At 72.8% G+C, this 115,343-nt stretch carries 94 protein-coding genes, 1 tRNA gene and 1 pseudogene (2 of these 96 only partly in view); 56 read left to right on the top strand and 40 right to left on the bottom strand.

Translation table 11 applies throughout. The features are described from left to right. The 4 genes from B1H29_RS24080 to B1H29_RS24065 form a co-directional block, all read left to right on the top strand. Window positions 1-105, top strand: the final stretch of a protein-coding gene (locus tag B1H29_RS24080; protein ID WP_055416954.1) for a PadR family transcriptional regulator. 429 nt of this gene lie to the left of the window's left edge; the window shows 105 of its 534 coding nt (coding positions 430-534); its start codon lies off the left edge, out of view; it ends in the stop codon at window positions 103-105. Continuing rightward, window positions 102-809, top strand: a complete 708-nt coding sequence (locus B1H29_RS24075) for an ABC transporter ATP-binding protein (RefSeq protein WP_055416955.1) — start codon at window positions 102-104, stop codon at window positions 807-809. The genes B1H29_RS24080 and B1H29_RS24075 overlap by 4 nt, the downstream gene beginning before the upstream one ends. Continuing rightward, complete coding sequence (locus tag B1H29_RS24070) at window positions 806-2,167, top strand: ABC transporter permease (RefSeq protein WP_055416956.1); 1,362 nt, start codon at window positions 806-808, stop codon at window positions 2,165-2,167. Before B1H29_RS24075 ends, B1H29_RS24070 begins: the two co-directional genes overlap by 4 nt. Before the next feature lie 226 nt (window positions 2,168-2,393). Then, window positions 2,394-2,978, top strand: coding sequence for a Uma2 family endonuclease (locus B1H29_RS24065; RefSeq protein WP_055416957.1), 585 nt, complete (start codon window positions 2,394-2,396; stop codon window positions 2,976-2,978). 36 nt (window positions 2,979-3,014) lie between these two features. Here the strand turns inward: B1H29_RS24065 and B1H29_RS24060 are convergent, their stop codons facing one another. Then, window positions 3,015-3,551, bottom strand: coding sequence for an HNH endonuclease (locus tag B1H29_RS24060; RefSeq protein WP_019325428.1), 537 nt, complete (start codon window positions 3,549-3,551; stop codon window positions 3,015-3,017). Window positions 3,552-3,891: 340 nt separating this feature from the next. Here B1H29_RS24060 and B1H29_RS24055 point away from each other — a divergent pair, with 340 nt between their 5' ends. From B1H29_RS24055 to B1H29_RS24000, 12 genes are all read left to right on the top strand, one after another. Then, on the top strand, window positions 3,892-4,986 hold the full coding sequence (locus B1H29_RS24055; RefSeq protein WP_055416958.1) for a mechanosensitive ion channel family protein: 1,095 nt from the start codon (window positions 3,892-3,894) through the stop codon (window positions 4,984-4,986). 217 nt (window positions 4,987-5,203) lie between these two features. Beyond that, on the top strand, window positions 5,204-6,415 hold the full coding sequence (locus B1H29_RS24050) for an ROK family transcriptional regulator (RefSeq protein WP_055416959.1): 1,212 nt from the start codon (window positions 5,204-5,206) through the stop codon (window positions 6,413-6,415). Window positions 6,416-6,469: 54 nt separating this feature from the next. After that, window positions 6,470-7,345, top strand: coding sequence for a carbohydrate ABC transporter permease (locus tag B1H29_RS24045; RefSeq protein WP_079160426.1), 876 nt, complete (start codon window positions 6,470-6,472; stop codon window positions 7,343-7,345). A 7-nt stretch (window positions 7,346-7,352) separates the two neighbouring features. After that, window positions 7,353-8,618 carry a 6-phospho-beta-glucosidase gene (locus tag B1H29_RS24040; RefSeq protein ID WP_055416960.1) on the top strand — a complete coding sequence of 422 codons (1,266 nt, stop codon included), beginning with the start codon at window positions 7,353-7,355 and terminating at the stop codon, window positions 8,616-8,618. Continuing rightward, on the top strand, window positions 8,609-9,580 hold the full coding sequence (locus B1H29_RS24035) for an N-acetylglucosamine kinase (RefSeq protein ID WP_055416961.1): 972 nt from the start codon (window positions 8,609-8,611) through the stop codon (window positions 9,578-9,580). Before B1H29_RS24040 ends, B1H29_RS24035 begins: the two co-directional genes overlap by 10 nt. A 292-nt stretch (window positions 9,581-9,872) precedes the next feature. Next, the gene (locus B1H29_RS24030) at window positions 9,873-11,360 is read left to right on the top strand and encodes a hypothetical protein (RefSeq protein ID WP_107095226.1); all 1,488 of its coding nucleotides are present in this window, start codon (window positions 9,873-9,875) and stop codon (window positions 11,358-11,360) included. 59 nt (window positions 11,361-11,419) lie between these two features. Further along, a complete protein-coding gene (locus tag B1H29_RS24025) occupies window positions 11,420-12,469 on the top strand; it encodes a glutamate ABC transporter substrate-binding protein (protein WP_055416962.1) in 1,050 nt (349 codons plus the stop codon). Window positions 12,470-12,527: 58 nt separating this feature from the next. After that, window positions 12,528-13,862: a hypothetical protein gene (locus B1H29_RS24020; protein ID WP_055416963.1), complete on the top strand. Its 1,335-nt coding sequence runs from the start codon at window positions 12,528-12,530 to the stop codon at window positions 13,860-13,862. Between the two features lie 22 nt (window positions 13,863-13,884). Further along, window positions 13,885-16,623, top strand: a complete 2,739-nt coding sequence (locus B1H29_RS24015) for a serine/threonine-protein kinase (protein WP_079160425.1) — start codon at window positions 13,885-13,887, stop codon at window positions 16,621-16,623. Between the two features lie 3 nt (window positions 16,624-16,626). Continuing rightward, window positions 16,627-18,081 (top strand): PP2C family serine/threonine-protein phosphatase, encoded by a 1,455-nt coding sequence (locus B1H29_RS24010; protein ID WP_055417732.1) that lies wholly within the window; start codon window positions 16,627-16,629, stop codon window positions 18,079-18,081. Between the two features lie 117 nt (window positions 18,082-18,198). Beyond that, entirely contained in the window at window positions 18,199-19,581 is a 1,383-nt protein-coding gene (locus B1H29_RS24005) for a vWA domain-containing protein (RefSeq protein WP_055416966.1), read from the top strand. 47 nt (window positions 19,582-19,628) lie between these two features. Further along, window positions 19,629-21,134, top strand: coding sequence for an FHA domain-containing protein (locus B1H29_RS24000; protein WP_055416967.1), 1,506 nt, complete (start codon window positions 19,629-19,631; stop codon window positions 21,132-21,134). Window positions 21,135-21,148: 14 nt separating this feature from the next. On the opposite strand, the gene B1H29_RS23995 is transcribed toward B1H29_RS24000, so the two are convergent. Further along, complete coding sequence (locus B1H29_RS23995; RefSeq protein WP_055416968.1) at window positions 21,149-22,123, bottom strand: methyltransferase domain-containing protein; 975 nt, start codon at window positions 22,121-22,123, stop codon at window positions 21,149-21,151. Between the two features lie 118 nt (window positions 22,124-22,241). Between B1H29_RS23995 and B1H29_RS23990 the strand changes: the two genes are divergently transcribed. Next, window positions 22,242-22,655: a globin gene (locus tag B1H29_RS23990; RefSeq protein ID WP_055416969.1), complete on the top strand. Its 414-nt coding sequence runs from the start codon at window positions 22,242-22,244 to the stop codon at window positions 22,653-22,655. 100 nt (window positions 22,656-22,755) lie between these two features. On the opposite strand, the gene B1H29_RS23985 is transcribed toward B1H29_RS23990, so the two are convergent. Genes B1H29_RS23985 through ettA form a run of 3 tightly spaced genes read right to left on the bottom strand, consistent with a single transcriptional unit; the run spans window position 22,756 to window position 25,520 of the window. Continuing rightward, window positions 22,756-23,442 (bottom strand): hypothetical protein, encoded by a 687-nt coding sequence (locus tag B1H29_RS23985; RefSeq protein WP_055416970.1) that lies wholly within the window; start codon window positions 23,440-23,442, stop codon window positions 22,756-22,758. After that, complete coding sequence (locus tag B1H29_RS23980) at window positions 23,439-23,849, bottom strand: acyl-CoA thioesterase (protein ID WP_055416971.1); 411 nt, start codon at window positions 23,847-23,849, stop codon at window positions 23,439-23,441. Before B1H29_RS23980 ends, B1H29_RS23985 begins: the two co-directional genes overlap by 4 nt. A 6-nt stretch (window positions 23,850-23,855) precedes the next feature. Then, window positions 23,856-25,520 (bottom strand): energy-dependent translational throttle protein EttA, encoded by a 1,665-nt coding sequence (gene ettA / locus B1H29_RS23975; RefSeq protein WP_055416972.1) that lies wholly within the window; start codon window positions 25,518-25,520, stop codon window positions 23,856-23,858. Window positions 25,521-25,760: 240 nt separating this feature from the next. On the opposite strand from ettA, the gene B1H29_RS23970 reads away from it, so the two are divergent. After that, complete coding sequence (locus B1H29_RS23970) at window positions 25,761-26,276, top strand: HAD domain-containing protein (protein ID WP_055416973.1); 516 nt, start codon at window positions 25,761-25,763, stop codon at window positions 26,274-26,276. A gap of 180 nt (window positions 26,277-26,456) precedes the next feature. Here the strand turns inward: B1H29_RS23970 and B1H29_RS23960 are convergent, their stop codons facing one another. From B1H29_RS23960 to B1H29_RS23940, 5 genes are all read right to left on the bottom strand, one after another. Next, complete coding sequence (locus B1H29_RS23960) at window positions 26,457-27,698, bottom strand: chloride channel protein (RefSeq protein WP_199832281.1); 1,242 nt, start codon at window positions 27,696-27,698, stop codon at window positions 26,457-26,459. 538 nt (window positions 27,699-28,236) lie between these two features. Then, on the bottom strand, window positions 28,237-29,649 hold the full coding sequence (locus tag B1H29_RS23955; RefSeq protein ID WP_055416975.1) for a Cys-Gln thioester bond-forming surface protein: 1,413 nt from the start codon (window positions 29,647-29,649) through the stop codon (window positions 28,237-28,239). Between the two features lie 263 nt (window positions 29,650-29,912). Beyond that, window positions 29,913-30,386: a single-stranded DNA-binding protein gene (locus B1H29_RS23950; protein ID WP_055416976.1), complete on the bottom strand. Its 474-nt coding sequence runs from the start codon at window positions 30,384-30,386 to the stop codon at window positions 29,913-29,915. 217 nt (window positions 30,387-30,603) lie between these two features. After that, window positions 30,604-32,841 carry a YfjP family GTPase gene (locus tag B1H29_RS23945; protein WP_055416977.1) on the bottom strand — a complete coding sequence of 746 codons (2,238 nt, stop codon included), beginning with the start codon at window positions 32,839-32,841 and terminating at the stop codon, window positions 30,604-30,606. Between the two features lie 3 nt (window positions 32,842-32,844). Next, window positions 32,845-34,452: a dynamin family protein gene (locus B1H29_RS23940; protein WP_055416978.1), complete on the bottom strand. Its 1,608-nt coding sequence runs from the start codon at window positions 34,450-34,452 to the stop codon at window positions 32,845-32,847. Between the two features lie 321 nt (window positions 34,453-34,773). Between B1H29_RS23940 and B1H29_RS23935 the strand changes: the two genes are divergently transcribed. Both B1H29_RS23935 and B1H29_RS23930 read left to right on the top strand, forming a co-directional pair. Next, a tRNA-Arg gene (locus B1H29_RS23935) sits at window positions 34,774-34,846 on the top strand. A gap of 353 nt (window positions 34,847-35,199) precedes the next feature. Next, window positions 35,200-36,171: an alpha/beta fold hydrolase gene (locus B1H29_RS23930; protein ID WP_055416979.1), complete on the top strand. Its 972-nt coding sequence runs from the start codon at window positions 35,200-35,202 to the stop codon at window positions 36,169-36,171. Window positions 36,172-36,727: 556 nt separating this feature from the next. Here B1H29_RS23930 and B1H29_RS23925 read toward each other — a convergent pair. The 7 genes from B1H29_RS23925 to B1H29_RS39880 form a co-directional block, all read right to left on the bottom strand. After that, on the bottom strand, window positions 36,728-36,982 hold the full coding sequence (locus B1H29_RS23925; RefSeq protein ID WP_055416980.1) for a hypothetical protein: 255 nt from the start codon (window positions 36,980-36,982) through the stop codon (window positions 36,728-36,730). 174 nt (window positions 36,983-37,156) lie between these two features. Beyond that, complete coding sequence (locus tag B1H29_RS23920; RefSeq protein WP_063787481.1) at window positions 37,157-37,438, bottom strand: hypothetical protein; 282 nt, start codon at window positions 37,436-37,438, stop codon at window positions 37,157-37,159. A 266-nt stretch (window positions 37,439-37,704) separates the two neighbouring features. Next, window positions 37,705-38,571: a tyrosinase family protein gene (locus B1H29_RS23915; RefSeq protein ID WP_055416981.1), complete on the bottom strand. Its 867-nt coding sequence runs from the start codon at window positions 38,569-38,571 to the stop codon at window positions 37,705-37,707. Then, a complete protein-coding gene (locus B1H29_RS23910) occupies window positions 38,555-39,061 on the bottom strand; it encodes a tyrosinase family oxidase copper chaperone (RefSeq protein WP_055416982.1) in 507 nt (168 codons plus the stop codon). The genes B1H29_RS23915 and B1H29_RS23910 overlap by 17 nt, the downstream gene beginning before the upstream one ends. Window positions 39,062-39,285: 224 nt before the next feature. Further along, on the bottom strand, window positions 39,286-39,570 hold the full coding sequence (locus tag B1H29_RS23905) for a hypothetical protein (RefSeq protein ID WP_055416983.1): 285 nt from the start codon (window positions 39,568-39,570) through the stop codon (window positions 39,286-39,288). 259 nt (window positions 39,571-39,829) lie between these two features. After that, on the bottom strand, window positions 39,830-40,504 hold the full coding sequence (locus B1H29_RS38215; RefSeq protein WP_055416984.1) for a hypothetical protein: 675 nt from the start codon (window positions 40,502-40,504) through the stop codon (window positions 39,830-39,832). 245 nt (window positions 40,505-40,749) lie between these two features. Further along, the gene (locus tag B1H29_RS39880; protein WP_279636559.1) at window positions 40,750-40,881 is read right to left on the bottom strand and encodes a hypothetical protein; all 132 of its coding nucleotides are present in this window, start codon (window positions 40,879-40,881) and stop codon (window positions 40,750-40,752) included. Here B1H29_RS39880 and B1H29_RS23895 point away from each other — a divergent pair. From B1H29_RS23895 to B1H29_RS23860, 8 genes are read left to right on the top strand one after another with little or no spacing between them, the layout of a single operon-like run. Then, window positions 40,880-41,968 carry a hypothetical protein gene (locus tag B1H29_RS23895; protein WP_055417733.1) on the top strand — a complete coding sequence of 363 codons (1,089 nt, stop codon included), beginning with the start codon at window positions 40,880-40,882 and terminating at the stop codon, window positions 41,966-41,968. The two genes, B1H29_RS39880 and B1H29_RS23895, sit on opposite strands and share 2 nt — an antisense overlap. 44 nt (window positions 41,969-42,012) lie before the next feature. After that, the gene (locus B1H29_RS23890) at window positions 42,013-43,278 is read left to right on the top strand and encodes a glycosyltransferase family 4 protein (protein WP_079160832.1); all 1,266 of its coding nucleotides are present in this window, start codon (window positions 42,013-42,015) and stop codon (window positions 43,276-43,278) included. Continuing rightward, a complete protein-coding gene (locus B1H29_RS23885) occupies window positions 43,275-44,702 on the top strand; it encodes an exopolysaccharide biosynthesis polyprenyl glycosylphosphotransferase (protein ID WP_055416986.1) in 1,428 nt (475 codons plus the stop codon). Before B1H29_RS23890 ends, B1H29_RS23885 begins: the two co-directional genes overlap by 4 nt. Window positions 44,703-44,707: 5 nt before the next feature. After that, complete coding sequence (locus B1H29_RS23880) at window positions 44,708-46,051, top strand: O-antigen ligase family protein (protein ID WP_055417734.1); 1,344 nt, start codon at window positions 44,708-44,710, stop codon at window positions 46,049-46,051. Beyond that, window positions 46,048-47,733 carry a murein biosynthesis integral membrane protein MurJ gene (gene murJ, locus B1H29_RS23875; RefSeq protein WP_055416987.1) on the top strand — a complete coding sequence of 562 codons (1,686 nt, stop codon included), beginning with the start codon at window positions 46,048-46,050 and terminating at the stop codon, window positions 47,731-47,733. Before B1H29_RS23880 ends, murJ begins: the two co-directional genes overlap by 4 nt. Then, window positions 47,717-48,481: a polysaccharide deacetylase family protein gene (locus B1H29_RS23870; protein WP_167392555.1), complete on the top strand. Its 765-nt coding sequence runs from the start codon at window positions 47,717-47,719 to the stop codon at window positions 48,479-48,481. The genes murJ and B1H29_RS23870 overlap by 17 nt, the downstream gene beginning before the upstream one ends. A gap of 1 nt (window position 48,482) precedes the next feature. Next, complete coding sequence (locus B1H29_RS23865; RefSeq protein ID WP_055416989.1) at window positions 48,483-49,631, top strand: glycosyltransferase; 1,149 nt, start codon at window positions 48,483-48,485, stop codon at window positions 49,629-49,631. Next, window positions 49,628-50,284 (top strand): hypothetical protein, encoded by a 657-nt coding sequence (locus B1H29_RS23860; protein ID WP_055416990.1) that lies wholly within the window; start codon window positions 49,628-49,630, stop codon window positions 50,282-50,284. The genes B1H29_RS23865 and B1H29_RS23860 overlap by 4 nt, the downstream gene beginning before the upstream one ends. 77 nt (window positions 50,285-50,361) lie before the next feature. Here B1H29_RS23860 and B1H29_RS23855 read toward each other — a convergent pair whose 3' ends face one another. Continuing rightward, complete coding sequence (locus B1H29_RS23855) at window positions 50,362-51,615, bottom strand: glycoside hydrolase family 26 protein (protein ID WP_055416991.1); 1,254 nt, start codon at window positions 51,613-51,615, stop codon at window positions 50,362-50,364. A 164-nt stretch (window positions 51,616-51,779) separates the two neighbouring features. Here B1H29_RS23855 and B1H29_RS23850 point away from each other — a divergent pair, with 164 nt between their 5' ends. Together B1H29_RS23850 and B1H29_RS23845 are read left to right on the top strand one after the other, a co-directional pair. Continuing rightward, the gene (locus B1H29_RS23850; protein ID WP_055416992.1) at window positions 51,780-53,036 is read left to right on the top strand and encodes a hypothetical protein; all 1,257 of its coding nucleotides are present in this window, start codon (window positions 51,780-51,782) and stop codon (window positions 53,034-53,036) included. Beyond that, window positions 53,036-54,301: an NAD(P)-binding domain-containing protein gene (locus tag B1H29_RS23845; protein ID WP_055416993.1), complete on the top strand. Its 1,266-nt coding sequence runs from the start codon at window positions 53,036-53,038 to the stop codon at window positions 54,299-54,301. The genes B1H29_RS23850 and B1H29_RS23845 overlap by 1 nt, the downstream gene beginning before the upstream one ends. 218 nt (window positions 54,302-54,519) lie before the next feature. Here the strand turns inward: B1H29_RS23845 and B1H29_RS23840 are convergent, their stop codons facing one another. The 6 genes from B1H29_RS23840 to B1H29_RS23815 all read right to left on the bottom strand — a co-directional run bounded on the left by B1H29_RS23840 (window position 54,520) and on the right by B1H29_RS23815 (window position 65,160). After that, complete coding sequence (locus B1H29_RS23840; protein ID WP_063787482.1) at window positions 54,520-55,449, bottom strand: chaplin family protein; 930 nt, start codon at window positions 55,447-55,449, stop codon at window positions 54,520-54,522. Window positions 55,450-55,836: 387 nt separating this feature from the next. Next, window positions 55,837-57,783 carry an AMP-dependent synthetase/ligase gene (locus tag B1H29_RS23835; protein ID WP_055416995.1) on the bottom strand — a complete coding sequence of 649 codons (1,947 nt, stop codon included), beginning with the start codon at window positions 57,781-57,783 and terminating at the stop codon, window positions 55,837-55,839. A gap of 134 nt (window positions 57,784-57,917) precedes the next feature. After that, a complete protein-coding gene (locus B1H29_RS23830; RefSeq protein ID WP_055416996.1) occupies window positions 57,918-59,573 on the bottom strand; it encodes a vWA domain-containing protein in 1,656 nt (551 codons plus the stop codon). A gap of 236 nt (window positions 59,574-59,809) precedes the next feature. Beyond that, window positions 59,810-60,691, bottom strand: coding sequence for an ABC transporter permease (locus B1H29_RS23825; protein ID WP_055416997.1), 882 nt, complete (start codon window positions 60,689-60,691; stop codon window positions 59,810-59,812). Beyond that, window positions 60,688-63,339 (bottom strand): CocE/NonD family hydrolase, encoded by a 2,652-nt coding sequence (locus tag B1H29_RS23820; RefSeq protein ID WP_055416998.1) that lies wholly within the window; start codon window positions 63,337-63,339, stop codon window positions 60,688-60,690. Before B1H29_RS23820 ends, B1H29_RS23825 begins: the two co-directional genes overlap by 4 nt. Before the next feature lie 351 nt (window positions 63,340-63,690). Beyond that, window positions 63,691-65,160 carry an APC family permease gene (locus B1H29_RS23815; RefSeq protein WP_055416999.1) on the bottom strand — a complete coding sequence of 490 codons (1,470 nt, stop codon included), beginning with the start codon at window positions 65,158-65,160 and terminating at the stop codon, window positions 63,691-63,693. A gap of 344 nt (window positions 65,161-65,504) precedes the next feature. On the opposite strand from B1H29_RS23815, the gene B1H29_RS23810 reads away from it, so the two are divergent. Further along, window positions 65,505-66,365, top strand: coding sequence for a hypothetical protein (locus B1H29_RS23810; RefSeq protein WP_055417000.1), 861 nt, complete (start codon window positions 65,505-65,507; stop codon window positions 66,363-66,365). An 80-nt stretch (window positions 66,366-66,445) separates the two neighbouring features. Here the strand turns inward: B1H29_RS23810 and mmsA are convergent, their stop codons facing one another. Next, entirely contained in the window at window positions 66,446-67,948 is a 1,503-nt protein-coding gene (gene mmsA, locus B1H29_RS23805) for a CoA-acylating methylmalonate-semialdehyde dehydrogenase (RefSeq protein ID WP_055417001.1), read from the bottom strand. A gap of 825 nt (window positions 67,949-68,773) precedes the next feature. On the opposite strand from mmsA, the gene B1H29_RS23795 reads away from it, so the two are divergent. Then, window positions 68,774-68,974 (top strand): hypothetical protein, encoded by a 201-nt coding sequence (locus B1H29_RS23795; RefSeq protein ID WP_055417002.1) that lies wholly within the window; start codon window positions 68,774-68,776, stop codon window positions 68,972-68,974. Between the two features lie 74 nt (window positions 68,975-69,048). Next, window positions 69,049-69,711 carry a GNAT family N-acetyltransferase gene (locus tag B1H29_RS23790; RefSeq protein ID WP_079160420.1) on the top strand — a complete coding sequence of 221 codons (663 nt, stop codon included), beginning with the start codon at window positions 69,049-69,051 and terminating at the stop codon, window positions 69,709-69,711. Here the strand turns inward: B1H29_RS23790 and B1H29_RS23785 are convergent. Then, on the bottom strand, window positions 69,698-70,735 hold the full coding sequence (locus tag B1H29_RS23785) for a zinc-dependent alcohol dehydrogenase family protein (protein ID WP_055417003.1): 1,038 nt from the start codon (window positions 70,733-70,735) through the stop codon (window positions 69,698-69,700). The genes B1H29_RS23790 and B1H29_RS23785 overlap by 14 nt on opposite strands. Before the next feature lie 167 nt (window positions 70,736-70,902). Between B1H29_RS23785 and B1H29_RS23780 the strand changes: the two genes are divergently transcribed. Both B1H29_RS23780 and B1H29_RS23775 read left to right on the top strand, forming a co-directional pair. Then, entirely contained in the window at window positions 70,903-71,142 is a 240-nt protein-coding gene (locus tag B1H29_RS23780; RefSeq protein WP_055417004.1) for a heavy-metal-associated domain-containing protein, read from the top strand. Between the two features lie 95 nt (window positions 71,143-71,237). Next, the gene (locus tag B1H29_RS23775; protein WP_055417005.1) at window positions 71,238-73,514 is read left to right on the top strand and encodes a heavy metal translocating P-type ATPase; all 2,277 of its coding nucleotides are present in this window, start codon (window positions 71,238-71,240) and stop codon (window positions 73,512-73,514) included. A gap of 659 nt (window positions 73,515-74,173) precedes the next feature. On the opposite strand, the gene B1H29_RS23770 is transcribed toward B1H29_RS23775, so the two are convergent. The 5 genes from B1H29_RS23770 to B1H29_RS23750 all read right to left on the bottom strand — a co-directional run bounded on the left by B1H29_RS23770 (window position 74,174) and on the right by B1H29_RS23750 (window position 80,493). Continuing rightward, window positions 74,174-75,463, bottom strand: a complete 1,290-nt coding sequence (locus tag B1H29_RS23770) for a citrate synthase (RefSeq protein ID WP_055417006.1) — start codon at window positions 75,461-75,463, stop codon at window positions 74,174-74,176. A 242-nt stretch (window positions 75,464-75,705) separates the two neighbouring features. Then, complete coding sequence (gene recD2 / locus B1H29_RS23765; RefSeq protein WP_055417007.1) at window positions 75,706-77,958, bottom strand: SF1B family DNA helicase RecD2; 2,253 nt, start codon at window positions 77,956-77,958, stop codon at window positions 75,706-75,708. 251 nt (window positions 77,959-78,209) lie between these two features. After that, window positions 78,210-78,440: a helix-turn-helix domain-containing protein gene (locus tag B1H29_RS23760; RefSeq protein ID WP_055417008.1), complete on the bottom strand. Its 231-nt coding sequence runs from the start codon at window positions 78,438-78,440 to the stop codon at window positions 78,210-78,212. A gap of 80 nt (window positions 78,441-78,520) precedes the next feature. Continuing rightward, complete coding sequence (locus B1H29_RS23755; protein ID WP_055417009.1) at window positions 78,521-79,138, bottom strand: TOPRIM nucleotidyl transferase/hydrolase domain-containing protein; 618 nt, start codon at window positions 79,136-79,138, stop codon at window positions 78,521-78,523. Window positions 79,139-79,542: 404 nt separating this feature from the next. Then, window positions 79,543-80,493 carry an RNA polymerase sigma-70 factor gene (locus B1H29_RS23750; RefSeq protein ID WP_055417735.1) on the bottom strand — a complete coding sequence of 317 codons (951 nt, stop codon included), beginning with the start codon at window positions 80,491-80,493 and terminating at the stop codon, window positions 79,543-79,545. Window positions 80,494-80,670: 177 nt separating this feature from the next. Between B1H29_RS23750 and B1H29_RS23745 the strand changes: the two genes are divergently transcribed. The 11 genes from B1H29_RS23745 (at window position 80,671) to B1H29_RS38205 (ending at window position 91,769) form a co-directional block, all read left to right on the top strand. After that, window positions 80,671-81,156, top strand: coding sequence for a carboxymuconolactone decarboxylase family protein (locus tag B1H29_RS23745; protein WP_055417010.1), 486 nt, complete (start codon window positions 80,671-80,673; stop codon window positions 81,154-81,156). Between the two features lie 241 nt (window positions 81,157-81,397). Beyond that, window positions 81,398-82,510 carry a LacI family DNA-binding transcriptional regulator gene (locus B1H29_RS23740; RefSeq protein WP_055417011.1) on the top strand — a complete coding sequence of 371 codons (1,113 nt, stop codon included), beginning with the start codon at window positions 81,398-81,400 and terminating at the stop codon, window positions 82,508-82,510. Continuing rightward, a complete protein-coding gene (locus B1H29_RS23735) occupies window positions 82,507-84,051 on the top strand; it encodes a sugar ABC transporter ATP-binding protein (protein ID WP_055417012.1) in 1,545 nt (514 codons plus the stop codon). The genes B1H29_RS23740 and B1H29_RS23735 overlap by 4 nt, the downstream gene beginning before the upstream one ends. Further along, on the top strand, window positions 84,041-85,993 hold the full coding sequence (locus tag B1H29_RS23730; RefSeq protein ID WP_055417013.1) for an ABC transporter permease/substrate-binding protein: 1,953 nt from the start codon (window positions 84,041-84,043) through the stop codon (window positions 85,991-85,993). The genes B1H29_RS23735 and B1H29_RS23730 overlap by 11 nt, the downstream gene beginning before the upstream one ends. A gap of 131 nt (window positions 85,994-86,124) precedes the next feature. Further along, on the top strand, window positions 86,125-87,027 hold the full coding sequence (locus B1H29_RS23725; protein WP_055417014.1) for a ribokinase: 903 nt from the start codon (window positions 86,125-86,127) through the stop codon (window positions 87,025-87,027). Further along, complete coding sequence (gene rbsD, locus B1H29_RS23720) at window positions 87,024-87,413, top strand: D-ribose pyranase (protein ID WP_055417015.1); 390 nt, start codon at window positions 87,024-87,026, stop codon at window positions 87,411-87,413. Before B1H29_RS23725 ends, rbsD begins: the two co-directional genes overlap by 4 nt. Window positions 87,414-87,819: 406 nt before the next feature. Continuing rightward, window positions 87,820-88,152 (top strand): hypothetical protein, encoded by a 333-nt coding sequence (locus tag B1H29_RS23715; protein WP_107095243.1) that lies wholly within the window; start codon window positions 87,820-87,822, stop codon window positions 88,150-88,152. Window positions 88,153-88,196: 44 nt separating this feature from the next. Further along, a complete protein-coding gene (locus tag B1H29_RS23710) occupies window positions 88,197-88,508 on the top strand; it encodes a pore-forming ESAT-6 family protein (protein WP_055417017.1) in 312 nt (103 codons plus the stop codon). 96 nt (window positions 88,509-88,604) lie between these two features. Next, window positions 88,605-88,994: a DUF6507 family protein gene (locus B1H29_RS23705; protein ID WP_055417018.1), complete on the top strand. Its 390-nt coding sequence runs from the start codon at window positions 88,605-88,607 to the stop codon at window positions 88,992-88,994. Then, a complete protein-coding gene (locus tag B1H29_RS38210; protein ID WP_055417019.1) occupies window positions 88,991-91,147 on the top strand; it encodes a hypothetical protein in 2,157 nt (718 codons plus the stop codon). The genes B1H29_RS23705 and B1H29_RS38210 overlap by 4 nt, the downstream gene beginning before the upstream one ends. Continuing rightward, on the top strand, window positions 91,128-91,769 hold the full coding sequence (locus tag B1H29_RS38205; protein ID WP_055417020.1) for a pentapeptide repeat-containing protein: 642 nt from the start codon (window positions 91,128-91,130) through the stop codon (window positions 91,767-91,769). The genes B1H29_RS38210 and B1H29_RS38205 overlap by 20 nt, the downstream gene beginning before the upstream one ends. Before the next feature lie 165 nt (window positions 91,770-91,934). Here the strand turns inward: B1H29_RS38205 and B1H29_RS38200 are convergent, their stop codons facing one another. Then, complete coding sequence (locus B1H29_RS38200; protein ID WP_055417021.1) at window positions 91,935-92,165, bottom strand: hypothetical protein; 231 nt, start codon at window positions 92,163-92,165, stop codon at window positions 91,935-91,937. A 650-nt stretch (window positions 92,166-92,815) separates the two neighbouring features. Here B1H29_RS38200 and B1H29_RS23685 point away from each other — a divergent pair. From B1H29_RS23685 to B1H29_RS23660, 6 genes and pseudogenes are all read left to right on the top strand, one after another. Further along, window positions 92,816-93,700, top strand: coding sequence for an immunity 49 family protein (locus B1H29_RS23685; RefSeq protein WP_234392957.1), 885 nt, complete (start codon window positions 92,816-92,818; stop codon window positions 93,698-93,700). Window positions 93,701-93,724: 24 nt separating this feature from the next. After that, a complete protein-coding gene (locus tag B1H29_RS23680; protein ID WP_055417736.1) occupies window positions 93,725-93,988 on the top strand; it encodes a hypothetical protein in 264 nt (87 codons plus the stop codon). A gap of 16 nt (window positions 93,989-94,004) precedes the next feature. After that, a complete protein-coding gene (gene eccD, locus B1H29_RS23675; RefSeq protein WP_055417023.1) occupies window positions 94,005-95,393 on the top strand; it encodes a type VII secretion integral membrane protein EccD in 1,389 nt (462 codons plus the stop codon). A 14-nt stretch (window positions 95,394-95,407) separates the two neighbouring features. Further along, window positions 95,408-96,901 (top strand): hypothetical protein, encoded by a 1,494-nt coding sequence (locus tag B1H29_RS37555; protein WP_107095227.1) that lies wholly within the window; start codon window positions 95,408-95,410, stop codon window positions 96,899-96,901. Between the two features lie 149 nt (window positions 96,902-97,050). Continuing rightward, window positions 97,051-101,092 (top strand): annotated as a pseudogene (gene eccCa / locus B1H29_RS23665) (type VII secretion protein EccCa). Further along, complete coding sequence (locus B1H29_RS23660) at window positions 101,089-102,510, top strand: DUF6177 family protein (protein WP_055417024.1); 1,422 nt, start codon at window positions 101,089-101,091, stop codon at window positions 102,508-102,510. Before eccCa ends, B1H29_RS23660 begins: the two are co-directional and overlap by 4 nt. Before the next feature lie 19 nt (window positions 102,511-102,529). On the opposite strand, the gene B1H29_RS23655 is transcribed toward B1H29_RS23660, so the two are convergent. The 3 genes from B1H29_RS23655 to B1H29_RS23645 are packed head-to-tail and all read right to left on the bottom strand — an operon-like array spanning window position 102,530 to window position 105,671. Then, entirely contained in the window at window positions 102,530-103,330 is an 801-nt protein-coding gene (locus B1H29_RS23655; protein WP_199832316.1) for a sugar phosphate isomerase/epimerase family protein, read from the bottom strand. Window positions 103,331-103,371: 41 nt separating this feature from the next. Further along, on the bottom strand, window positions 103,372-104,523 hold the full coding sequence (locus B1H29_RS23650) for a dihydrodipicolinate synthase family protein (protein WP_055417026.1): 1,152 nt from the start codon (window positions 104,521-104,523) through the stop codon (window positions 103,372-103,374). Beyond that, complete coding sequence (locus tag B1H29_RS23645; RefSeq protein ID WP_055417027.1) at window positions 104,520-105,671, bottom strand: Gfo/Idh/MocA family protein; 1,152 nt, start codon at window positions 105,669-105,671, stop codon at window positions 104,520-104,522. Before B1H29_RS23645 ends, B1H29_RS23650 begins: the two co-directional genes overlap by 4 nt. Window positions 105,672-105,900: 229 nt before the next feature. On the opposite strand from B1H29_RS23645, the gene B1H29_RS23640 reads away from it, so the two are divergent. Next, window positions 105,901-106,947: a LacI family DNA-binding transcriptional regulator gene (locus B1H29_RS23640; RefSeq protein ID WP_055417028.1), complete on the top strand. Its 1,047-nt coding sequence runs from the start codon at window positions 105,901-105,903 to the stop codon at window positions 106,945-106,947. 271 nt (window positions 106,948-107,218) lie between these two features. After that, window positions 107,219-108,019, top strand: a complete 801-nt coding sequence (locus B1H29_RS23635; RefSeq protein ID WP_055417029.1) for a sugar phosphate isomerase/epimerase family protein — start codon at window positions 107,219-107,221, stop codon at window positions 108,017-108,019. A gap of 112 nt (window positions 108,020-108,131) precedes the next feature. Here B1H29_RS23635 and B1H29_RS38195 read toward each other — a convergent pair whose 3' ends face one another. Then, a complete protein-coding gene (locus tag B1H29_RS38195; protein WP_159027848.1) occupies window positions 108,132-108,419 on the bottom strand; it encodes a hypothetical protein in 288 nt (95 codons plus the stop codon). Next, window positions 108,359-108,997 carry a GNAT family N-acetyltransferase gene (locus tag B1H29_RS23625; RefSeq protein WP_055417031.1) on the bottom strand — a complete coding sequence of 213 codons (639 nt, stop codon included), beginning with the start codon at window positions 108,995-108,997 and terminating at the stop codon, window positions 108,359-108,361. The genes B1H29_RS38195 and B1H29_RS23625 overlap by 61 nt, the downstream gene beginning before the upstream one ends. Window positions 108,998-109,560: 563 nt before the next feature. On the opposite strand from B1H29_RS23625, the gene B1H29_RS23620 reads away from it, so the two are divergent. Both B1H29_RS23620 and B1H29_RS23615 read left to right on the top strand, forming a co-directional pair. Next, entirely contained in the window at window positions 109,561-111,405 is a 1,845-nt protein-coding gene (locus tag B1H29_RS23620) for a glycoside hydrolase family 3 protein (RefSeq protein WP_055417032.1), read from the top strand. A 138-nt stretch (window positions 111,406-111,543) separates the two neighbouring features. Continuing rightward, window positions 111,544-112,227, top strand: coding sequence for a hypothetical protein (locus B1H29_RS23615; protein WP_055417033.1), 684 nt, complete (start codon window positions 111,544-111,546; stop codon window positions 112,225-112,227). 40 nt (window positions 112,228-112,267) lie between these two features. Here B1H29_RS23615 and B1H29_RS23610 read toward each other — a convergent pair whose 3' ends face one another. The 3 genes from B1H29_RS23610 to B1H29_RS23600 form a co-directional block, all read right to left on the bottom strand. Continuing rightward, window positions 112,268-113,692: a S28 family serine protease gene (locus tag B1H29_RS23610; protein ID WP_055417034.1), complete on the bottom strand. Its 1,425-nt coding sequence runs from the start codon at window positions 113,690-113,692 to the stop codon at window positions 112,268-112,270. Window positions 113,693-113,788: 96 nt separating this feature from the next. Then, entirely contained in the window at window positions 113,789-114,181 is a 393-nt protein-coding gene (locus tag B1H29_RS23605) for a hypothetical protein (RefSeq protein WP_079160417.1), read from the bottom strand. A gap of 101 nt (window positions 114,182-114,282) precedes the next feature. Further along, window positions 114,283-115,343: the 3' end of an ABC transporter ATP-binding protein gene (locus tag B1H29_RS23600; protein ID WP_055417035.1), read on the bottom strand. The gene runs 2,671 nt beyond the window's last position; the window shows 1,061 of its 3,732 coding nt (coding positions 2,672-3,732); the start codon falls outside the window, past its right edge; the stop codon is at window positions 114,283-114,285.

Below are 115,343 nucleotides of genomic sequence, written 5' to 3'. Positions count from 1 at the left end.
CTCTCGGCCGACTACGCCCTCAACCACCTGGACGCCGACCTTCGTTGGATGACCACCACGGCGGCCCGGCTCACCACCCTGACCGCGGAGGTCTGCGCAGCATGACGAACGGGGACACGAACGGGACCACGGCGGGGCCGCTGCTCGCGGCCCACGACCTGGTGAAGTCCCACGGCAGGACGGAGGCCCTGCGCGGCGCCCGTGTCGAACTGCGCGCCGGCGAGATCCTCGCCGTCAGCGGGGCCAGCGGCAGCGGTAAGTCGACGCTGCTGCACTGCCTGGCCGGGATCGTCCGGCCGGACGCCGGTTCGGTGACGTACGGCGGGGAGCGGCTGGACCACCTGCCGGAGAAGCGGCTGAGCGAGCTGCGCCGCACCGACTTCGGGGTGGTCTTCCAGTTCGGGCAGCTCATCCCGGAGCTGACGGCGCTGGACAACGTGGCGCTGCCGCTGATGCTGGCCGGCACCGGCCGCACCGAGGCGCGGGCGCGGGCCGGGGAGTGGCTGGAGCGGTTCGGGGTGCGTGGGCAGGAGGAGTCGCGGCCGGGGGAGATGAGCGGCGGGCAGGCGCAACGGGCGGCGCTGGCCCGCGCGCTGGTCACCGGGCCCAAGGTGGTCTTCGCGGACGAGCCGACCGGGGCGCTGGACTCGCTGGCGGGCGAGCAGGTGATGACGGCACTCGCGCGCACGGCCCGGGAGTCGGGCACGGCGGTGCTGCTGGTCACGCATGACGCCCAGGTGGCGGCGTACGCGGACCGCGAGGTCCAGCTCCGGGACGGTGCCGTGGCGCCGCTGGAGGTGACGGCGTGAGCACGGTGGCTTCGGACGTCCGGCTGGCCCGGCAGCTCGTGCGCGGGTCGGACCGGCGGGAGTGGTGGCGGATCACGCTGACGGCGGCGGGCGCGGCGCTGGCGACGGGTTTCGCGCTGGCCGCCGTCACGCTCGCGTCCCTGCGGGGAGGCCTGACCGTCTCCGTCGGCCACGGCCTGCTGGACGAGCCCGGCACCCGGGCCGGAGTGATCGTCACTCTGCTGATGCTGCTGGTCCCGGTGCTGGGCTTCCTCGGCCAGTGCGCCCGGATCGGCGCCGTCCACCGCGACCGGCGGCTGGCCGGGCTGCGGCTCGCCGGGGCGACCCCCTGGCAGGTGCGGCGGATCGCGGCGCTGGAGACCGGGCTCGCGTGTCTGGCGGGCTCGGCGGTGGTCAGCGTCTTCTCGGTGCTGCTCCTGCTGCGCCTGTGGAGCCGGCCGACCGCGCTGACCTGGGCGGGCATCGCACTGGTCGCCGTGGGGATGCCGGTGCTGGGCGCGGTGGCGGGGGCGCTGGCGCTGCGCCGGGTGGTGGCGTCGCCGCTGGGCTGGGTTCGCCGGGCACGGCCGACGACGGGGCGCGGGCCGGGGCTGCTCTTCCTGGCCGCGCTGCTGCTGGTGGCGGTGATGGCGCCGCTCGCCGTGGCCACGACCGGCTCGGGTACGGGCGGACGGGACTACCGGCAGGGCCCGCTGACCGTGTTCGCCCTGGTCATCGCGGTCGGCGCCGGTGCGGTGTGGCTGTCCGGGGCGATGGCGCGGCTCACCGGGCGGCTACTCGCCGGCCGGGCCCGGACCGCGGCGCCGCTGATCGCGGCGGAACGGCTGCGCGCCGACCCGTGGGCCCCGGCCCGCACGCACGCCGCCGTCCTGCTGGTGACGGTCGCCGGTACGGCCTTCCTGTGCGTCCGGCACGCGATGCTCACCGAGCTGCACTCCCGAACGGAGCACCTCGGCGCCGACCTGGAGTACTACACCACCGGCCTCGACCTGACCGGCGCCGCCGTCCTCGTCGCCCTCGCGATCACCCTCTCCGGCCTGGCCGTGGGCACCGCCGAGTCTCTGACCACCCGCCGCCGGGCCCTGGCCGCCCAGGTCGCGGCGGGCGTGCCGCGCACGGTCCTGAACCGCGCCCTGCTGCTGGAAACCGCCGTCCCGCTCGCGCCCGCCCTGCTGCTGGCCGGTGCCGGGGGCCTGGCGATCGGCGTCTGGTACTCCGCCCTCAGCAGCGACGGCTCGATCCCGTGGACGGCCCTGCTGGTCGCACCCGCGGTGTACGCGTCCTGCCTGCTGGCGGCGGCGACGGCGCTGCCACTGCTGGGCCGCTCGGTACGGCCGGGGGAGCTGCGGTACGCGTGACGGCGACTGATGGCCCGGGGCGAACGGCCGCCCCGCCCGCGCCCGGTCGCGGACGTCGACGAGCGGTCCGGGCGGGGACTTGTTCCGGTCGGGGCGCCGACCGGCCGGTGGGGACGGGAGCCGCGGAGCGCCGACAAGACGTGTACGCCGAGTGGGATGCCCCGCCTGACATGCCGGATTTCCCCTACTCTGAGCATGCGGACCCCCGCAGATCCGGAGGAGCCCTGTGACCGTGACCGCCGACAGGCCTCAGATGCTCGTCACCGAGTTCGAGGAACTCGCCCGCCACGCCGACCGGAGCATAGAAGGCGCGCGGCTCGAGTTCATCAACGGACACCTTGGGGGAAAGGCCGAGCCCGACGGCGATCACGGACGCGTCGTCCAGTGGCTGACGCGCATCTGCACGCAGCACCGGCCCGACCTGTGGCTGGATCCCACACAGGGACTCATGGTCGAGGCGTACCGGGGGGGCCGCGCCCGGCCGGACGGCTCCCTGGCCCCGGCGGAGGCCTTCGTCGGCCAGGGCGAATGGGCCGACCCCACCCCCGTCCTCATGGTCGTCGAGGTCACCTCGTACGACTCCGACACCGACCGGCGCGACCGCGTCGACAAGCCCCGGGCCTACGCCGGAACCGGCATCCCGGTGTACCTCCTCATCGACCGGGACACCTGCGAGGTCAAGGTGCACAGCCGGCCGGACGGCGGACGGTACGAGACCGTGCAGACGCTGCCCTTCGGCAAGGAGGTCGTCCTGCCCGAGCCGGTCGGGATCACGCTGGACACCGAGCCGCTGAAGAACTGGGTGCGCTGAGCGGCCCGGCGCCAGGGTGTGCGAAGGCCCGGACCGTCAGGCGGAAATGCCGTCGATCCGGGCCATGGCGTCCTCCGCGCCGTACGGCTGCAAGTACGGCAGCCAGCGGGGATCCCTGTGGCCCGTGCCGATGATGCGCCAGGCCAGGCCGGTGGGCGGGGCGGGTTTGTGACGCAGGCGCCAGCCGATCTCACCGAGGTGCCGGTCGGCCTTGACGTGGTTGCAGCGGCGGCAGGACGCCACCACGTTGTCCCACGCGTGCAGGCCCCCGCGGCTGCGCGGGATGACGTGGTCGACGCTGGTGGCGACGGCGCCGCAGTACATGCAGCGGCCTCCGTCGCGGGCGAAGAGCGCCCGGCGGGTGAGCGGGACGGGCCCTCGGTAGGGAACCCGCACGAACCGCTTGAGCCGGACCACGCTGGGTGCGGGCACGGTGACGGTCGCGCTGTGCAGATAGGCGCCGGACTCCTCAAGGCACACGGCCTTGTTCTCGAGGACGAGGACGAGCGCGCGGCGGAGCGGTACGACGCCGAGTGGCTCGTACGACGCGTTGAGAACCAGGACATGCGGCACGGATGCCTCCTTGTACGCCGGCGGCGCGTGGCTCGCGCCGGGACGATCCGTAGTCAGTCTCCCCTCATGCCTGGTGGAAGCGCCACCATGTCCCGGTAACGGGCTGGAAGTGTTTTCGACCACACGCGATGCTTCCCCGGGACCGTGACCTGTTCAAGCGCGCGTGAGCGCCGTCTCTTCCGCCCGTTTCGGGCCGATCCGGGTCCGGTGCCCCGTTAGTGTGGTGCCTCTGCCCGTCCGGTGACCTTTCCGTGACCTCTGGCCGGAGCGCGGGCCGCGTCCTGGACCGGCCCCGCACCGGAGCCCAGAGGACGGGCCGTCGCACCTGGAGGTATCCGCCGTGTCCCTGTCCGACGCCGTCCTGGCGGCTGCCGGTTCGTCGCCGTCCCCGTCGCCGTCCCCGACGGCCCCGGTGGTGCCCTCGCTCCAGGACGCCCAGAAGAGCGCGACGAACGCCGCCGGCTGGGTCGAGGAGAACTGGTCGACGTGGCTCGCGATCGGGCTGCGGGTGCTGCTGATCGTGGTGATTGCGGTGGTGCTCCGGGCGGTGGTGCGGCGGTCGATCACCAAGCTGGTGGACCGGATGAACCGCAGGGCCGGGACGGGCGCCAGTACCGCGCTGAGCGGCCTGCTGGTCAACGCCGAGCGGCGCCGGCAGCGCTCGGAGGCCATCGGCTCCGTACTGCGCTCGGTGGCCAGCTTCCTCGTCCTCGGCACCGCGGCCCTGATGGTCCTCGGCACCTTCCAGATCAACCTGGCCCCGCTGCTCGCGTCCGCCGGTGTCGCGGGCGTCGCGATCGGCTTCGGCGCCCGCAACCTGGTCACCGACTTCCTCTCCGGCGTCTTCATGATCCTGGAGGACCAGTACGGCGTCGGCGACAGCATCGACGCGGGCGTAGCCTCCGGCGAGGTCATCGAGGTCGGGCTGCGGGTGACCAAGCTGCGCGGCGACAACGGCGAGATCTGGTACGTCCGCAACGGCGAGGTCAAGCGGATCGGCAACCTCTCCCAGGGCTGGTCGACGGCCGGCGTGGACGTGACCGTCCGCTCCGACGAGGACCTGGACAAGGTGAAGCGGACCATCGCCGCCGTCGGCGAGCGGATGAGCAAGGAGGAGCCCTGGAACGAGATGCTCTGGGGCCCGATCGAGGTGCTCGGCCTGGACTCCGTGCTGCTCGACTCCATGGTGGTGCGGGTGTCCGCCAAGACCATGCCCGGCAAGTCCCTCACCGTCGAGCGCGAACTGCGCTGGCGCGTCAAACGGGCCTTCGACGCCGCCGACATCCAGATCGTCGGCGGCCCCGAGGTCCCGGGCCAGACGACCGGGGCGCCCGACCCGACGGCGGGCGTGGCGGCCCCGTCGGCGTACGCGAGCACCGTGTCGCCGCAGTCCATCGCGGCGTCCCCGATCCCGCCGACGAGCACCACCAAGTAGCGGGCCCCGCGCTCCTCGCGCCCCCGAGGTGACGACCGCGTCGCCTCGGGGGCCTTCTCTTGACGGCCACTCCCCGGCGGCCCTACGTTTCTCAGCCAACAGAAAACTTTCCTAACAGACCTCCTGACAGGCTTCTCCCGCGGCCTGCGGGCGGTCGGTGGACTTCCCCCACCGCACACTGAAAAGCTGAGCGGCCGAGAGGCAGGTGTGGACACGCATGGCAGGAACCGCCGGCACGCCGGGCACCCCGCGCGTCCTGCGCGCCATGAACGACCGGGCCGCCCTGGACCTCCTGCTGGAGCACGGGCCGCTGTCCCGCACCCGGATCGGCAAGCTCACCGGCCTGTCGAAGCCGACCGCCTCCCAGTTGCTGGCCCGCCTGGAGGCGGCGGGGCTCGTGCTGGCCGGCGGCACCACGGAGGGCCGGCCGGGCCCGGGCGCCCAGTTGTACGAGGTCAATCCGGCCGCCGCCCACGCCGCCGGACTCGACGTCACCCCGGACCGCGTCCTCGCCGCGGTCGCCGACATCACCGGGCGCACGGTCGGCCGGTTCGAGCTGCCCACCCCGGGCCGGCGCGCCGCCGCCCCCGTCGTCCGGCAGGTCACCGACGCCCTCGACGGCGCGGTCAAGGCGGCCGGACTCGTCCGGGACGACGTCCACCGCCTCGTCATCGGCACCCCGGGCGCCTTCGACCCGGGCACCGGACGGCTGCGCTACGCCTCCCACCTGCCCGGCTGGCACTCCCCGGCCCTCCTCGGCGAACTCGCCGCCGCCCTGCCGATGCCGGTGGAGTACGAGAACGACGTGAACCTCGCCGCCGTGGCCGAGCAGCGCCTCGGCGCGGCCCGGGGCCACGAGGACTTCGTCCTGCTGTGGAACCAGGAGGGCCTGGGCGCCGCCCTGGTCCTCGGCGGCCGGCTGCACCGCGGCTGGACCGGCGGCGCGGGCGAGGTCGGGTTCCTGCCGGTGCCGGGCGCCCCGCTGGTCCGCAAGGTCAGCCGTACGGGCAGCGGCGGCTTCCAGGAGCTGGCCGGCTCCCAGGCCCTGCCGCAACTGGCCCGGGACCTCGGCGTCACCTCCGTACCCACCGGCGTGTACCACGAGGCCGCCGCCGCCCTCGTCGCCCGGGCGGCGCGGGCCGAGGACGACCCGCACCGCCGGCTGCTCCGGACGTACGCCACCCGCCTGGCCACCGGTCTCGCCTCCCTCGTCTCCGTACTGGACCCCGAGCTGGTGGTCCTGAGCGGCACCTCGCTCACCGCGGGTGGTGAGGCGCTGCGCACCCTGGTCCAGGACGAGCTGGAGGAGCTGGCCGCGTCCAGGCCCCGGCTCGTCGTCGGTGACGTGACCGAGCATCCCGTACTGCGCGGCGCGCTGGAGAGCGCGCTGGCGACCACCCGCGACGAGGTCTTCGACACCTCGCGCTGAAGCACCCCGCTCCCGCTCCCCTCCTTCCCACCTCCGCCATCAGGGAGATCCGTCATGCGCGGAATATCGAGAAAAGCGGCCCTCGCGGTCGCCGCCTCCGTCTCCCTCACCCTCCTCGTCGGCGCCTGCACCGGTCAGTCCGGCACCGGCGCCACGGACGACCCTGACGCCGAGACGACCATCACCTTCTGGCACGGCTGGAGCGCGCCCGCCGAGGTGAAGGTCACCCGGGACCTGTGGCCGCACACCTGGGAGTGGGGCAACTACCGCACGGTCCTGGACACGCCCGGCTTCCTCACCTGGTGGAAGAACACGCTGCTCTACGCGGGGCTCGGCACCGCCCTGACCGTCGCCTCCTCGATCCCCGTGGCGTACGCGCTGGCCAAGTTCCGCTTCCGGGGCCGGCACCTGTCCCTGATGCTGGTGATCTCGATGATGATGCTGCCCCCGCAGGTGGTCATCATCCCGATGTACCTGTTCTGGGCGAAGCAGCTCGACCTGTCGGGCACGCTCTGGCCGCTGATCATCCCGATGGCCTTCGGCGACGCGTTCTCCATCTTCCTGCTGCGGCAGTTCCTGCTGACCATTCCGGACGAGTACCTGGACGCGGCGAAGGTGGACGGCTGCGGGGAACTGCGCACCCTGCTGCGGGTCGTCCTGCCGATGGCGAAGCCGGGCATCGCGGCCGTGGCCCTCTTCCAGTTCTTCTACGCCTGGAACGACTACTTCGGCCCGCAGATATACGCCTCCGAGAACCCCGGCGCCTGGACCCTGTCCTACGGCCTGGAGTCCTTCAAGGGCGCCCACCACACCGACTGGAACCTCACCATGGCCGCGACCGTGCTGGTCATGGCCCCCGTGATCCTCGTGTTCTTCTTCGCGCAGAAGGCGTTCGTCGAGGGCGTCACGCTGACTGGAGTAAAGGGTTGATGACTGCATGAAACTCACCGTGGTCGGCGGCGGTTCGACCTACACGCCCGAACTCGTCGACGGCTTCGCCCGGTTGCGGGACACCCTGCCGGTCGAGGAACTGGTCCTCGTCGATCCGGCGGCGGACCGGCTGGACCTGGTGGGCGGCCTCGCCCGCCGCATCTTCGCCCGGCAGGGACACGCCGGCCGGATCGTCACCACCTCCGACCTGGACGCGGCCGTGGACGGCGCCGACGCCGTACTGCTCCAGCTCCGCGTCGGCGGTCAGGCGGCCCGCGAGCGGGACGAGACCTGGCCGCTGGAGTGCGGCTGCGTCGGCCAGGAGACGACCGGCGCGGGCGGCCTGGCCAAGGCGCTGCGCACCGTGCCGGTGGTATTGGACATCGCCGATCGGGTCCGCCGGGCCAACCCGGACGCCTGGATCATCGACTTCACCAACCCGGTCGGCATCGTGACCCGCGCCCTGCTCCGGGCCGGGCACCGGGCGGTCGGCCTGTGCAACGTGGCGATCGGGCTGCAGCGCAAGTTCGCCGCGCTGCTCGGGGTGGCGCCCGCCGACGTCCACCTGGACCACGTGGGCCTCAACCACCTCACCTGGGAGACCGGCGTCCGCCTCGGCGGCCCCGAGGCGGAGGACGTCCTGCCCCGGCTGCTGGCCGAGCACGGGGACACGGTCGCCGCCGACCTCCGCCTGCCCCGGCCCCTCCTGGACCGCCTGGGCGTCGTCCCCTCCTACTACCTGCGCTACTACTACGCGCACGACGAGGTCGTCGACGAGCTGCGCACCAAGCCGTCCCGGGCCGCCGAGGTGGCGGAGATGGAGCGGCAACTGCTTCAGATGTACGGCGATCCGGCCCTGGACGAGAAGCCCGCCCTGCTGGCGCGGCGGGGCGGCGCCTACTACTCGGAGGCGGCCGTGGACCTGGCCGCCGCCCTGCTCGGCGGCTCGGGCTCCCCGTACCAGGTGGTGAACACGTACAACCGGGGCACACTGCCCTTCCTGCCCGACGACGCGGTGATCGAGGTGCCGGCCGCGGTGGGCCCGAAGGGGGCCGCTCCGCTGCCGGTGGCGGCCGTGGACCCGTTGTACGCGGGACTGATGGCGAACGTGACGGCGTACGAGGACCTGGCCCTGGACGCGGCCCTGCGCGGCGGCCGGGAACGGGTGTTCCGCGCCCTGCTCGCCCACCCCCTGGTCGGCCAGTACGCGTACGCCGAGCGGCTCACCGACCGGCTGGTCGCGCACAACCGGGAGCACCTGGCGTGGGCCTGACCGCGAGCCTGCTCGCCGTCGACGCGGGCAACAGCAAGACCGACGTGGCGGTCGTGACCGGTGACGGGGAGGTCCTCGCCACGGCCCGCGGCGGCGCCTTCCGGCCGCCCGCGGTGGGCGTCGAGCGGGCCGTGGACGCCCTCGGGGAGGCGGTGGCGCGGGCCTTCGCGGCGGCGGGCGTCAGCTCCGTCGAGCACGTCTCGGCGTGTCTGGCCAACGCCGACCTGCCGGTGGAGGAGGAGCAGTTGGCCGCCGCGCTCCACGCGCGCGGGTGGGGTGCGAGTACGGAGGTGCGCAACGACACGTTCGCCGTCCTGCGGGCGGGCGTCGACGAGCCGCGCGGCGTAGCCGTCGTGTGCGGGGCCGGCGTCAACTGCGTCGGCATGCGTCCCGACGGCCGCACCGCCCGCTTCCCCGCCATCGGACGTCTCTCCGGCGACTGGGGCGGCGGCTGGGGGCTGGCCGAGGAGGCGCTGTGGCACGCGGCGCGGGCGGAGGACGGGCGCGGGGAGCCTACGGAACTGGCCCGTGCCCTGCCCGCCCACTTCGGGCTCGGCACGATGTACGCCCTGATCGAGGCCCTGCACCTGCGGCGCGTCGAGGCCGTCCGGCGCCACGAGCTGGCCCCCGTGCTGTTCGCCACGGCGGCCGGCGGCGACCCGGTCGCGCGGTCGATCGTGGACCGGCAGGCGGACGAGGTGGTGGCCATGGCCACGGTCGCGCTGACCCGGCTGGACCTGCTGGCGGAGCAGACCCCGGTCCTGCTGGGCGGCAGCGTCCTGGCGGCGCGGCATCCGCACCTCGACGACCGGATACGGGAGCTGCTGGCGGCCCGGGCCCCCGAGGCCGTGCCGCGGGTGGTGACGGAACGGCCCGTGCTGGGCGCGGTGCTGCTGGGCCTCGACCGGGCGGGGGCGGCGCCCGGGGCCCACGCGCGGGTGCGGGCGCACTTCGCCGGCTGAGGTGCCGTGAGGTCCGGCCCCGGAAGTCCGGACTCCGGGAACCGAACCGGTTCCGGTGGCGTATTCATGGGCAGGGGTGGTGCGTTGCACCGGATCGGGACGCCGGACCGGAGGGACCGGGTCGGCACACCGGTTCGGAACACCGGATCCATGCGGTGGGTCCGGACAGCGGGTCCCGGCACCGGTTCGTGGCACCGGGTCTTGGCGTCGGGTCCTGGCACCGGGCCTCGGATCAAGATCGGGTGAAGGCCGGTGCGAATGCCGGTGCGGGCAGCGATACTTGCGGCGACGGATGACCAGGGGGAGGTCAGCAGTGACTCAACCGCCGAAGGGCAGCGCGGCGCCACCGCCGGGCACGGGCTCGCCCACCCTGCCCGCCGTACCGCCGCAGGCCGGACCGGTGCCCCGGCGGCGGCCGGGCGGCGCCCCCGCCGGGCCGCCGCCCTCGGAGCCCCGCCGCACCGCGTTCGCCGAGGGCCTGGACCGGCTGCGCGCGGCGGCCGTCACCGAGCCCGGGCGGCTGCGGATCATCGGCGCGCTGCTCGCCGCGCTCGTCGTCGCCTTCGGCACCGTCACCGCCTGGCAGATGAACGCGCGGTCCCAGGCCGCCGACGACGTGCTGCACCGCAGCCAGCCGCTCACCTCGGAGGCGGCCGACATCTACCGCTCCCTCGCCGACGCCAACACCGCGGCCTCCAGCGGGTTCCTGGCCGGCGGCCAGGAGACCGAGGCGTCCCGGGACCGGTACGAGAAGGGCGTCCGCACGGCCGCCGAAGGGCTCGTGAAGGCCGCCGCCGACTCCGACGCCGACTCCTCCTCCACGGCGACGATCACCAAGCTCAACCGTCTCCTGCCCGAGTACAAGGGCCTCGTCGAGCGCGCCCGCACCTACAACCGCCAGGGCTTCCCGGTCGGCGGCGCCTATCTGCGCTACGCCAACGAGAAGATGCAGAAGGAGATGCTCCCGGCGGCGGAGGACCTCTACAAGACGGAGAACAGGCGACTGCGCGCCGACTACGCGGACGCCAGGCCCTACCCCTGGGCCGCGCTGGCCCTCGGCGTCCTCGCGCTCGCCGCCCTCGCCTGGGCGCAGCACCGCAACTACCGGCGCACCAACCGGGTACTGAACCACGGCCTGGTCGCCGCCACGGCCGCCGCCACGGTCGTCCTGCTCTGGCTGGTCGTCGGCCACAGCGTCGCGCGGTCGAACCTGGGCGACTCCTACGACCACGGCGTGCGCTCGCTGAACGTGCTGCACGACGCGCGCATCGCCTCCCTCAAGGCCCGGGGCAACGAGAACCTCACGCTGGTGGCGCGCGGCGCGGAGACCACGAAGGTCGGCGACGAGACGTTCGACGCCTACGACTTCGAGTTCGAGAAGAACATGGACGCACTCGGCAAGGGCCTGGCCCAGGCGGCCCGGCTCGCCGACGACGAGGCGGGCGAGCGGCCGGTCGCGGCGGCGAACGGCGACATGGCGGAGTGGAAGAAGCGCCACTCGGCGGCCCGCGAGCAGGACGCGAACGGCAACTACCAGCAGGCGCTGGACCTGGTGATCGGCGGCGGGGACAGCGGGGTGGAGCCCACGGTCGAGTGCTTCGACGGCGTCGACTCCTCGCTGGCCGCCGCCCTCGCCCACGAGGAGCGGGAGTTCGAGCGGGCGGCGGGTGACGGCCTGGACGCGATGGGCTACCTGCCGCAGGGCGCCGGCGTCCTCGCCGGGCTCGGCGCGGCCGGCGCTCTGCTGGGTATCGGCCGCAGGCTCTCGGAGTACCGGTGAGGCGGGGCGCCGAACCGGCTGACGGGTGGGGAGGAGTACCCGTGGAAGGAGGAGCGAGGATGCGTGCACGACGACTGCGGGCCGGCCTGAGGGGCTGGGGCGGGGTGGGGGCGATGGCCGTCGCCTGCGTCCTCGCCGTGCTCTTCGCCCTGCTCCTGCCGGTGGTCCGCTCGCACGGCGAGGACGGCGGCACGGGGACCGGCGGCGGCCACGGCGTCGCCCACGGCAGCCGGGCGCGCGCCGCCGAGGAGTGCACGGACCCGGAGAAGCAGACCCTGTCCCCGGACGACGCCGACGGCCCCACCATCGACGAGATCCAGAGCCGCGAGGGCGAGAAGCGCCAACTGGTCGTCGGCGTCGACCAGAACAGCTACCGCTGGGGCTACCGCGACCCGAACAACGGCGGCGACGCCGAGCTGGCGGGCTTCGACATCGACCTGGTGCACCGCATCGCCGAGGACATCCTCGGCGACCCGGACGCCGTGCAGTTCAAGGCGATCCCCACCGACCAGCGCATCCCCGCGATCCAGGACGGCCGGGTCGACATGGTGGTCCGCACGATGACCATCAACTGCGACCGCCTGGAGGACGTCGCCTTCTCCGCGCCCTACTTCAGGACCGGCCAGCAGGTGCTGGCGCCCAAGTCCTCGGACATCACCGGCTACGACGGCACGCTGGCCGGCCGGGAGATCTGCACGGCGGCGGGTTCGACGGCGCTGAGCACCCTCGAACAGGACCAGTCGGACGGCGAACTGGCCGCCGACGCCGACCTCGGCACCACCGTGCCCAACCAACTGGACTGCCTGGTGCGGCTCCAGCTCGGCGAGGTCGACGCGGTCGTCACCGACGGCGCGCTCGCCGCGAGCCAGGCCGCACAGGACCCCACGGTCGAACTGAAGGGCGACGCCTTCACCACCGAGTACTACGGCGTGGCGATGAAGAAGGACGCCGACGATCTGGTACGCCGGGTCAACCAGATCCTCGTGGAGTGGCGCGCGGACAAGGCCGGGGGGTGGCAGCACTCGTACGACGAGTGGCTGTCGGAGACGATGGACGACGCGGCGAAGTCGGAGCCACCGAGCCCGCCGCAGTATCTGCGCACGAGCTGAAGGACCGCCGCACCGCAGGGAACGAGCACTACAAGTCCGCGACAGCGAGGGGTGATCGATGGGCGACACGGGACCCACCGGGCCGGTCATGGACCGGGACGAGGTGGACCGTGCGCTGGCGCGGCTCGGCGCGGAGCACGAGGCCGTCGAGACCTCGCTCCTCGCCCTCCAGGACCACGCGGGCCGCAGACTCCTCGAAGGCGCCGAGCTCACGGGCGTGACCGGCGAGCGCTGGGCAGCGGCGGAGGCGTCGATCACGCTGCTGTGGACGTACTTCGACGCGTACACGGGCGCGCTGCGCACGGCCCGGGAGATCCGCTCCCGGCGCCGCTGGTCCAGCCGCGAGGACCTGGCCGAGCTGACCGAGCTGCTGCGCGGCGAGGCCGTCACGGTGGCCGGCGGCGCCACCGCCACGGCCGGCGCGCCCACTCTGAACGGCGGACCGGGCCGGCTCAGCGAGCGCTATTCGCTGGCGGCGCTGGTGGACCGGATGAACCAGCTCTACGCGGCCTCCCTCGACATGGTGGTCGCCGCCGACGCGGTGTGGTCGGCGCTGCCCGCGCGGATCGATTTACTCGCCGCCGAACTCCAGCGCACCCGCCGCCTCGCGCACTCCGTGGGCGTCCGCCCCGGCGAGCACCCGGCCGGTGACGACCTGGAGCGGATCACCCGCACCCTGACGAAGCTGCGCGAGCGGGTGGTGTCCGACCCGCTCGCCTTCTGGCTGCCCGCCGAGGGCAGTTCGGCGCCGGGCGGCGGCCGGCCGGACACCACGGTGTACGACCGGGAGGCGCGCGCCCTGGAGGACGTGCGCCGCGAGATCGACGCCGTGCTGGCGGTGCGCCAGGACGCGGAGCAGCGGATCGTGCGGCTACGGGACGTGCTCTCCCGCGCGGACCGTACGCTCGCCGAGGCCCGCACCGCACGCGGCGAGGTGCTGGCGAAGATCGCCGCGACGGAGGTGCCGGTCGTCAGCGGACCGCCCACCGTGCTGCAGGAGCAGCTCGCGGCGGCCGCCGAGTACCGCAGACACGCTCAGTGGCACCGCCTGTCCCCGCTCCTGGAGTCGCTGGAGGAGAAGGCGGAGGACGAACTGCTGCGGGCCCGCGAGTCGCTGACGGCGGTCACCGCGCCACTCGCGGTCCGCGCGGAGCTGCGCGGCCGGCTCGACGCGTACAAGGCGAAAATGGCCCGGCTCGGCTTCGCCGAGGATCCCGAGCTGGTCGAGAAGTACGAGAAGGCGCGCCGCATGCTGTGGAGCGCGCCCTGCGATCTGCGCGTCGCCGAGCAGGCGGTGCTGCGCTACCAGCACGCGGCGGCCGCCCTGCTCGGCTCCGCCCCGCGTGTGCCCGGTCAGGGCGGGCCGGTGGACCGCACGGGGCCCGGCGCATGAGCGACGAGGGGGAGGCAGCGTCATGAGTGAGGCACAGCGGACGTGTCAGCGTCCCGGCTGCGGCGGGGCCTACGAGGACATGGGCGGCGGCGAGCTGTACTGCGACACGTGCGGTCTCGCGCCGGTCGTCGCCTCCAACGGCATGGTGGGCTCGACGCCGACCGGGATCACCGGCGGCGGCCGGGGCTCGCGCGGCTCGGCGGGCAGCGGCGGTTCCCGCTCCGGCAGCCGCAGTTCGCGTACGTCGTCGCAGTCGTCGAAGTCCCGGCGCTCGGTGTCGGGGCGGCTCTCGCGGTCGGTGTCGGGCCGGTCGACGGGCCGGTCGGTGTCGGTGCGCAGCTCGGGCTCCCCGGCCGGTTCCTCCGCGCGCGGGCGCCTCGGTGCCGGCCTGGTCGAGGTCCCGGCGATCCCGCGGCCCGACCCGCGCGCGATGGTCCTGGACCATCCGGAGGTACCCGAGCGGAAGCGATTCTGCTCGCGCTCGGACTGCGGGGCGCCGGTCGGGCGGGCCCGCGGGGAGCGGCCGGGGCGCACGGAGGGCTTCTGCACCAAGTGCGGCCACCCGTACTCGTTCGTGCCCAAGCTGAAGGCCGGAGACGTCGTGCACGGCCAGTACGAGGTGGTGGGCTGCCTCGCGCACGGCGGGCTCGGCTGGATCTACCTCGCCGTGGACAAGGCGGTCTCCGACCGCTGGGTGGTCCTCAAGGGCCTGCTGGACACCGGCGACCAGGACGCGATGGCGGCGGCCATCTCCGAGCGCCGCTTCCTCGCCGAGATCGAGCACGCCAACATCGTGCGGATCTACAACTTCGTCGAGCACCTCGACCAGCGCACCGGCTCCCTCGACGGCTACATCGTCATGGAGTACGTCGGCGGCAAGTCGCTGAAGGAGATCGCCAACGCACGGCGCTCCCCCGAGGGCCGGCGCGACCCGCTGCCGGTCGAGCAGGCCTGCGCGTACGGCATCGAGGCGCTGGAGGCGCTCGGCCACCTGCACAGCCGCAACCTGCTGTACTGCGACTTCAAGGTCGACAACGCCATCCAGACCGAGGACCAGCTCAAGCTGATCGACATGGGCGCGGTGCGCCGGATGGACGACGAGGAGTCGGCCATCTACGGCACGGTGGGCTACCAGGCGCCGGAGGTCGCCGACGTCGGACCGTCGGTGGCGTCCGACCTGTACACCGTCGGCCGCGCCCTGGCCGTGCTGACCTTCGACTTCCAGGGCTACACCAACGTCTACGCCGACTCCCTGCCGGATCCCGACACGATCGACGTCTTCCACCGGTACGAGTCGTTCTACCGGCTGCTGGTGCGCGCGACCGACCCCGACCCGGCCCGCCGGTTCGCCTCCGCGCAGGAGATGGCGGAGCAACTGACGGGCGTGCTGCGTGAGGTGGTCTCGCTCCAGTCGGGCCGCGCCCGGCCCGCCGTGTCCACGCTGTTCGGGCCGGAAGTCAGGGTGACGGACACCGAGTTGTTCCCGCGGCTGGACGGCAACGTGTCGCGGCTGGGGGCCCGGGCGCCGGGCACGAGACAAAGCGGCGCCGCCTCGTCGCCGGCTCGGCGGCCCGGCGGCGCGGGCACCGGCCCCGCGCTGCCGGGCGGGACGAACGCGGCGGTCGGGGCGCCGGGCGGGACGGGTTTCGGGGCGCCTGGCGGCACGGCGCTCGGAGCCTTTGGCGGGACGGGCGCAGGACCCGGGCAGGGGCCGGGTGGAACGGGCGCGAGCGCCACGCTGCCGGGTGCGGTGAGCACGGTCGGCGCGATCGGCGGGCCCGGTGCCGCCGGTGAGCTCGGCGCCGGTTCCTCCGGCCTGGTCGAACCGGCCGACGCGCCCACCGCCGCCCTGGCGCTTCCGGTGCCCCGGGTCGACGCGGGCGACCCCAACGCGGGTTTCCTGGCGGGCCTCATGGCGTCCGCGCCCGGTGAGCTGCTGACCGCGCTGGCCGCCGCGCCGGCCCCGTCGACCGAGTCCCGGCTGCGGCAGATCAGGGCCCGCCTGGAGAGCGGCGACGCGCCCGGCGCGCTGGCGGAACTGGAGAGCCTGGAGGACGAGCGGCCCGACGACTGGCGGGTGGTCTGGTACCGGGGGCTGGCCGCGCTGGTGACCGGGGACCACGAGGTCGCCGCGCTGGCCTTCGACGCGGTCTACGACGCCTTCCCGGGCGAGATCGCGCCCAAGCTGGCGCTCGGCCTGTGCGCGGAGGTGCTGGGACAGCTCGACAACGCGGCCGAGTACTACCGCCTGGTGTGGTCGACCGACCCGAGCCATGTGAGCGCGGCCTTCGGACTGGCCCGGGTACAGCTCGGCGGCGGCGACCGGACCGGTGCCGTACGGACGCTGGAGTCGGTGCCGGAGTCGTCCGTACACTGCACGGCCGCGCGCGTGGCGGCCGTACGGGCACGGCTGCGGCAGCGCACGGCGAGCGCGGGCGACGTGGCGTTCCTGGACGATCTGGTCGCCGCCGCGCGGCAGGTCGAGGCCCTGGACGTGTACGGTCTGGATCCGGCACGGCGCGAGCGGTTGTCGGCCGAGGTCCTCGGCTGCGCGCTGGACTGGGTACTCTCCGGAGGTCGGGGTTCCGTCCCACCCGCCGCCGGGGGACGGACGCTGCTCGGCAGCGGCCTGGACGAACGCGGCCTGCGTTTCGGGCTGGAACGTTCGTACCGCACGCTGGCTCGGCTGGCGCGGGGCGGCGAGGAGAGGATCGACCTGGTGGAACGTGCCAATCGTTACCGCCCCCGGACGTGGGTGTAGTTGATGTCGCAGATGCCCCAGCAGGCCGCTGTGTCGAAGTGCCCGAGCTGCGAGGAACCCCTCGAGTCGGGCGACCGTTTCTGCGGTGCGTGCGGATACGACCTGTCCGCCGTGCCCGCGCGGCCCGACGACAGCCCGACGATCGCCATGAACGGCTCGGTACCCGCGCCGTCTTCGCCGCCGGACGGCGTGGACTGGCCCGTGGCCCGGGACTCGGACGGCTCCGGCCGGACCGCCCCGGCGCACGCGGCCGAGGTGCCGGGCACCGACTCGGGCGGCTCCCCGCTGCCACCGACCCCGCCGGCCGCACCCTCGGTACCGGCTCCGCCGACCGCACCCCCGGCAGCGGCCCCGCCTGCCGCACCGCCGATGCCGGCGGCGCCGCCGGAGTCACCCGCGCCCGGCGTACGGTTCGACCGGCCCGACCGGCCCGACGGTCCCGACCGGCCGCGGGAGCCCGAGGAGTACCCGCTTCAGGCACCCGACCCGCGGCTGGCCGCCGGGCCGCAGGCACCCGCCCGGCCGGCGGCACCGGCCGCGGGCGACAAGGTGTGCGTGGCCTGCCGTGCGGGCCGGGTCGACGACGACGGCTACTGCGAGAACTGCGGACACGCCCAGCCCCGCGAACGCGACCACATGGAGCAGGAGTCGGGCCCCGTCGCCGCCGTCAGTGACCGCGGCCTGCGCCACCACCGCAACGAGGACGCGTTCTCCGTCGGCTGCACCGCGCTGCCCGACGGCGCCCCGGCGTCCGTGGCGATCGTCTGCGACGGCGTGTCCTCCGCGACCCGTCCCGACGACGCCTCGCTCGCCGCGTCCCGGGCGGCCGGCGACTCGCTGCTCGCTGCCCTGCCGCGCGGCACCCACCCGCAGCAGGCCATGCACGACGCCATCATCGCCGCCTCGCACGCCGTCGACGCGCTGGCGGACGAGCCCGCCACCGCCCGCGAGCAGGCCCCGCACCAGAACGCGCCCGCCTGCACCCTGGTCGGCGCCGTGGTGACGTCCGGGCTGCTGGTCGTCGGCTGGGTCGGCGACAGCCGCGTCTACTGGGTTCCGGTCGACCGCAGCACCCCGCCCGCCAGGCTCACCGAGGACGACTCGTGGGCCGCGCAGATGGTCGCCGCCGGGCTGATGAGCGAGGCCGAGGCGTACGCCGACGAGCGCGCCCACGCGATCACCGGCTGGCTCGGCGCCGACGCCTACGAACTGGAGCCGCACACCGCGTCGTTCAAGCCGGACCGCCCGGGCGTGGTCGTGGTCTGCACGGACGGCCTGTGGAACTACGCCGAGTCCGCCGAGGAGATGGCCGAGGCCGTGCCCCTCGACGCCGCCACGCGCCCCCTGCACAGCGCCCGCGTTCTGGTCGGCCACGCCCTGGACGGCGGGGGCCACGACAACGTAACAGTGGCCCTCCTGCCGTTCCCGGCCCCGCCGCAGGGGGCAGGATCGGCCTGAGGCCCCCGCACGGGTACGGGCACGCACGCGCGGCGGTCTCGCGGGCCGCAGGGGGCGGTCCGCGCCAGCAGCCATCGACCCACCACCGTGGGGACGTAGAGGGGGATGCGATCCGGCATGGCCAATTTCTCGAAGTCGAACGTGCCGCAGTTCTCGGTGGACGTCTACCAGAACGAGTACCTGCCCGAGGGCGGCCGCGAGGTCAACGCCATCGTGACGGTCACCGCGACCGGCGGCGGCACGATCGGGAGCGCGGTCGCCGCGCCCCACCTGTACTCGCCGGGCCAGGGTCCGTCCGCGGCCGTGGCCGTCCTGGTCGACTGCTCGGGCTCGATGGACTACCCGCCCACCAAGATGCGCAACGCCCGCGACGCGACGGCCGCCGCGATCGACACCCTGCGCGACGGCGTGCGCTTCGCGGTGGTCGGCGGCACGCACGTGGCCAAGGAGGTCTACCCGGGCGACGGCCGGCTCGCGGTCGCCGACGCCACCACCCGGGAGCAGGCCAAGCAGGCGCTGCGCAGGCTGAGCGCGGGGGGCGGCACCGCCATCGGCACCTGGCTGCGACTGGCCGACCGGCTGCTGTCCACCGCGGACGTCGCCATCCGGCACGGCATCCTGCTCACCGACGGCCGCAACGAGCACGAGTCGCCGGAGGATCTGAAGGCGGCGCTCGACTCCTGCGCCGGGCGGTTCACCTGCGACGCCCGCGGCGTGGGCACCGACTGGGAAGTGAAAGAAGTCACAGGGATCGCCTCCGCCCTGCTCGGCACCGCCGACATCGTCGCCGACCCGGCCGGCCTCGCCGCCGACTTCACGCGGATGATGGAGACGGCCATGGGCAAGGAGGTCGCGGACGTCGGCCTGCGCCTGTGGACCCCCGTCGGCACCACCGTGAAGTTCGTCAAGCAGGTCGCTCCCACGGTCGAGGAGCTGACCGGCCGCCGCACCGAGGCGGGCCCGCGCGCCGGGGACTACCCCACCGGTTCCTGGGGCGACGAGTCCCGTGACTACCACGTCTGCGTGGAGGTACCGGCCGCCGGCCTCGGCCAGGAGATGCTGGCCGCCCGCGTCTCCCTGGTCATTCCGGAGCCTGGGGGCACCTCCCGCTCGAGCGAAGCCGAGAGTGGCGGAGGCAGCGTCCGAAACCTCGGCGCGCAGGGTCTCGTACGGGCCGTGTGGACGGACGACATGGCCGCTTCCACGTCGATCAACCCGCAAGTGGCCCACTACACCGGGCAGGCCGAACTGGCACAGGTCATCCAACAGGGGCTGGATCTGCGCAAAGCGGGAGACATCGACGGAGCAACGGCCAAACTGGGCCGTGCGGTTCAGCTCGCCGGGGCCTCCGGAAACGCGGATACCGCGAAACTGCTTGCGAAGGTGGTGGACGTCGTCGACGCGGCGGAAGGTACTGTGCGACTGAAAGCGAAGGTCGAGGAGGCCGACGAGATGACTCTCGAGACCCGGTCGACGAAGACTGTTCGTGTGAAGAAGTGACGCAGGACAACACACTCCACAAGCCCGCAAGAGGGGGAAGCTCCGACATGCCGACCTGCCCGAACGGACACCAGTCGGGTTCCGACGACTGGTGCGAGGTCTGCGGTCACCGCATGGCCGGTGCCGTCCCGCCCCCTCCCCCGCCTCCGCCCCCGGGCGGCGGCTACGGCTTCCCGCCGCCCGGTGGACCGGGCGGTCCCGGTGGACCGGGCGGCGGTCCCGGTGGCCCCGGCCGTCCCGGTGCCGAACCGCAGTTGTGCCCGCAGTGCCGCACGCCGCGTGAGGGCGGGGCGCCGTTCTGCGAGGAGTGCCGGTGGAACTTCCTCACCAACACCGCCACCTCGTACACCCCGGCCGCCCCGCGCCCGCCGGCGTCCGGTGGCCCGGCACCGCACTTCCAGCAGCCGCCGGCGGGTCCGTCGTACGGCGGCGGCGACTCGTACGACTACCAGGGCTCGCGCCCGTCCCAGATGAACCGTCCCGCCGAGCCGATCCCGCCGGGCCCGCCCTTCGGCGGCGACCCGTCGAGGCCGGGCGGTGCGGGTAGTGGTCCGGGCGGTCCCGGTGGTCCGGGGGGCGGTCCGGGGGGCCCGGGCGGTCCCAATGGGCCTTCTGGTCCCTTCAACCCCGGTGGTCCGGGCAGTGGTCCCGGCGGTCCGGGCGGCGGTCCCGGCGGCCCGGGCGGCGGTCCCGGCGGCCCGGGCGGCGGTCCCGGCGGTCCGGGCGGCGGTCCCGGCGGTCCGCATGGACCCGCCGGCCCCTTCAACTCCGGTGGTCCCGGCGGTCCGCCGCCACCGCCCAACTTCGGTGCCGACCCGTCGCGGCCGGTTCCGCCGCCGCCCGGGCCCGGTGGACCCGGGGGTGCCCCGCAGGGCTACCAGCAGTCCGGTCCGCCGGCCCCGCCCGCCTTCCCGCAGGAGACCAACCGCCCGCAGCAGGGCGGCCCGTCCTTCGGCGGCGGTGACGACGACTGGGTGCTCTCCCCGCCGTCGTCCACCGGACAGGGCGGACCCGGCGGCCCCGGCCCGGCCCAGGGCAGCGGCTACGGCTACCCGCAGCCCGGCGCCACCCAGGCCCCGCCGCCCCCGCCCGGCGGCGGCTACGGGTTCCCGCAGCAACCACAGCAGCCGCAGCGGCCCCAGCAGCCGACGACCTGGTCGGTGACCATCGGCCCGGACCGCGACTACTTCATGGCGATGATGCAGCGTTCCGGCCCCGAGGCCGCGGGTCTGAACCTGCCCGCGTACTCGCCCGAGCAGCAGCGCACGCTCACCGGCAACCAGATCACCATCGGGCGCCGCCGGCACTCCACCGGCGACACCCCGGACATCGACCTGGCGGTGCCGCCGGAGGACCCGGGCGTCTCGCACCAGCACGCGGTGCTGGTGCAGCAGCCGGACGGGAGCTGGGCCGTCGTCGACCAGAACTCGACGAACGGGACGACGGTCAACGGCGGCGACGAGCCGATCCAGCCCTTCGTGCCGGTGCCGCTCCAGGACGGCGACCGAGTGCACGTCGGCGCCTGGACGACGATCACGATCCGCCGGGGCTAGGCACCACTCCTACGTCAGGTGAAGGGCCAGGCGTACGGGCCCTCCGGGTCGTCCAGCCACGCCCAGGCCCGTTCGCCGCGGACGGTGATGCCGTAGCGCTCGCGCCGCGGCGCGTCCTCGCGGTCCCACAGGGCGTACGCCTCCTGCGGGTCGAGGCTCCCCCGGCCGAGCGCCAGCAGAAAGCGGAACAGGTCGTCCTCCCGGGCGCGGCGCGGCACCCCGCCCAGGCCCGGTGTCTCCGGCTCGTGCCGTTCCGCGCCGCGCAGCGGCACGAAGTACGCGGGGGTGTGCAGGAAACGCCCCTCGGCGTGCCCGGCGCCGTGCACGGTGAGGACGACCAGGCCGGTGGCGAGCGGCGTCAGGATCCTGCCGCCCGGGCGGCACTGGGCGAGCCAGGCGCGCGGGATCGAGGGCAGCGTGCAGGTGGCGAGGATCCGGTCGTAGGGGGCGCGTTCGGGCACCCCCCGGGCTCCGTCGCCCGTGACGACGACCGGGTGGTACCCGGCGGTGGCCAGGTGACTGCGGGCCGACTCGGTGATCTCGGGGTCCAGGTCGACCGTGGTGACCAGGTCGTCGTCGCCGAGCCGGTGGGCGAGCAGGGCGGCGTTGTAGCCGGTGCCGGCGCCGATCTCCAGGACCCGGTCGCCCTCTCTCACGCCCAGCTCCACCAGCATCATCGCCATCAGCGACGGCTGGCTGCTGGAGGAGACCAGCTCGCCGTCGCGCAGCCGGGTGGCCAGCGGGGCGTCGGCGTAGGCTCCGTGCACCCAGCGCTCGCGGGCGTGCCGGTCGGGGTGCTCACCCCACCGGCGTTCGTAGCCGCCCAGGACGCCGACGTAGTAGTAGGGGACGAAGAGGTGGCGCGGGACCGTGGCGAAGGCCTCCCGCCACACCGGGTCGGCCGCCCAGGCTCCGCTCAGCTCGATCTCCCGCACCAGCTCCGCCCGCGCGGAGGCGGCGAGGCCGTCCAGATCCCGGTGCCCGCCCATACCTCCACAGTACGGGCCCCGCCGCGGGTGGTGGGCGCGGTGGCGGGGACGGTGGGCAGCGGACGGTGGGCGGTGGGCGGTCCTAAGCCTCAAGTCCTATGTCCCCGCGTCTGAGACCATGGACGACGTGAATGAGATTCGGCGCGGCACGCTTCAGGAGCAGACCTTCTACGAGCAGGTCGGTGGGGAGGAGACCTTCCGCCGGCTCGTCCACCGTTTCTACCAGGGGGTCGCTCAGGACCCGATCCTGCGGCCGATGTATCCGGAGGAGGACCTGGGCCCGGCCGAGGAGCGTTTCGCGCTCTTCCTGATGCAGTACTGGGGCGGCCCGACGACGTACAGCGACAACCGCGGCCACCCGCGGCTGCGGATGCGCCACGCGCCCTTCGTCGTCGACCGGGCGGCGCACGACGCCTGGCTGAAGCACATGCGGGTCGCCCTCGACGAGCTGGGGCTCTCCGAGGAGCACGAGCAGACGCTGTGGAAGTACCTGACGTACGCCGCGGCCTCGATGGTCAACACCCCTGACTGATCCCACGGTCGACCGGATGGCGGGTCGGGCGGTCGACCGCGGGATCGGTCCGGCGGTCGACCGGGCGAGGCGTCGGGGTCGATCGGGCGGGGCGTCGGGGTCAGCGCACGCTGATACCCAGCGCCCCGGACCCCGCCCGGCGCAGTGCGACGGACCCGTAGGGCGTGCGCAGCCGCAGCCACGCGCCCGAGGAGAACAGCTTCGGCGCGTCGGGCTCTCCGGACACCCCGGGAAGCCGCAGGAACCCCAGCGACTGGGCCGCGTGCACGGCCCGCACCGGCAGCCCGGTGTCCCCGACCGTCCGGGACCATATCTCCCGCCCGATCGCGTCCAGCTCGGTCCGGGTGCGCCGCTCGGGCGCCAGTTCCCCGGTGCGGGAGCGGAACTCCGCCACCGCCGCGGCGACCAGCGCGCGCAGGGCGTCCGGGGCGGGCAGTCCCGGCTCGGGCCGCCAGCCGCCGCGCGGGGGCAGCACACCGGCCCACGGGGGCCCGGTCACCGCGCCGGGAACGCCCGCGGTGGCCGCCGGCTCGTCCACCGCCTCCAGGAGTTCACCGGCGGACACGGTCACGTCCAGCGTGACGTCGAGCCCGTTCTCGTACGGCTTGGCCAGCCGCACCGCGCGCACGGCCAGCACCTCGAAGGAGGGCGGCCGGCCGAAGACGGCGAGGGCGGTGCCGGCCGCCTGCAGGCGCACCGCCGCCGAACGGTCGTAGTGGAGCAGGCGGGAGAGGAAGGCCGCGAGATCCGCGGCCTCCCCCTCGTCGGCCAGGTGGAGGACCGTCATGCGGCGACGGCCCCCTCCTTGTCGTCCGTGTACTCCTGGAGGAACTCCCGCTCCTCCGCGGTGATCCGGCGCGGCCTCTGCGTCTCGAAGTCGAACGGCACGATCACCGTCGAGGCGCGGACGTAGACCTCGTCGCCGTCCTTGACCTCGTAGGTGAGCGTGAAGGAGGCGGCCCTTATCTCCGTGACCCACAGCTCGACGTCGACCGGGTGGTGCCGGTGGACGAGCTGCCGCTTGTAGTCGATCTCATGGCGTGCCACCACGGACCCCTGCTTGAAGTCCTTCTCCGGGCGGAACAGGAAGTCGATACGCGCCTCCTCCAGGTAGCGGAGGAAGACCACGTTGTTGACGTGGCCGTACGCGTCCATGTCCGCCCAGCGCAGTGGGCAGCGGTAGATGTGCCGCAAGATCGATCAGCCCCGGGTCAGCTTCTTGTACGTGGCACGGTGCGGACGCGCGGCGTCCGGCCCGAGCCGCTCGACCTTGTTCTTCTCGTACGAGTCGAAGTTGCCCTCGAACCAGAACCACTTGGAGTCACCCTCGTAGGCGAGGATGTGGGTGGCGACGCGGTCCAGGAACCACCGGTCGTGGGAGACCACCACGGCGCACCCGGGGAACTCGAGAAGGGCGTTCTCGAGGCTGCCGAGGGTTTCGACGTCGAGGTCGTTGGTCGGCTCGTCGAGGAGGAGCAGGTTGCCGCCCTGCTTGAGGGTGAGCGCGAGGTTGAGGCGGTTGCGCTCACCGCCGGAGAGCACCCCGGCCGGCTTCTGCTGGTCCGGCCCCTTGAAGCCGAAGGCGGAGACGTACGCCCGCGAGGGCATCTCGACCTGGCCGACGTTGATGTAGTCCATCTCGTCGGAGACGACCGCCCAGAGCGTCTTCTTCGGGTCGATGTTCTCGCGGCTCTGGTCGACGTAGGAGATCTTGACGGTGTCGCCGACCTTGATGGAACCGGAGTCCGGCTCCTCGAAGCCCTGGATCATCTTGAAGAGGGTGGTCTTGCCCGCGCCGTTCGGCCCGATGACACCGACGATGCCGTTGCGCGGCAGCGTGAAGCTCAGGTCGTCGATCAGCACCTTCTCCCCGAAGCCCTTGGTGAGGTTGTTGACCTCGACGACGACGTTGCCCAGGCGCGGGCCCGGCGGGATCTGGATCTCCTCGAAGTCCAGCTTCCGCATCTTGTCGGCCTCGGCCGCCATCTCCTCGTACCGGGCGAGACGCGCCTTGGACTTGGCCTGCCGCCCCTTGGCGTTGGACCGCACCCAGTCGAGCTCGTCCTTGAGCCGCTTGGCGCGCTTGGCGTCCTTCTGGCCCTCGACCTTGAGGCGGGTCTGCTTGGTCTCCAGGTACTTGGAGTAGTTGCCCTCGTAGCCGTGCAGCCGGCCGCGGTCGACCTCGCAGATCCACCCCGCCACGTTGTCCAGGAAGTACCGGTCGTGGGTCACGGCCACGACGGTGCCCTCGTACTTGGCGAGGTGCTGCTCCAGCCAGTTCACCGACTCGGCGTCGAGGTGGTTGGTGGGCTCGTCGAGCAGCAGCAGGTCGGGCGCCTCCAGCAGCAGCTTGCACAGCGCCACGCGACGCTTCTCACCACCGGAGAGGTTCACGACGGGCCAGTCGCCGGGCGGGCACCCGAGCGCGTCCATGGCCTGCTCGAGCTGGGCGTCGAGGTCCCAGGCGTTGGCGTGGTCCAGCTCCTCCTGGAGCTTGCCCATCTCCTCGAGCAGGGCGTCCGAGTAGTCGGTCGCCATCTGCTCGGCGATCTCGTTGAACCGGTCGAGCTTGCCCTTGACCTCGGCGACACCCTCCTGGACGTTCTCCAGGACGGTCTTCTCCTCGTTCAGCGGGGGCTCCTGCAGCAGGATGCCGACGGTGTAGCCCGGCGACAGGAACGCGTCGCCGTTCGACGGCTGCTCCAGCCCCGCCATGATCTTGAGAACGGTCGACTTACCAGCGCCGTTCGGTCCGACCACGCCGATCTTCGCGCCGGGCAGGAAGCTCAGGGTGACGTCATCGAGGATCACCTTGTCGCCGTGCGCCTTGCGCGCCTTGCGCATGGTGTAAATGTACTCAGCCAAGAGAAACCGTCCGGCAGCTTGATCAGGCAGTGGGCAGATACACCCCATCTTGCCGCACCGCCACCCCTGGGAGGAAACGCGTTCCCTGCGGGGGCTCTGACCAGGCCTTTCCTGGTCGCCGCCTGAGCCTCACCTGTCACTGTCGGTCGCCGTCGATCGGCCTCGGGCCCCCTCGCACGGCCCACAGACGGCCCAGCCCGAGGGTGCCGCTCCCCCACCGCGCTGGGCTACGGTGCGGCCGTGACCAGCGCATCGGAGCGCCCTCTCCTCTTCCTCGACGTGGACGGCCCACTGATCCCGTTCGGGTCTTCGGCCGGTCAGAAGGAGGTCGCGGCCGCCTCCTCGACGACCGTCGATCAGGGGAACCCGCTGCTGGCCCGACTCGACCCCGGGATCGGGGCGCGCCTCACGGCTCTGGGCTGCCGGCTCGTCTGGGCGACGACGTGGATGGAAGAGGCGAACGATGTCGTCGCCCCGCGCATCGGCCTGCCGAGGCTTCCCGTGCTGGAGTGGCCGGACGCCGACGCGGGAGGGACCCCGCGGGGTCTCCACTGGAAGACTCGCCCCATGGTCGAGTGGGCCGCCGGCCGACCCTTCATCTGGGTCGACGACGAGATCGGCGACATGGACCGCCTTTGGGTCGACGCCGGCCACCCTGGGCCTTCACTGCTGCACCACGTCGAGCCGGCCAAGGGCCTCGAAGACGCCGACTTCCGCGCGCTCGCCGGATGGGTCGATGCCGTCGCGCCGAGATGAGCACCACCGCAAGGCTCGATCGACCGGACCGCCGGGACCGCCCGAGCAGACCGCGTGCGGCACGGGGAGACCGCGGGACGCGGCCCCGTACGGACGGCCGGCGGCGCCCGGACCGAGGCCCGGCAGGAGGAGATCACCCCGGCGAGTGGGGCAGGGCCGCTTCCCCTGCGCGCCGCCGGATCAGGGGTGTGCCGGCATCCGCCGCCGCAGAGTGTCGTAGATGGGCTCGCTCCCCAGCCGGTCCGCGGTCAGTGTCGCGGCGAAAGTGGCGACGAGCAGCGGGATGAGGAGCGGGAGGGTGCCGGTCATCTCCACGACCAGTACGACGCCCGTGACCGGCGCCCGTACGACCCCGGCGAACAAGGCGGCCATCCCCGCGACCACGAACGCGCCCGGGCCGGCCGACTGCTCCGGCAGCAGCGGCGCCGCGACCGCGTGCGCGAAGGTCCCCCACAGGGCGCCCAGGGCCAGAAGCGGAGCGAACAGCCCGCCAGGGGTCGCGGCCGCGTAGCTCAACGGCCCCGCCACGAACCGGACGGCGATATAGACCGCCAGCACCGCCAAGGCGGGACTCTCGCCCACCAGAAGCCGCTCGCTCAGCGGATCGCCGCCCCCGGCCAGCAGCGGGCCGGACGCCATCAGCACACCGATGACGGCACCGATGGCGGCCGCCCGGACCACGAGCGGCACCCGTGTGAGCCGGTCGCACACGGTCAGCATCCCCACGACGAGGCCGTTGTAGGCAGCGCCCAGCGCCCCGGCCACCGCGCCGAACAGGAGGAAGACGGGCAGCAGCCACACCGGCGGGACCGGTACGGCGGATACCGGGAAGACCGGCGCGTCGCCCACGACGAACCCGCAGCACGCGACTGCGGTGGCCGTGCCGAGGAGAGTGAGCAGCACCAGGCGGGGCCGGACCGTGCGGGTCAGCTCCTCGCAGACGAACAGCAGCCCGCCGAGTGGGGCGGTGAACGCCGCGGCCAGGCCCGCACCGCCGAGCGCGGCGTGCAGCAGCCGGGCGTCCTCGGCACCCAGTCGGCAACGGCGGCCCGCCTCGGACCCGATCACGGCGCCCATGTGCACGATCGGGCCCTCCCGCCCGAGCACCAGGCCCGAGCCCATGGCGATCAGACCGCCGAAGAACTTCGCCGGCAACAGCCGCAGCGAACGGGGTCCGGACCCAACCTCCTCACGCCACACCGCTTCCACGTGCTGGATCCCGCTGCCCGCCGCGTGTGGCACCCGCCGCGCGATCGCGCACGCCACCGCCGCGCCCACCGCCGCGAGCGCCACCGGAATCAGCCATCCCGGGCCACCGAAGCCGGCGGCGGCCTCCAGTACCGCGACGCGCAGCCGGTCGGCGCGCTCCAGAGACCACCGGAACGCCCCGCCGACCAGCCCCACCAGACAGCTTGCCGGCACCACGACGAGGTAGGCGCGGGAATCCGCCCGGACCCGGCCGGCCGTCAAGCCCGCCCCGAATGACCGGGACCAAGCAGAGCACCGGGCATGTAACGCCTCCCCGCGAAGTCGTACTGGACATCCGTCCGAGCTTGGACCCGCGGGCCGCGCACCACGGGGAAGCTCGCCGAGCCCGCGACCCGAGGCGCCCGACCGGACCTCCGCGAGGCCGCCGTCAGGGCATGCCGGGGGACCGGCCGGTCCCCTTCGGGAGACGAGAGGAGGCCCGGAGTGCCGCCGGTGGAGTTGTCGGTCGGCCGAGCAGAGACGCCGGGCTGTGTTTGAGGTGCCGGCGGGTTACACCGTCACGGGGGTCGCGGCCCGGCTGAGGGTGTCCGGGCAGACGGTCAGCGGGTGCAAGTCGGTCGTGCCGGGCTTTCGAGGCCCTCCCGCGGTAAGCGACCCCCGTCCTTGCCACACCGCCACCCCCTGACGGAATCCCGTGCCCAGGGCCGCTGCTACGGGCGGTGGCCGGTGCGTACGGATGGCGACGTCGCGGTCACTGTTCGTTCTTCCTGCGGAGGAACAGCAGGACCGCGCCGCCGATCACGACCAGGCCGATGGCCGCGCCGCCGATCAGTGGGGTCACTCCGGAGCTGCCGGTTTCGGCGAGGTTGGTGTTCGGGGTGGGGCTGGGGGCGACGACCGTGGTGGGGGCCGGTTCGCCGAGGGGGCGGGTGGTGTCGGCCAGTGCGGCGCTCCGGGTGCGGCAGTCGAGGACGCCGGAGAAGCGCTGCTCGAAGCCGGCCGGGCCGCGGACGGTGAAGTCGTAGGCGCGGTCCTCGGGCAGCGGGACCGTCACCGTCCGGGTCTCGCCGGCCGCGATGGTGTACTCGGTGCCCAGGAGTTCGAAGGTGAAGGGCTCGTCGCCCTTGTTGAGCGCGGTGATGTCCAGCGCGCCCTCGGCACAGTTCTTCCTCGCGGACAGGGCGGGTATCGCGCCCTGTCCGGCCCAACCGGCGGTCGCCGTCGCGACGACCGTGGACTCGCTGGAGCCGGCCAGGATCTGGGTCTGGCTGCGGCTCTCGGAGGCGAAGGCGCGGCCGACCGGGACGGTGGTCGAGGCCTGGACCGCCAGTTCCGCGGTGCCGGCCGCCGCTTCCTCGGGCACGTCGAAGAAGATCTGGGTGCCGTTGGTGACGGAGGTGACGGGCTCGCCCTTCTTGTCGACGATCCGCACGCCGCCCGCGGTGGCGTCCACCGGGGGCGTGACCGTCGCCCCGCCGGCGTTGGTGCGCACCGTCACCGGACCGAGCCGCTCACCGGGGCGGCCGGAGACCGCGGGCGGGTCCAGGGTGAGGGAGGCCGCGGGTTCCGCGAGGTCGCGGGCGTTCTTCTCCAGGTAGTCGGCGAGCCGCTCGGCCTGGGGGTCGACGGCGTCGACGTCGGTGTCGTCCGAGTAGCGCCAGATGGCGACCTGCGTGCCTGCCGCCGCGTCCTGCTCGGTGAGCCCGCCGCGGACGCCCGCCTTCTTGGCGAGCGCGGCCAGGTCGTTGACCTGGGGGTAGGAGTTCTGCAGGATCCAGCGGATACGGCCGGCGTCCTTGTTGGTGCCCAGCGACGTGCCGCTCCACGGGGTCTCGTGGTACTTGGCGTCCTTCTGCGTCGGGTTCTGGATGTCGACGCAGTACGTCTGCAGCATGCCGCCGCCCTCGACGGACATCTCGAACAGGCCGGCCGGCACCTCCTGGTCGCCGCCCTCCCCGTGGATGACCGCGGTGCCGTGTGTCTTGAGGCCGCCTATGGTGGCGGTCGCTCCGCCCTGGCCCCGCGCCGCCGCGTCCTGGGCGGCGGCTGCCGGACCGGCACCGGCCACCACGCCCGCCGCGGCGAGCGCGGACACCAGCGCAGTGGTGGCGAGACGCGCCGCGCCTCGGCCGGGCAGAGACGACGCGGTGAGCGAAGAAAACACCAAATTCCCCTTCGAGCAGGACCCGTTGGCGTGGGGGGCGCGGTCCCACCAGCAGAATCACCAGCCCCACAGGGCTCGTTCGGCATCCTAAGGACCTGACACACCGTGCTTGCCGGTGATGTCCGCCCACGCGGTGATCCGAATCGGAATCGTTATCGCCGACAGGACCGGTGAGCAGGGCTTATCGACAAATCCACCCGGGCGTGCGCGGGGCGTACTCACCGATAAGCCACTCTTCGGTCAGTTCCGGCGAGCCACCGGCGTCATGCCACCGCGGCGGCGGGTTCCGACCGCTGTCCGGTGGACTCCGCGTCGCCCGGCTCCCCCGCCGCCGTCTCCCAGTTGGGCTCCGGCTGCGGTGGGGAGGCCGCCGTCTCCGCCCTGCCGGTGCGCCGGAACGCCGCCGTGCCGCGCGCGAGGTCGTGGCCGATCGCCACCGCGTCGATGTCCGCCGAGGTCCGGTTCTGCCCCTCGCGCGAGTCCGTGCGCACCTTCAGCCGGCCCTGGACGATGACGGGTTCGCCCACGGCCAGGGACGCCGAGGCGTTGGCGGCGAGCTGCCGGTTGGCCCAGACCGTGAAGAAGTTGGTGTGGCCGTCCGTCCACGCGCTCTTCTCGCGGTCCCAGTAGCGCGCGGTGACCGCCAGCCGGAACCGCGCCGACGGCCCGTTCGCCAGCTCCCGGAAGACCGGCTGTGTGGCCACGTTGCCCACGGCGCAGATCATCGTCTCGTTCATCGCGAGTCCTCCCTCCCGCACGGGTGCGTCCCGTACGGCTGCGTCTGGCGCGGCCGGCGTCGCGTTCCCGTACGCCGCCGCTGCCGTGACGATCGCGTCCGTCGCGATCGCCGCGAAGCCAGACTGCCTCCGTCCGGGGCAGGCCCGCTGCGGGCTGTGGACCGCCCTCCCGCCTGTGGAGAACTCCGTCACCCTGACGGGTGGGACTCCCGGCTCCCTACCTCGCCGCCGCCCCCGCCCCCGTGACGCGCCCGTACTGCTCCCGCACTTCCCGGTACCGCAGCAGTTCCGCCGCCAGCGGATCCAGCACCCTGGCCCGGCCGCACCCGGCGGCCGCCTCCCGCAGCAGGCGTTCCGCCTCGTGGCCGTAGCGCCGCGCCGGTCCGCGTGCGGCGATGCGGCAGCTCCACTCGATGAGGGGGCCGCCGACGATGCCGGCCACCATCAGCAGCACCGGCACGCCCAGGTTCGGCGGCAGGAAGCCGACGATCTGGCCCAGCAGCCACAGGCCGCCCACCACTTGCAGCAGGGTCATGGACGCCTGGGCCAGCACGGCCACCGGCCACCAGCCCGGTCGCGGCGGCCGGCCCGGCGGCAGCCCCGTGCGCACCGTCAGTTCGTCCAGGGCCTCGGGCAGCCCCTGGGCGCCGCGGACGGCAGCCTCGCGCAGCGCCTGCGCCCAGGGGGCCGGCAGCCCGGCCGACGCGCGGTCGGACACCGTACGCACCGCCTGCTCGACGCGCTGACGGGCCGTGGCCTCCTCGTCCGCCTGGGCGCGCAGCGGGAGGCGTCCCGTGGCGGGTTCGCGCCGGTCGTGGTACCAGCGCCACAGCCGCAGCCAGGGCGTGCCGCACGCGCGGTTGGCGTTGCGCAGCCAGGCCCGTTCGGCCGCCTCGCCCGCCGCGGTGGCACCCACCGCGTCCGCGAGCCGGTCCGCGAACTCGTCCCGGGCCTCCTCGCTGAGCCCGGTCCGCCGCCCGGTGACGTACACGGGACGCAGGCGCCAGGCGGCGGCGTCCACGTCAGCCGCGATACGCCGCGCCGGGGCCTGCCGCTCGGCGACGAACTGGCCGAGCACCTCGCGCAGTTCGCCGACGCCGTCCCCGGTGAGCGCGGACAGGGCCAGCACGGTGGCGCCGGGTTCGCCGTACTCCCCCAGCGCGATGCCGTCCTCGTCGAGCAGGCGCCGCAGGTCGTCGAGGACCTGCTCGGCGGCCTCCCCGGGCAGCCGGTCGACCTGGTTGAGGACGACGAAGGTGACCTCCGCGTGGCCTGCCATCGGCCTCAGATAGCGCTCGTGGAGCACGGCGTCGGCGTACTTCTCCGGATCGACGACCCAGACGACGGCGTCGACGAGCGCCAGGATGCGGTCCACCTGCTCACGGTGCTGCACGGCCGCCGAGTCGTGGTCGGGCAGGTCGATCAGGACCAGTCCGCGCAGCGGTGACTCGGCGTCCGGATGCCCCAGCGGGCGGCGGCGCAGCCGGCCGGGGATGCCGAGGCGGTCCAGGAGACTGGCCGCGCCGTCGCTCCAACTGCACGCGATGGGCGCCGCGGTGGTCGGCCGGCGGACGCCCGTCTCGGAGATCGCCACCCCGGCGAGCGTGTTGAAGAGCTGCGACTTGCCGCTGCCGGTCGCGCCCGCGATGGCCACCACCGTGTGCTGGCCGGAGAGCCGGCGCCGCGCGGCGGCCTCGTCGAGGACCCGGCCCGCCTCGGCCAGTGTCCCGCTGTCGAGCCGGGTACGGGAGAGCCCCACCAGCTCGCGCAGCGCGTCGAGCCGCGACCTGAGGTGCCCGTCGTACGCCAGCGGCATCAGGGCCGAGGAACTGGCGGGCCTGCTCGGCACGACGGTGAACTGCTCGGCCCCGCTGTTCTCGTCCACCCGCCGCGCGATCAGCCCGTCGCCCCAGACGCCCTCCTCCCCGCCCCCGGACCCGGCCCCGGACGTGCCGCCGGCCGTGCCCTTCGTACGCTCGCCGGCTTCCGTCCGCTTCCCCCGCTCGCACCCGCGGTCCCGGTCCCGGCCCCGCTCGCCCCCGCGGTCGCGGTCCCGGCCCCGCTCGCCCCCGCGGTCGCGGTCGCGGCCCCGGTCGCCCTCGCGGTTCGGGCGCCCGTCCCGGTCACGGTTCCTCTCTCGATCTCGATCTCGGTCCCGGTCCCGGTCCGTGCCCCGGTCTCCGTCCGTACGGCGGGACGACCCGCCGTACGGCACACGCGCGGGGGAGCCATCCGAGCGTGTACTCGTGTCCTGCTCGGTGCCCTGCTCCGGGCCCCGGCCGTCCCCGGAGCCCGTACGGCCCGGCCGGCCGTCCCGGTCTGCCCGGCCGTCCGGGTCTGCCGTTCTGCCTGCCCGGTCTGCCGGGCCCGCCGGGTCCGCCGGGTCCGCCGGTTCCGCCTCCTCCCTCGTCTGGTCGGTGTGCTCGGTGTGGTCCTGGTCAGTGACGGCGGTCACCGGTCACCTCTCCTTCTGCAGTACGGAAAGCGCGGCGATGAGTTCGGCCTGCGGCTCGGGATGGACCTCCAGCCCGTCGAGCGGCGCTAGTCGGCGTTCACGCTCGACGTGCACGACCCGGTCCACGTGTTCGTCGAGCAGCCGCCCGCCCCGGTCGCGCAGCCGCAGCGCGCCGCGGGCGCCGATCCGCTCGGCGAGCCGCTCCCCGGCGACGCGCGCCCGCCGCCCGCCCAGCAGGACGGTGGCGACCAGGGCGGCGACCACCGCCGGGTCCGGTGCCAGGTTCCGGTCGAGCTCGCGCACCTCCTCCTCGGCGTACTCCTCCAGCTCCCGGCGCCACCGCCGTACGGCCATCCCGATGCGGTGCTCGGCGCTTTCCGGCGCCGGGTCGCGGTGCACGAGTTCCGGGGCGGCGCCCGCCGGTTCGCGCTGCCAGACCTCGTCGACGCGTTCGTCGGCGGCGGTGACGGCGCACAGCAGCAGGGCGCTCAGGCTCTCCACCAGCGAGTCGAGGAGTTCCTCGGGGGAGCAGTCGAGGGGGAAGGCCCGCCACCGCTTCAGCGCGTCCCCGGCGAGCACGGCACCCGCCTGCAACCGCCCCCGCACGCGCGCGTGCTCGCCGTCGTACGCGCCGTCGACCGCGGCGGTGAGGCGCAGCGCGGCGGCGTACTGCGCGGCGGCGGCGCCGGCCAGCTCGGGCATCCTGGACTTGAGGGAGTCCAGGATGCCGTGCGCCGTACGGGCCATGGCGTGGTGGCGGGCGTCGAGATCCTGCGCGCGGTGCACGAGCCAGGACCGCAGCGGCGCCACCGCGCTGGCCGGCAGCAGCCCGCCGCCCCAGGCCGACTCCGGCAGCTCGGGCACGGTGAAGCGGGGCACCTCGCCGAGCCCGGCCTTGGTGAGCAGCGCCCCGTACTGCCGCGACACCTCCGACACCACCTGGTGGGGCACCCGGTCGAGCACGGTGACCAGGGTGGCGTCGTACTCCTTGGCGGTGCGCAGCAGGTGCCAGGGCACGGCGTCGGCGTACCGGGCGGCTGTGGTGACCATCACCCAGATGTCGGCGGCGCAGAGCAGTTCGGCCGCCAGGACGCGGTTGTCGGCGACGAGGGAGTCGATGTCGGGCGCGTCCAGGAGGGCGATGCCGGGCGGCAGGGTCTCGGCGGTCTCGACGCGCAGTACGCGCGCGGGGTTCTCGCCCGGCAGGAGCAGGTCGTCGTCCGGTTCCCGGTGGGGCACCCACACGCGCGTGAGGTCGGGCAGCACCCGCATGCCGCTGAACCAGTGGTGGTCCTCCGGATGGCACACCAGCACCGGCGTCCGGGTCGTGGGCCGCAGCACCCCCGCCTCGCTGACCCGCCGCCCCACGAGGGAGTTCACCAGCGTGGACTTCCCGGCGCCGGTGGAGCCGCCCACCACGGCCAGCAAGGGCGCTTCGGGCTCCTTCAACCGGGGCACCAAGTAGTCGTCGAGCTGTGCGAGCAGTTCGTCGCGGTTGGCACGCGCGCGTGGGGCCCCCGCCAGGGGCAGCGGGAAGCGTGCGGCCGCGACACGGTCGCGCAGGGCGGAGAGTGCGTCGAGCAGCTGAGGCCGTACGTCCAAGGTCACCACATGTGAAGAATGCCCAATTTTAGGGGAATTTTGAAGCATATGAGTATGCCTGCGCGCCGACCGGACACTCCAGACGGAAGGGACTACTGGGACGCGTGAGCAGTCCAGGCATAACGAGTGGACAACACCCGATGCGCGAGATGCCAAAAGCGATGCACGATTCGTACCTACCTGCGATTATCAGGATCGCTTCACTGAACCTCCACATCGAGGCACGGAAGCGAAGCATCAGGGACATGGAGCCGGGAGCCCTATCCTTGTCCCCGGCAGTGTCACGGTTCAGCCCACACCCGGGCACCACGACCGAGGCCACCACACCTGGCCCCCGTAGCTCAGTGGATAGAGCAGGCGCCTTCTAAGCGCTTGGCCGCAGGTTCGAGTCCTGCCGGGGGCGCCTACACCCGAAAGCGCGGGATACCGCGCCCCGCCGGGCCTCGACCGGTTTCGGCGGTCCCGCCAGTCCGCCACCGCGCGGTCCGCCGTTCCCGCCAGTCCGCCACCGCGCGGTCCGTCGTTCCCGGCAACGCCGCTTCGGCCCGTGGCGGTCGACTCCGGCCCCCGACCCCCGGAAACCGGTCACTGTCTCGATGCCGTGAGACCTCAGCAGACCCACAGCACTGGCGGTAACCACTGCGCAGGTAAGCGACTTCAGCCGGGATCGCCCACAATTGAGTGATTACATCAGGTTGGTGGGACTCTTGGTAATGATGGAACGGCTCGCTGCCCTTCGTCTTTACCGGAGTCTCCATGCGCACTGCCGTCACCGACACCCAGGAACTCACCGCAGAGCGCTCCCGGCCTGTTGCCGCACCGCCGGAACGCGTGGAGGAACGCGGCCTCGTTGTCGACGGTTTCGCGTACGACTGCCGCATTGTCCATCAGCGTGCGCCGCGGACGGAACCGCTGTTGCTTCTCGGCGGCTCGTCCCAGAACAAGTACTCATGGCAGGGTCACGAGAAGTACCTGGCACCGCTGTGCACGTTGATCACGATGGATCTTCCCGGCTACGGCACCGCGGACTTCCTGCCCGCTCGATACGGCATCGACTTCCTCGCCTCCGCGGTCAAGCACATGCTGGTGGAGATCAAAATGCCGCGAGTGAACCTCTTCGGCGGCTGCTTCGGTGAGGTCGTCGGCCTCCGCTTCGCGCAGCTCTACCCCGAGTTCGTCAGTCGCATCATCTTCTGCGGCGCGGCGAAGCGCCTTCCCGAGATCTACACCGCCGCCGTACCGCGCCTGTCGCACGCACTCGAACGCGGCAGGATCGAAGAGGCCGCCGACGGGCTGGTGCGGTTGTTCATGTCGAACCCGAGCGCCGGTCGGGTTCGCAAGCACGCGGCCGTGTCGCGTCTCCTCCAGCGGCAGTTCCTGGACCAGACGCCGGATGAGATCACGAAGGCGGTCGAGCACAACACGAGGCTTTTGACGCACGGTTGCTACCAGCCTCTGCCCGTCCCCGACGTGCCGTCCCTGGTGTTCACCGGAGAGTACGACACCCTGTGCACCCCGCAGATGGGCCGCGAGCTCGCCGCGGCGATGCCCGCAGCGCGGTTCACGACCATCAAAGAGGCCGACCACCTGGTCACGGTCGAACGCAGGCAGGAGTCCGCGGACCTGATCGGCCGGTTCTGCACGGACGACCCCATCGACGATCTGCCGTACTGCACCCCGATGGAGTCACCGCGCACAGGCCCTGTCGCGGCGGCGGGGTGTCGCTGAGGCACCGCTTCGTTCACTTGGCCGCACTCGGCAGGTCAGTGACGGCCGCAGGCCGGACGCCCCGCATGGCGGGCGGCGCCCTCGGCGACCGGCCAAGGCCGGCGCGGGGCCGTTCGGAGGGGAGGGGTGAGGACGGACCGCACGAGGCCGGTCATCCGGTCTGCGCTACAGCGGCCCACTCGTGAACGGAACCGGGCAAGGCCGGTGAAGCCCTCGGCGGACGGCCGAACGGGGCGGCAAGGATCCGGACGTGCATACCGTGGCGCGTGTCCCCGGAGTGGTACGGGATGTCAGCGGCCATCCGATGGACCGGCGTCAGCGTAACGTCGAAGATCACGAAGCTAGATCACGAAGGCCGGTCGGCAAAACCGCGCACTCATGGCGGAGCAGTTCCGCGTCCATCGCGCCGCGTACACGCCTGATGGCCGGCCCCGGAAAGGCGGGTCCGGCCATCAGGCTTGTGGAGCAGCCGCTGCCCATGACGCTGCGGCGGGAGCCAGGCGTACCTCAGCAGGAATCACGGCTGCGTCGAGCGGGCGCCATTGCCTCGAGCGGGTCAGGGGTGGTGAATGGAGCAGTCGACGGTGCTGTTCCCCTTGATCGCACAGCCTTCACGCGCGACGACAACATGGACGTGCTGACCGTTTTCAGTGGTGTACTGATATTCACGCTTCTGCCCGCAGTGCCCGTCGCTGGCCTTCTCGTCACAGACGGGGATGTCGAAACTCTGGGCCTGGGCAGTACCGAGGCCCATCAGAACGGAGCCTCCCAGGAAACCCGCCACCACTGCGATCTTCTTCAAATTCTGCATCCGCTTTGTCCTTTGCGGTAGGTCCCCCCAGGCGCTGGGCGTCTCGAACCGTGCGGCCACTGCCTGCGTGCCCCTTGACGAGTTGGCGCGAGATCAACGCTCGGGATTGTGAGAAAGGTCGGGGAGAGGCCCCGGGGCGAGCCCCGGGACCTGTCCTCATGCGTCTACTCGGCGTCAGCCGGTGAACCCGCGGGTGGAGCAGTCGACCTTGTGGCCCTGCTCGTTGCCCTGGGTCCCGTGGTCACCGTCGTTGCCGAAGGTCAGAATGCCACCGACGACGCCGTTCAGAACGCCGACGTTGCCGATGAGCTGGTTCGAGTCACCGGACACCGAGCAGCCGCCACCCTTGACGTCGAAGCTCGTGTCGGCCTCGCCGGCCATCGCGGTTCCGGCGCCGAGGGCGCTGACACTGCCGAGCATCGCGACGACGACGGCAGCCTTCTGGATCTTGCGCATTACCTCTCCGTTTCCTCTGGGCAACACAGCCCGTGCTGGGCTGGTCACTTACGGTGTTCACTCTAGACGACATCTCCTGACTTCGCGCGACGAAACACCCGACTTCGTAAATTTTCTTCGCATCAGGCGTTGTGTAGCTCTTGTGTAGAAATCGGACGGCCGAGACCGGCGTGTCGGGGTCCCGGCGCGGGGACAGCACCCGGAGCCCTGGCGCGCCCTCCGGCGCCGGGGCTCCCCCGTACCGCGTCGTCTCATGCGTTTTCATCTCATGCGTACCGGTAGATCCGGTCGACGTTCTCCAGCTCGCCCGGTGTCACGCCCCACGGCGGCAGCTTCTCGTGCCGTGCCACGACCCGGCCGTGCTGATCGTCGCCGCGGCCCGGCGGTGTCGCGGGAAGGTAGGCGGCGCCGCGGTGCCGGCGCTGCCAGCGGTACCACTGCAGGTCGACGAAAGCGTGGTGCAGCCAGAAGACGGGGTCGTTGACGGAGGTGGCTGTGAGCATCTCTCCGCCGACCCAGCGGTGCACCCGGTTGTGGTTGCGCCATGAGGCGCTGCCCCGGCCGGTGCCCCAGCCCTCGAGTTTGTTGCGGAAGCCCCGGGTGACCGTCGAGTCCCAGGGCGACACGTCGTAGGCGGTGTCCTTCAGCGCCCACTCCAGATCGCTCTTCGTGGGCAGGTCGATCGGGGCGCGTCGCCTGCCGAGGTCCCGGGTGAGGAACTCGCCCTCGGTCACGCCCACCCTGATGGTCCAGTTGCCCTCCCGGTGGGCGAACGGACCGGTCGTCACCCGGAGGTCGGAGCGGCGCCCGTTGCCGCCGAGGAGATCCGCCGTCCACGGGGCGGAGGTCGTCGTGCGATCGCGGGTCCAGTCCCAGTACGGGACGGTCACCGAGGAATCCACCCGGCGCAGAGCGTTCTCCAGGTCGAGCAGGAACCGGCGGTGCCAAGGCAGGAAGGACGGCGCCAGGTGCGCGGTGCGCAGTCCGCGCTCGCCGTCGGAGGAGTAGTGGTCGACGTGCATCCGCACGAACTCGTCGTACTCGCCGCGCCGTTTGAGCTCCAGCAGCGCCTTGACGAATCTGCGCCTCTCGGCCCCCGTGAGCGTGCCGGCGTCCTTACGCACGTACGCCATGCCGGCCCCCCTCGTGCGGGTGCCCCTGGCCCAGCGGCGCCGAAGCCGGGGCGGCCCGCAGCCGCTGCCCCGGGCCGAGCGCGTCGACGGCGGCGCGGGCGGTGTCGAGCGCTGTCGGGTACGAGCAGTAGTGGTCGACCATGCTCAGCCAGGTGCCGTCGGCGCGGCGCATCAGGTGCAGGGGGCGCCCGTCGACAGTGACGTGCCACCGGCCGCCACCGGCTGCGCCGCGCGCGGGGATCCACACACCTCGGACGCGGCGGCCGCGGTAGGTCTGGTCGAAGTCGGGACCGCCGGGAGCGTCCGTGGGCACGGACCGGGAGCGTGGCGGCCGGGATGCGGCGACCACCGGAGTCAGGGCGGCGACAAGCGCACAGGCGCGCAGACCGCGCGCCACGTCCCGCCGTGTTCTGCCCTCCGGTCCGGGCAGCGCCGGGGCCGGTGCCGCCTCCTCCGCCCCCACCGGTACGTCGCCACTGCTGATGACCATGGTGCACTCCTCGTCCGTTCGGCTCTTCGCAGCCGTAACCGCCGAACGTCCCTCGCGGTCACCGCCGTGCGGCCGCACCGGTGACCATCCGCGACCGGTTCGGGGATACGGACGCGTCCCCCGGCTCACCGGCCCGGCACGGGAAGCGAGCCGGAGTCACCGGCCGTGCACACGAAAGGACGGCCCTCGGACTCCGTCGAGGGCCGTCCTTCGAAGGCGTGGTCTCAGCCCTGCAGCGACAGACCGCGCTGCAGCGACTCGTTGCCGTTCAGCGCGTTCTTGGCGTCCGCCACCGTGTAGAGCGGCGAGTCGCCGTTCCGGTTGTCGATCACGTTCATCGGGTCGTCCAGCGGGATGTCGAGGACGGACACGTTCTTGAACGGGGTCGCCGTGCCGTTGTTGAGGCTGGTGGGCGCCAGGTCACCGGCGTTGTGGGCGAACGCGGGCGCGGCGGCACCAGAGGCGATCACGGACCCGACGATGACGGCGGCGACTTTCAGGGGCTTCATCGTGTTCCTTTCTTCGGCAACGCAGGTCGCCGGAGGCTTTTTCTGTCGCCTGTCCAACGAGCCCAGCGGCGGAACGGAACCGGGAGGACCGGAGATTGCCGAGTTCTCATATGAGAACTATGAAAGACCGGCCCCCGAGAGGGGGACGCCCGCGAGAAGGAGCGGAGAAGGCCGGAAAGAACGTCGGTCGTGGAATCGCCCCCGAAGACCCGCCACGACGAAACGGCCCGGCGCCGTACTCACACTCGTGCGGCGCTCGCTACGACGGCAGGAGCACCGATCCCAGCGGCGAAATCGCGGGAAGGGTGACGCCCGGCACCAAGGGCACCGGGAGCGAGATGCCCGGCAGCGTCGCCGGAGCGGGCAAGGTCGACGCCTGCGGGTCGCCGGGGGTGAGCGCGTCGACGAGCCTGCCCACTTCGGTCAGCAGGTCGTCGACCGAGAAAAGCACCTGGTCGGCGGCGTTGCCGGGCAGGAGCGACTCCAGGAGGCGGTCGACCGCCTCCCGCACGGCGTCCAGCGCGTCGCTCGTGAGCTCGGCCCCGGTGACGGGCAGCGGCTCCGTCGCCGGGGTCGGCGTGGCCGTGGCCGTGGCCGTGGCCGTGGCCGCCTGAGTCTCTGCCGCCGCCTCTTCCAAGGCCTCCTTCGCGGCCTCACCCAGCTCCTCGGCCTCGTCCGGGGGCAGTTGGCCGTCGTCCGTCCTGATCACGGCGGTCAGCAGGTCGGCGACCGCTCCGAGCTCGACCCCGCGGGCCTCGAGGTTTCTGACCTGCGTGAGAAGCGCGTCGGCGCCGGTGAGCGGGGCGTCGGCCGGCACCACGCGGACGCGGTCGGAGGTCGAGTCGGCCGCCATGGCGGCGGGGCCGGTGGTCCCGGCCAGGAGGGCGGCGCACAGTGCGCCGAGTGCGATGCGCCGTGCAGACAGAGTGGGCATGGGGTTCCTTTCGACGGAGCTCGGAGCTTGAGCTCACCGTGAACGCGCCCATGGAGCCCCGCAACCGGCCGTGCGTCGTTCGCCGTCCCGCCCTTCACCCTGCTGCCCCGACATGCCTGATCAGGCGCTACGCCGGGCCGGCCGCACCCCTCCCCGTCCGGCGGAACGGCAGGTGCCGCACTGGGCCGGTCCTCAGGGCGGGACGACCGACCGCAGGGGCCTTCACATTCCCAACACAGTTTTCCTTATGCCTGAATTTCGGTGAATTCTCCCACTTGATGGCTAGAGTTGCGAACCTCCTGACGCACTACAGGCGGATGCATCGTGCTCGTGCCGCTGCCCGCCACCACCTGCTCCGAAAGGGCATCGACGGTCATGCGCCATTCCCTGGGTCAGCGGCTTCGCAGTGCAACGGTGGGCGTCCTCGCCCTCACCACGATGTGGGCACCCGCCGGTTCCGCGGCGGCGGCACCGCCCGCACCCGAGGCGGCCGACCTCGCGTTCGCCCAGCGGTACGCCGCGCTCCAGCACGGCGACATCGTGCGCGCGGCCAACACCGCCATCAGTTGCCGCACGGACCAGGCACGTTCGTGCCCGGACGTGCAGGCGGGCGGCGCCGGTGTGAACGGCGGCTTCGACATGTTCTACGTGGACGGCGACCGCGACCCGAACACCTACAACTCCTCCCGCGCGGAGGTCCGCCTGCCCGCCGGCTCGCGGGTGACGTACGCACGCCTGTACTGGGGCGGCAACCTGCGCGTGGGCGAGCAGAAGCCGCCGGAGGACAACGGGCGGGTGCTGATCGCCGAACCCGGCGGGGAGTACAAGGAACTCCTCGCGGACACGGTCGTCGGACACCGCGTGACCGACAGCGCGGACGCCTTCCAGGCCTCGGCGGACGTGACGCGGCTGGTGCGGGACAGCGGGCCGGGCCACTACACCGTGGCCCAGGTCAACGTGGCCGCCGGCAGGTCGGCGGCCGGGGCATGGGGCGGCTGGACGCTGGTGGTGGCGTACGAGAACCCGGCGGAACCCCTGCGGCACCTCGCGCTCTGGGACGGCTTCGCGCCCCTGCGGTCCCGCGCGGCGGAACTCCGGATGCGCGGCCTGCGCTTCCCCGCGGGCGCCGGGGGCAGCGTGGGCCTGGTGGCGTACGACGGCGACCGCGGCACCAGCGGCGACTCGCTCACCGTGACCACCGGCGGGCCCGCAGCCGACTCCTTCCGCCTCTCCGATCCCACCAACCCCCCGGGCGACATCCTCAACTCCACCATCAGCGGGCCCGGGGAGTCCTCCCCGGCCCGTGTGCCGGCGTACGCCAACACCCTCGGCTACGACTCCGACGTGCTCGATCTCGCAGGACGCCTGCCGCACGCCGGTGACGAGGCGACCTTCCGGCTCAGCTCCGAGCGGGACGCGGCGTGGGCCGGTGTGCTCTTCGCCGCGGTCGACGCCCGGCGGTGAACACGCCGCACCCCGTCCCCGGCGCCTACCCGAGCGAGGAATCCGTGGCCCTGTCGCCCCCCGGCCGTCGGCCGCGGGTCCTGCACATCACCCAACCGGTGGACGGCGGGGTCGCGCGCGTCGTGACGGACCTGGTCCGAGAACAGCGGACGCACGGCCTGGACGTCGCCGTGGCCTGCCCCGACAGCGCGCTCACCACCCGGCTGCGGGCGCTCGGCGCGCAGGTACGGCACTGGCAGGCGACGCGGTCGCCGGGTCCTTCGCTCGTGCGGGAGGTACGGCAGCTCGCGCGCCTGATCGACCAGGTGCGCCCCGACGTGGTGCACGCGCACAGCGCGAAGGCCGGGCTCGCCGGGCGGCTCGCAGTGCGCGGGCGGATTCCGACGGTCTTCCAGCCGCACGCCTGGTCGTTCGAGGCGGCCGGCGAGGGCACCGCCGCCCTCGCGCTCGTGTGGGAGCGGTGGGCGGCCCGCTGGGCCACGCGGGTGGTGTGCGTGAGCAAGGCCGAACGCGAGACCGGCGTGCACGCCGGGATCTCCGGCCGGTGGACCGTCGTCCCCAACGGCATCGATCCCGAGCACTACCACCCGGCCGCCGCCGGCACCGTACGGGCCGGGCTCGCTCCGTTGGCCGGCGTCGACCCGGCGGTGCCGCTGGCGGTCTGTGTGGGACGGCTGTGCCGGCAGAAGGGGCAGGACGTCCTGCTGCGGGCGTGGGACGCCGTAGTGCGCAGGGTGCCCGGCGCCCGCCTCGTCCTGGTCGGCGACGGACCGGACCTCGACCGGCTGCGCCGGGTCGCCCCCGGGTCCGTGCTGTTCACGGGAGCCGTCACCGAACCCTCCCCCTGGTACCAGGCCGCCGACCTCGTCGTCCTGCCGTCTCGCTGGGAGGGCATGGCGCTGGCCCCGCTGGAGGCGATGGCCTGCGGACGGCCCGTGGTGGTCACGGACGTCGACGGCGCCCGCGAGAGCCTGCCGCCTTCCCTCACCGGGCGGTGCCTGGTCCGGCCGGAGGACCCGGCGGAGCTGGCCGAGGCCGTCGCCGGACTGCTGCTCGACCCGCCGCTGCGCGAGTTCCTCGGCGACCGGGGCCGCCGGCACGTGCTGTCCCTCCACGACGTACGGCACACCGCCGAGCAGATCGCGGACGTCTACCGCGACCTGCTCGGCACCTGGTCCGCCGCACGAGGGGCGTGCCCGTCCCGCGGCGCCGAGCATGGTCAGCCGCTCGGCACGGGCTGTGGCACCGAGGCGAACCGGACAACACAGCACGTCGAGTCCACCCAGAACAGGGAGTCCATCCACTCGTGACTGCCGAACGTACCGTGCCCTCCCTGGGCGTAACGCCACGGGACCACGAACTCTCGTCCGTCTCCGTCATGCCGCCGCTCGGCACCGCCACCGGTTCCCGGTCCCCCGCCCCGCGGTCCCCGGCCCGGCCGGCTTCGCCCCTCCCGCTGATCGCCGCGGACGCCGTCGCCGCGCTGCTGGGCACGCTGGCGCTCACCGACGCCCAGCGCCACCCGCTGCTCATCGCCCTGCTTGTCGCCGCATCGCTGCTGCTGCGTCCGCGGGACAGGCGGCCGCCGGTGCCGGGGCTGCTGGAGGAACTGCCCGCCGTGTGCGGGCGCATCGCCGTCGCCTGGCTGGCGTCCGCCGCGCTCTGGGCGGCGTACCGGCCCGAGCACGCACTGTCCGCCGACACCGTGCTGACGGGCCTCGCCCTGCAGGCGACGGCCGGCTGTGTGCTGCGGGCGGCCGTGCACGGACGGCGGCGCGCCGCACTGCTGCGCCACCCGCGCGCCGCACTCGTCATCGGCCCGGCCGCGACCGCGCAGCGCGTCGCCGACGCCGTGCTGCGCCATCCACCGTGCGGCGTGCGCCCGGTGGGGATCGTCGCCGAGCAGCCGGACGGCACCGAGAGGATCCCGGTGCTGCGGACGGTCGAGGAGATCGAGCGGGCGGTCATCCAGAACGGGGTGCGGGCGGTGCTGGCCGTTCACCCCTCGGTACGCGCCGAACGGGGGCCGCTGCTGCGCACGCTGGCCGAGTCGGGCTGCGTGATCTGGGAGATCGACGCCGACTCCCCGTCGTACGCCACGGGGCAGCGGCTGGCCGGGTTCCCCTGCCGGCGTCTGGTCCTGTCCCCGACGCGGCGCGGCGGCGTCGGCAAGCGGATGCTCGACATCCTCGCTGCGGGGACGCTGCTGCTGATGGCCGGCCCGCTGCTGCTCGCGTGTGCGACGGCGCTGCGACTCAGTGACGGCCCGGGCGTGGTGTTCCGGCAGGAGCGCGTCGGCAGGAACGGGAAGCCGTTCATACTGCTGAAGTTCCGTACCCACCGTCCGGTCGACGAGCACGAGTCGGCGACCCGGTGGAGCGTCGCCAACGAGAACGAGATGCGCGGGTTCTGCCGTATGTTGCGGCGCACCTCGCTCGACGAGCTGCTCCAGCTCTGGAACGTGCTCCGGGGCGACATGAGCCTGGTCGGGCCGCGGCCCGAACGCCCCTACTTCGTGACGCAGTTCAGCCAGACCTACCCCGGTTACGCGGCCCGCCACCGCATGCAGACCGGCATCACCGGCCTCGCCCAGGTCCACGGGTTGCGCGGCGACACCTCGATCGAGGACCGCTGCCGGTTCGACAACGCCTACATCGACGACTGGTCCCTGTGGCTGGACATCTGCATCCTGTGGCGCACCGCGGCCACGCTGGTCCGTCCGACGGGAAGCTGACCGACGTGAGCCACGCCCACGCACCACTGCCGCCCCGGGCCGTCGCGGTGCTGCCGGTCCTGCCCCTGGTGGCGGTGCTCGCCCTGCTGGCGGTGCCGTCGACGGGGGACGGTGCGGGGCCCGCCGACGTGGTCTCCGGGCTGGTGGTGGCGTACTGCGTGATCCGTCTGCTGCGCGAGCGGCGCCGCCCGCTGTCGGCCGCCGCGGTCCTGGTGCTGGGCCTTCCGGTCGTGGGGATCGCGCTCGCCGCGCTGGGGGCGTCCTCGCCGACGGCCGGGCTCACCGGCATGGGCCGCTATCTGCAACTCTTCGTGCTCGTCCCGGCGGCCGTGCTGCTGCTGGTCCGCGACCGGGCCGACTTCCGGGTGCTGGCCTGGTCGTTCGTGGGGCTCGCGCTGTGGCAGGGGACCATCGGCGTGCACCAGTACGTCACCCGGAGCGGCGCTTCCTACCAGGGCGAGGACATCCGGGCGGTCGGCACCTTCGGGGCCCAGGACGTGATGGGCATGGCGTCGGCGGTCTCCCTCGGCCTGGTGTGCGCGGTCGGGATCGCGCTGGGCCGGGCACCGGTGTGGCAGCGGGTGACCGCCGCGGGCTGCGCCCTGGCCCTGCTGGCGCCGCTCGCGTTCTCCTTCAGCCGGGGCGCCTGGATCGCGACCGTCCTGACGTGCGCCGTGCAACTGGCGCTGGCCGGGCCGCGGCGCGCGCTGAAGGTGTCCGCGGCCCTGGCCGCCGCGGGGGTGATCCTGATGGGCGGGTTCGGCGTCGGCACGGCACAACTACAGGAGCGGATCGGCAGCATCGCGCAGGTCACCGACACCCCCGACCAGTCCGTCATCGACCGGTACACCCTGTGGGCGTCGGCCACCGGCATGTGGCGCGAACACCCACTGACCGGCGTGGGTCTGAAGAACTTCCCCGCGTACCGCGACGGACACGCCACGCTGGCCCTGTCGTCGGGCAGCGACATCGAGGGCGCCGGAGCGGAGTACCAGCGGCAGCCGCTGCTGTCGCCGCACAGCATGTACCTGCTGCTGCTGAGCGAGCAGGGCCTGATCGGACTGCTCACGCTCGCCGGAAGCTGGCTGGCGCTGCTGGTCCGCGCGGTGCTCGGACTGCTGCGCGTCCGCCGTCGCGGACCGGGACTCGACTGCGCGCTCGTCGCCTGCGGGCTACTGGTCTGGCTGCTGACCGACTTCGTGTACGGCGACATCGGCGGCCCCTCGACCGTGCTGACCGCCATGGGCCTGGGGCTCGCGGCGTGGTGGGCACTGGCCGGCGGCGAGCAGCAGGACGTCCCAGCGCGCGGCGGGGTACGGGAACGCGTCGAGGAGGCCGTGGCGCGATGACGGTGGTGCCTTCACGAACCCCCGGACCGGAAGCCGGCGAGGCGGCGACCGTACCCGCGGCGCGCGCGGCCGCCGGGGCCGGGGCCGACCCGGGCTCGGCCCCGCCCTCCCGGAAGTTCCTCGCCCGCGCCACACTCGTCACGGCCTCGCTGTCCATCGCCGGTTCACTGCTCGGCCTGGTGCGCGACCAGTCCCTGGCGCGGCTGTTCGGTGCCGGGAGCGACACGGACGCCTTCCTGGTCGCGTGGACCGTGCCGGAGCTGGCCGCCACGCTGCTGATCGAGGACGGGCTGGCCCTGGTGCTGATCCCGGCGTTCAGCCTGGCGCTGGCCCGCCGCGCCCGGGGCGCCGCCGGTGACCCGGTCCGTGCCCTGGTCGCCGCCACCCTGCCCCGTCTGTGTCTTGCCTGCGCCGCGGTGGCCGTGCTGGCCGCCGGAACCGCCCCCTTCCTGGTCCAGGTCCTGGCGCCCGGCCTGCCCGACCCCCGTCTCGCCGTCGACTGCACCCGGCTCACGGCGATCAGCCTGCTGGCCTTCGGGCTCGCCGGGTACTGCAGCGCCGCGCTGCGGGCCCACCGCCGCTTCTTCGCGCCCGCGGTGATCTACGTCGCCTACAACACCGGCATCATCGCCGCGATGTTCCTGCTCGGCGGCCGGTTGGGGGTGCGTTCCGCAGCGGTCGGGGTGGCGGTGGGCGGCTGCCTCATGGTGGCGGTGCAACTGCCGTCGCTGTGGCGGCAACTGACCTCGCGCGCACCGGTCGCCGGCGAGGCCGGGGCCGACGGCGGGGAGCGGCCGATGCGGCTCGCCCTGATCGGCGCCGTGCTCCTGTTCGCCCTGTGCCGCCAGTCGCAGGTCCTCGTCGAGCGCTTCCTCGCGTCCTCCCTGCCCGCCGGGGCCATCTCGCACCTGAACTACGCGCAGAAGGTGGCCCAGATTCCGATGACCCTGTCGCTGATGGTGTGCACCGTCACCTTCCCCGTGGTGGCGCGGGCGCTCGCCGACGGGGACACCGAACGCGCCCGCGGCCGGGTGGAACGGGACCTGGTGCTGGCCTCCTGCGTGGTACTGCTGGGCATGTCCGCGGTGATCGCCTGTGCCCCGCAGATGATCGGACTTCTCTTCCAGCGGGGTGCCTTCACCGCGGGCGACACCGTGGCGACGGCGGACGTCATGCGCGTGTACGCACTCGGGCTGCTGGGCCAGACCCTGGTGGGCGCCCTGGTGCGCTCGTACTTCTCGGCGGGCCGGCCCAGTTGGTACCCCGTCGGCGTGATGGCCGCGGGCGTCGCCGTGACGTCCCTGACCGGTGCCGCGGCCGTACGCCCGTGGGGTGTGGCGGGCATCGCCGCCGCCAACGCCCTCGGCATCACCGTCACGGCCGCCCTCATGCTCGCCGGGCTGCGAACGGCCCGGCGTACCGACCCGCACAGTGTCTCGGTCCGCGTCCGGCAGGTCCTGGCCGAGCTGAGCGGGCCCGTGCTCACCACGGTCGCCGCCACCGCCGCCGGGGCGTTCGCCGCGAGCCGGTTCCAGTCCCCGGGGGCGGGCCTCGCGGCCGGCCTGCTGACCGTGACCGCCGTCTTCGTTCCGCTCACCTGGGCCCTGGGCCCCGATTTCACATCCGCACTGCGCTCCGTACGCACCGTCACGCGAAGGCTCACCCATGGCCGCTTCCGTTGATTCCGCACAGACCGGCAGACTCCCCGCCCCGCGCCCGGGCCCGCCGCCGTGGGTGGCGATGTACCACTCGGTGGGCGACTGCTCGGACGACCCGTACCGCATCACGGTCACGCCCGAGCGGCTCGGGAGGCAGTTGGCCTGGCTGCGCCGGCGCGGGCTGCGGGGCGTGTCCGTCGCCGACCTGCTCACCGCCCGCGCCCGGGACGGGGGACACGGTCTGGTCGGGCTCACCTTCGACGACGGGTACGCCGACTTCGTCACCGACGCCCTGCCCCTGCTGCGCCGCTGGAACTGCGGCGCCACCCTCTTCGTCCTGCCCGGACGGCTCGGCGGCGACAACGCCTGGGACCCGCTCGGCCCGCGCAAGCCGCTGCTGTCCGCGGACGGCGTCCGGCAGGCGGCCGCCCAGGGCGTGGAGATCGGCTCGCACGGTCTGACACACGTCGATCTCACCCGGGTGGACGACGCCACCCTCAAGGCCGAGACCGTCGAGAGCCGCGCGCTGCTCGAAGAGCTGACCGGAGCCCGGGTCGAGGGTTTCTGCTACCCGTACGGCACGGTCGACGCCCGCGCCGTCGAGGCCGTACGGGAAGCGGGATACGCCTACGCCTGCGCCATCGACCCCGGCCCGCTGACCGGCCCGCACACCCTGCCGCGCGTCCACGTCGGCCAGAACGACACGACCTGGCGGCTCTACCTCAAGCACCGTCTGCACCGGCTTCGCCGGCGCCCGGTGGAGGGCCTGTGAGATGAGAGCCCTGCACATCATCACCGGCCTCGGTGTCGGCGGGGCCGAGCAGCAACTGCGGCTGCTGCTGCGCCACCTGCCCGTCGACTGCGACGTCGTCACGCTCACCAACCCCGGCGCGGTCGCCGAGGGACTCACCACCGACGGGGTCCGCGTCGTGCATCTCGGCATGGCCGGCAACCGCGACCTGACCGTGCTCCCCCGACTGGTCCGGGTGATCCGCGCCGGTGGCTACGACCTGGTGCACACGCACCTGTACCGGGCCTGCGTCTACGGCCGGGTCGCCGCCCGCATCGCCGGGGTCCGCGCCGTCGTCGCCACCGAGCACTCCCTGGGCGACTCGCAGATGGAGGGCCGCGACCTCACGGCGGGGGTGCGCGCGCTGTACCTCGCCAGCGAGCGGCTCGGCTCGGCGACGGTCGCCGTCTCCCCGACGGTGGCCGACCGCCTGAAGCGCTGGGGCGTGCCCGCCCCCCGCATCGAGGTCGTCCCGAACGGCATCGACCTGGACCGCTTCCGCTTCGACCGGGAACGGCGCGAACGCACGCGTCGGCGCCTCGGCCTGCCGGAGGGGGCATTCGTCGTCGGCGGTATCGGCCGGCTCACTCCCGGGAAGCGGTTCGACGTCCTCGTCCACGCGCTCACCCGGCTCGGGGACGACCACTGGCTGCTGCTGGTGGGCGGCGGCGCCGAGGAGCACCGTCTGCGGCGCGAGGCCCACGAGGCGGGCGTGGCCGACCGCGTCCTGTTCACCGGCGAACGCCCCTACGTCCCCGACGCCTCCCCGGGCCCCGATCTGCCCTCGCTCACCTCGGCGATGGACCTGTTCGCGTCCCCGTCCACGGAGGAGGCCTTCGGTCTGGCGGCCGTGGAGGCACTGGCGTCGGGCCTGCCCGTGCTCTACACCTCCTGCCCGGCGATCGAGGACCTTCCGCCGTCGGCCACCGTCCGGCGCGTGCGCGGCGGCCCCGAGGCGTACGCCCGCGCGATCGCCGGGGTGCGCGCGGCGGGCGCCGGGCCGCGCACGGCCCCCGAGGTCGCACACCGCTACAGCATCACCCGCAGCACGGCCCGCCTCATGGACGTGTACGCGGCAGCCGTCTCCCGTTCGCCGTCCTCCTTCTCACCTCTCGGAGCGAGCCCGTCATGACCGACACTCCGGCCCGTCAGCGCCAAAAGCTCCTGTCTCGTGTCAGGAGGCCGCCGTCCTGGTCCGTGCTCGCGGCCGGCACCCTCCTCGGCGGCCTGCTCGGCGGCGCGTACGGCCTGCTCGCCCCCGTCACCTACACGGCCACCAGCTACCTCGTCGCCGTACCCACCTCGAAGTCCACCCCGGAGGCCGCCCGCGGCTTCGCGCAGGCGTACGGCCGGGTGGCCACGCAGGTCGCGGTGCTCGAGGACGCACAGGTGTGGGCGGGCGTGCCGGTGCGGACGCTGCAGGACAGGGTGCGCGCGGCGACCTCGCCGGACGCGCCGATGGTCGCCGTCTCGGCCACCTCCCCGCGGCCCGGGCTCGCCGTCGACATGGCCAACGCGGTCTCCCGCGCGCTGACCCAGCACGCGGAACACACCAAGGACAGCACCCAGGTCCGGCTCGTGCGGTTCTCACGGGCGGTGGAGCCGAGCGAGCCGACGTCCGCGACGCCGGCGGTGACCACGTTGGTGGGGACCGGCGCGGGCGGGTTGCTCGGCGGCCTGGCCCTGCTGGCACGGCCACGGCGGACCGGCCGGGACGGCGCCGCCCTCCCCGGCCCCTCGGTGCCCGGCCCCGCCACCGCCGCCGATGTGTCCGGACAGCGGTGACGGCGGTGCACCCGACCGAACTCGTCGCCGACGCGTCCGCCTTCGCCGAGCCGCACCCGGACGGGCCGGCGGGTGCGCTAGTGGGTGCGCGACCACCAGTCGACGCGGAGGCAGAGCTTTCCTCCGAGCCAGTACTCCACCCAACTGCCCAGGTCCAGAGGCGAGCAGCCCTCCGGAGGCAGCGGGGCGGTCGGCGTGGGCGTGGGTTCGGGCGTCGGCGTGGGTGTCGTCTCGTCGGTGCGGCCGGTGAGAGCGGACCGGTAGACGCGGGACGAGACCGGATTGGCGGAACACTGCCACACACCGTGCGGGCAGTAGTCGGTCAGCGTGTTGTACAGCGGTTTGTGCTCGTCGATCCACGCGAGCATGCGCCGCATGTACTCGGGGTTGTCGCCGTTACGGAAAAGCCCCCACTCGGGATAGGAGATGGGTTTGCCGTGGGCCTTGGCGAAATCCACCTGTGCCTGGAGTCCGTAGGGCTCGTTCACCTGCCCGTCGAACGACAGCCCGGCCGGCTGGTCGTAGGAATCCATGCCGATGATGTCGACCACGTCGTCCCCCGGGTAGCACTGCGTCCAGGGAACGGCGTCCCGGCCGCGGCTCGGCGTGAAGTCGAACCGGAACTTCTGGCCCGGCACCGAACGCATGGTGGTGACGATCCTGTTCCAGTACTTCTTCCAGGACTCCGGGTCCGGCCCGCATCGATGGGTGTACGTGGTGCCGTTCATCTCCCAGCCGAGCACGAGGACCGTGTCCGGCACCTTCAGCCGGACCAGCCGCTCGGCCAGGGCACGGAAGTGGTGATCGAACTCCCCGTTCGCGCCCCGGCGCAGCAGCCGCCGGACCTCGTCGTCGGGGACGCCCTCCTCGTTGCGCTCCTGCAGGGGCACGTTGAGGACGAGCATCCGGTCGTCCTTCTCGTTGCGCCAGTTCGCCCATGCCTCGAGGAAGTGGACGTCGCCCTCGATGTCGCTCCAGTGGTTGCCCGGCAGGTAGGTGTGACCGACGCGGAGCTCGGCACCTCCCAGCCAGTGACTGAGCTGCGCCATGCGGGCGATGCCACGGGCGTCGGACTTGAGGAAGGCGCCGAAGGCCGGGACCTCCTTGCCCGGCACCGGCGTGGTCGCCCGGGGTGTCCTGGACGGCTCGGGGACGGCCGGGCGCGGGCCGACGGCGGATGCCGCCGGGGACGGCGCCGGAGCGCGCGGATCGGCGACTCGCACCACCTCCGCTCCCGCCGCGTGACCGGCCGCCAGGGCGGCCGACGTAGTGACCGCCGCCACGCCCACGAGCAGCCTGCGGACCCGGAATCGCTTGTGCTGCGGGGCCATTCCTGCTCCCTTCTTCGCTCTCGTCCGCCTTCTGGCTCTGTTCCTGTTGTTGACGGACAGTCACATGAAGTCACGCACAGGCAATCCCACGGCGCCACCGCACTTGGGGCTTTCGAGTGCCGCACTCGCCCGTGTGGGTGAGCCATCCGACAAAAGGAGAGTTCGTGTCGCTGCTCGACACCCGCGTCCCCGCCGTACTGCTGCGGATCGACCGGAATCCCTTTCACCACGGAACGCTGGGCGCCGTGCGTTCCCTCGGCAGGGCGGGAGTGGAGGTGCATGTCGTCGCCGACTCGGCGGGCAGTCCCGTTTCCAGGTCGCGTTACGTGCGCCGGATGCATCCCCCGCCGCTCCCGGGCGCGTCCGCGGACGAGATTCTCGACGTACTGCGCAAGGTGGCCGACCACTTGGCGGCTCCCGCCGTCCTGGTCCCGATGGACGACGCGGGCGCGATCGCCGTGGGCCGCGTGCGGGCCGGCCTCGCGCCCTCCTACCTCCTGCCGGCGATGCCGGACACGCTGGCCGCGCGCGTCGCCGACAAGGCGGAACTGGCCGCCGTGTGCGCGTCCGCGGATGTTCCGCACCCGGTGACGCTGGTCCCGGACAGCCCGGAGCGGGCCGCCGACGACGTGCGCCGGCTCGGACTGCCGGTGGTGGCGAAGTGGAGCCGGCCCTGGCTGCTGCCGGCCGGCAGCGGGCTGCGCAGCACACTGCTGGTGCGGTCCGCGCGGGAGGCCCGGGAGCTGTACCTGCGCACCGGGGAGGCGGGCAGCCGGCTGCTGCTGCAGGCGTACCTGCCGCCGGGGCCGGACCGGGACTGGTTCTTCCACGGATACGCCGACCACTCCGGCGCCGTGCGCGCGGGCGGGCCGGGCCGCAAGCAACTGGCCTGGCCTCGTGGCGCGGGCCTGACCGCGGTGGGCTGCTGGACGCCCAACCCGCAGGTGCAGGCGCTGGCCGAGCGACTCACCGGCGAATTGGGCTACCGGGGCGTCTTCGACCTCGACTTCCGCCGCTGCGGCGAGAGTGGCCGCTACCACCTGCTCGACTTCAACCCGCGCCCCGGCGCCCAGTTCCGGCTCTTCGCGGACAGCGGGGGACTGGACGTCGTACGCGCTCTGCACCTGGACCTGACGGGCCGCCCCCTACCGGACAGGGCCCCCCGGGCCGGGCGGACGTTCGTGGTGGAGAACTACGCGCCGCTCGCCGCGCTGCGCCCGGCCCCGAACGGGCGCGAACTGGCCTGGTACGCCCGGGACGACCGCGGTCCCGGACGGGCGATGAGGGCCCTGTGGTGCCGTCATGTGGCCGGCCGGCTGCGGGAACGGCTGGGCGGGCCGACGGCGGCGCGGGCGGCACATCCGATCCCCGGGGCGACCTCGGCCTCCCCGACCGACAACGAGAAAGCGAGTAGCCGATGATGTACGACCTTCTGGTGGTGGGCGCGGGTCCGTACGGTCTGTCGATCGCCTCCCACGCCGCGGCCGCCGGGCTGAATCTGCGCGTGTTCGGCCGGCCGATGGCGTCCTGGCGGGATCACATGCCCGGCGGCATGTTCCTGAAGTCGGAGCCGTGGGCGTCCAACCTCTCCGATCCGCAGGGACGTTGGCGTCTGGACGCGTACTGCGCGGAGCGGGGACTGACGGCACGCCACGCGCGGCCGATCCCGGTGGAGGAGTTCGCGTCGTACGGTCTGTGGTTCGCGCACCACGCCGTCCCGGCGGTGGACGAGCGCACGGTGACGCGGGTGGCGGCCGGCCCCGGCGGCTTCACGGCGGTCACCGAGGACGGTGAGGTGGTGCACGCGCGGACGGTGGCGTTGGCGGTCGGTGTGATGCCGTTCATCGAGGTGCCGCCCGCACTGCGTGGGCTGCACCCCTCACTGGTCACGCACAGCAGCCACCACAACGACCTGTCCCCCTTCCGGGGCAGGGACGTGACGGTGGTCGGCGGCGGTCAGGCGGCGCTGGAGACCGCGGCGCTCCTCGCCGAACAGGGCACCCGCGTGCGGGTGCTGGCGCGCGCGGAGCGGCTGCGGTGGAACGACGTGCCGCCGCCCTTGGAGCGTCCCTGGTGGCAGTCGGTCCGTTCCCCGCACAGCGGCCTCGGCCCAGGCTGGCGGAACTGGTTCTACTCCGAGCGCCCCGGCCTCTTCCGGAGCCTGCCGCGGACGACCCGGGCGCGCATCACGGCCACGGCACTGGGGCCGGCGGGTGCGTGGTGGGTGCGGGACCGGGTGGAGCGGGCGGTGGAACTGCTGCCGGGCCACGAGGTCACCGCGGCCTGTGCGGTGCCGGGCGGCGTACGGCTGGACGTGGTGAGCCACGAGGGCGCCCTGCGCACCCTGAAGACCGAACACGTCGTGGCCGCCACGGGATTCCGGCCGCGCTGCGACCGGATGGGGATGCTCTCCGCCGAGCTGTGCGGGACGCTGGCGGTCCTGCCCGACGGTTCTCCGGCGACGGGGCGCGACTTCGAGTCCTCCCACCCCGGCCTGTTCCTCGCGGGCCTGGTGACCGCCTCCGGCTTCGGCCCGGCCATGCGTTTCGTCCACGGCGCGACGTTCACGGCCGCGGTCCTCGTCCAAGGGGTGCGTCGCCGGCTCAGGAGGACCCCGACGCGCGCCACGGTTCCCGTTCCGGGGACCGGCAGCCGAAGCGGGACGCCGGCCCCGCTGAGCCGCTGAGCCGCTGACGGAGGCGGGCCGGGCGTTGGTGGCGCGGCGGCTCCGACCCGGTGGGCGGCTGGTGACGGCGACTACGCGCCCCGCCGGCTCGCCCCTACGGCAACGCGCCCCCGGACCGGCTCGGCCACGTCGTGCGGTGGCTCGGGCCGGTCCGGGGGCGCGCCCGGCCGGAGTGGTGGCGGGTGCCGGGCGCGGTCGCGTCCGGCACCCGGGAGCGGCTACCGCTGGGACGCGGCGCGGCCGCGGCGGTACAGCAAAGCCCCGCCCGTGAGCAGTGCGACACCGGCGGCCGAGGCCGCCAGCATGCCCTCGCTGCCGGTCTCGGCCATCTGCGGCGTCTTGCCGGGCTCCTCGACGCCGACCGAGGGCGGCGGCACGGTGCCGCGCGTGGGGGGAGGGGTGGGAGCGCTGGTGGACGGAGGCGTTTCGCAGTCGTCGTCGCAGGTCTTCGGGGGCGTCTCGTCCTCGGTGCCGTACCCGGGCTCGGGCGACCGGTCCGTCGAGTTGCCGCACGAGTTGCCGTACGCGTGGTTGAGCGCCGCGATCACGTCGACGGTGTTGCCGCACACGTTCACCGGCAACTCGACCGGCGCCTGCACGTTGTTCCCGGACAGCAGGCCATAGGAGTCCTCGGTGCTCGCCACCGCCTTGGCGCCACCGGCGGGACTGCCGTACGAGGACCCGGACGATCCGTGCTCGTACGAGGCGTTGCCGCACGAGTTGTCGCTCGCGTGGTTGAGCGCCGCGATCACGTCGACGGTGTTGCCGCACACGTTCACCGGCGCCGAGACCGGCGCCTGCACGTTGTTCCCGGACAGCAGGCCATGGGAATCCTCGGTGCTCGCCACCGCCTTGGCGCCACCGGCGGGACTGCCGTACGAGGACCCGGACGATCCGTGCTCGTACGAGACGTTGCCGCACGAGTTGTCGCTCGCGCGGTTGAGCGCCGCGATCACACCGACGGTGTTGCCGCACACGTTCACCGGCACCGAGACCGGCACCTGCACGTTGTTCCCGGACAGCAGGCCGGAAGAATCCTCGGCGGCTGCCACCGCGGTCGAGTCGGCGAGGGCGGGGGTGCCGGACAGGGACAGAATGCCCGTGGCGGCGGCCGCCGCGAACACTCCCCTGCTCAGGGTCTGTCGCAATGTGCTGATCTTCCTGCTCGATGAACTGGGAAAGCCGGCCTTGGCACGGAGACCGACATCCAAGCCCGGCCATGACATGGCCGGGGGCTGGCGCGGGCGTCGGCCGCATGCCCTACTGCTCCATCAACACGACGCACGGGAATCGGTTGCGCAAGTTCACCCGGTTGGACCGATCGACATCCGGAAAAGCGTGGAAGGGAGTGCGCGGGAGGCGGGAAGTCGCCGAGGCGGGAACTCACCGAGGCGGGAACTCACCGAGGCCGGCGAGCTCCAGGGCGTCGTCCCGGTGGGCGGCCCGCCGGGCCGGACGGCGCGGCCGGAACCCGGATTCGCCACCGTCGCATCGGCGGTCCGCCCCTTTCGCATGCCGTCCGCAGTGCCGGCGGGTCAGCGCGCCCGCGTCCCGGGGCCGCGCCCCGACGCGTACAGCGCCTCGATCTCGGCCGCGTACGCCGCCACCGCCGCGTGCCGCTTCACTTTCAGAGACGGGGTCAGCAGCCCGTTCTCCTCGGTGAACTCGCCCTCGACGAGCCGGAAGGCGCGGATCGACTCGGCCCGGGAGACGGCCGCGTTGGCGTGGTCCACGGCCTTCTGGACGTCGGCGCGCATCCGTTCGTCCCGCACGACCTCGGACAACGGGGTGTCGGCGGGCAGTTTCCGGACCGACAGCCAGTGGGCGACGGCGTCCGGGTCGAGGGTGATCAGGGCGGCGACGAAGGGGCGGTCGTCACCGACGACGAGGCACTGGGCGACCGGTGGGCGGCTGCGCAGGCGGTCCTCCAGGACGGCCGGGGAGACGTTCTTGCCGCCGGAGGTGACCAGGAGGTCCTTCTTGCGGCCGGTGATGGTGAGGTAGCCGTCCTCGTCCAGGGAGCCGAGGTCACCGGTGGCGAACCAGCCGTCGGTGAGGGCGGCGTCGGTGGCCTCCGGGTCGCCCCGGTAGCTCCCGAAGACGATGCCGCCCTTGATGAGGACCTCGCCGTCGTCCGCGATGCGCACGGCCGTGCCGGGGACCGGTGGGCCGACGGTGCCGGGGCGGGGGCCCAGCGGCGGGACGATGGTGGCGGCGGCGGTGGTCTCGGTCAGGCCGTAGCCCTCGTAGACCATGATTCCGGCGGCGTAGAAGAACAGGTTGAGGTCGCTCTCGAGCGGGGAGCCGCCGCTGATGGCGTAGCGCATCCGGCCGCCGAGTTCCTTGCGGACGCGGCGGTAGACCAGCAGGTCGTACAGGGCCCAGCCGGCCCACAGACCGGGCCCGGGGCCCTTGCCGCGGCCGAGGAACCGCTCCAGGTGGGCTCCGCCGAAGCGGACGGCGAGGCGGTGGGCCCGTTCGAAGGAGGCGCCGCGGCCGAGTTTCTCGGCGGTCGCGCGGCCCGTGTCGTGGATCTTCTCGAAGAGGTACGGCACACCGACCAGGAAGGTCGGGCGGAACGTCTTCAGCGCGGGGCGGAGCTCGTCGGGCTTGATGCTCGGGAAGTGGCCGACCTCGATGCGGGCCAGCAGGCAGGCGATCTGGATGGTGCGGCCGAGGATGTGGGCGAGCGGGAGGAAGAGGAGGGTCGAGGCGGTCTGGCCGGTGACCTCCTTGAAGATCGGGTGCAGCAGTTCGACCGTGTTGGCGGCCTCGGCGTGCAGGTTGGCGTGGGTGAGGACGCAGCCCTTGGGGCGTCCGGTGGTGCCGGAGGTGTAGCAGACCGTCGCCACCGTGTCCGGGGTCAGGGCGGTGCGGCGCTTGGCGACCTCCTCGTCGCTCACCCCCAGGCCCAGGGCCGTGAGGTCGGTGAGCGCGCCGGCGTCGAGTTCCCAGGTGCGTGGGTGCTCGGGGTGGCCGGCGGTGCCGGCGACGACGGTCGCGGTGTTCGCGGCGGTCTCGGTGACCACGTGCCGGGCGCCGGAGTCGCGGACGATCCACTCGACCTGGTCGGCGGAGGAGGTGGCGTAGACGGGGACGGTCTGGCCGCCGGCGGCCCAGATCGCGAAGTCCAGGACCGTCCACTCGTAGCGGGTGCGGGACATGACGGCGACCCGTCCGCCGGGTTCCAGGCCGGCGGCGATCAGGCCCTTGGCCACGGCGGTCACCTCGCGGGCGAACTCCGCCGCGGTGACGGGCCGCCAGACGCCGTGGACCTCGCGGCGCAGGACCACCGCGTCGGGGGCCTCGGCCGCGTTGGTGAACGGGATGTCGGCGGTACTGCCGGTGGTGGGGCGCGGCGCGAGGGGGGCGGTGCGGGCCTCACGGACGGTGCCCCGCTCGTCCCCGACGGTCTCGGTCCTCGTGCGGGACGCCAGGTCGCCGCGCTCTCTCGCCCGTTTCAGGTCCTTGCGTACGCCCATGACGGCTCCCGGTCGCGGATCGGACTGACGTTGTGTCGTGCGCGCCTGAGCCTGTCCGCCCAGGCGTGCTTACTCCCGAGTAAACTTACTCGAGAGTAAGCATAGGTCAACGGGTCCGCCCCGGACTCGGCGCGTCAGGTCAGCCGGTTCGCCGTGCCGATCGCCTCGGCCAGGCCCCGGACGTCCTCGTCCTCCGTGCGGTCGGCCAGGGAGTCGGCACGCTCGGCGAGTTCACCGAGTCCCGGCGCGCCCGGCAGGGAGCCGTGGCGGCCGTCGTAGCTTTGACTGTCGTCGCCGTGGCTGTCGTCGGCGTAGTTGTCGTCGCCGTGGTCGCCGTCGCCGTGGTCGCCGTCGCCGTGGTCGGCGTGGGTGGAACGCAGCGCGTCGGCGAAGTAGGCGGCGGTCGCGGTGACCCGCAGGCCGTGGTCCGCGTCCCAGACGGAGCCGTCGAGGGCGTCGGTCTCCACGTCGCCGGACTCCTCGTGCGGGGCCCGGGTGTCGGGGTCGAGCCAGCGGACGGTGGCCGTGGCGAGGTGACCGTCGGCGCCGGGCCGGACTCGGACGGCGTACAGGGCGGTGACGGTGTGGCCGGGGCCGACCTCGCCGCCGTCGACGCGGTCGTCGCGGAAGTCCTCGTCGGCGACCCGGCGGTTGTCGTAGCCGACGAGGCGGAACTCGGCGACCGTCTCGGGATCGAAGGCGACCTGGGCCTTGGCGTCGCGGGCGGTCAGTTCGACGTGGCGCGGGAGTTGCTCGCAGAAGACCTCCCGGGCGTCCTCGGTGTCCGACACGTATGTGGTGTGGCCGTCGCCCTTGTCGGCGAGGCGTTCCATCAGGGCGTCGCCGTAGTCGCTGCCGACGCCGACGCCGAAAAGGGTGATGCCGTGCTCGCGGCGGGCGTCCGCGATGCGTTCGAGGATGGCGTCCGCGTCGGTGTCGCCGGTGTTGGCCAGGGCGTCGGAGACGAGGACGACGCGGTTGGTGGCGCCCTCGCGGCGGCCCTCGACGGCGGTGGCGTAGCCGGTCTCGACGCCCGCGCCGAGGTTGGTGGAGTCGGTCGGCTCGAGGCTGTCGATCGCGTCGTGGATCCGGCCGCGGCGGTCGCCGAGCCGGGTCATCGGCAGCACCGTCTCGGCCTCGTCGCTGAAGGTGACGAGCGCGACCGAGTCGTCGTCGCGCAGGCGGTCGGTCATCGTGCCGAGGGACTCCTTGGCGAGGTCGAGCCGGCCGGGCTCGGCCATGGAGCCGGAGATGTCGATGACGAACGTCAGGGCGGCGGGCGGGCGATCGCCCTCCTGCTCGGCGCCCCGAGTGGCCAGCCCCACGCGGACCAGCGACCAGTCCCCCTCGTCGGTGCGGGCGCCGTCCACGGTCACCGTGAAGCCGTCGCCGTCGGGACGGTCGTAGTCCTGGCGGAAGCTGTTGACGAACTCCTCGGGCCGGACCGTCGAGGGGTCGGGCAGCCGGCCCTCGGAGAGGGTGCGGCGGGCGTAGCCGTAGGAGGCGGTGTCGACGTCGAGGGCGAAGGTGGAGAGGTGGCCGGGGGCGGGGGCGGTGTCGCGGGAGTCACCGTTCTCCCCGGTCTCCCCGCCCTCGAACCGCTGTCCGCCCTCGCCCCGGGGGCGGTCGGGCGCGGGCAGCGGGGCCGAGCCGCCCCGGGAGTCGGCCGCGGAGTCCTTCGCCCCGTGAGCGGCGTCGCCCCCGCCCCCGCAGCCGGTGAGCAGCAGGCCGCCCGCCGCCGTGAGCGCGAGCAGCGCGCCGATCGGCCTTCGTGTCCGGTACCGCTTCATCTTCCGTGCCCCCTGGTTCCGTTGACGCCCGTGCATGTGACTGTGACGGCGCGGCGAGGCGGAACGTGCGGCACGGGGCGTTACGGGTGTGTCTCGAAGCGGGCACGGCGGCAGGCCGTCGAGACCGGTGGGTGACCCGCCGGTGACCTGGGCGAGGTCTCCGCGACGGGGCGGGATCAGTGGGGGGCGAGGGGGCGGGTCCCAGTCCCCCACGGCCCCTCCCCGGACTGCGCCTCCTAGGAGACGATGTCCTTGCGGGCGAACCCCCGGAAGGCCAGGGCGAAGAGCACCAGCGCGTACGTCACCGACAGCGAGGTGCCCTGGATCAGGCGGGTCCAGTCCAGTTCCGGCCGCACCGTGTCGAGCCAGGCGTACTGCCAGTGCGCGGGCAGGAAGGCGCGCCAGTCGCCGAGGGCGGTCACCTCGTCCAGGACGTTGCCGATGATGGTCAGGCCGACCGCGCCGCCGACCGCGCCGAGGGGCGCGTCCGTCTTGGTGGAGAGCCAGAACGCCAGGGCGGCGGTGACCAGTTGCGAGACGAAGACGTACGCCACCGTGATGGCCAGGCGCTCGGCAGCGGTGCCGGTGGGCAGGCTGCCGCCGGTGGGCAGCTCCAGCGGCCCCCAGCCGTAGGCGACCGAGCCGACGGCGAGCGCGACCAGCGGCAGCAGGACGATCGCGGCGAGGCTGAGGGTGAGGGCGACGACCAGCTTGGACCAGAGCAGGCGGGCGCGGGGCACCGGCGCCGCCAGCAGGTAGCGCAGGGACGACCAGCCGGCCTCCGAGGCGACCGTGTCCCCGAAGAACAGGGCGACGGGCACGACGAGGAGGAACCCCGCGGAGGCGAAGAGGTTCACCGCGGCGAAGTTGGCGCCCGACGCGGTGGCCGTGTCCATCAGGCTGATCCGGTTGTTCGCACCGCCCGGCTCGCCGCCGATCCGGAAGGCGACGAGCAGGACGAACGGCAGGGCGAACAGGATGCCGCCCATGACGAGCGTGCGGCGCCGCTTGAGCTGCCGGACCAGCTCGACCCGCACGGGCAGCGTGCGGCCCGCGCGGTAGCCGTCGGCGGCCTCCTGGGGGCCGGCGGACGCGGCGCCTTCGGCCAGCGTGCTCATGCCGGGTCTCCGATCAGGGTGAGGAAGGCGTCCTCGAGGCGCCGGTGGGGACCCACCGACTCCACGGGCACGTCCAGGCGTACGAGTTCGGCGATCAGGTCCCGGGCCGTTCCCCCGGCGCCGAGCCGGACCAGCAGGCCACCGTCGGTGGCGGCCGCCGAGGCCACGCCCGGCAGGGCGGCGACCTTCTCGACGAGGGGCGCGTCCACGCGCGCGACGGTGCCCACCAGCAGCGTGTCGCCGGAGCCGACGATCTCGCCGACCGGACCGGCCTGGACGAGCCTGCCGTGGTCCATGACCACCAGGTGGGTGCAGGTCTGCTCGACCTCGGCCAGCAGGTGGCTGGAGACGATCACCGTGCGGCCTGCCGCCGCGTAGCGGATCATCACCTCGCGCATCTCGCGGATCTGCGGCGGGTCCAGGCCGTTGGTCGGCTCGTCCAGGATCAGCAGGTCGGGCAGGCCCAGCATGGCCTGGGCGATGGCGAGGCGCTGGCGCATGCCCTGGGAGTAGGTGCGCACCGCGCGGGCGAGCGCGTCGCCGAGGCCGGCGATCTCCAGGGCCTCGTCGAGGTGCGCGTCCTGCGGCGGGCGGCCGGTGGCCCGCCAGTACAGCTCCAGGTTCTCGCGGCCGGACAGGTGCGGCAGGAAGCCCGCGCCCTCGACGAAGGCGCCGACGCGGGAGAGGACCGGGGCGCCGGGCGCGATGGCGTGACCGAAGACGCGGACCTCGCCGCCGTCCGGCGCGATCAGGCCCATGAGCATGCGCAGGGTCGTCGTCTTGCCCGCGCCGTTCGGCCCGAGCAGGCCCAGGACCTGGCCCCTCTCCACCCGGAACGACAGGTCCCGCACGGCGTACCGGTCGGTGGACTTGGCGTACCGCTTGCTCAGGTCCGTGATCTCAAGCGGCACGTCGGCCAGCGCGGGGTCGGGCGGCGGGGCCGTGGTGCGGCGGCGGGCGGTCAGCAGCAGGGCCGCGGCGACCGCGGCTCCGGCCAGGGGCGCCCACCAGACCCAGGCGGGCAGCCCGGCCACCTGGCCGCTCCCGCCGAGGGCCGTGGGCACCTCCAGGTCGCCCTTGAGGGAGACGGTGTACGTGGCGGGAGCGGCCGGTGAGGCGTAACCCAGGTCGGTGGAGGACAGGACCAGGCGCAGCCGGTGGCCGCTCTCGATCTCGTGGTCGACGGCCGGCAGGGTGATCTTCACGTCCTCGCCGGCTCCGGCGTTCTCCACCCTGACGGGCGTGACCAGTTGGGAGGGGAGCACCCGCTGGGTGCCGCCGGGGCCGACGTCGTACACCTTGGCGAAGAGCACGGCCTCGTCGCTGGTGGACTCCACGTGGACGGTCGCGGTCGGCGAGCCGGTGATCTGCAGGTCCTCCCGGACGGGCGCCGACTCGAAGGCGGCGTACTGGCCGGGGAAGTCCAGCGAGACACCGAGGCCGAGCGAGGAGAGTTGGGACAGGCCGCCGGAGCCGCCGATTCCGGGCAGGGCGGAGACGGCGGGCGGGCTGGCGCCGGCCGGGTTGTCGAAGCTCTGCTCGCGTCCGCGGAGTCCGATCGGGCGGAGCTCGCCCGCCAGGCCGGGGTAGGAGTCTGCGCTGACGCCCTCCAGGCGGGGTTCACCGTCGCCGCTGCCGGAGCCGAGGGTGCGGCTGACGCGGAACGCGGGGCCGGTGGCGGCCGACTCGTCGCCCTTCAGATAGCGGTCGAACCACGCCCCGACGCGGGCCTCGACCCGGTCCGTCTCCAGGTCGCCGCCGTCGTGGCCGCCCGCGATCCAGTCGACGTCGACGGGGGCGCCGTTGGCGCGGATCGCCTTGGCGGCGGCGTCGGCCTGGCCGAGCGGGAAGAGGGAGTCGGTCTGGCCCTGCATCAGGAGCGTGGGCACGTCGATGCGGTCGCCGACGGCCTGCGGGCTGCGCTCCTCGAGGAGCTTCACCGCCTCCGCGTCCGGCGTCCCGCTCTCGGCGACGCGCTGGTACATCCGGCAGAGTCCGGCCTCGAGCTCCTCGCAGCCGCCGCCCAGGTTGACGAAGATGCCGGCCCACAGCTTCTTGAAGACGCCGTTCGGGAAGAGGGCGTCCGCGAGGTTCCAGTACGTGATGGCGGGGGCGATCGCGTCGACCCGCTTGTCGTGCCCGGCGGCCAGCAGCGCGACCGCGCCGCCGTAGGAGCCGCCGGCCATGCCCACGCGCGGGTCGCCCTTCTCGTCCAGCCGGACCTGCGGCTGCTGCGCCAGCCAGTCGATCAGCCGGGACACGTCGGCGACCTCGCCGTCCGGGGCGTTCAGCCCGATCTTCCCGGTGGACTCGCCGAAGCCGCGCGCCGACCAGGTCAGGACCGCGTACCCGTCCCGTGCGAGGCTCTCCGCCTGCTCCCGTACGTCGGCCTTGCTGCCGCCGAAGCCGTGCGCGAGCAGGACGGCCGGGCGGGGGCCGCCGGAGCCCGCGGTGAAGTAGGAGGTGTCCAGGCGCACCCCGTCGCCCGCGGCCATCACCCGGTCGGCGCGGTGCACCGGGGGCGGGTCGTCACCGGCGACGGCCGTCCATGTCCCGGCGCCGGCGAGTACGACGACGGCGGCCGCGGCGGCGAGCAACCGCCGGGGCCCCCGTAGCAGCCCTCGCACGCGGGGCAGTCGAAGATCCATGCGTCAACGGTACGGGCCGCCGCCGACATCGGGGGCAGCCCGCGGGCTGAACCACCGCCCCTCCCACGGAGGTACGGCGCCGGTGCCGTGTACCACGGGCGCGGTAGGCCGGGTTGAGCGCCGGGTGGGCTCCCGGGGCCGAGGGCCGGTCACGGAGGGGCGCCCCCCGGGGACCGACGACTGGTCACGGACGGACGGCCACCGGCACCGACGACCAGCCACGGGCAGACGGCCCGGCAACCGACGACTGGTCACGGACAGACGGCCCGGCAACCGACGACCGATCACGGACGGACGGCCACCCGCACCGACGACCAGCCACGGACAGACGGCCCGGCAACCGACGACCGGTCACGGACGGGCGGGTTCGCGGACGTCGTCCGGGAGGGTCACCAGCCAGCGGGTGTCGCGGCGGGGGCGCAGGTACAGGGCCCAGTAAAGGGTGGCGACGGCGGTGATGCCGCCGGTCCACAGCAGGTGGCTCACCTCCTGCTGGGTCAGGATGTAGGCGAGGACGGCGATCAGCAGGACCGGCATCGCGGGCCACAGGGGCATGCGCCAGGCGTGCGCGTGCCGGTGGGAGCCCCGGCGGGCGAGCAGGGCGGCGACCGCGACGAGCAGGTACATGCCCGTGACGGAGACGCCCGTCACGCCGTACAGGGTGTCCAGGTCGACGAAGCACAGCAGGGCGCCGGGCACGCCGACGGCGAGGGTGGCGACCCACGGGGAGCCGAACCGGCCGAGCTTGGCGAAGAGGGCGTTCACCGGCTCGGGCCAGGCCTTGTCGCGGGCGGAGGCGAACAGGACGCGCGAGTTCTGGATGACCATCACGATGCCCGCGTTGACGATGGCGAGGGCCACGCAGAGGCTGACGAAGGTGCCGACGGCGGAGTTGGACCAGGCGGTGACCATGGCGCCGATGTCGCCGCCGGTCAGCTCCGCGAGGTCGGAGGCGCCGAGGGTGATGGCGACGACCGGGACCAGGATGATCACGGCGGAGATGCCGAGGGTGGCGAGCACCGTGCGGGCGACGTTGCGGCGCGGGTTCTCCAGCTCCTCGGAGAGGTAGACGGCGGTGGAGAAGCCCTGGGTGACGAACAGGGCGATGGCGAGCCCGGAGACGACCAGCATGGCCGTCACGGGGTCCGCGCCGCCGTCCGTGCCGGCCACCTCCATGGCGGCGAGGCTGCCCGGGCCGCGCTCGGCGTGGGCGAAGCCCAGCACCGCGACGACGGCGGCGGCGATGACCTCCAGGACCAGGAAGACGCCGGTGATCCAGGCGTTGGCGCGCAGGTCGAGCAGGCCGGCGAGGGTGGCGAGCACCATGACGCCGGCGCCCGCGAGGGACGGGTCGAGGTGCACGACCGGTTCGAGGTAGTCGGCGGTGCCCATCGCGATCACCGGCGGCACGATCATGACGACCAGCAGGGACAGGACGAAGACCAGCCAGCCCGCCAGCCGCCCCGCCATCGTCGACACCATGGCGTACTCGCCGCCCGCGCTGGGGATGAGGGTGCCCAGCTCCGAGTAGCAGAACGCCACGGCGATACAGAGCAGGGAGCCGATGGCGATGGTCAGGGCGGTGGCGGTGCCGAGCGAGCCGAACAGGTCGGGGACGACCACGAACAGCGTGGAGGCTGGGGTCACGCACGAGAGCGTCAGGAGAGTACCGCCGACGACCCCGATGGAACGCTTGAGCGTCCGGGACTCCGGGAGCTCCGGACGGTTCGAGGGGCCCGGGAGGCCCGTGGGGTCCGGGAGGCCCATTGGGTCCGGTGGCGCCGCGGCGTCGGTCTCGGCGGGGCGGAGCGTGTCGGTCATGGAGCGGTTCCGATCGACTCGTGCGACGTGGTTCGGGCGGGAGCGCTATCGCCTCCGGCGGCTTGGTCGTACGTCGTTCTCGTCCGCTCCCGACACCAGATGGAATCCCAACGAAAACCGGCGCGTCAATGGCTGTTTACCTACGGAATTCGTCGCCGCAGGGCGGATTCACGCTGGAAAACAGCGTCAGCCGCCCATCCACAGAGGCTTCTTGAGGCGTACGGGAACCGTAGGGAACGAGGCGAGAAAACCTTCCGCCGTCCGGTATCCGGACCCTGTCGGTGGGGCCCGGTAGAGTCCTGGGCACAGGTGAAACACAGGAACACGGCAACGGGTGGGGACTCATGAAGCTGACATACACCGCCGCCTGGGTGGGGCTGACGGCGGCCGCGATGGTCGCGGCGACCGCGTGCGGCTCGGAGGGCGCCAAGACCGCCGCCGAGACCGCCGACCAGGCGGCCGACAAGGCCGTGGGCAAAGCGGACACGATCATGGCGGCGCTCTCGCGGGCCACCGACCGGACCGAGGAGGTGGGCTCCGCCGAGGTCAGGACGACGACCGACCTGGGCACCGGTGAGCCGATCGCCATGGACGGCACGTACTCCTGGGGCGACGGCTACGCCCTCGACGTCAAGATGGACGCCGAGGCCGCCCAGATGCAGGAGCTCACGGACTCTCCGACCGTGCGCACCCTGTTCGTGGACGGCGCCTACTACTACGACATCGACCCCCAGCCCGCCGGCCCGCTCGCGGGCAAGGAGTGGATGAAGATCGACGGGTCGGCCGTGTTCGGCGAGTCGGGTGCCGCCGCGATGAGCGGGGGCGGCGGCGGTGGCAGCCCGGCGGACTCCATGAAGGGCCTCAAGTACGCGAGCGACGTCGAGGACCTCGGCAAGGAGACCGTCAACGGCAAGTCCACGACCCACTACCGGGCCGTGCTCGACCAGGAGGACATGGGCAAGTTCAAGGAGGCCTTCAGCGGCGCCGACAGCCTGCTCAACTCGGCCACCGGCAGCTCGATCACCATGGACATCTGGGTGGGCGACAAGGACCTGCCGGTGCGCCTGAAGCAGGAGTTCGGCGCCATGGAGGTCACCATGGACTTCGACAAGTTCGGCGCCACCAAGGAGATCGTGGCCCCGCCGGCCGAGCAGACCGGCGACCTCACGGAGGAAGTCAAGAACTCCGGCGTGCAGCAGGGCTGAGCCCTCGTACGACGGAGCCCCCGCCCCCCCACCCGGTGCGGTGGGGGGACGGGGGCTCCGCGCGTGTTGGCGGCAGCGCCTCAGTGGTTGCGCGGGAAGCCCAGGTCCACGCCCGCCGGGGCGTCGGCCGGATCGGGCCAGCGGGTGGTGACGACCTTGCCGCGGGTGTAGAAGTGCGTGCCGTCGTTGCCGTAGATGTGGTGGTCGCCGAAGAGCGAGTCCTTCCAGCCGCCGAAGGAGTGGTAGCCGACGGGGACCGGGATCGGCACGTTCACGCCGACCATGCCGGCCTCGACCTCGAGTTGGAAGCGGCGGGCCGCACCGCCGTCCCGGGTGAAGATCGCGGTGCCGTTGCCGAAGGGGGAGGCGTTGATCAGCGCCACGCCCTCCTCGTAGGTCTCGGCGCGCAGCACGCACAGTACCGGGCCGAAGATCTCGTCCCGGTAGGCCTTCGCCGTGACCGGCACCCGGTCCAGCAGGGAGATGCCGATCCAGTGGCCGTCCTCGTGGCCGTCGACCGTGTACCCGGTGCCGTCCAGGACGACCTCGCAGCCCTCGGCAGCCGCGCCCTCGACGTAGGACGCCACCTTGTCCCGGTGTGCCTTGGTGATCAGCGGGCCCATCTCGGAGGTCGGGTCGCCGCCGGGGCCGATCTTGATCTTCTCGGCACGCTCGCGGATCTTCTCCACCAGTTCGTCGCCGACGGCGCCGACGGCGACGACCGCGGAGATCGCCATGCAGCGCTCGCCGGCCGAGCCGTAGGCCGCGGAGACGGCAGCGTCGGCCGCCGCGTCGAGGTCGGCGTCCGGGAGGACCAGCATGTGGTTCTTGGCGCCGCCGAGGGCCTGGACGCGCTTGCCGTTGGCGGAGGCGGTGGTGTGGATGTAGCGGGCGATCGGGGTCGAGCCGACGAACGAGACCGCCTTGACGTCCGGGTGCTCCAGGAGCCGGTCCACGGCCACCTTGTCGCCGTGCACGACGTTGAAGACGCCGTCCGGCAGTCCTGCCTCGGCGAGCAGCTCGGCGATCTTCACGGCCGCCGACGGGTCCTTCTCGCTCGGCTTGAGCACGAAGGTGTTGCCGCAGGCGATGGCGAGGGGGAACATCCACAGCGGCACCATCGCCGGGAAGTTGAACGGCGTGATGCCGGCGACCACACCGAGCGGCTGCCGGATCGAGGCCACGTCGACGCGGGTGGCGACCTCGGTGGACAGCTCGCCCTTGAGCTGCACGTTGATGCCGCAGGCCAGGTCGACGATCTCCAGGCCGCGCGCGACCTCACCGAGGGCGTCGGAGTGCACCTTGCCGTGCTCGGCGGTGATCAGCTCGGCGATCTCGTCGCGGTGCGCGTCCAGCAGCGCCCGGAACTTGAAGAGGACCGAGGTGCGCTGCGCCAGCGAGGACTGACCCCAGGCCAGGTACGCCTCCTTGGCGGCGGCGACCGCGGCGTCCACCTCGTCCACGGAGGCGAAGGCGACCTTCGTGGTGATCGCGCCGGTCGCCGGGTTCGTCACCGGCCCGTACGTGCCCGACGCGCCTTCGGCGGTCTTGCCGCCGATCCAGTGGTTGACGATGTTCGTCATGACCGAGAACTCCTTCACAGATGGCGGCGACGGATGGAGACGTGCCGTTGGTCCAGCTCACGGACCGTGACCGGCGACGATCGGGTCGCGGTGACGGCCATGAGTCCATCCCAGCAGCCGGGCGCTCCACACGCGCCCGACACTGTGTCTGCGGTTTGGGCGTCCGCGTAGACACGTGGGGCAGTGTCGGCGGCCCGCCCGGCGACGGGACGCGGGAACCTCCGGCGCGGGGCCGGTGCGAGCGGGGAGTCGGCGCTCGGACTTCGCTCCTGCCAGGGCGAAGCGGCCTTCCCGCGCCGGAGGCGTCTGGTGGGGGAACCGGCGGTGGCGGGAGCGGACCGCCGCGGCCACCCGGCGATCGGGTCGTGCGCCATCGCGTTCCCCTTCGTGCCCGTCGTTGCGTGCCCGTCGTTGCGTACCCGCCGTTGTGTACCCGCCGTTGTGTCTCCCCCGGTTTCTAGCCCCGCGCGCGCGGCCTGTCAATGGTTTGTCCGGACATTCGGACGACATGGCGGCCCGTACGGCGGACGGCATGCTCCGGCTGGCGGTACACCCGGCCGCCCGGGACTCCCCCGGCCGCCGAAGTCAACGCGCCGCGCCCGGACTCGGGCGTGGGTCTGTGCGGCACTCGTGTCACAAAGACGCGCTTCCTGTCACGTCTGTCACGCGCACACGGGTCTTCCGTCACACGCGGGAACGACCCCTGACCGCTCGCACTCCACGTCGTTCACCCGGCACAGGCTTGGTGATCGCCAGCGCAGCACCCGGCTCCCCCCGGCGGCCGTCCCCGGTCGCCGCCGCGGTGCGCGCGGGGAGGTGCGACTTGTGACCGACCGAAGGCTCTGGTCCTACAAGGACATCGCGGCCCACATCCGGGTGCAGCCGGACACCGTGCGGTCGTACCGCAAGCACGGGCTGCTGCCCCTGCCCGACCACGTGGAGGGCGGAAAACCGTACTGGTACGCCGACACGGTCCGGGCCTGGGTGGCGTCCCGGCCACGCAACCGCGACCGGCGGCACGACTGAAGGGCGGCCGCCGCCCCCTCCTCAGTACGAAAACCATTCCGTGCCCCGCGGTCACGTGGGGCACGCTCTCGTCCATGGACTTCTCCGTGAAACCCGTTCTGACCGGCGACAGAACCGTACTGCGGCCGTTCACCGAGGCCGACGCCGAGCGCATGTGGGAGATCGTCAACGACCCCGAGGTCCGGCGCTTCACCGGCTCGCCGGGGCGCGAGCTCACCCCCAAGCTGCTGCGTGCCTGGTACGGCTCCCGAGGCGCGCAGTCCGACCGGCTCGACCTGGCCGTCACCGATCCCGCCGACGGCGAACTCCTCGGCGAGGTGGTGCTGCACGACTGGGACCCGGAGAACCGGTCCTGCACCTTCCGCACGCTGATCGGCGCGCGGGGCCGCGGCCGGGGCATCGGCACCGAGGCGACCCGGCTGATCGTGGGGTACGGCTTCGACGAGGTCGGTCTGCACCGCGTCCAGTTGGACGCCTACGGCTACAACCACCGGGCCCTGCGGGTCTACGAGAAGGCCGGGTTCGTGGTGGAGGGCGTCCGGCGTGCGGTGGAGTGGCGCGACGGGGCGTGGGTGGACGAGGTGCTGATGGCCGTCCTCGACCACGAGTGGGCCGCCCACCGCGGGCACCCGCAGACCGCCGGCACCCACCGCGGGCACGCGCAGACCGCCGACATCCACCTCGGGCACACGCAGACCGCCGGCACCCGCCCCGGGGCCGGCGTCACGGCTCGATGACCGTCACCCCCGCGCCCGGCGCCGTCCCCATGGCGGCCAGGGCGGCCGGGACCGCGTCCAGCCCGATCGTGGACGTCACCAGCAGGTCGGGACGGAGCGCCCCGGTGCGGACCAGCTCCAGCATCGGCGCGTAGGTGTGCGCGGCCATCCCGTGGCTGCCGAGGAGTTCCAGCTCCAGGGCGACGGCGCGGGCCATCGGCACCGGCGTGGTGCCGTCCGACGAGGGCAGCAGGCCCACCTGGACGTGCCGGCCGCGGCGGCGCAGGCCGTTCACGGACGCGGCGCAGGTGACGGGCGAGCCGAGGGCGTCGAGGGAGAGGTGGGCGCCGCCGCCGGTGAGGTCGCGGACCGCCGCGGCCGTGTCCGGCGTCCGGGTCGCGTCCACGCACTCCGCCGCGCCGAACGCGCGCGCCAGTTCCAGCGCCCGGGGCGACACGTCCACGGCGACGACCCGCGCGCCCGAGGCCGCCGCGATCATCACCGCCGACAGGCCGACGCCGCCGCACCCGTGCACCGCGACCCACTCCCCCGCCGCGAGGCGCCCCTGCTGCGCCACGGCCCGGAACGCCGTGGCGAAACGGCAGCCCAGCGAGGCGGCCGTCGCGTACGTCATGTCCTCGGGTACGGCGACGAGGTTGACGTCGGCGTGGTCGAGCGCGACGTACCGGGCGAAGGAACCCCAGTGGGTGAAGCCGGGCTGGGTCTGCCGCTCGCACACCTGCTGGTCGCCCGCCGCACACGCCCCGCAGCTCCCGCAGGCGCAGACGAAGGGCACGGTCACCCGGTCGCCGGGCCGCCACCCGGCCACCCGGTCGCCGGCCGCCTCGACGACTCCGGCCAGTTCGTGCCCCGGTACGTGCGGCAGCGTGATGTCCGGGTCGTGGCCCTGCCAGCCGTGCCAGTCACTGCGGCACAGCCCGGTGGCCTCGACGCGGACCACGACCCCGTGCGGCGCGGGCTCCGGGTCGGCCACCTCCCGTACCTCGGCGGGCTCCCCGAACCGCTCGAACACGACCGCGCGCATCCGTCACCCCCACTTCCGCCCCGGTCCGTACCGGCGCTCCCGCTTCCCGTCACACTTCTCACGGCAGGCTATGCGGGACTCATACCCCCTAGGGGTACAGTGGGGGGTGAGTGGTCCACGCAGGATCACGGGTACCCGCCATGAACGCCCCGACGAGGAGTAACGACATGACCGCCCAGACCGATACCCAGGGCTCCGTCACCACCGTCTACAAGGTGAGCGGAATGAGCTGTGGACACTGTGAGGGCGCCGTCTCCGGCGAGATCTCCGAGATCGCGGGCGTCGGCTCGGTGCGGGCCGTCGCCTCGAGCGGCGAGGTCACCGTCGTCTCCGAGGCGCCCCTGGACGACGAGGCCGTACGCGCCGCCGTGGACGAGGCGGGCTACGAGCTGGTCGGCCGGGCCTGAGCCACCGCGGCCCAGCGGCCACAGCGCCCACGCAGCACCCACTGCCCCTCCGACCGGGCCGCGCGCGGTCCGGTCGGCCTCCTGGAGTCCGGACCATGACCAGCACCACCGCGTCCAAGCCCACCGCGTCGAGCACCACCCCCTCCGACACCGCGCCCGAGACCGCCGAGGTCGAGCTGCTCATCGGCGGCATGACCTGCGCCTCCTGCGCGGCCCGCGTGGAGAAGAAGCTCAACCGCATGGACGGCGTCACCGCCACGGTGAACTACGCGACGGAGAAGGCCCGGATCACCCATCCGGTGACCACCGGGGTCGCCGATCTGATCGCCACCGTCGTCAGGACCGGGTACACCGCCGAGGAGCCCGCGCCGCCGCCGGAGCCGGCCGCCGGCACGGAGGAACCCCGGGCGGAGGACGCCGACCCCGAGCTGACGGCTCTGCGTCAACGCCTCGTCGTCTCCGTCCTCCTCGCCGCCCCCGTCGTGCTGCTCGCGATGGTCCCGGCGCTCCAGTTCGACAACTGGCAGTGGCTCTCGCTGACCCTGGCCGCACCCGTCGTCGTCTGGGGCGGCCTCCCCTTCCACCGCGCCGCCTGGACGAACCTCAGGCACGGCGCGGCCACCATGGACACGCTGGTCTCGCTCGGCACCCTCGCGGCGTTCGGCTGGTCGCTGTGGGCGCTGTTCTTCGGGGACGCGGGCATGCCGGGCATGCGGCACGGCTTCGACCTCACCGTCTCCCGTACGGACGGGGCCTCGGCGATCTACCTGGAGGCCGCCGCCGGAGTCACCGCCTTCCTCCTGCTCGGCCGCTGGCTGGAGGCCCGCTCCAAGCGCCGCGCCGGCGCCGCGCTGCGGGCGCTGATGGAACTGGGCGCCAGGGACGTCGCGGTGGTGCGGGACGGCCGGGAGGTGCGGATACCGGTGGCCGGGCTGACGGTCGGCGACCGGTTCGTCGTACGGCCCGGCGAGAAGGTCGCCACCGACGGCACGGTGGTCGAGGGCGCCTCGGCCGTGGACGCCTCGATGCTGACCGGCGAGTCCGTGCCGGTGGACGTGGGCGTCGGCGACACCGTCACCGGCGCCACGGTCAACGCCGGCGGCCGGCTGGTCGTCGAGGCCACCCGGGTCGGCGCCGACACGCAGCTCGCCCGGATGGCGCGACTGGTCGAGGACGCGCAGAGCGGCAAGGCCGAGGTGCAGCGCCTCGCCGACCGGATCTCCGGCGTCTTCGTGCCCGTCGTGCTGCTGATCGCGGTCGCGACCTTCGGCGGGTGGCTGGGCGCCACCGGTGACACCGTCGCCGCGTTCACCGCCGCCGTCGCCGTACTGATCATCGCCTGCCCGTGCGCGCTGGGCCTGGCCACGCCGACCGCGCTGATGGTCGGCACGGGCCGCGGCGCCCAGCTCGGCATCCTCATCAAGGGCCCCGAGGTCCTGGAGTCCACGCGGCGCGTGGACACGGTCGTGCTGGACAAGACCGGCACCGTCACCACCGGCCGCATGACCCTGCACGAGGTGTACGCCGCCGAGGGCACCGACGCGGAGGAACTGCTGCGGCTCGCGGGCGCCGTCGAGCACGCCTCCGAGCACCCCGTGGCCCGCGCGATCGCGGCCGGTGCCGGGGAACGGGTCGGCACGCTGCCCGGCGTCGAGGGATTCACCAACGTTCCCGGGCGTGGCGTACGCGGGCGCGTGGAGGGCCGCGAGGTGGCCGTGGGGCGCCTCTACGACGCCCTGCCGCCCGAGGTGTCCCGCGCCGCGGACGAGGCCGGGAGGGGCGGCCGTACCGCCGTCGTGGTCGGGTGGGACGGGACGGCGCGCGGGGTCGTCACCGTGGCCGACACGGTCAAGGAGACCAGCGCCGAGGCGGTGGCCGAGCTGCGCCGGCTGGGCCTCACCCCCGTGCTGCTGACCGGCGACAACCGGCGCGTGGCCGAGTCGGTCGCGAAGACCGTCGGCATCGACGAGGTGATCGCCGAGGTGCTGCCCGAGGACAAGGTCGCCGTGGTGGAGCGGCTGCGGGCCGGCGGCCGTGCGGTCGCCATGGTCGGGGACGGCGTCAACGACGCCGCCGCGCTCGCCACCGCCGATCTGGGTCTGGCGATGGGCACGGGCACCGACGCGGCGATCGAGGCGGGCGACCTGACGCTGGTGCGCGGGGACCTGCGGGTGGCCGCGGACGCGATCCGGCTGTCCCGGCGCACCCTCTCCACGATCAAGGGCAATCTCGTGTGGGCCTTCGGCTACAACGTGGCCGCGCTGCCGCTGGCCGCCGCGGGGATGCTGAACCCGATGATCGCGGGGGCGGCGATGGCCTTCTCCTCGGTGTTCGTGGTCACCAACAGCCTCAGGCTGCGGGCCTTTCGCTGAGCCCGCGTTTCACGCAGGTCGGGGGGCGGTGCCTCTGGAGTCCAGCACTCACCTCACATAAGCTCTTCACAAGGCTCGCGCATCTTCCTTACGCTTGGGTCCCGTTCGACGTATCGGGGCCCTTGCGCACCTAAGGGACATATGCAAGAGACGCAGATCACAGTGATGCGAACGTAACCATCGAAGGGGTTCGAAGGTCTAAGTTGGCGATGTCAGGCAGCGTCTTGGGGGGCGCCACCTGGCATCTGGGGATGTCTTGGGGGACTTTCCCAGAGCTGCGTTGCCGGGACACGTACACCGGGAAGCTTTGAGCGGCCCTCCCGGGCGTGCGCTGTCCCGGCAGACCGCACGACAGGCGGGACACGCACAACAGGCGTGACAGGCATGACAGGCACGGCGGGTGCTCCCCGTTGTGCCCAGTACAGCGATTCAGGCGCTGTCCTCACAGACGCCCGGCCGGATCCCGTGGGGGGAATCCGTACCGGGACATGGGAAGGCGCCCTGGTTCGTCGGCCCGTGGGGGGACCGGCGCCAGGGCGCCTTCTGCTGTCCGCGGCGCCCTCGCCCGCGGCCCGCGCCCGCCTCCGGGCACGGAAAAGTCCCGTACCACTCGGGGCGGCACGGGACTCCTCTGGCGCGCTGCGGGGGTGCCTGGCGGCTCAGCGCTCCTCTACGGGCACGAAGTCGCGCTCGACGACGCCCGTGTAGATCTGGCGCGGGCGGCCGATGCGGGAGCCCGGCTCCTTGATCATCTCGTGCCACTGGGCGATCCAGCCCGGCAGCCGGCCGAGGGCGAACAGGACCGTGAACATCTCGGTCGGGAAGCCCATGGCCCGGTAGATCAGGCCGGTGTAGAAGTCCACGTTCGGGTAGAGGCTGCGCGAGACGAAGTAGTCGTCGGAGAGCGCGTGCTCCTCCAGCTTCAGGGCGATGTCCAGCAGCTCGTCGGACTTGCCGAGGGCGGAGAGCACATCGTGCGCGGCGGCCTTGATGATCTTGGCGCGCGGGTCGAAGTTCTTGTAGACCCGGTGGCCGAAGCCCATCAGGCGGACGCCGTCCTCCTTGTTCTTCACCTTGCGGATGAAGGAGTCGACGTCACCGCCGGAGTCGCGGATGCCCTCCAGCATCTCCAGCACCGACTGGTTGGCGCCGCCGTGCAGCGGGCCCCACAGCGCGTTGATGCCGGCGGAGATCGAGGCGAACATGTTCGCCTGCGAGGAGCCGACCAGGCGGACCGTGGAGGTCGAGCAGTTCTGCTCGTGGTCCGCGTGCAGGATCAGCAGCTTGTCCAGGGCGGCGACGACCGTCGGGTCGAGGTCGTACTCCTGCGCCGGGACCGAGAACGTCATGCGCAGGAAGTTCTCGACGTAGCCGAGGTCGTTGCGCGGGTAGACGAACGGGTGGCCGATCGACTTCTTGTACGCGTAGGCCGCGATCGTCGGAAGCTTCGCGAGCAGCCGGATCGTGGAGAGGTTGCGCTGGCGCTCGTCGAACGGGTTGTGGCTGTCCTGGTAGAACGTCGACAGCGCCGAGACGACCGACGACAGCATGGCCATCGGGTGGGCGTCGCGCGGGAAGCCCTTGTAGAAGTTCTTGACGTCCTCGTGCAGCAGGGTGTGCTGCGTGATCTCGTTCTTGAACGCGGTGAGCTCGTCGACCGTCGGCAGCTCGCCGTTGATCAGCAGGTAGGCGACCTCCACGAAGGAGGAGCGCTCGGCCAACTGCTCGATCGGGTAGCCGCGGTACCGGAGGATGCCCGCCTCGCCGTCCAGATACGTAATGGCGGATTTGTAGGCGGCGGTGTTGCCGTAACCGCTGTCCAGCGTCACCAGACCGGTCTGGGCGCGGAGCTTCCCGATGTCGAAGCCCTTGTCGCCGACGGTGCTGTCGATCACCGGGTAGGTGTACTCGCCGTCGCCGTACCGCAGTACTACAGAGTTGTCGCTCACGTCTTCCCTCACCGACGTAGTGCCTCATCTTCGAGGTGCCCTGACTGTCTCTACCATCCCCCACTTGGCTCAGGAGAGTGCACTCGGGGTCGACCATCGGGCCTATTGGCGGCACTCAGTGCCGCCAACTTGCTCATCCTGCCCCCTCTCCCTCCCATCCGGAAGTGCTCTGTGACCTTTGCGACTCGTTTGATCGATCATTTTTTTCACACGGGTCAAGAGGTTTACCGGGAGGTTGCGGATCAGGAACCCGCCAGCCGGAAGTCGAGCGCCGTGCAGCGCCGACCTGCCGAGACCGTGCGCACCGCCTGTCCGATCGCCTTGCGGGAGCCGACGAGGACGACCAGTTGCTTGGCCCGGGTGACCGCCGTGTACAGCAGGTTCCGCTGGAGCATCATCCAGGCGCCGGTCGTCACGGGGATCACCACCGCCGGGTACTCGCTGCCCTGGGAGCGGTGGATGGTCACCGCGTAGGCGTGGGCCAGTTCGTCCAGTTCGTCGAATTCGTACGGAACCTCCTCGTCCTCGTCCGTCAGCACGGTGAGGCGCTGGTCCACCGGGTCGAGCGAGGTGACCACGCCGACGGTGCCGTTGAAGACGCCGTTCTCACCCTTCTCGTAATTGTTGCGAATCTGGGTGACCTTGTCGCCGACCCGGAAGACCCGGCCGCCGAACCGCTTCTCCGGCACGTCCGGGCGTCCCGGGGTGACGGCCTGCTGGAGCAGCCCGTTCAGCGCGCCGGCGCCGGCGGGTCCCCGGTGCATGGGGGCGAGCACCTGCACGTCCCGGCGCGGGTCGAGTCCGAACTTCGCGGGGATGCGCCGGGCGGCGACGTCCACCGTGAGCCGCCCCGCCTCCTCGGTCTCGTCCTCGACGAAGAGGAAGAAGTCCTTCATGCCGTCGGTGAGCGGGTGCTGACCGGCGTTGATCCGGTGCGCGTTCGTCACGACCCCCGACTCCTGGGCCTGCCGGAAGACCCGGGTGAGGCGGACGGCGGGGACGGGGCTGCCGGGGGCCAGCAGGTCTCTCAGCACCTCCCCCGCGCCGACGCTGGGCAACTGGTCGACGTCCCCGACGAAGAGCAGGTGGGCGCCCGGGGGAACGGCCTTGACCAGCTTGTTGGCGAGGAGCAGATCGAGCATGGAGGCCTCGTCGACCACGACGAGGTCGGCGTCGAGCGGCCGGTCCCGGTCGTAGGCGGCGTCGCCGCCGGGCTTGAGCTCCAGCAGGCGGTGGACCGTGGAGGCCTCGGCACCGGTCAGCTCGGCGAGGCGCTTGGCGGCCCGCCCGGTCGGCGCGGCGAGCACCACCTTCGCCTTCTTCGCGCGGGCCAGCTCGACGATGGACCTGACGGTGAACGACTTGCCGCAGCCCGGCCCGCCGGTGAGGACGGCGACCTTCTCGGTGAGCGCGAGCCTGACCGCGGCTTCCTGCTCGGGGGCGAGGTCGGCGCCGGTGCGGGTCTTGAGCCAGCCCAGCGCCTTGTCCCACGGCGCGTCCCCGAAGGCCGGCATCCGGTCCTCGTCGGTACGCAGGAGCCGCCGCAGTTGCGCGGAGAGCGCCAGCTCGGCGCGGTGGAAGGGGACCAGGTAGACGGCGGTGACGGGGTCGCCGCCCTGCGGGTCGGGGACCTTCTCGCGTACGACGCCGGGGTCCTCGCCCTCCTCCGGCTCGGCGGCCAGCTCGCCGAGGCACTCGATGACCAGCCCGGTGTCCACCTGGAGCAGCTTCACCGCGTCGGCGATCAGCTTCTCCTCGGGGAGGTAGCAGTGCCCCTGGTCGGTGGCCTGCGACAACGCGTACTGCAGACCCGCCTTCACCCGGTCCGGGCTGTCGTGCGGGATGCCGACGGACTGGGCGATCTTGTCGGCGGTGAGGAAGCCGATGCCCCAGACGTCGGACGCCAGCCGGTAGGGCTGGTTCTTCACGACGGAGATCGAGGCGTCGCCGTACTTCTTGTAGATGCGCACGGCGATGGAGGTGGACACCTCGACGGTCTGGAGGAAGAGCATGACCTCCTTGATCGCCTTCTGCTCGTCCCACGCGTCGGCGATCTTCTTCGTCCGCTTGGGGCCGAGGCCGGGGACCTCGATGAGCCGCTTGGGCTCCTCCTCGATGACGGTCAGGGTGTCGATGCCGAAGTGCTGCGTGATGCGGTCGGCGAAGATCGGACCGATGCCCTTGACCAGACCGGAGCCGAGGTAGCGCCGGATGCCCTGGACCGTGGCGGGCAGCACGGTCGTGTAGTTCTCGACGTGGAACTGCTTGCCGTACTGGGGGTGGGACCCCCAGCGGCCCTCCATCCGCAGGGACTCCCCCACCTGGGCACCCAGCAGCGCGCCGACGACGGTCAGCAGGTCACCGGCGCCCCTGCCGGTGTCGACGCGGGCGACCGTGTAGCCGTTCTCCTCGTTGGCGTACGTGATGCGCTCCAGGACGCCTTCGAGGACGGCGAGGCGGCGTTCACCGGGGGCCGCCGCGGGCTGGTTGGACATGATCCGACGGTACCGGTGGGGACTGACAGGGGGTGGCCGGGACCGGCTTCTCGGTACGCACGGGGCGTGGACCGATTCCGGAGGAGCGACGGCGTGCGTCACACCATGGGCCCGCAACACGATGACACTCACCGGCCAACTGTTGACCAGGCGCCCATATGAGCGGGCCGCGCACAACTCCGGGCCAACTGCTCACGTCGGGACCGGAGGGGCCGCGCACCGCCCGCGGTCGGCGGGGAGGCGTGGGTCCCTCAGCCGTTGAGCAGCCGCCAGGTGGTGAGGGCGAGTCCGGCCCGGATCAGGGCGGTGGGGTCGGTGAGTTCGAGGCCCAGGACTCTGCCCATCCGGTCGATTCTGCGGGCCACGCTGCTGTGGTGCAGGTGGAGAAGGTCGGCGGCCCGACGCAGGAAGCCGGTCGCGCAGTAGACGTCCAGCGTCTCCAGGTCCTCCGGGTGGCCGGCGAGCCGGGCGATCGCGGCCACGTCGGGGTTGGCGCGTGCGAGGTGCTCGGGCCCGCCCCCACCCGGCGGTGGCGCCGAGTAGCCGACGGCACCCCGAGCGTTCAGAGCCCGGCGAACAGCCCCGCGAGGGGGGCGGGGGTGCGGTCGGGGTCGAGGGCCTCGACGAGGACCCGGCCGTAGTGGATCTTGCGGCCCTTCTTGGTGCCGAAGAAGCGGCGTAGTTGCTGCTGGGCGGTGCGGTCGCGCTGGGCCGGCTGGCGCAGGAAGGTCTGGAGCGGGCGCAGGTCGCCCTCCGCCTCGACGAGTTCCGTCACCCGGGTCACGCCCAGCGCGCGGATGAGTTCGTCCTCCAGGTCGGCCGCGCAGACGAAGAGATCGTGCGGTGCGGCTCGCGCCCGCTCCAGGGCACGGACGTAGTAGCCCCGCTCCCGCTCGTCGCACAGTCCCGTGAGGCGGAGGTCCAGACCGGACGGCCCGAGGAGGGCGGCGAAGCGGCCGACGCTCATCGCGCCGCCCATCGGCAGGACGCAGATCCCCTCCGCCGCCGGGTCCCGGCCGTGCCGCGCGGCCAGCGCGTCGACCGCCGCCGCGTCGCTCGGCCCTTCGAGGAGGACGGCCGTGCGGACGGACAGCCGCCCGGCCAGCTCGCGTGCCGGGCCGCCGGGCGCACCGGCGGCCCACGCGGTGACCGCGTCCCGGAACGACCCCATGTCCGCCATGGGACGAGTCTGAGCCCTTCGCGGCCACAGCGGTAGGGATTTCCGCGCGGGCCCACGCGTCGGGGGCTACACGTCAGGACCCACGCGTCGAGGGCACACACGTCAAGGGCCCCATGTGGAGGGCCACACGTCAAGGGCCCACGCGTCGGGGCCCACACGTCAAGGACCCATACATAGGGGCCCACGCGTCAAGGCCCCCACGTCGAGGGTCATGCGTCGAGGCCCACAAGTCGAGGGCCACACGTCCAGGCCGCGTGCACGCGCCGACCCGCCAGTCGAGCCCGGCGGTACCGCCCGCGAGATGGTCCGGCACGGCCGGCCCTCGTCTCCGGCCTCAAAACGCTGCTGGAGACCGGCGACGCACTCCCGCCCACCAGTAGGGGACCGCCGGGGCGGCGCCCCGCTCAACGGCGCAGTGCCGTCTCCCGGCGCATGTGCGACAGCTTCTCGGGATTGCGGACGGCGTAGAGGCCGGTGATGCGGCCGTCGTCGAAACGCACCGCCACCACGGTGTCCAGCTCGCCGTCGAGCCGGAGGGTCAGGGCCGGGTAGCCGTTGACCTGGACCGGCCCCATCGACACCGTGGCGCTCTGCTTGAGCAGTCCGCCGACCAGGAAGCGGGCCACCTTGCCGGCCCCCGTGACGGGCCGCAGGACGGCCTGTTTGATGCCGCCTCCGTCGCCGAGCAGCACGACGTCCGGGGAGAGGATGTCGAGCAGGCCCTGCAGGTCACCCGTCTCCACCGCCCGCTGGAATGCCGCGAGCGCCTGCCTGGACTCGGTCGCCGAGACCACCCCGCGCGGCCGGCGTGCCGCGACGTGGGCGCGGGCCCGGTGCGCGATCTGCCGGACGGCGGCCGGGCTCTTCTCCACGGCCTCGGCGATCTCGTCGTAGCCGAGGTCGAACACCTCGCGCAGCACGAACACCGCCCGCTCGGTCGGCGTCAGCGTCTCCAGGACCAGCATCATCGCCATCGACACACTGTCGGCCAGCTCGACGTCCTCGGCCACGTCGGGAGTGGTGAGAAGCGGCTCGGGCAGCCAGGAGCCGACGTAGGACTCCTTGCGGCGGCCGAGCGTACGCAGCCGGTTCAGTGCCTGGCGGGTGGTGATCCGGACCAGGTACGCGCGCCGGTCGCGCACCGTGCCGAGGTCGACGTCAGCCCACCGCAGCCAGGTCTCCTGCAGGACGTCCTCGGCGTCGGCGGCCGAGCCGAGCAGCTCGTAGGCGACGGTGAAGAGCAGGTTGCGGTGGGCGACGAAGGCCTCGGTGGCGGGGTCCGTGCCGTCACCGCCGGCGGCGACGGCACGCCGGGTCGTGCCGTCCTGTGCGCGTGGGCTGGTCTCGCTGGTCACCGGCTTCTCCCGTTGCTCGACTCCGACGGTCTCCCGCGCACAGGACACCGGTCGCCGCCGGTCCGTGACACCCGGCGGCAGTGGCCCAGGTCACACCGCTCTCCCGTCACAGCGACCGGGCCGTCGGCATCTTGTGTTCGTCAGTGAGGCACCGAACACGAGGACGAGGACGAGGCCATGGACACCCGATTCAACCTGTTCGAGAACGAGATCGGCAGCAGGTTCGCCAAGCGATTCGCGGGCACCGCCATGGTGATCCACGGGTCGTCGCTGCCCAAGTCCACGCAGGAACTGATGTCGCTGCGCGCCAGCCAGATCAACGGCTGCGGCCACTGCGTCGACATGCACGTCAAGGAGGCCGCGGCCGCCGGTGAGAGCGCGGTCCGGCTCCATCTGGTCGCCGCCTGGCGCGAGTCCACGGTGTTCACCGAGGCCGAGCGGGCCGCGCTGGCGCTCGCCGAGGAGGGCACCCGGCTCGCCGACGCCCATCAGGGCGTGCCCGACGAGACGTGGGCGCGGGTGCGCAAGCACTACGACGACGACCAGATCGCCGCGCTGGTCTGCCTGGTCGCCCTGATCAACGCGGCCAACCGGCTGGCCGTGATCACGCACCAGCCGGGAGGCTCGTACGAGGCGGGGATGTTCGCCGCCGCGGTGGACTGACCCCCGGAACACTCCCCAAGGCGCCCGGCGGGCGACCGCTCTCCGGAAACGTGAAGCGTGAACACTTCGGGCCGGGGTGTTCACGCTTCGCGTCCCCCGCGCCCGGCCCCGGCCCGGCCCACTCCCTCCGGCCCACCCGGGTCACGATTACGTTTCGACGCCCTCGAACCCTCTTGCCAGCCACCCGTGTAATCGATTCCAATCCTCCCTGTAATCGATTCCACAAGGAGGTGGAACGGCGATGGCGAGTATCAAGGACGTCGCCGTCGAGGCGGGCGTCTCCGTCGCGACGGTCTCGCGCGTCCTCAACGGCCACCCGTCCGTCAGCCCGGGCGCCCGCACCCGCGTGCTGGCCGCCGTCGAGACGCTGGGCTACCGCCCGAACGCCGTCGCCCGGTCGCTGCGCACCGACCAGACCCGCACCCTCGGCCTGGTCATCAGCGACGTCATGAACCCGTACTTCACCGAGCTGGCCCGTTCCGTCGAGGAGGAGGCCCGCGCGCTCGGTTACAGCGTCATCATCGGCAACGCCGACGAGCGGCCCGACCTCCAGGACCACCACGTCACGACGCTGCTGGACCGGCGTATCGACGGGCTCCTCGTCTCCCCCACCGACGGCGGCTCGCCCAGGATGCTGGACGCCGCGCGGGCCGGCACGCCGATGGTCTTCGTCGACCGGTGGATCCCGGGCGTGGACGTGCCCGTGGTCCGGTCGGACGGGCGGGGCGCCGTCCGGGACCTCGTCGCCCACCTGTACGCCCTCGGCCACCGCCGGCTCGCCATCATCGCCGGGCCCGCCGCCACCACGACCGGACGCGAGCGCGTCGACGCCTTCCGCGAGGCGCTCGGCGCGTACGGGCTCCCCCTTCCCGACGCCTACATCGGCCAGGGCGACTTCCAGGCCGAGAGCGGACGCCGGGTCACCGAGGGCTTCCTCGACCTGCCCGAGCCGCCCGAGGTCGTCTTCGCCGCCGACAACCTGATGGCGCTCGGCGCGCTGGACGCCGTACGCGCGCGCGGGCTGCGCGTCCCCGAGGACATCGCGCTCGCCGCGTTCGACGACATCCGCTGGTTCGTGCACACCGATCCGCCCGTCACCGCGATCGCCCAGCCCACGGGCGACCTCGGCCGGGCCGCCGTGCGCGCGCTGGTCGACAGCATCGAGGGCCGGCCCGGCGAGTCCGTCACCCTTCCGGCGCGGCTCGTCGTGCGCCGGTCCTGCGGTGAGCCGGCTCCCCGGCACACCCCGTCGCCGTCGCCGTCGCCGTCGCCCCCGTCCCCGTCCCCGTCGCCGTCGCCGTCGCCGTCATCGCCACCCCCGTCCCCGTCCCCCGTACGAAGGAGTACGCCGTGAGCAGCCGCAGTCCGGACGAGTTGCTGCGCATCGAGGGCATCCGCAAGACCTTCCCCGGCGTGGTCGCGCTCGACAGCGTCGACTTCGACCTGCGCCAGGGTGAGGTGCACGTGCTCCTCGGTGAGAACGGCGCGGGCAAGAGCACCCTCATCAAGATGCTCTCCGGCGCCTACACGCCCGACGCCGGGCGGATCCTGGCCGGTGGTCAGGAGGTGCGCATCCACGGTGCGCAGGACTCCGAGCGCCTCGGGATCGCCACCATCTACCAGGAGTTCAACCTCGTTCCCGATCTGACGGTCGCCGAGAACATCTTCCTGGGACGCCAGCCCCGCCGCCTGGGGATGATCGACCGGAAGAAGATGGACGCCGACGCCGAGGTGCTGCTGAAGCGGGTCGGCGTGAACGTGTCGCCGCGGGCCCGGGTGCGTGAACTCGGTATCGCGCGGCTCCAGATGGTCGAGATCGCCAAGGCGCTCAGCCTGAACGCGCGTGTCCTCATCATGGACGAGCCCACCGCCGTGCTCACCTCCGAGGAGGTCGACAAGCTGTTCGCCATCGTGCGGCGGCTGCGCGAGGACGGTGTCGGGATCGTCTTCATCACCCACCACCTGGAGGAGATCGCCGCCCTCGGCGACCGGGTCACCGTCATCCGGGACGGACGCAGCGTAGGGCAGGTGCCCGCCGCCACGCCCGAGGACGAGCTGGTGCGGCTGATGGTCGGGCGGTCGATCGAGCAGCAGTACCCGCGTGAACGCGCCGACGCCGGTGCGGCGTTGCTCGAGGTCGAGGGGCTGACGCGGGACGGCGTCTTCCACGACGTCGGCTTCGAGGTGCGCGCCGGTGAGGTCGTCGGCATCGCCGGGCTGGTCGGCGCCGGGCGGACCGAGGTCGTCCGGGCCGTGTTCGGCGCCGACCCGTACGACGCGGGGACCGTGCACGTCGCGGGCGACCGGCTCCGCCGCCACGACGTGAACGCCGCGATGGCGGCCGGGATCGGGCTGGTGCCCGAGGACCGGAAGGGCCAGGGCCTCGTCCTGGACGCCTCCGTCGAGGAGAACCTGGGGCTGGTCACCCTCCGGTCCACGTCCCGCGCGGGGCTCGTCGACCTGGGGGGCCAGCACCGGGCGGCCGAGCGGATCGCGGGTCAGCTCGGCGTGCGGATGGCCGGTCTCGGCCAGCACGTGCGCACGCTGTCCGGCGGCAACCAGCAGAAGGTCGTCATCGGCAAGTGGCTGCTGGCGAACACCAAGGTGCTGATCCTCGACGAGCCGACGCGCGGCATCGACGTCGGCGCCAAGGTCGAGATCTACCAGCTCATCAACGAACTCACCGCGGCCGGCGCCGCCGTGCTCATGATCTCCAGCGACCTGCCCGAGGTGCTCGGCATGAGCGACCGGGTGGTGGTCATGGCGCAGGGGCGCGTCGCGGGCGAACTCACCGCCGAAGAGGCGACCCAGGACGCCGTGATGGCACTCGCCGTCAGCACGCCGCACGGCAACACCCCCCACCGCAACGGAACGGAGGCCTCCGGTGGCCACTGACACGCTCAAGAGCAAGCCGGGCGCGCAGGGCGGCACGGGCGGCCTGCGCCGCCTGCTGCTCGACAACGGCGCGCTGACCGCGCTGATCGTCCTCGTCATCGCCATGTCGGCGCTGTCCGGGGACTTCCTGACCGCCGACAACCTGCTGAACGTCGGCGTCCAGGCCGCCGTCACCGCGATCCTCGCCTTCGGCGTCACCTTCGTCATCGTCTCGGCCGGCATCGACCTGTCGGTCGGCTCGGTCGCCGCACTGTCGGCCACCGTGCTGGCGTGGAGCGCGACCGAGGCCGGGATGCCGGTCGTGCTCGCGGTGCTGCTGTCCGTCGCGACGGGCATCGGGTGCGGCCTGGTGAACGGCTTCCTCATCTCGTACGGGAAGCTGCCGCCGTTCATCGCGACGCTCGCCATGCTGTCGGTGGGGCGCGGTCTGTCGCTGGTCATCTCGCAGGGTTCGCCGATCGCCTTCCCGGACTCGGTCTCGCACCTCGGTGACACCCTCGGCGGGTGGCTGCCGGTGCCGGTGCTCGTGATGATCGTGATGGGGCTGATCACGGCGTTCGTCCTCGGGCGGACCTACATCGGCCGCTCCATGTACGCCATCGGCGGCAACGAGGAGGCCGCGCGCCTGTCCGGCCTGCGGGTGAAGCGGCAGAAGCTCGCCATCTACGCCTTCTCCGGGCTGTTCGCCGCCGCCGCGGGCATCGTGCTCGCCTCCCGGCTCTCCTCCGCGCAGCCGCAGGCCGCGCAGGGCTACGAACTGGACGCCATCGCCGCCGTCGTCATCGGCGGTGCCTCGCTCGCGGGCGGCACCGGCAAGGCGTCGGGCACGCTCATCGGCGCGCTGATCCTCGCGGTGCTGCGCAACGGCCTCAACCTGCTGTCGGTCTCCGCGTTCTGGCAGCAGGTCGTCATCGGTGTCGTCATCGCGCTGGCGGTGCTGCTCGACACGCTGCGGCGCAAGGCGGGCGCGACCACGCCGGCGGCCGGGGCCGGCGGGGGCGGCAAGGGCAAGCAGGCACTGACGTACGTCATCGCGGCCGTCGTGGCGGTGGCGGTCGTCGGCGCGACCTCGCTGCTGCACAACGACTCCTCGGCCGGGAAGACGCGGAAGGTCGGTCTGTCCCTGTCGACGCTGAACAACCCGTTCTTCGTGCAGATCAGGGCCGGAGCGGAGGAGCAGGCGGAGAAGCTGGGCGTGGACCTGACGGTCACCGACGCGCAGAACGACGCCTCGCAGCAGGCCAACCAGTTGCAGAACTTCGTCAGCGGGGGCCTGTCCTCGATCATCGTCAACCCGGTGGACTCCGACGCGGCCGGTCCCGCCGTGCGCGGCGCGAACAAGGACGGCATCCCCGTCATCGCCGTGGACCGCGGCGTCAACGACGCGAAGACGGCGGCGCTGGTCGCCTCCGACAACGTCGAGGGCGGTGAGCTGGGCGCCAAGGCGCTCGCCGAGAAGCTCGGCGGCAAGGGCACGATCGTCATCCTCCAGGGCCAGGCCGGCACCTCCGCCAGCCGGGAGCGCGGGGCGGGCTTCGCGGCCGGTCTGAAGGAGTACCCGGGCATCAAGGTCGTCGCCAAGCAGCCCGCGGACTTCGACCGCACCAAGGGCCTGGACGTGATGACCAACCTGCTCCAGGCGCACCCCGACATCGACGGCGTCTTCGCGGAGAACGACGAGATGGCGCTCGGCGCGATCAAGGCGCTGGGTTCCAAGGCCGGCAAGTCGGTCCAGGTCGTCGGCTTCGACGGCACCCCGGACGGGCTGAAGGCGGTGCGGGAGGGCACGTTGTTCGCCTCCGTGGCGCAGCAGCCGAAGGAACTGGGCAGGATCGCCGTTCAGAACGCGCTGCGCGCTGCCGACGGCAAGAAGGTGGACACAATGGTGAAGGTGCCGGTGAAGGTGGTCACCAAGGAGAACGTGGCCGGCTTCGAGGGCTGACCCGGGCGGCGCGCGGAAGTGCACGGGCGGGCGGTCACGGCGACCGCCCGCCCCGCTCACCGGGCTTCACTCGGACACCCACCCGGGTTCACCCAGGTTCACTCGGATTCACTCGGATCGGAGAGCGATTCATGTACGACTACGACCTCCTGGTCGTGGGGTCGGCCAACGCCGACCTCGTGATCGGCGTCGAGCGGCGGCCGGATGCCGGCGAGACGGTGCTCGGCTCCGACCTGGCCGTCCACCCGGGCGGCAAGGGCGCGAACCAGGCGGTCGCCGCCGCCCGGCTCGGCGCCCGTACGGTCCTGCTGGCCCGGGTCGGTGACGACGACTACGGCCGGCTGCTGCTGGACTCGCAGCGGGCGGCCGGCGTCGACACGGTCGGCGTACTGGTGGGCGGGGCGCCGACCGGCGTCGCGCTGATCACCGTCGACCCGTCCGGCGACAACAGCATCGTGGTCTCGCCGGGCGCCAACGGCCGGCTGGCCCCCGGGGACGTCCGCGCCGCCGCGAGCCTCTTCCACGCGTCCCGGGTCGTCTCCACGCAGTTGGAGATCCCGCTGGAGACGGTCGTGGAGGTGGTCCGGAGTCTGGCGCCGGACAGCCGCTTCGTGCTGAACCCGTCGCCGCCGCGCCCGCTCCCGCGCGAGGTGCTGGCGGCCTGCGACCCGCTGATCGTCAACGAGCACGAGGCGAAGGTGATCCTCGGCGACGCCTGCGTGAGCGAGCGCCCCGAGGACTGGGCCCGCATCCTGCTGGCCAAGGGCCCGCGTTCGGTGGTCGTGACCCTGGGCGCCGAGGGCGCACTGGTGGCCTCGTCCGCGGGCGTCTCGCGGGTCCCGTCCGTGAAGGTCGACGCCGTGGACACGACGGGCGCGGGCGACGCGTTCACCGCGGCGCTGGCCTGGCGGCTCGGCACGGGCGAGTCGCTCGCCGAGGCGGCGGCGTACGCGGCCCGGGTCGGCGCGGCGGCCGTCACGAAGCCGGGAGCGCAGGCGTCCTACCCGACGGCGGCGGAGGCCGAGGCGTTGTGAAGAAGGCCGGGATACTCAACCGCCACCTGTCCGGCGCTCTGGCCGAACTCGGCCACGGGGACGGGGTCCTGGTGTGTGACGTCGGCATGCCGATACCCGACGGGCCACGGGTGGTGGACCTGGCCTTCCGGGCCGGGGTGCCGTCCTTCACCGAGGTGCTGGAGGGGCTGCTGGCCGAGCTGGTGGTCGAGGGCGCGACGGCGGCGGCCGAGGTGCGGGACGCCAATCCGGCGGCGGCCGGTCTGCTGGCCGGCCGCTTCCCCGCCCTCGCCCTGGTCCCGCACGAACGGCTCAAGGAGCTGAGCGCCGGCGCGCGGCTGGTCGTCCGCACCGGCGAGGCACGGCCGTACGCGAACGTACTGCTGCGCTGCGGGGTGTTCTTCTGAGGCGACGGCCGATCAGGCGCGGGACGGCCGGCGGACGGGGCGCCGGTCCGGACGGACCTCGAATCTCGAAGGGGCCCGGTCCGTCGACCGGGCCCCTTCGGTTCCCTCCCCTGTACAGGACCTCTCAAGTCCCCCCCGGGTCCCCTCCCAGAAGTCCTGACGCGAAGTACGACCCGCGAGGTGCGGAGAGGGTTGCACGGATCTCACGGGAACTTTCCGGCCGTCCGCCACAGGCATGGGCAGGAGGCGCACCGGCGTCGTCCCGCCCGGGTCGCGGGGCACGGTCCTCCCGGTCATGTCCGGATCGCGTCACGTCCTGATCAACGGCGTTGCGTTCGCAATGTGTTGTGCGACAGCATGTTCGAACGGCTTAGTGATGCGTACGGGACGCACGGGGGTGACACACGTGAAGTTCGACATGGGGTCCACGACTCTGTCGGACCTGGGCAGGAACACGGTCGGTTCGAGCACCGACCTGGGCACGCTGATCCGCATGCTGATCCAGGCGGCCGAGCCGCTGGAGGGCAAGTTCAACGGATCCGGGAAGGTCGCGTTCGACTCGTTCAAGACGCGCGCGGACGAGATCACCGCCGCGCTCAACGGGTCACTCAGCGCGATCCTCGAAGGCCAGGGCGGTATGGACACCGCGTTCGCCACCGGTGACACCGAACAGCAGGACAACGCGCAGCGGAACATGGGCGCGGCCAACTTCGACGCGGCCCGCTTCGGCGCGCGCTAGACCGCCGGCCAGGGCAGGACCGCAAACCACAGGGGGTTTTGACGATGGGCCAGAATCTGGACCGCCGCTCCTACGACACCGGCGCGTCGACCGAGGTGCAGGGCGGCTTGCAGGGGATCGTCGCGCAGTTGGAGCGTGTGCTGACCGACCGCGACAAGGCTGTGAAGGCCGCCATGGCCGACTTCCAGGCCGATGGCGTCTCCGACGAGTACCACGGCAAGGAAGTGCGCTGGAACCGCGCGGCCGACGAGGTGCGCAGCATCATCCAACTGGTGCGCACGACCCTCGAGGACAACGACGGGACGGCCCAGTCGACGATGGCGAAGGCCCGGGCGGCGGTCGACAACATCGGCTGACGCGGGGCGCGTCGGCGGACGACGGCACGCGAGAGCACGGGGATACGGGGAACGGGGAAACGGGGAAACGGGGAAACGGGGAAACGGGGAATCCGCATGACGGGGTGGGACATCTCGCCGTCGGGCGTGCAAGGCGTCCTCAAGGAGACGGCGAAGGCGGCCGAAGGTCTGTCGAACACCGGGAAGGCTCTGCAGGAGACGCTGCCGAGTGCGGCCGGGTCCGCCGGCACGATCCAGCAGGGCGGTGTGGAGAGAAGCGGGGTCCAGGGTCCGGTCGCGGCGGCGCTGGGCGAGTTCTTCACCGCCTACCAGGAGAAGCTGATGTACGTCGCGGTGCGTACGTCGAACTCGCTCAACGGGGCGGCCGGCGCCACCAACGCGTATGTCAAGGGTGACCTGGACATGGCCGCGCGGGCGCAGGCGAACGCGCTGAAGGAACCGGAGATCGACCTGCCGGGGGCGGGCGGGCGGCAGGGGGGCAAGTGAGCGCGGATCTGATCGACCCGCAGAACATCCCGCAGTTCACCGGAGACCTGGAGCAACTGGGCACGGACCACATGCTGTTGACGGGGGAGGCCCTGGTTTTCCGCCAGTCGGGCGCGGACGTCCACAGCCGGTTCCAGGGACTGTCGGCGTGCTACACGGCACCGGAGGCGGAGCAGTTGTTCGCCACGACGGCGCCGGTGGCGGCCAAGGCGGACGAGTTCGCGGACGACCTGGAGAAGGTCGCGGCGGCTCTCAGCTCGTACGAGACGGAGATCCAGCCGCTCGTGGCCAGGCTGAAGAGCCTCAAGCGGCGTGCGGAAACCTTCCGGCAGCAGATAGCGGGGGACGACGACTGGCGCGAGGACGACGACAACGTCCAGCTCAACAACGATCTGGTGCACGACGTCAACGCCACCACGAGCGCCTTCTGGCTGGCGGAGATCACCTGCCACAACACGATCACCGCGCTGGTGGGCGGCTCGACGCTGATCCTCGAGGACGGCGCGGAGAAGCGCCTCATGGAGCGCGGCACCAGCGCCTACGGCTTCACCGCCGACCTGCTGAACCAGTCCGGACAACTGCCCTGGGGCTCGACCGTGGAGAAGGAGCGGCACGGGCTCGACTGGCTGGGCCACCAGGTGTATGAGTTCGGCAAGGGGTTCGTCGTCGACGGAGTGTGGGGCACGATCCGGGGCCTCGGCACCCTCGTCGGCGTCGACGGCTGGGACGCGGCGGGCGAGGCGTGGAAAGGGCTCGGCAAGCTCGCGACCGGCGTGCTCATCACCGCGGTTCCCGTCGTCGGCGCTGCCTACTGGGCGATGCCCGAGGACAAGCTGCCCTCCTACCTGCGCGACTCCCGCGACACGGTCAAGGAGGCGGGCAAGGCGCTGGTGGCCTGGGACCAGTGGGGCGAGAACCCCGCACGCGCGGGCGGCGCGGTCACCTTCAACGTCCTGACGACCGTGTTCACCGCAGGCACCGGAGCCGCGGCGAAGAGCGGCACGGTGGCCCGCACGGTCGGCGCGCTCGGCAAAACCGCCCGGCTGGTCGACCCCATGACCTACCTGGGCAAGGCCGCGACGTTCGGCACGGCCAAGGTCGCCGACCTCTTCGCCGGCCTGCGCGGCGTGCAGGCGGGCGCCTACGACGACATCCTCTCCGGCGCGGGACGCGTCCAGCCCGACGGCAGCGTGGTGCGGGTCGCCGACGACATGCCGGTCATCCGCGACAACGTCGTGGAGTGGCCGGACGGCACCCGCCTGAACCTGGACGACGGCTCGGTCGTCCGCGCGGACGGCACGACGGCCCCGGCGAAGGTGGAACTGTCAGCAGCGGACCGGGACCTGCTGGAGCGGAGCCTCAGGCAAGACGAACCGGTTCTGATCCGTGCAGGGGATGACGCGGCGGCAATGACCGACAGGGCCGACCACGGCCCCGCCGACTCTCGTGCCGCTCACGAGAGCCCCACAGGCTCGGTAGGCTCAACGTTTCCGGAACACAACTCGCCCGCGATCTCTCAGCCCTCGGGTGGAGGAAACGGCAACGTGCCGCCTGGCCCGGGGCACGAGGTTCCAGGACAGAGTGGACCAAGTGATACCGGGCCATCGGACGCTTCAGCAGGGCGAGACCCGCTTTCTGAACGCGCAAATGAACCCCATCCAGAACTCACACGACAGGAAAAGGAGGATCACTGGGGCCACTTGGAAGGGGTCGAAGCCCGAAGCCCGTCCGAGTTCGACGCTCTCCAACGAGACCCCGACAAGAACGGCGGTATCTCCGAGCCTTCCAAAGACGAGGCCCGGGTCGGTCTGGATCTCCGGGAGCAGGGGCGCCTTCCGGATGACATCCAACGTCCTACGGAGGCGGATCGCGGTGAGTTCTACTCACCCAGCGCCAACAAGTACTACGACATCAAGGGTGTCCACTCCGACTGGCCTCCCTTCAACAACGTGCGTGACAAGTCTCAGCCGTTCAAGGGGGCATACGACCCTGCCAAGAACGACCGATGGGTCAAGAAGCTGCAGGAACAGATCACCGAGAGGCAGCGCGCAGTTATCCTGGACACGCGAAACGCAAATCAAGCGGCGATCGACGACATCAGGTCCATCGTCCGAAAGAATGGATGGGAAGACGATGTCATCTGGTACCCATAAAACCTGGGTTCCTCCCGTGGCTCCTCCAGACCACGAGGCGGCAATACGTCTTCAGGAGTGGCTGCAGGCAGGCGGCAAAAGTGGGATCGACATGATCGGCCTCGATCTGAGCGGAGCGGATTTTTCCGGAGGCATCTTTCAGGAGTCCTGGTTCACCGATGCTCAACTGGTTGGGGCCAAACTGATCGATGTGGATCTCTACCGCTCCGACGCCGAAGGGGCCGACTTCTCCGGGGCCGACTTGACGCGGGCGTCCTTGGTGCGTGTCAATCTCGATGACGCGGTGTTCCGGGGGGCGGTGCTCGATGGGGCGGACCTGGTCAAGGCCTCGCTGTACGGGGTCGACGCGTCGGCCGCCTCGCTCCGGGGAACCCGCCTCATGGGCGCCTCGCTGATCGATGTCGACTTCCGCAGCGCCGACCTCTCCCAGGCGGTCGTCCGCGAGAACACGTTCAAAGTGACTGTCGACGAGAAGACGAAGTTTACGGGAATGTCTGGCACTCTTTTCGGCCCTCTCCAACTGATCCACCGAGAGAGTCAAAGGGAAATCGGCGGATCCGATCTGGAGCGTTGGCTGCGGGAGCGCGGCGGCGATATACGTGTGCTCGACAGTCGGAGGTAACAGAAATTGCCGGTCATTGTTTCGCGACCCACTTCGGAGGGCGCAATCCGGCCGATGATGAGACTCGCACCCCATGACAGTCAGCAGGACCCGGCTTCTTCCGGATCCGGAGAGCGTCTGGTTCACCCCTCCACTGGACGGTCACGTGAGCGGAGGGCTTACGAACTAGAAAAATCCTTCGTCCCACACAATCAGCGATGCTGGCTTCCCGCCGAGTGACGAGAACTGGATCCCTTGATGGCCACCACACAACGAATCGACATCGACGACCCAGAAGTGGACATGGACGATGCGCAACGTCTGCTCCATCGGGGCGAGCCTTTCACCGGAGAAGTGACGGAACACCTCGGCGGCAAGCTTGTGAGCCTGGACGTGTATGCCGAAGGTGTTCAACACGGCCCGTCACGTGAATGGCACAAGGACGGAACTCTGCGATCGGAGGGCACCGTACGCGAGGGCCTGCCTCGCGGAGGATTCAGAGAGTGGCACTCGAACGGAACGCTGGCGTCACGAGCAGTGTTTGACGATGATGGTCTCACGCTCCGAGAGGACCACCAGTGGGACGAGGACGGACTGCCGACGAGAAGGTGGCATCTCGATGACCACCCGTAGACGTGCCGTAAGTATCTCAGCCGTCCAGGCCGCGACGCGTCCTCCCGAGCGGGTGCAAGGATATCAGTAATCCCTTTCCGCCCCGTTCAACTATCGCCGGTAGAGTTGATACGAAATCGGCGATGCCGAGTTGTAATCATGGTTTCGGGAACGCGGCAGCGATACACGCGTACCAGAAAGCGGGGGTAGGGGAATTGCCGGTCATCGTTCACTGGAAGGCAGCCACCCGATTCCGGACACATTCCGCGAGAAACTGAACACTCGCACGCTTGCGAGGATTCGATTCTACTTAAATCAGCAGAGGCAGAACGCAGGCTAGCCGACGACCTGAATGAGGCACTCGGAAAAGAACGAGTAGACTACGTCCTCGTAAAGGCCAAACCCGACGGCGCCGAGTACGCCGGATATGAAATGCTGCAGTTCAACATAAAGAAATGAGGCAATTGCACGTGGTGACGAGTGTTTCACGTCCTGAAATGGAGGGCAGCCACCCGATTCCGGACGCATTTCGCGAGAAACTGAACACGCGCACGCTTGCGAAGATCGAAGACCTCGAGGAGCACCCGGATAGCTTCGGGTTGACCTTCAGTAGCGCACTGAGTACGGCTAAGCTGCAGACCCTCGATGATCCCACTGCCGACGAGTTGGAGACGTGGGAGGCATGGGTGATGGCCATGCAGGTCGGGTCCGCGTTGTTCGCCTCGGCGACCGCTCCGGCGGGCTCCACCGTGCAGTGCATGATCGGCCATGAGGTGAGGACGATCCCCGCCGTCGGGGTCACCCATTTCGTCGATGCCGGGACCTGGCTGGAAGCCTTCTGGCTGGCTGTCGTCTGCCGGGACCAGGCGCGGATGACGCAGTTGTGCGAGGTGCCGATCGAGACGCTGCGGGCCTCTGGTGCCGTGTTCGAGGAGTACATCTACCACTGGGTGGACACCCTCCAGACGTACTGGCTGGAGCGACCGGGACTCGGGGACAAGCTCGTCGCCGCGTTCGACGGGACCGACCCGGACCGGCTGCGGTTTCTCGACCGCGAGACGATGCTCAAGGTCCTGTATCCGCCGATCAACCTGTTCTACCGCTTCATCGGCCAGGACCCCGACCAGTTCAACGAGGCCCTGATCCAGGCACTCCAACTGCACAAGGAATACTGGAACGCCGACCCGGACCGTGAGGAATCCGGAGAGGGCGACATCCCCCTTGCGATTCTGGCCCTCGCCTGTCTCGCCCATGACGCCGGACTGCCCATCGAGGTCGAGTCGGAGTATCTGCCCGAGCACCTGCTCAAGCGCACCTGGCTCGGCGAGTTCCCCACCTGACCCGACACGAGGTGAATGACCAGCATGTCCGCCCAGGACTACGACAGCCAGCTCCTCGAATCCGTCTCCGTACGGCGACGGCGGCTGCGGGACGCCCTGTTGTTCGGGGTGGAGCGGCAACGGCGGGCCGTGGACGAGCGGGTGGGGAAGGCGGTCGCCGGGATGGTGATCGCGGCCGTGCTGTGCGCGGGGTGTGTGGGGTGGTCGTTCGTGTCGCACCGGCTGATCGGGCAGAGCCCGTACTCCCCCGGCGTTTCTACGCCTTCCAGTAGTCCTACAAGCCGGTGATAGGTTCGCGAACGTGATGTCTACGGGGGCTCTGAGCAGGGAAACGACCGGTGGGCGGGCGGTGTTGAGCCGGGTCACGCTCGTCGGTGAGCGGCGGCGCGTCGACCTCGTGCTTCCGGCGCGGGAGCCGGTCGGGCTGCTGCTGCCCGAGATCATGCGGTTGCTGGACGACCGCGCGGAGGGGCGGCCCGCCTCACGCCACCTCGTCACGGTGGACGGCTCCGCGCTCGATCACGACAGCACGCTGGAGACGGCGGGCATCCGCGACGGCGCCGTGCTGCGTCTCGTCCGTGTGGAAGACGCCCCGCCCGCCCCCGTCGTGCACGACGTCACCGACGTGGTGGCCGAGGACCTCGGTCATCGGAGAGGGCTGTGGGGGCCCGCCGCCCGGCGGGTCACGGCGGGTGCCGCGAGCGTGGGCTGGGTGATCGTCGCCTCGCTGTTCGCACGTGCGCAGTACGACGACAGGGGCACGGTCGCCGCCGCCTTGCTCGCCGGCGCCGGTGCGGCCGCGGTCGCGGGTGCGCTCCTGGGGCGGGTGCGCAGGCACGGGCTCGGCGCGACCCTCCTGTGTGCCGCCGGCGCGCTCGGTGTGCTGGGCGTGTGGAGCCTCGTCGACGATCTCGGAGGGTCCTCGGCGGGCGCTTCGCGGTTCGCCGGGGTGGCCGCCGTGAGCGTGCTGGTCCTCGCCCTGCTCGGGCTGTTCACGCCGCTGGGGCGGGGCGGGATCGTGGGCGCCGGTGCCGTGGCCGTGACCGCCGTCGGCTGGGAGGTCGTCGTCGCCGTGCAGTCCGGCGCCGGGACCGCGGAGCAGCAGGCTCGCGTCGGGGCCGTTCTCGGCGTCGTCTGCGTGGTGGTGCTCGGTGTGCTGCCGCGGCTGGCGCTGATGGCGTCCGGGCTCTCGGGGCTCGACGACCGCCGGGCCGGGGGGATCTCCGTCAGCCGCCACCAGGTGTCCGCCGCCCTGGCCGCCGCCCATCGTGGTCTGGTGCTCGCCACCGTCACCGTGGCCGGGTCGGCGGCCGTGGCCGCCGTACTGGCGCTGCGGGTCCCCTCCGTGTGGACGGTTGCGCTGGCCGCGGTCGTCGCGGTGGTGCTGGCCCTGCGGGCGCGGGCGTTTCCGCTAATCGCAGAGGTGGTCGTGCTGCTGACCGCCGCGGCGGGCGTCGCCGTGCGGTTGCTGGTGGTGTGGGCGGAGCGATCCTCGGCCGCGGCACCTCTGGCCGTCCTCGTGGTACTGGCGGTCCTGCCGCTCGTCGTGCTCGCCGTGCAGCCGGCCGAGCACGTGAGGGTCCGGCTGCGGCGCGCCGGTGACCTGCTCGAATCGGTGGGGGTCATCGCGCTGCTTCCGCTGCTCGCCGGGGTGTTCGGTGTGTACGGGCGACTGCTCGACACCTTCGCTTAGGGGGCGCGGGGGGGATGACGCGGGGACAAGGCGATCAGTGGCGGGATCAGTCGTCGGCACACGGCGGGAGCGGCGACTGGCAGCGGGACGTGCTGCGTGAGCTGGGCGGCAGCTCCGCGGACAGCCACCCGGGTACGGCTGCCCGGCCCGACGAACCCGCGGGTACGGATACCCGGTCCGGCGACCCCGCGGGTACGGCCGCCCAGCCCGACGAACCCGCAGGTACGGATACCCCCCGGCCCGGCGAACCCGCGGGTACGGCCGCCCAGCCCGGCGAACCCGCAGGTACGGATACCCGGCCCGGCGAACCCGCAAGTACGGATACCCGGCCCGACGAACCCGCACTGCGGCTCGTGCACCCCGCGCCCCCGCAGCCCGCGGCCACACCGACGGAAGCCGGGCCGGACACAGGCGGTGACGCGTCCGGTCCGCACGGCACACCGGGCGACCCCGCGTCCCCGGGCCTCGGGTCCCGTGCCCGGACCGCCGACGAGCCGGCCCCGGAGCGCCCCGCGACACCCGCCGCCCCCGCCCCAGCCCCCGTCCCAGCGCCAGCCCCCGCCCGCGACCCCGGCCTCCCCGCGGCCCCCGCCCCCGAGTCCTCGCCCACCCTCGACCCCCGCCTCCTCCTCGCCCTGGGACGCCCCCTGCGCGGCGACTCCATGACCCGGCGTACGGGGCGGACCCTGCGCAAACTCACCTCGTCCGTGTCCCAGGACGTCGCCGAGCAGACCCGGATCGCGCGCGAGTTGCAGCAGCCCGTCACCACGGGCCGGGTGGTGGCCGTCACCTCCATCCGCGGCGGTGTCGGCAAGTCCACCGTCTCCGCGCTGCTCGGGCGCACCCTCAACCATTACCGGCACGACCCGGTGCTGACCCTGGAGGCGGACACCGCGCTGGGCACCCTGCCGGTGCGCATGGGCGCCGAGGCGGTGCGCTGGACGTGCGCCGACCTCGCGCCGATCCTCCACCCCTCCATGCGACTGACGGACGTGACCGGCTACCTGGTACCGGTGTCCGACGGCGGCTGGCTGCTGCCCGCGAGCCGGGGCCAGGTCGGTCCGCCGCTCGACATGACGTCGTACCGCAAGGTGACGCTGGCGCTGCGCCGCTACTTCGCGGTGACCGTGGCCGACTGCGAGACGCTCCCCGGCGAGGTGGCCCGTACGGCGATGGACACCGCGCACGCCCGGGTCGTGGTCGCGCCGACCACGGCGGAGGGCGTCGCCGCCACCCGCCAGGTGCTGGACTGGCTGGCACGCTTGCCGCACTCGGCTCTGGCCACGACGGTCGTGGCGCTGGTGTCGAACACCCCCGACACGCTCCTCGACGACAAGACGGCCGCAGGGCACCTCAAGGAGTCCGGCGTCACCGTCGTCACCCTGCCGTACGACCGTCACCTGGCCGGCGGCGGCCCCATTCGCACCGACCTCCTGGCGCACGCCACGCGACAGGCCGTGCTGCGGCTGGCCGCCGAGGTGATGGGGCGCGCGGTGAGGGTGCGGTGAGGGGGCGGTGAGTGCCCGGCCGGCGCGCCCCGGCTCGTGTCCGACCCGCCCCGGCTCCTGCGACCCCGCCCCGGCTCCGGTCCGACCCGCCCCGGCTCCGGTCCGACCCGCCCCTCCTCCGCCACGACCCGCTCCGGAGAAGTCCGCCCGTGACCCTGAGAATCGTCCACCGGCCCGCCCGCAGCACCCGCCCCGTCGAGCCCGCCCGGCCCCGTGCCGTCGAGGCGCCGCCCAGCCTGCCCGAGGGGAAGATCGGCAACGCGGCCACCGCGCTGCTGCCGATGGCCGGCGTCATGGGCTCCGTGGTCATGATGACCGTGATCCGCAACAGCCGGTTCGCGGTGGTGGGAGCGGTCGTGCTGGTCTTCGCGCTGCTGGGGGCGGTGGCGCTGTTCGTGTCGCAGCGCGGCAAGGCACAGCGCACCCGGCGCACCCAGCGTGAGCGCTACCTGGAGTACCTGGAGGAACTCCGGGAGGAGCTCGGCGCCGCGGAGCGCCGGCTGCGAGAGGCGGAACGGGAGCTGAATCCGCCACCGGAGGCCCTGTACGACCTGGTGCGGGACCCCGCCCGGCTGTGGGAACGGCGCCGCCGGGACGCCGACTTCCTGCGGGTGCGGGTCGGTCTCGGTGACGTACCGGCCCAGGAGCCGTCGATCCAGCAGGGCGGCGCCGGCGGGGTGCTGACGCCGCCGGACCCGTTCATGCTCAACGAGGCGCGGGCCCTGCAGCGCCGGTTCGCGACGGCCTCCGACGTGCCCCTGACGGTGCCGTTGGACCGGGCGGGGAACATCAGCGTCGTCGGTGACCGGGAGGACGTCCTGCGGGTCGTCCGGGCGCTGCTGACGCAAACGGCGGTGACGCACGCCCCCGATGACGTCGCGCTCGCCCTGGCCGTGCCCGGTGAGCGGATCGCCGAATGGCAGTGGGCGAAGTGGCTGCCCCATGTGCTGGACCCGCGGGCGCACGACGGTCCGGTGGCCGCCCGCCGGATCGCGCCGGACCTCGGGCAACTGGCCGGAGTGCTGCGGCACGAGCTGGGCCGGCGGTCCGCGTACGCGGCGGAGGTGCGGCGCGGTCTGGCCGACCGGAACGCGCTGCGGCTGGCGGGCCGGCTGCTGGTGATCGCCGACGCCCACGGCGAGCCGGCCGGCGAACTGCCTCGCCCGGACTCGGCGGTCGGGCTGCCGGACATGGGGATCACCGTGGTGCACCTGCTGCGGGAGCAGGTCCACGAGCCGGACGAGGTGAGCGTGCGCATCACCGTCCGCGGCGAGCGGGTGACCGTCGAGGACCTGCGTGGTTCCGTCGCCGAGGGCGCCGCCGCACCGGTCACCGCCGCCGAGGGCACCGCCGCACCGGTCACCACCGCCGAGGGCACCGTCGACCCGGTCACCGGGGCCGGGGCGGAGGGCATCGCCCGGCTGCTGGCCCCGCTGCGGCTGTCACCGGAGTCCGTCGCCGAGACGAGCCCCGTCACCGGACCGGTCGACTTCCCCGCGCTCCTCGGCATCGCCGACCCCGCCCGCCTCGACCTGTCCGCCCTGTGGAAGCCCCGCGGCGAACGCGACTTCCTCCGCGTGCCCATCGGCCTGACGGACCGCCATGAGCCGGTCCTGCTGGACCTGAAGGAGTCGTCCCAGCTCGGGATGGGCCCGCACGGGCTGTGCGTGGGCGCGACCGGTTCCGGCAAGAGCGAGCTGCTGCGCACCCTCGTCCTCGCCCTGGTGGCGACCCACTCCCCCGAGGACCTGGCGCTCGTCCTGGTCGACTACAAGGGCGGCGCCACGTTCGCCCCGTTCGCCGGACTCCCGCACACCGCCGGGATGATCACCAACCTGGAGAACCAGGCCGGGCTCGTCGAGCGCGTCCACACCAGCCTCGCCGGTGAGGTCAAGCGCCGCCAGCAGGTCCTGAAGGACGCCGGCAACGTCGCCGACATCGGTCACTAGGACGGCGCTGCGCGCGGCGGAGCGGCCGGACCTCGAGCCGCTCCCGCACCTGTTCGTCGTCATCGACGAGTTCGGCGAACTCCTCACCGCCAAGCCGGACTTCATCGACCTGTTCTTGTCCGTCGGACGCATCGGCCGCTCCATCGGCGTCCACCTGCTGCTGTCCAGCCAGCGCATCGAGGGCGGCAAGCTCAAGGGCCTGGACACCTACCTGTCGTACCGGCTGGGCCTGCGCACCTTCTCCGCCGACGAGTCCCGCACGGTCCTCGACACCACCGACGCCTTCCATCTCCCGCCCCTGCCCGGCTTCGGCTACCTCAAGGTCGACACCTCCACCTACGAACGGTTCAAGGCCGGTTACGTCTCCGGCGCCCACTTCGGCCCGGCGGGGAGCGAGCAGTGGGACGAGGAGCCGCTCGCCCTGCCCTACCCCGCGTACAACACCTCGGCGCGGGGCGAGGAGCCGCCGGCGGAACCCTCCGCCACCCGGCGGGAGACCGGCCCGACCGTGCTGTCCCTCATGGTCGGCCGGCTCGCCGGCGCCACGCCCGCCGTACGCCGGGTCTGGCTGCCCCCGCTGCCGGACGCCGTCGCCCTCGACACGGCCGCCGGACCGGTCCGGGTCTCCGAGCACGGACTGCGTCTGGCTCGCGCCACGGGCGGGATGCGGGTGCCCCTCGGCGTGCTCGACGACCCGGCCCGCCAGTGGCAGGGCCAGTGGGTGCTGGACCTGACCACGGCCGGTGGCCATGTGGCCGTGATCGGCGGACCCCAGTCCGGCAAGACCACGCTCCTGCGCACCCTCGTACTGTCCCTGGCGGTCACCCACACCCCGCGCGACGTCGCCGTGTACGGCCTGGACCTGGTCGGCGGCGGCCTGTCGGCGCTGGCCGCCCTGCCGCACGTCGGCGGGATCGCCGGACGGGCCGACCGTGAGCGCGCGGCGCGCACGGTCGCCGAGGTGCGCACCATGCTCGCCGAGCGCGAGGAACTGTTCCGCGAGCACGGCATCGACTCCGTCGACCAGTTGCGCCGGCTCCGCTCCCAGGACCGGCTGCCGCGGCTCGGCTCCACCGACGTCGTTCTCGTGGTCGACGGTTTCGGCGCGCTGCGCGACGACTTCGCCGACCTCGACGAGCCGGTCGCCGACCTGCTGAAGCGCGGCGGCGGCTACGGCATCCACGTGGTGGCGGGCATGCTGCGCTGGAACGACGTCCGCATCGCCACCCAGTCGCTCTTCGGCTCCCGCGTCGAGCTGCGCCTGAACGACCCCGCCGACTCCTCCGTCGACCGCAAGCTCTCCCAGACCCTCTCGCCGGAGGTGCCCGGCCGGGTGCTCACCGACGGCAAGCTGTTCGCGCAGGCCGCCCTGCCCCGCGTCGACGGCTCGGCCACGACCGGTGACCTGGCCCCCGCCCTGGACGGGGCGGCGCGGACCGTCCGCGCCACCTGGCACGGCGAACCCGCCGCCCCGGTGCGGGTGCTGCCGGCCCGGCTGCCGGTGACCCGGCTGCCCTCGCCGGCCGCCGAGCCGAGGCGGATACCGGTCGGCCTCGACCAGGACGCCCTCGCCCCCGTGCTGCTCGACCTCTTCGGCGGCGACCAGCACCTGCTGGTCCTCGGCGACAACGAGTGCGGCAAGACGAACCTGCTGAGGCTGATCGTCGCGGGGCTCGTCGAGCGGTACTCCGACGACGAACTGGTCTTCGGTGTCTTCGACCCTCGCCGCGGTCTGCGCGGCGTCGTCCCGGAACCGTACCGGGGCGGCTACGCCCACAACGCCACGCTCGCCGGCGCCCTCTCCACGGGCATCGCCGCCGAACTCGACAAGCGGCTGCCCGAGACCGCCGACCCGGACGCGCCCGAGACCGGCGAACCCGCCTTCCGGGGCCCGCGGATCGTCATCCTCGTCGACGACTACGACATCCTCACCACCGCCGGACAGCAGCCCCTCGCTCCCTTCCTGCCGTACGTCTCCTCCGCACAGGACATCGGCCTGCACTTCGTCCTGGCACGCCGCGCCGCGGGAGCCTCCCGAGCGCTCTACGAGCCGCTCCTGACCACCCTGCGCGAGACGGGCACCACCGCCCTGGTGATGACCGGCGACCGCACCGAGGGACAGCTCTTCCCCGGCCTGTACGCCTCCCAGCAGCCGCCGGGCCGGGGCACCCTGGTCCGCCGCGGCCGACGCCACCGACTCGTCCAGACCGCTCTGACCGGGGCCCAGGAAGGAGAGTCGTGACCAAGGACGTCATCGCCCTCACCTCGAAGATGCCGGACACCTGGGCCCTGCTCGCCGGCCTGTACGCGGGCGGTCCCGAGACGGCCGTGACCGCCGAATCCCGGGGTGCCGTGCTGCGGCTGTGCGCCCCGGACGGCAGGCCCCTGGTGTCCGTGGAGGCTCCGCTGCTCGTCCAGGTCCCCGGGGAGGCCGAACGGCTGCTGGGACGGGACGTGCCCGTGCCGTTCTGGTGGACCGAGGTCCGGGCCTCCGGCGCCGTGCCCGAGGCCGAACGACTGGCGGCTTCGGTGTGCGGACGGCTCGCCCTTCTCCTGGGCGGCAGCACCTGGCCCGAGCCGGCGGCGAGCACCGAGGTCGTGGACGTGCGCACGGCCGTCGCGCCGGACGACGGGCAGCCGGTCGTCGACGTCCTCACCGGCACCACGTCCGTCGTCCTCGCCGACCGACCCGTCCTGGCCCTGACCGCCTGGCTGTCGGAGGTGCTGCGCGGTACCGCCGAGTCGGGCCGTGCCCTGCAGATCGTCACCCCGCCGTCCGTCCGGGTCAGCGCCCCGGCCCGCGCCACCCTCCTCCAGGTGCCGGGCCGCTGGGTCGTCCAGGACCCGGCCCAGGGCTACTACGACGGACTGTCCGGAACGGTGCTGCGCTGGCAGGACGGGACGTTCACGCCCGCGCTCGGGGCGGACGGCACCGCCTCGGTCGCCGAGGCGTTCGGCCACACGCGCCCCACAGGGGAACGGCAGCTCGTCGTGGCGTTCCGTACGACGCTCCCCGCGCACGAGGACATCGTCCTGGGCGAAGCGCTCGAGGCGGCCTGGCGCGCGCTCACCGGTTCGGCCCCGGCCGGCTGGGGCACCGCGGAACCCGTCAACCTGCCCTGGTCACCGCGCCGACTGACCGACCTGGCCCGCGACCGGGCCCCCGAGCCGACCCATCTGCTCGTCACGGGGCACCCCGGCCGGCCGGCGCTGGCGTGGATCCGGGTCACGCGGACCACCGCGGGCGTCGAGCAGGACATGACGCTCACCCTCGGGTACGGGGAGGATGAGGAACCGCCGCTGGAGGCGATCACGCCCCTCGCCGAGACCCTCGTCGTGGAACACGGCCTGACGACGATGCTGGCCTCGGTGCGGCGGGCCTCCCGCGACCTCACCACGCCTCCCGTGCTCCAGGCGCCGCCCGTCCCGGTCGCCTTCACCCTGGGCGCACGGGACGTGCGGGGCATCGGGCTGACCCATGCCCGTCGCCCGCCCGTCGAGGTGCGGCCCGTCGCCCTGGGGCCCGCCGCCGAACCCGCCCTGCACTACCCACTGGGCGACGGGTCGGACGCCGCTGCCCTCATCGGGCTGCGCCGTCTGGCGGCGCATCTGCGGGCCGGTGCGCCGGGGACGGGGCCGGGGACGGAAGCGGAGGACTGACGCTGTGCTCGGGGGGCGACTACTGGCCCACGTGTTCCACGAACCGTGCCGCCGTCTCGGCGAGTACCTCCCGCCCGTCCCGTGCCCACAGCCCCTCGTTGAACAGCTCGACCTCGATGGCGCCCGTGTACCCGGCCGCCTCCACGTACCCCTTCCACTCGCGCATGTCGATCGCGCCGTCGCCGATCTGGCCGCGGCCGTCGAGGACGCCCTCGGGCAGGGGGGTGGTCCAGTCGGCGAGCTGGAAGGTGTGGATGCGGTCGCCCGCGCCCGCCCGCGCGATCTGCTGCGCCGCCCGGTCGTCCCACCAGATGTGGTACGTGTCGACGGTGACGCCGACCTGGTGGGCCGGGAAGCGTTCGGCGAGGTCCAGGGCCTGGGTGAGGGTGGAGACCACGCAGCGGTCGGAGGCGTACATCGGGTGCAGGGGCTCGATGGCGAGGCGGACGCCGTGCTGTTCGGCGTACGGGGCCAGCTCCGCGAGCGCGTCCGCGATGCGTTCCCGGGCGGCACGCAGGTCCTTGTCGCCGGCCGGGAGGCCGCCCGAGACCAGGACCAGGGTGTCGGTGCCGAGGGTGGCCGCCTCGTCGACCGCGCGGCGGTTGTCGGCCAGGGCGCGGGCTCGCTCGTCCGGGTCCGTCGCCGTGAGGAAGCCGCCGCGGCACAGGGTGGTGACGGTCAGGCCCGCCTCGCGGACCAGCTTGGCCGCCGCCTCGACGCCGTACGCCTGGACCGGTTCGCGCCACAGGCCGACGTTGCCGACGCCCAGTTCGCGGCAGGCGGCGGTCAGGTCGGGCAGCGAGAGCTGCTTGACCGTCATCTGGTTGATGCTGAAACGCGTCAGGTCGGGCGCCGTGTCGCTCACTGGTTCACTCCGTACAGGTTGAGCAGGTTCCGCATCCGCTCCTCCGCCAGCTTCGGGTCCGGGAACAGGCCGAGGCCGTCGGCGAGTTCGTAGGCGCGGGCGAGGTGCGGCAGCGAGCGGGCCGACTGGAGGCCGCCGACCATCGTGAAGTGGCTCTGGTGGCCCGCGAGCCAGGCCAGGAGGACCACGCCCGTCTTGTAGTAGCGGGTGGGGGTCTGGAAGAGGTGGCGGGAGAGTTCGACGGTGGGGTCGAGGAGGGCGCGGAAGCCTTCCGTGTTCCCGGTGTCGAGGACGCGGACCGCCTCGGCGGCCAGCGGGCCCAGCGGGTCGAAGATGCCGAGCAGGGCGTGGCTGAAGCCCTGGTCGTCGCCTGCGATCAGCTCGGGGTAGTTGAAGTCGTCGCCGGTGTAGCAGCGCACGCCCTGCGGGAGGCGGCGGCGCAGGTCGACCTCGCGCCGGGCGTCGAGGAGGGAGACCTTGATGCCGTCGACCTTGTCGGGGTGGGCTGCGATGACCTCCAGGAAGGTGTCGGTGGCCGCGTCGAGGTCGTCCGACCCCCAGTAGCCCTCCAGGGCCGGGTCGAACATCGGGCCGAGCCAGTGCAGGACGACCGGTTCGGCGGCCTGGCGCAGGAGGTGGCCGTAGACGTCCAGGTAGTCGTCCGGGCTCTGCGCTGCGGCGGCCAGGGCGCGGGAGGCCATCAGGATGGCCTGGGCGCCCGACTCCTCCACGACGGCGAGCTGTTCCTCGTAGGCCGCCCGGACCTCGGCGAGGGTGCCGGCGGTGAGCTGGTCGGTGCCCACGCCGCAGGCGATGCGGCCGCCCGTCGCCTTCGCCTCGGCGGCGGACCGGCGGATGAGCTCGGCCGCGCCGGCCCAGTCCAGGCCCATGCCGCGCTGGGCGGTGTCCATCGCCTCGGCGACGCCGAGTCCGTGGGACCACAGGTGGCGGCGGAAGGCGAGGGTGGCGTCCCAGTCGACGGCGGCGGGTCCGTCGGGCGTGGTGTCCGCGTACGGGTCGGCGACGACGTGCGCGGCGGAGAAGACCGTACGGGAGGTGAAAGCGCTTCCCGGGGAGAGGACCGTCGGCTCGGTGCGGGGTTCGTAGGCGCGCAGCGTGCCGTTCGCGCCCGGCAGGTGCAGGGTCACAGCGCGATCTCCGGTACGTCGAGGCGGCGGCCCTGGGCCGAGGACCTCAGGCCCAGCTCGGCGAGCTGGACGCCGCGGGCGCCGGCCAGCAGGTCCCAGTGGTAGGGGGCGTCGGCGTAGACGTGGCGCAGGAACAGTTCCCACTGGGCCTTGAAGCCGTTGTCGAACTCGCCGTTGTCCGGGACCTCCTGCCACTGGTCGCGGAAGGCCTCGGTGGCGGGGATGTCCGGGTTCCAGACCGGCTTGGGGGTGGCGGACCGGTGCTGGACCCGGCAGTCGCGCAGTCCGGCGACCGCGGAGCCCTCGGTGCCGTCGACCTGGAACTCGACGAGTTCGTCGCGGTTGACGCGCACGGCCCAGGAGGAGTTGATCTGGGCGATCGTGCCGCCGTCGAGCTCGAAGACGCCGTACGCGGCGTCGTCGGCGGTGGCGGCGTAGGGCTTGCCGTTCTCGTCCCAGCGCTGCGGGATGTGGGTGGTGGCGAGCGCGTGGACGGACTTCACCCGGCCGAACAGCTCGTGCAGGACGTACTCCCAGTGCGGGAACATGTCGACGACGATGCCGCCGCCGTCCTCTGCGCGGTAGTTCCAGGAGGGGCGCTGGGCGTCCTGCCAGTCACCCTCGAAGACCCAGTAGCCGAACTCGCCGCGCACGGACAGGATGCGGCCGAAGAAGCCGCCGTCGATGAGGCGCTTGAGCTTGAGCAGGCCGGGGAGGAAGAGCTTGTCCTGGACGACGCCGTGCCTGATGCCCTTCGCGTGGGCGAGGCGGGCGAGTTCCAGGGCGCCGTCCAGGCCGGTGGCGGTGGGCTTCTCGGTGTAGACGTGCTTGCCCGCGGCGATCGCCTTCTTGATCGCCTCCTCGCGGGCCGAGGTCACCTGGGCGTCGAAGTAGATGTCCACGGTGGGGTCGGCGAGGACCTCGTCCACGTCCGTGGCCACGTGCTCCAGGCCGTGCCGCTCGGCCAGCGCCCGCAGCGCGTGCTCACGGCGGCCGACCAGGATCGGTTCCGGCCACAGCACGGTGCCGTCGCCGAGGTCGAGGCCGCCCTGTTCGCGCAGGGCCAGGATGGAGCGGACGAGGTGCTGGCGGTAGCCCATGCGCCCGGTCACACCGTTCATGGCGATACGCACCGTCTTGCGTGTCACGTCATTCCCTTCGTACGGCGATACGGCTGCGATACAGCAGCGATACGAGCAGCGGTACAGCAAGCGCTTTCTATGCGTAACGAAGCTAGCCTGTGGACGGTGGTCTGGACAAGACCGTGGTCCGGGCGAGTTGTTCGAGGGGGCGAACAACGGCGGGTGGTGGCCGTAAGGTCACTCGAGACGGCTGGGACGGCGTACGGCACACAGGCGCGAGGCGGAGGACGAGGACATGACAGTGACACTGGCGGACGTGGCGGCCCGAGCCCAGGTCTCCCCCGCGACGGTGTCGCGCGTGCTGAACGGGAACTACCCCGTGGCCGCCTCCACCCGGGAACGGGTGCTGAAGGCGGTCGACGACCTGGAGTACGTGCTCAACGGCCCCGCGAGTGCGCTGGCCGCGGCCACCTCCGACCTGGTGGGCATCCTGGTCAACGACATCGCCGACCCCTTCTTCGGCATCATGGCCGGCGCGATCCAGTCCGAGATCGGCGGTCCGGGCGGCAGAGCGGGCGGCGAGAGACTCGCCGTGGTCTGCAACACCGGCGGCACCCCGGAGCGCGAACTGACCTACCTCACCCTGCTGCAGCGGCAGCGGGCGGCGGCCGTCGTGCTGACCGGCGGGGCGATGGAGGACGCGGCGCACCAGGCGGCCGTGGCGGCGAAGCTGCGCAAGCTGGCGGAGGCCGGCACGCGGGTGGTGCTGTGCGGGCGGCCGCCGGCGCCGGAGACCGGGGCGATCGCGCTGACCTTCGACAACCGCGGCGGCGGCCGGGAGCTGACCGAGCACCTCATCGGGCTCGGGCACCGGCGGCTCGGCTACATCGCGGGCCCGGAGGAACGGACCACGACCCGGCACCGGCTGGAGGGCCACCGCGCCGCGCTCGCCGCGCACGGCATCGAGGAGGACTCCCGCTGGACGGTCCACGGCCGCTACGACCGGCGCTCCGGCTACGAGGCCACGCTCGAACTCCTGCGCAGGGACCCGTCCCTGACGGCCGTCGTCGCCGCGAACGACTCCGTGGCGCTGGGCGCCTGCGCGGCGCTGCGCGACTCGGGGCTGCGCATCCCGGACGACGTGTCCGTGGCCGGCTTCGACGACCTGCCCTTCAGCATCGACGCGGTACCCGCGCTCACGACGGTCCGGCTGCCGCTCGCGGAGGCGGGGGCGCGGGCCGGGCGCATCGCGATGGGGCGGGAGGAGGCGCCGCCCGGGGGGATCGCGACGGTGCGGGGGGAGTTGATGGTGCGGGGGTCCTCCGGAGGGCCGCGGAAGTGAGCGTGCCGGTGGTTCCTCCGGCGCCCCGCGTCGGTGTGGGTCTGGGGGCTGCCGCCCCCAGACCCCTGCTTCGGCGTGAACGGCCTCGTCCTCGAACGCCGGACGGGCTGGGCGGGCCGGGGCGGGCTGCGCGACGCCGGCACACAAGCGCTCGACGAACCGGGTGGGTCGGTCTGCGCGACGCCCCTCCGCGAGCGCTGGACGGGCCGGGGCGGCGACACCCGACCGGTGAGAGGAGTGGCGGAGGCGGCGGCGGGTACGCTCCGTGGTCATGAAGCTGGCGTTCTCCACCCTCGGTGTCCCCGGCCTGCCCCTGACCGACGTACTGGGGCTCGCGACCGCCCACGGCTACCACGGCGTCGAGTTGCGCGCCCACCCCGAGGAGCCGGTGCACCCGGGCCTGCCCCCAGGGGAACGGGCCGCGGTGGCGGCCGGTTTCAAGGAGGCGGGCGTTGAGCTGCTGAGCCTGGCGGGGTACGCGCGCGTCGCCGCGCCCGGTGACGACGACGCCACGGTCTCCGAGATCCGTGCCCTGCTCGACCTGGCCCGCGACCTGGGCGCCCCGTACGTCCGGGTCTTCCCCGGCGGCGGCACCGGCCAGAGCCCCGAGGAGGCCGACGCCACGGCGGCCCGGCGACTGGGCACTGCCGCCGAGTACGCCGCCGAGCTGGACGTGCGCATCCTCCTCGAGACCCACGACTCGCACCGCACCGGCGCCGACGCGATGCGCGTCCTCGGTCTGGTCGGGCACCGCCAGGTCGGCGCCCTGTGGGACGTGATGCACACCTGGCTGGGCGGCGAGCAGCCCTCGGACAGCTACCTGGCCCTCGCCCCGCACCTCGGCTACGTCCAGGTCAAGGACATCGCCTCCGCCGACGACACGACCCCGCTGCCGCTGGGCGCCGGCGTACTGCCGCTCACCGAGGTGGTGGACGTCCTCTCCCGCCACAACTGGGACGGCTGGCTGTGCTGGGAGTACGAGAAGCGCTGGTACGAGTCGGCCGCCCCGCTGCCGGAACTGCTGGACGCGGGGCGCGAGCACCTCGCCCGGCTGCTCAGCGACGCGGCCTGAGCGCGGGCGTGGACGCGGGCGCCGGCGCAGACGCGGGCGCAGACGCAGGCACCGGCGCGGACTCCGACGCGGACTCCGACGCAGGCGCCGACACGGGCGCAGGCGTGGGTCCCTACGCGGGCGTGGACGCGGGCCCGGCGTGGGCGCGGGCGTGGGCGCGGGTATGGGCATGGACGCGGGCGCGGAAGCGGGCGCAGGCGTGGGTGCGGGCGCAGGCGCGGGCGTGGGCGCGGGCGCGGGTATGGGCGTGGACGCGGGCCCCGACGCGGGCGCGGGCATGGACGCGGGCGTGGAAGCGGGCGCGGGCGTGGGCGCGGGCGTGGACGTGGGTGCGGGCGCCTACGCGGGTGCCGATGCCGATGTCGCGGACCGCACCCGGCGCTCCAGCCGCTCCCGGCACCGCGGCCACTCCGCCGCCGTGACCGAGTAGATCGCGGAGTCGCGCAGCCGGCCCTCCTCGCCCGGCGCCCAGGAGCGGGACCAGTTGCGCAGCACGCCCTCGAAGCGGGCGCCGGCCGACTCGATCGCGGCGCGGGAGCGGTCGTTGCGGGCGTCGGTCTTCAGGTCGACCCGGGACACCTGCCAGACCTCGAAGGCGTGGCGGAACAGGAGCAGCTTGGCCTCGGCGTTGACGCCCGTGCCCTGGGCCGAGGGCGCCAGCCAGGTGAAGCCGACCTCGATCGCGTCGATGGCGTCGTCCGTCAGCCAGGAACGGGGTTCCCAGTAGGAGGTGGCGCCGACCGCCCGGCCGGTGGCGAGGGACACCTGCGCGTAGGGCGCCAGCCGTCCCGTGGCCGCCCTGGCCAGTTGGGTGTCGATGTAGGAGCCGACCTCGTCGGCCCTCGGCACCCAGGTGAACGCGTAGGTGCCGCGGTCCTCCTCGGCGGCCACGGCCAGGTCGGCCGCGTGGTGCGGGCCCAGCGGTTCCAGCCGTACCAGCGTGCCTTCGAGGACCGGGCCCTTCAGTGTGAACGTCACCGGACGGATTCTTCCGCCGGCGCGGGAGGCCGTCCAACGAATTCACGGCGGGCCGCGGACGCGTCCGGCGACCGCGTGCGGGTGACCACGACCGGTGCTCCTGACCGGCGGCCACGTCCGGCCGTCACGTCCGACAGCCACGTCCGGTCGTCACGTCCGGCCGTCACGTCCGGCCGTCACGTCCGACAGCCCCGTCCGGCGGCCAAGACCACTCGCTCGGCCACCCACTCGCGGAAACCCGGCCGAACGGGGAACCCCGTCCCCGCCCCGCCCGTCCAATCCGCACGCTGCCGGATGAGTCTGCGCGGTGCGGTGTCGGCCTCGCTGCTGGCTGCGACCGCTGACCACCCTCTCCGTCGTACCGCGGCCGGCAGCGCGTCGCCGTCGGCGCCGCCCCTCCCTGGCGCCGACGGCGGCCCCTGCGGCCCGCCCTCCGCCGCTTCGGGAGACTCCTGTGCGCTCCCTTGACTGGCAGAAACTTCCCGGATATTGGTGACTCCTTGGAAGTTTCCTTCAGCACCTCTCCAGCGATTCCCCAGCGGATCACTCCGGAAGGAGCGCACGTGCACCACAGCAGCACGGCCGGCACGGGAAGCACCGCACAGCCCTCCAGACGTACCGTCCTCACCGCCACCGCGGTCGTCACCGCGACCCTGGCGGCCGGCGGCGGCACCGCGCACGCCGGCGCCCGCCGGCCCGACGACGACAGGCTCCGGGCCCTCATCTCCCGCATGACGCTGGAGGAGAAGGTCGGCCAGCTCTTCGTCATGCGGGTCTACGGCCACTCCGCCACCGACCCCGACCAGGCCGACGTCGACGCCAACCTGAAGGAGATCGGCGTCCGCACCGCGGCCGAGCTGGTCGCCAAGTACCGGGTCGGCGGCGTCATCTACTTCGCCTGGGCGCACAACACCCGCGATCCGCACCAGATCGCCGACCTGTCCAACGGCATCCAGCAGGCGTCCCTGGCGCTGCCGCGCGGCCTGCCGGTGCTCATCTCCACCGACCAGGAGCACGGGATAGTGGCCCGCGTGGGCGAGCCGGCGACCCTCTTCCCGGGCGCGATGGCCATCGGTGCGGGCGGGTCGCGCTCCGACGCCCGAACCCTCGGCCGCATCGCGGGCGCCGAGCTGCACGCGATGGGCATCCGCCAGGACTACTCCCCCGTCGCCGACGTGAACGTCAACCCGGCCAACCCCGTGATCGGCGTCCGGTCCTTCGGCGCCGATCCGGAGGCGGTGTCGGAGCTGGTGGCCGCGGAGGTGACGGGGTATCAGCGGTCCGGGGTCGCCGCGTGCGCCAAGCACTTCCCCGGGCACGGTGACACCGCCACCGACAGCCACACCGGACTCCCGGTCATCACGCACAGCCGTGCGCAGTGGGAGGAGCTGGACGCCCCGCCCTTCCGCGCGGCCATCGACGCCGGCATCGACGCGATCATGACCGCCCACCTCGTGGTCCCGGCGCTCGACGACTCCGGCGACCCGGCCACCCTCTCCCGGCCCATCCTCACCGGCATCCTGCGCGAGGAGCTCGGCTACGACGGGGTCGTGGTCACCGACTCCCTCGGCATGGAGGGCGTACGGACCAAGTACGGCGACGAACGGGTGCCGGTGCTGGCGCTGAAGGCCGGCGTCGACCAACTGCTCAACCCGCCGCACCTGGACCTCGCCTGGAACGCGGTGCTGACGGCCGTACGGGACGGTGAACTGACCGAGGCGCGGCTCGACGAATCGATCCTGCGGGTGCTGCGGCTGAAGGCGAAGCTGGGCCTGTTCCGGGACGCCCGCACCAGCCGGCGGGACGTCGACCGCACCGTCGGCACCCGGGGGCACCTGGCCGCGGCCGACCGGATCGCCGAGCGGACCACCACGCTGCTGGTCAACGAGGGTCGGCTGCTGCCGCTGTCGCGCCGGGAGCACCGCAGGGTGCTCGTCGTGGGCGCCGACCCCGCCTCCCCCTCGGGCACCACCGGGCCGCCCACGGGCGTCCTCGCGGGCGAACTGACGGAGCTGGGCTTCACGGCCACCGCCCTGTCCACCGGCACCGCGCCCTCCGCCGCCGTCATCGACCGCGCGGTCGCGGCGGCCGGCGACGCCGACGCGGTGGTGGTCGCCACCTACAACGTCACCGCGGCCGGCAGCCAGCGCACGCTGGTGGCACGGCTGCTGGAGACGGGCAAGCCCGTCGTCGCGGTCGCCGTCCGCAATCCCTACGACGTGGCCCGGCTCCCGGAGGTCCGCGCCTGCCTCGCCGCGTACTCCTGGACCGACGTCGAGGTACGGGCGGCGGCCCGGGTGATCGCGGGGCGGGTACGGCCGCGCGGCCGACTGCCGGTGCCGGTGGTGCGGGCGGATGATCCGACGAAGGTGCTGTACCCCCTCGGGCACGGGCTGACGTACCGGTGACGTACCGGCCCTAGGACGTAGCGCGGCCTACGCCACGCGCCGGGGGCGCTCCCGTCACCCGTGCGCAATGCACCCCCGCGCGTCTGGCGTGGCCCGCTGCGGCGGGTCACGCTGGACCGGGGATCCGGGGGGACGGCGATGGGTGAGAGACGGGCTGCGGGGGTGCTCTGCGCCCTGACGGCGCTGTGTGCCGTGCTGCTGACGGGCTGCCAGCGCCCGGCGGGCCTGGCGGGTGGGGACAGCGGCGGCGGCAGTGGCAGTGGCGCGCACGGGGGCGGGCGGCTCGGCGGGGAGGCTGCCTCCGGCTCGGCGCCTGCCGGCGTGCGGCCCTCCGGGTACGGGGCGGTGTTCCTGGCGATCGACGAGTGCAGCTCGTTCGGGACGGTCAGCTTCACCGAGGTGCCGTGCGACAGCGAGCGGGCGGCGGCACGGGTCGTGGCCCGGGAGGACGGCCGTGCCGAGGACGGGCCGCCGTGCCCCGCGACCACCGACTTCGTGCTGCACATCAGCGAGCAGCGCCCTTCCGCCGACGAGGACGGCGACGGGGCCGTGCCGCGGGGCTACGCCTGCATGCGGGGTCTCCAGCCGCCGCACCCCGGTGACCCGGGCGGCGGGGGCGGCCCGCGCACCATCGTCGGCGACTGCGTGCACGACGCCGGGAACGGCAAGGTCCGCGAGACCGCGTGCGACGGCAAGGGCGAGCAGAAGCCGCAGTTCAAGGTGGTCGAGGCGGTCGCCGTACGGTCCGACTGCCCCGCCTCGACCGGCCTCTACGTCCGCCTCGGCGGCGAACGGCCGGTGGGCTGCGCCCGGCCGTTGTGAGCGCGTCAGCGGCTCAGCGGGCCGGGCACAGCCACCGGTACTACGGGCGCAGCGCCGGCTCGCGCTGTACGTCCCGCTTGTCCAGTCGGGCGTCGAACGTCGCCAGCGGCTCGGCCGCCGACGGGTTCTCCCGGACCTCGGCGGGGGCGACGCCCGCCCAGTCGAGGATGCGGGCCGTGGCGAGGGCCTTCTCCTCGGGCACCAGGCCGGCCACGTTGGCTCCGTGGTTCATGCCGGGCGCGGTGAGGACGTAGGAGTCACGCGCGCCGTGCCCGAGGCGGAAGGGTTCGGCACCCCACGGGTCGTTCTCGCCGTACACGAACAGCATCTGGTCGGCGTTGTGCCGCACCCAGCGGTCGACGTCCCGCATCACCCACGGCTCGAACCTCATCGGGATCGACCTGGGCACGAAGTTGCGCGGCGGCTGGTAGCCGTAGCGGATGTACTTCTTCTCGATGTGCGGGAAGTGGATCGTCGGCGCGCCCAACTGCGTGCCCGCCTGGTAGTAGTACGGCGTGTACGGGGCGAGGCCCTGGTCCGTGTAGAAGGAGAAGCCGGAGATCGTGTCGACGGAGTTCCAGATCTCGTCGTCCGTGGCGTTCTTCGCGTCGGCCGGGATGTCGGCGCAGTCCTTCAGGGTGCTGTACTGCCAAAAGCCCCAGACGTAGTCGAGCACGACGGCCTCGTACGCGCGGTCCAGGCTGCCGATGGTGTCGAAGGTGTAGCCGTTCTCGGCCGCGTACGCCTCGTACTTCTCCTTGAGCGGCGCCCGGCGCACCAGCGCTTCGCGCTGCACGCCGTTCAGCCGGTCGCGGCACTCCTCGGTGCCGACGCGGGCGAAGAAGCGGTCGTAGGCCCTGTCCTCGCGGTTCACCACGTCGTTGGGGGCGACGTAGGCGACGACGCCGTCCATGTCGCGCGGGTAGAAGCGCTCGTAGTAGGTGGCGGTCATGCCGCCCTTGGAGCCGCCGGTGGAGATCCAGTTCTCGGAGTAGACCGGCTCGAGCGCCTCGAAGATGCGGTGCTGGTCGCTGGCCGCCTGCCAGATGTCCAGCTTGGACCAGTCGGCCGGCTCGGGCCGGGACGGGGTGAAGTAGCGGTACTCCATGGAGATCTGGTTGCCGTCCACGATCTGGGTCGGCTCGCGGCGGCTGGGGTTGGTGGAGACGCTGTACCCGCCGGTGTAGAAGACCGTCGGGCGGTCCACGTCCTTGTGCAGCACGGTGATCCGCTGCTGGAACGTGCCCTTGGACGGGCGCCGGTGGTCGACCGGCTGGGTGTAGTTGAGGACGAAGAAGCGGTAACCGGTGTACGGCTTCTCCTCGATCAGGCTCATGCCCGGTATGGACAGCAGCCGGTCCTTGATGTCGACGGCCTTCGGCTCGGCGGCGGTGGCCGCGCCCGCCGTGCTGACGGTGCCTATGAGCACCACGAGCGCCAGCAGCCATCTGAGCGCCTTGCGCATGCACCCTCCCTGTGAAACAGATGTGCGCCGGAAGCTATCGGAGCAAGTCACCCGTGCACCAGGGGAGATCGGAGATTGGCTGCCGGGGTCGCCGGTTCAGCAGAGGATCCAGCCGGAGCTGACCGAACCCCGGGACACCTTGCCCCGCACCCACACGCAGCGCTTGCCGGCGTGCACGGTCACCGGGCCGGCCCGGTAGGCGTACCGCCCCGAGTCCACGACCGGCAGGCCGCCGCGCGCCCGCACGCTGACGGACATCTGCCGCTTGGTGCCGGGCCTCTTGGGGACGGTGACGGCGCACAGGTAGCCGCCGCGCTTGTAGACGAGGACGGACCCGGTGGAGAACGGCAGTGTGCGGACCTTGCGGCCCGGGCACGCCGCGGCGGCCTCCGCGTCCTGTGGCACCGCTACGGCGAGCAGCCCGGCCGCGGTCAGCACGGCCGTGCCGAGCGCCAGCCGCCGGCGTGTTCCGGCCCCACCCTTGCCCACCGCGATCCCCCTCCGCCCGCGTCGTGCGGCGCCACCGGCGTACGACGCCGCCGACGTACGGGTGTACGGACGCGCGGCACGTGTCGAATGGTTGCGCGAGGTCACCGCAGGACGCCGACCGGCTCCTCCGGTTCGGCCGCCCCGACGAAGGTCCGCCACAGTCGCGCGTACCGTCCGTCGAGCGCCAGCAGTTCGTCGTGCGTGCCGTCCTCGGCGACCCGGCCGCCGTCCATGACGACGACGCGGTCCGCGCGGGCGGCCGTGGTCAGCCGGTGCGCCACCACGAGCGTCGTACGGCGGCCCGCGATGCGGTCGGTGGCCTGGTTGACCTGCGCCTCCGTGGCCAGGTCCAGGGCCGCCGTCGCCTCGTCGAGGAGCAGCACGTCGGGGTCGACCAGCTCGGCGCGGGCCAGCGCGATCAACTGCCGCTGCCCGGCGGAGAGGTTGCGGCCCCGTTCGGCGACGTCGTGAAGGTAGCCGCCCTCCAGCGTGGCGATCATCTCGTGGGCGCCGACCGCGCGCGCCGCCGCCTCGACCTCGGCGTCGGTGGCGTCCGGGCGGCCGTAGGCGATGGCGTCCCGGACGGTACCGGGGAAGAGGTACGCCTCCTGCGGGACGACGCCGAGCCGGTGCCGGTAGCCGGTGAGGTCGAGGTCGCGCAGGTCCTGTCCGTCGACGGTCACCCGTCCGCCCGTCGGGTCGTAGAACCGGGCCACGAGCTTGACCAGCGTCGACTTGCCCGCGCCGGTCTCGCCGACGAAGGCGACGGTCTGCCCGGCGGGGATGCGCAGGTCGATGCCGCCGAGCGCCTCCTCGTCGTCGCCGTAGGCGAAGTGCACGTCCTCGAAGGCGATCTCGCCGCGCAGGGACCCGACGCCGAGCGGCTTGTCGGGGGCCTTGGTCGAGGTCGGCTCCCGCAGCAGTTCCTGGATGCGGCCCAGGGAGACCGACGCCTGCTGGTAGCCGTCGAAGACCTGGGAGAGCTGCTGGACGGGCGCGAAGAACAGGTCGATGTAGAGCAGGTACGCCACCAGCGCGCCGGTCGTCAGCGTCGCGTCGTCGATCCGCGCGCCGCCGAAGACCAGTACGGCGGCGGTGGCGGCGGAGGCCAGCAGTTGCACGAACGGGAAGTAGACCGAGATCAGCCACTGGCCCCGGATGC

Source organism: Streptomyces pactum (genome assembly GCF_002005225.1).
GTDB classification, from domain to species: Bacteria; Actinomycetota; Actinomycetes; order Streptomycetales; family Streptomycetaceae; genus Streptomyces; species Streptomyces pactum_A.
The sequence above is the reverse complement of the archived record's forward strand: the minus strand, read 5'-3'. Positions and strand labels throughout refer to the sequence as shown.

What these genes read in the sequence shown, in the direction of transcription:
- B1H29_RS24050 (WP_055416959.1), top strand. Translation starts at nt 5,204, where the DNA reads ATGGCAGGAACCGCCGGCACGCCGGGCACCCCGCGCGTCCTGCGCGCC.
- B1H29_RS23860 (WP_055416990.1), top strand. Translation starts at nt 49,628, where the DNA reads ATGACCGACACTCCGGCCCGTCAGCGCCAAAAGCTCCTGTCTCGTGTC.
- B1H29_RS23815 (WP_055416999.1), bottom strand. Translation starts at nt 65,160, where the DNA reads ATGACCGACACGCTCCGCCCCGCCGAGACCGACGCCGCGGCGCCACCG.
- B1H29_RS24040 (WP_055416960.1), top strand. Translation starts at nt 7,353, where the DNA reads ATGAAACTCACCGTGGTCGGCGGCGGTTCGACCTACACGCCCGAACTC.
- B1H29_RS23915 (WP_055416981.1), bottom strand. Translation starts at nt 38,571, where the DNA reads ATGGCGTACGTGCGTAAGGACGCCGGCACGCTCACGGGGGCCGAGAGG.
- B1H29_RS23640 (WP_055417028.1), top strand. Translation starts at nt 105,901, where the DNA reads ATGACAGTGACACTGGCGGACGTGGCGGCCCGAGCCCAGGTCTCCCCC.
- B1H29_RS24010 (WP_055417732.1), top strand. Translation starts at nt 16,627, where the DNA reads ATGTCGCAGATGCCCCAGCAGGCCGCTGTGTCGAAGTGCCCGAGCTGC.
- B1H29_RS23895 (WP_055417733.1), top strand. Translation starts at nt 40,880, where the DNA reads ATGCGCCATTCCCTGGGTCAGCGGCTTCGCAGTGCAACGGTGGGCGTC.
- B1H29_RS24025 (WP_055416962.1), top strand. Translation starts at nt 11,420, where the DNA reads ATGCGTGCACGACGACTGCGGGCCGGCCTGAGGGGCTGGGGCGGGGTG.
- B1H29_RS23990 (WP_055416969.1), top strand. Translation starts at nt 22,242, where the DNA reads ATGGACGACGTGAATGAGATTCGGCGCGGCACGCTTCAGGAGCAGACC.
- B1H29_RS23930 (WP_055416979.1), top strand. Translation starts at nt 35,200, where the DNA reads ATGCGCACTGCCGTCACCGACACCCAGGAACTCACCGCAGAGCGCTCC.
- B1H29_RS23710 (WP_055417017.1), top strand. Translation starts at nt 88,197, where the DNA reads ATGGGCCAGAATCTGGACCGCCGCTCCTACGACACCGGCGCGTCGACC.
- B1H29_RS24075 (WP_055416955.1), top strand. Translation starts at nt 102, where the DNA reads ATGACGAACGGGGACACGAACGGGACCACGGCGGGGCCGCTGCTCGCG.
- B1H29_RS23745 (WP_055417010.1), top strand. Translation starts at nt 80,671, where the DNA reads ATGGACACCCGATTCAACCTGTTCGAGAACGAGATCGGCAGCAGGTTC.
- B1H29_RS24005 (WP_055416966.1), top strand. Translation starts at nt 18,199, where the DNA reads ATGGCCAATTTCTCGAAGTCGAACGTGCCGCAGTTCTCGGTGGACGTC.
- mmsA (WP_055417001.1), bottom strand. Translation starts at nt 67,948, where the DNA reads ATGACGAACATCGTCAACCACTGGATCGGCGGCAAGACCGCCGAAGGC.
- B1H29_RS38205 (WP_055417020.1), top strand. Translation starts at nt 91,128, where the DNA reads ATGTCATCTGGTACCCATAAAACCTGGGTTCCTCCCGTGGCTCCTCCA.
- B1H29_RS23615 (WP_055417033.1), top strand. Translation starts at nt 111,544, where the DNA reads ATGGGTGAGAGACGGGCTGCGGGGGTGCTCTGCGCCCTGACGGCGCTG.
- B1H29_RS23910 (WP_055416982.1), bottom strand. Translation starts at nt 39,061, where the DNA reads ATGGTCATCAGCAGTGGCGACGTACCGGTGGGGGCGGAGGAGGCGGCA.
- B1H29_RS23820 (WP_055416998.1), bottom strand. Translation starts at nt 63,339, where the DNA reads ATGGATCTTCGACTGCCCCGCGTGCGAGGGCTGCTACGGGGGCCCCGG.
- B1H29_RS23905 (WP_055416983.1), bottom strand. Translation starts at nt 39,570, where the DNA reads ATGAAGCCCCTGAAAGTCGCCGCCGTCATCGTCGGGTCCGTGATCGCC.
- B1H29_RS23780 (WP_055417004.1), top strand. Translation starts at nt 70,903, where the DNA reads ATGACCGCCCAGACCGATACCCAGGGCTCCGTCACCACCGTCTACAAG.
- B1H29_RS23830 (WP_055416996.1), bottom strand. Translation starts at nt 59,573, where the DNA reads ATGAAGCGGTACCGGACACGAAGGCCGATCGGCGCGCTGCTCGCGCTC.
- B1H29_RS23705 (WP_055417018.1), top strand. Translation starts at nt 88,605, where the DNA reads ATGACGGGGTGGGACATCTCGCCGTCGGGCGTGCAAGGCGTCCTCAAG.
- B1H29_RS23610 (WP_055417034.1), bottom strand. Translation starts at nt 113,692, where the DNA reads ATGCGCAAGGCGCTCAGATGGCTGCTGGCGCTCGTGGTGCTCATAGGC.
- B1H29_RS23740 (WP_055417011.1), top strand. Translation starts at nt 81,398, where the DNA reads ATGGCGAGTATCAAGGACGTCGCCGTCGAGGCGGGCGTCTCCGTCGCG.
- B1H29_RS39880 (WP_279636559.1), bottom strand. Translation starts at nt 40,881, where the DNA reads ATGACCGTCGATGCCCTTTCGGAGCAGGTGGTGGCGGGCAGCGGCACG.
- B1H29_RS23920 (WP_063787481.1), bottom strand. Translation starts at nt 37,438, where the DNA reads ATGCGCAAGATCCAGAAGGCTGCCGTCGTCGTCGCGATGCTCGGCAGT.
- B1H29_RS23725 (WP_055417014.1), top strand. Translation starts at nt 86,125, where the DNA reads ATGTACGACTACGACCTCCTGGTCGTGGGGTCGGCCAACGCCGACCTC.
- B1H29_RS23845 (WP_055416993.1), top strand. Translation starts at nt 53,036, where the DNA reads ATGTACGACCTTCTGGTGGTGGGCGCGGGTCCGTACGGTCTGTCGATC.
- recD2 (WP_055417007.1), bottom strand. Translation starts at nt 77,958, where the DNA reads ATGTCCAACCAGCCCGCGGCGGCCCCCGGTGAACGCCGCCTCGCCGTC.
- B1H29_RS23635 (WP_055417029.1), top strand. Translation starts at nt 107,219, where the DNA reads ATGAAGCTGGCGTTCTCCACCCTCGGTGTCCCCGGCCTGCCCCTGACC.
- B1H29_RS23925 (WP_055416980.1), bottom strand. Translation starts at nt 36,982, where the DNA reads ATGCAGAATTTGAAGAAGATCGCAGTGGTGGCGGGTTTCCTGGGAGGC.
- B1H29_RS24045 (WP_079160426.1), top strand. Translation starts at nt 6,470, where the DNA reads ATGCGCGGAATATCGAGAAAAGCGGCCCTCGCGGTCGCCGCCTCCGTC.
- B1H29_RS23870 (WP_167392555.1), top strand. Translation starts at nt 47,717, where the DNA reads ATGGCCGCTTCCGTTGATTCCGCACAGACCGGCAGACTCCCCGCCCCG.
- B1H29_RS23810 (WP_055417000.1), top strand. Translation starts at nt 65,505, where the DNA reads ATGAAGCTGACATACACCGCCGCCTGGGTGGGGCTGACGGCGGCCGCG.
- B1H29_RS24015 (WP_079160425.1), top strand. Translation starts at nt 13,885, where the DNA reads ATGAGTGAGGCACAGCGGACGTGTCAGCGTCCCGGCTGCGGCGGGGCC.
- B1H29_RS23825 (WP_055416997.1), bottom strand. Translation starts at nt 60,691, where the DNA reads ATGAGCACGCTGGCCGAAGGCGCCGCGTCCGCCGGCCCCCAGGAGGCC.
- B1H29_RS24020 (WP_055416963.1), top strand. Translation starts at nt 12,528, where the DNA reads ATGGGCGACACGGGACCCACCGGGCCGGTCATGGACCGGGACGAGGTG.
- B1H29_RS23755 (WP_055417009.1), bottom strand. Translation starts at nt 79,138, where the DNA reads ATGGCGGACATGGGGTCGTTCCGGGACGCGGTCACCGCGTGGGCCGCC.
- B1H29_RS23680 (WP_055417736.1), top strand. Translation starts at nt 93,725, where the DNA reads ATGTCCGCCCAGGACTACGACAGCCAGCTCCTCGAATCCGTCTCCGTA.
- B1H29_RS23985 (WP_055416970.1), bottom strand. Translation starts at nt 23,442, where the DNA reads ATGACGGTCCTCCACCTGGCCGACGAGGGGGAGGCCGCGGATCTCGCG.
- B1H29_RS37555 (WP_107095227.1), top strand. Translation starts at nt 95,408, where the DNA reads ATGACGCGGGGACAAGGCGATCAGTGGCGGGATCAGTCGTCGGCACAC.
- B1H29_RS23855 (WP_055416991.1), bottom strand. Translation starts at nt 51,615, where the DNA reads ATGGCCCCGCAGCACAAGCGATTCCGGGTCCGCAGGCTGCTCGTGGGC.
- B1H29_RS38215 (WP_055416984.1), bottom strand. Translation starts at nt 40,504, where the DNA reads ATGCCCACTCTGTCTGCACGGCGCATCGCACTCGGCGCACTGTGCGCC.
- B1H29_RS23655 (WP_199832316.1), bottom strand. Translation starts at nt 103,330, where the DNA reads ATGACGGTCAAGCAGCTCTCGCTGCCCGACCTGACCGCCGCCTGCCGC.
- B1H29_RS24030 (WP_107095226.1), top strand. Translation starts at nt 9,873, where the DNA reads ATGACCAGGGGGAGGTCAGCAGTGACTCAACCGCCGAAGGGCAGCGCG.
- B1H29_RS23950 (WP_055416976.1), bottom strand. Translation starts at nt 30,386, where the DNA reads ATGAACGAGACGATGATCTGCGCCGTGGGCAACGTGGCCACACAGCCG.
- B1H29_RS23835 (WP_055416995.1), bottom strand. Translation starts at nt 57,783, where the DNA reads ATGGGCGTACGCAAGGACCTGAAACGGGCGAGAGAGCGCGGCGACCTG.
- B1H29_RS23790 (WP_079160420.1), top strand. Translation starts at nt 69,049, where the DNA reads ATGGACTTCTCCGTGAAACCCGTTCTGACCGGCGACAGAACCGTACTG.
- B1H29_RS23775 (WP_055417005.1), top strand. Translation starts at nt 71,238, where the DNA reads ATGACCAGCACCACCGCGTCCAAGCCCACCGCGTCGAGCACCACCCCC.
- B1H29_RS23995 (WP_055416968.1), bottom strand. Translation starts at nt 22,123, where the DNA reads ATGGGCGGGCACCGGGATCTGGACGGCCTCGCCGCCTCCGCGCGGGCG.
- B1H29_RS23785 (WP_055417003.1), bottom strand. Translation starts at nt 70,735, where the DNA reads ATGCGCGCGGTCGTGTTCGAGCGGTTCGGGGAGCCCGCCGAGGTACGG.
- B1H29_RS24000 (WP_055416967.1), top strand. Translation starts at nt 19,629, where the DNA reads ATGCCGACCTGCCCGAACGGACACCAGTCGGGTTCCGACGACTGGTGC.
- B1H29_RS23685 (WP_234392957.1), top strand. Translation starts at nt 92,816, where the DNA reads ATGAGGCAATTGCACGTGGTGACGAGTGTTTCACGTCCTGAAATGGAG.
- eccD (WP_055417023.1), top strand. Translation starts at nt 94,005, where the DNA reads ATGTCTACGGGGGCTCTGAGCAGGGAAACGACCGGTGGGCGGGCGGTG.
- B1H29_RS23865 (WP_055416989.1), top strand. Translation starts at nt 48,483, where the DNA reads ATGAGAGCCCTGCACATCATCACCGGCCTCGGTGTCGGCGGGGCCGAG.
- murJ (WP_055416987.1), top strand. Translation starts at nt 46,048, where the DNA reads ATGACGGTGGTGCCTTCACGAACCCCCGGACCGGAAGCCGGCGAGGCG.